This is a genomic window from Yoonia maritima (assembly GCF_043641945.1).
In the GTDB taxonomy this organism is placed as follows: Bacteria; Pseudomonadota; Alphaproteobacteria; order Rhodobacterales; family Rhodobacteraceae; genus Yoonia; species Yoonia maritima_B.
In genome coordinates, this window is record NZ_JBHZRX010000001.1 from 393,971 (window position 1) to 509,313 (window position 115,343).

101 protein-coding genes and 1 tRNA gene (2 of these 102 running past the window's edge) are annotated in these 115,343 nt (G+C 53.9%); 41 read left to right on the forward strand and 61 right to left on the reverse strand.

What is annotated here, in order from left to right; genetic code table 11:
* The 3 genes in view from ACHUEV_RS02095 to ACHUEV_RS02105 are tightly spaced (each overlapping or abutting the next) and all read left to right on the forward strand, a layout consistent with a single transcriptional unit that may run on beyond the window.
* Positions 1-1,129, forward strand: the 3' portion of a protein-coding gene (locus tag ACHUEV_RS02095) for a type I restriction-modification system subunit M (protein WP_394177408.1). Its footprint begins 1,175 nt before the window's first position; 1,129 of the gene's 2,304 nt are visible here — the last part of the coding sequence; the start codon falls outside the window, past its left edge; it ends in the stop codon at positions 1,127-1,129.
* Entirely contained in the window at positions 1,129-2,496 is a 1,368-nt protein-coding gene (locus tag ACHUEV_RS02100; protein WP_394177409.1) for a restriction endonuclease subunit S, read from the forward strand. Before ACHUEV_RS02095 ends, ACHUEV_RS02100 begins: the two co-directional genes overlap by 1 nt.
* A complete protein-coding gene (locus ACHUEV_RS02105) occupies positions 2,493-5,744 on the forward strand; it encodes a type I restriction endonuclease subunit R (RefSeq protein ID WP_394177410.1) in 3,252 nt (1,083 codons plus the stop codon). The genes ACHUEV_RS02100 and ACHUEV_RS02105 overlap by 4 nt, the downstream gene beginning before the upstream one ends.
* A gap of 91 nt (positions 5,745-5,835) precedes the next feature.
* On the opposite strand, the gene ACHUEV_RS02110 is transcribed toward ACHUEV_RS02105, so the two are convergent.
* The 6 genes from ACHUEV_RS02110 to ACHUEV_RS02135 all read right to left on the reverse strand — a co-directional run bounded on the left by ACHUEV_RS02110 (position 5,836) and on the right by ACHUEV_RS02135 (position 9,277).
* Positions 5,836-6,483 (reverse strand): recombinase family protein, encoded by a 648-nt coding sequence (locus tag ACHUEV_RS02110; protein WP_394177412.1) that lies wholly within the window; start codon positions 6,481-6,483, stop codon positions 5,836-5,838.
* A 440-nt stretch (positions 6,484-6,923) separates the two neighbouring features.
* Positions 6,924-7,118 (reverse strand): hypothetical protein, encoded by a 195-nt coding sequence (locus ACHUEV_RS02115; RefSeq protein ID WP_394177413.1) that lies wholly within the window; start codon positions 7,116-7,118, stop codon positions 6,924-6,926.
* Positions 7,115-7,276 (reverse strand): hypothetical protein, encoded by a 162-nt coding sequence (locus tag ACHUEV_RS02120; protein ID WP_394177414.1) that lies wholly within the window; start codon positions 7,274-7,276, stop codon positions 7,115-7,117. Before ACHUEV_RS02120 ends, ACHUEV_RS02115 begins: the two co-directional genes overlap by 4 nt.
* A gap of 103 nt (positions 7,277-7,379) precedes the next feature.
* Complete coding sequence (locus ACHUEV_RS02125; RefSeq protein WP_394177415.1) at positions 7,380-7,790, reverse strand: hypothetical protein; 411 nt, start codon at positions 7,788-7,790, stop codon at positions 7,380-7,382.
* Positions 7,771-8,082, reverse strand: a complete 312-nt coding sequence (locus ACHUEV_RS02130; protein ID WP_394177416.1) for a hypothetical protein — start codon at positions 8,080-8,082, stop codon at positions 7,771-7,773. Before ACHUEV_RS02130 ends, ACHUEV_RS02125 begins: the two co-directional genes overlap by 20 nt.
* 769 nt (positions 8,083-8,851) lie before the next feature.
* The gene (locus ACHUEV_RS02135) at positions 8,852-9,277 is read right to left on the reverse strand and encodes a hypothetical protein (protein WP_394177417.1); all 426 of its coding nucleotides are present in this window, start codon (positions 9,275-9,277) and stop codon (positions 8,852-8,854) included.
* 160 nt (positions 9,278-9,437) lie between these two features.
* On the opposite strand from ACHUEV_RS02135, the gene ACHUEV_RS02140 reads away from it, so the two are divergent.
* Positions 9,438-9,644 (forward strand): hypothetical protein, encoded by a 207-nt coding sequence (locus ACHUEV_RS02140; RefSeq protein ID WP_394177418.1) that lies wholly within the window; start codon positions 9,438-9,440, stop codon positions 9,642-9,644.
* Here ACHUEV_RS02140 and ACHUEV_RS02145 read toward each other — a convergent pair.
* Entirely contained in the window at positions 9,641-11,038 is a 1,398-nt protein-coding gene (locus ACHUEV_RS02145) for a tyrosine-type recombinase/integrase (protein ID WP_394177419.1), read from the reverse strand. The two genes, ACHUEV_RS02140 and ACHUEV_RS02145, sit on opposite strands and share 4 nt — an antisense overlap.
* Before the next feature lie 571 nt (positions 11,039-11,609).
* Between ACHUEV_RS02145 and ACHUEV_RS02150 the strand changes: the two genes are divergently transcribed.
* Positions 11,610-12,149, forward strand: coding sequence for a heme NO-binding domain-containing protein (locus tag ACHUEV_RS02150; protein ID WP_394177420.1), 540 nt, complete (start codon positions 11,610-11,612; stop codon positions 12,147-12,149).
* A gap of 16 nt (positions 12,150-12,165) precedes the next feature.
* A complete protein-coding gene (locus ACHUEV_RS02155) occupies positions 12,166-13,899 on the forward strand; it encodes an ATP-binding protein (RefSeq protein WP_394177421.1) in 1,734 nt (577 codons plus the stop codon).
* A 70-nt stretch (positions 13,900-13,969) separates the two neighbouring features.
* On the opposite strand, the gene ACHUEV_RS02160 is transcribed toward ACHUEV_RS02155, so the two are convergent.
* Positions 13,970-16,489 carry a hybrid sensor histidine kinase/response regulator gene (locus ACHUEV_RS02160; RefSeq protein WP_394177422.1) on the reverse strand — a complete coding sequence of 840 codons (2,520 nt, stop codon included), beginning with the start codon at positions 16,487-16,489 and terminating at the stop codon, positions 13,970-13,972.
* A gap of 29 nt (positions 16,490-16,518) precedes the next feature.
* A complete protein-coding gene (locus tag ACHUEV_RS02165; protein WP_394177423.1) occupies positions 16,519-17,034 on the reverse strand; it encodes a putative pterin-binding protein in 516 nt (171 codons plus the stop codon).
* Between the two features lie 252 nt (positions 17,035-17,286).
* Here ACHUEV_RS02165 and ACHUEV_RS02170 point away from each other — a divergent pair, with 252 nt between their 5' ends.
* Positions 17,287-17,901 carry a response regulator transcription factor gene (locus ACHUEV_RS02170; RefSeq protein ID WP_394177424.1) on the forward strand — a complete coding sequence of 205 codons (615 nt, stop codon included), beginning with the start codon at positions 17,287-17,289 and terminating at the stop codon, positions 17,899-17,901.
* A 350-nt stretch (positions 17,902-18,251) separates the two neighbouring features.
* On the opposite strand, the gene ACHUEV_RS02175 is transcribed toward ACHUEV_RS02170, so the two are convergent.
* Positions 18,252-20,744 carry a Hint domain-containing protein gene (locus ACHUEV_RS02175; protein ID WP_394177425.1) on the reverse strand — a complete coding sequence of 831 codons (2,493 nt, stop codon included), beginning with the start codon at positions 20,742-20,744 and terminating at the stop codon, positions 18,252-18,254.
* Between the two features lie 368 nt (positions 20,745-21,112).
* Between ACHUEV_RS02175 and ctaD the strand changes: the two genes are divergently transcribed.
* The 3 genes from ctaD to ACHUEV_RS02190 all read left to right on the forward strand — a co-directional run bounded on the left by ctaD (position 21,113) and on the right by ACHUEV_RS02190 (position 24,033).
* Positions 21,113-22,786 carry a cytochrome c oxidase subunit I gene (gene ctaD, locus ACHUEV_RS02180; RefSeq protein ID WP_394177426.1) on the forward strand — a complete coding sequence of 558 codons (1,674 nt, stop codon included), beginning with the start codon at positions 21,113-21,115 and terminating at the stop codon, positions 22,784-22,786.
* Positions 22,787-22,912: 126 nt separating this feature from the next.
* Positions 22,913-23,398, forward strand: a complete 486-nt coding sequence (locus ACHUEV_RS02185) for a GNAT family N-acetyltransferase (protein WP_394177427.1) — start codon at positions 22,913-22,915, stop codon at positions 23,396-23,398.
* A gap of 149 nt (positions 23,399-23,547) precedes the next feature.
* Positions 23,548-24,033, forward strand: a complete 486-nt coding sequence (locus ACHUEV_RS02190; protein WP_394177428.1) for a DUF2244 domain-containing protein — start codon at positions 23,548-23,550, stop codon at positions 24,031-24,033.
* Positions 24,034-24,046: 13 nt separating this feature from the next.
* On the opposite strand, the gene ACHUEV_RS02195 is transcribed toward ACHUEV_RS02190, so the two are convergent.
* Positions 24,047-24,508, reverse strand: coding sequence for a GatB/YqeY domain-containing protein (locus ACHUEV_RS02195; RefSeq protein WP_394177429.1), 462 nt, complete (start codon positions 24,506-24,508; stop codon positions 24,047-24,049).
* A gap of 174 nt (positions 24,509-24,682) precedes the next feature.
* Between ACHUEV_RS02195 and carA the strand changes: the two genes are divergently transcribed.
* Together carA and ACHUEV_RS02205 are read left to right on the forward strand one after the other, a co-directional pair.
* The gene (gene carA / locus ACHUEV_RS02200) at positions 24,683-25,819 is read left to right on the forward strand and encodes a glutamine-hydrolyzing carbamoyl-phosphate synthase small subunit (RefSeq protein WP_394177430.1); all 1,137 of its coding nucleotides are present in this window, start codon (positions 24,683-24,685) and stop codon (positions 25,817-25,819) included.
* A 74-nt stretch (positions 25,820-25,893) separates the two neighbouring features.
* Entirely contained in the window at positions 25,894-27,807 is a 1,914-nt protein-coding gene (locus ACHUEV_RS02205) for a glycosyltransferase family 2 protein (RefSeq protein WP_394177431.1), read from the forward strand.
* Here the strand turns inward: ACHUEV_RS02205 and ACHUEV_RS02210 are convergent.
* Entirely contained in the window at positions 27,761-28,414 is a 654-nt protein-coding gene (locus ACHUEV_RS02210; protein WP_394177433.1) for a GntR family transcriptional regulator, read from the reverse strand. The two genes, ACHUEV_RS02205 and ACHUEV_RS02210, sit on opposite strands and share 47 nt — an antisense overlap.
* Positions 28,415-28,515: 101 nt before the next feature.
* Here ACHUEV_RS02210 and ACHUEV_RS02215 point away from each other — a divergent pair, with 101 nt between their 5' ends.
* Positions 28,516-29,163 carry a pyrimidine 5'-nucleotidase gene (locus ACHUEV_RS02215; protein WP_394177434.1) on the forward strand — a complete coding sequence of 216 codons (648 nt, stop codon included), beginning with the start codon at positions 28,516-28,518 and terminating at the stop codon, positions 29,161-29,163.
* A 38-nt stretch (positions 29,164-29,201) separates the two neighbouring features.
* Positions 29,202-30,395, forward strand: coding sequence for a UbiH/UbiF family hydroxylase (locus tag ACHUEV_RS02220; RefSeq protein WP_394177435.1), 1,194 nt, complete (start codon positions 29,202-29,204; stop codon positions 30,393-30,395).
* On the opposite strand, the gene ACHUEV_RS02225 is transcribed toward ACHUEV_RS02220, so the two are convergent.
* On the reverse strand, positions 30,392-30,844 hold the full coding sequence (locus ACHUEV_RS02225; protein ID WP_394177436.1) for an Lrp/AsnC family transcriptional regulator: 453 nt from the start codon (positions 30,842-30,844) through the stop codon (positions 30,392-30,394). The genes ACHUEV_RS02220 and ACHUEV_RS02225 overlap by 4 nt on opposite strands.
* Entirely contained in the window at positions 30,841-31,296 is a 456-nt protein-coding gene (locus ACHUEV_RS02230; protein ID WP_394177437.1) for an Lrp/AsnC family transcriptional regulator, read from the reverse strand. The genes ACHUEV_RS02225 and ACHUEV_RS02230 overlap by 4 nt, the downstream gene beginning before the upstream one ends.
* 134 nt (positions 31,297-31,430) lie before the next feature.
* Between ACHUEV_RS02230 and ilvC the strand changes: the two genes are divergently transcribed.
* Positions 31,431-32,453 carry a ketol-acid reductoisomerase gene (gene ilvC, locus ACHUEV_RS02235; RefSeq protein WP_106356881.1) on the forward strand — a complete coding sequence of 341 codons (1,023 nt, stop codon included), beginning with the start codon at positions 31,431-31,433 and terminating at the stop codon, positions 32,451-32,453.
* A 51-nt stretch (positions 32,454-32,504) separates the two neighbouring features.
* Here ilvC and ACHUEV_RS02240 read toward each other — a convergent pair whose 3' ends face one another.
* Both ACHUEV_RS02240 and ACHUEV_RS02245 read right to left on the reverse strand, forming a co-directional pair.
* A complete protein-coding gene (locus ACHUEV_RS02240; RefSeq protein ID WP_394177438.1) occupies positions 32,505-33,911 on the reverse strand; it encodes an aldehyde dehydrogenase family protein in 1,407 nt (468 codons plus the stop codon).
* Positions 33,912-33,958: 47 nt separating this feature from the next.
* The gene (locus ACHUEV_RS02245; RefSeq protein ID WP_394177439.1) at positions 33,959-34,639 is read right to left on the reverse strand and encodes an ArsR/SmtB family transcription factor; all 681 of its coding nucleotides are present in this window, start codon (positions 34,637-34,639) and stop codon (positions 33,959-33,961) included.
* A gap of 70 nt (positions 34,640-34,709) precedes the next feature.
* Between ACHUEV_RS02245 and ACHUEV_RS02250 the strand changes: the two genes are divergently transcribed.
* The 4 genes from ACHUEV_RS02250 (at position 34,710) to ACHUEV_RS02265 (ending at position 37,209) form a co-directional block, all read left to right on the forward strand.
* Entirely contained in the window at positions 34,710-35,033 is a 324-nt protein-coding gene (locus ACHUEV_RS02250; RefSeq protein WP_394177440.1) for an NIPSNAP family protein, read from the forward strand.
* Positions 35,030-35,374 carry an antibiotic biosynthesis monooxygenase family protein gene (locus ACHUEV_RS02255; protein ID WP_394177441.1) on the forward strand — a complete coding sequence of 115 codons (345 nt, stop codon included), beginning with the start codon at positions 35,030-35,032 and terminating at the stop codon, positions 35,372-35,374. The genes ACHUEV_RS02250 and ACHUEV_RS02255 overlap by 4 nt, the downstream gene beginning before the upstream one ends.
* Before the next feature lie 12 nt (positions 35,375-35,386).
* The gene (locus ACHUEV_RS02260) at positions 35,387-36,286 is read left to right on the forward strand and encodes a DMT family transporter (RefSeq protein ID WP_394177442.1); all 900 of its coding nucleotides are present in this window, start codon (positions 35,387-35,389) and stop codon (positions 36,284-36,286) included.
* Between the two features lie 77 nt (positions 36,287-36,363).
* Positions 36,364-37,209 carry a tellurite resistance TerB family protein gene (locus ACHUEV_RS02265; RefSeq protein WP_394177443.1) on the forward strand — a complete coding sequence of 282 codons (846 nt, stop codon included), beginning with the start codon at positions 36,364-36,366 and terminating at the stop codon, positions 37,207-37,209.
* A 16-nt stretch (positions 37,210-37,225) separates the two neighbouring features.
* On the opposite strand, the gene glmM is transcribed toward ACHUEV_RS02265, so the two are convergent.
* From glmM to ACHUEV_RS02305, 8 genes are all read right to left on the reverse strand, one after another.
* Positions 37,226-38,569 carry a phosphoglucosamine mutase gene (glmM, locus tag ACHUEV_RS02270; protein ID WP_394177444.1) on the reverse strand — a complete coding sequence of 448 codons (1,344 nt, stop codon included), beginning with the start codon at positions 38,567-38,569 and terminating at the stop codon, positions 37,226-37,228.
* Positions 38,570-38,571: 2 nt separating this feature from the next.
* A complete protein-coding gene (gene folP, locus ACHUEV_RS02275) occupies positions 38,572-39,579 on the reverse strand; it encodes a dihydropteroate synthase (RefSeq protein WP_394177445.1) in 1,008 nt (335 codons plus the stop codon).
* Positions 39,576-40,493, reverse strand: coding sequence for a dihydroneopterin aldolase (locus ACHUEV_RS02280; protein ID WP_394177446.1), 918 nt, complete (start codon positions 40,491-40,493; stop codon positions 39,576-39,578). The genes folP and ACHUEV_RS02280 overlap by 4 nt, the downstream gene beginning before the upstream one ends.
* A 98-nt stretch (positions 40,494-40,591) precedes the next feature.
* Positions 40,592-41,260 (reverse strand): cell wall hydrolase, encoded by a 669-nt coding sequence (locus ACHUEV_RS02285; protein ID WP_394177447.1) that lies wholly within the window; start codon positions 41,258-41,260, stop codon positions 40,592-40,594.
* A 197-nt stretch (positions 41,261-41,457) separates the two neighbouring features.
* Entirely contained in the window at positions 41,458-44,010 is a 2,553-nt protein-coding gene (locus tag ACHUEV_RS02290) for a putative PEP-binding protein (protein ID WP_394177687.1), read from the reverse strand.
* An 88-nt stretch (positions 44,011-44,098) separates the two neighbouring features.
* Positions 44,099-46,348 carry a glycine--tRNA ligase subunit beta gene (glyS, locus tag ACHUEV_RS02295; RefSeq protein WP_394177448.1) on the reverse strand — a complete coding sequence of 750 codons (2,250 nt, stop codon included), beginning with the start codon at positions 46,346-46,348 and terminating at the stop codon, positions 44,099-44,101.
* Complete coding sequence (locus ACHUEV_RS02300) at positions 46,348-46,878, reverse strand: DUF6446 family protein (RefSeq protein WP_394177449.1); 531 nt, start codon at positions 46,876-46,878, stop codon at positions 46,348-46,350. The genes glyS and ACHUEV_RS02300 overlap by 1 nt, the downstream gene beginning before the upstream one ends.
* Positions 46,878-47,798: a glycine--tRNA ligase subunit alpha gene (locus ACHUEV_RS02305; protein ID WP_394177450.1), complete on the reverse strand. Its 921-nt coding sequence runs from the start codon at positions 47,796-47,798 to the stop codon at positions 46,878-46,880. The genes ACHUEV_RS02300 and ACHUEV_RS02305 overlap by 1 nt, the downstream gene beginning before the upstream one ends.
* A 178-nt stretch (positions 47,799-47,976) precedes the next feature.
* Here ACHUEV_RS02305 and ACHUEV_RS02310 point away from each other — a divergent pair, with 178 nt between their 5' ends.
* Positions 47,977-49,707 (forward strand): trypsin-like peptidase domain-containing protein, encoded by a 1,731-nt coding sequence (locus tag ACHUEV_RS02310; protein WP_394177451.1) that lies wholly within the window; start codon positions 47,977-47,979, stop codon positions 49,705-49,707.
* On the opposite strand, the gene ACHUEV_RS02315 is transcribed toward ACHUEV_RS02310, so the two are convergent.
* From ACHUEV_RS02315 to ACHUEV_RS02335, 5 genes are all read right to left on the reverse strand, one after another.
* Entirely contained in the window at positions 49,708-51,156 is a 1,449-nt protein-coding gene (locus ACHUEV_RS02315; protein WP_394177452.1) for a TrkH family potassium uptake protein, read from the reverse strand.
* Positions 51,157-51,205: 49 nt separating this feature from the next.
* Positions 51,206-51,892, reverse strand: a complete 687-nt coding sequence (locus ACHUEV_RS02320) for a D-lyxose/D-mannose family sugar isomerase (protein ID WP_394177453.1) — start codon at positions 51,890-51,892, stop codon at positions 51,206-51,208.
* 61 nt (positions 51,893-51,953) lie between these two features.
* Positions 51,954-52,718, reverse strand: coding sequence for a gamma-glutamyl-gamma-aminobutyrate hydrolase family protein (locus ACHUEV_RS02325; protein ID WP_106356846.1), 765 nt, complete (start codon positions 52,716-52,718; stop codon positions 51,954-51,956).
* A gap of 183 nt (positions 52,719-52,901) precedes the next feature.
* Complete coding sequence (locus tag ACHUEV_RS02330) at positions 52,902-53,330, reverse strand: GlcG/HbpS family heme-binding protein (RefSeq protein WP_394177454.1); 429 nt, start codon at positions 53,328-53,330, stop codon at positions 52,902-52,904.
* A 39-nt stretch (positions 53,331-53,369) separates the two neighbouring features.
* Entirely contained in the window at positions 53,370-55,496 is a 2,127-nt protein-coding gene (locus ACHUEV_RS02335) for a malate synthase G (RefSeq protein WP_394177455.1), read from the reverse strand.
* Between the two features lie 224 nt (positions 55,497-55,720).
* On the opposite strand from ACHUEV_RS02335, the gene pepN reads away from it, so the two are divergent.
* The 4 genes from pepN to ACHUEV_RS02355 all read left to right on the forward strand — a co-directional run bounded on the left by pepN (position 55,721) and on the right by ACHUEV_RS02355 (position 61,311).
* A complete protein-coding gene (gene pepN, locus ACHUEV_RS02340) occupies positions 55,721-58,273 on the forward strand; it encodes an aminopeptidase N (RefSeq protein WP_394177456.1) in 2,553 nt (850 codons plus the stop codon).
* Between the two features lie 91 nt (positions 58,274-58,364).
* Positions 58,365-59,234 carry a lysophospholipid acyltransferase family protein gene (locus ACHUEV_RS02345; protein WP_394177457.1) on the forward strand — a complete coding sequence of 290 codons (870 nt, stop codon included), beginning with the start codon at positions 58,365-58,367 and terminating at the stop codon, positions 59,232-59,234.
* 75 nt (positions 59,235-59,309) lie between these two features.
* Positions 59,310-60,821 carry an Asp-tRNA(Asn)/Glu-tRNA(Gln) amidotransferase subunit GatB gene (gene gatB / locus ACHUEV_RS02350; RefSeq protein WP_394177458.1) on the forward strand — a complete coding sequence of 504 codons (1,512 nt, stop codon included), beginning with the start codon at positions 59,310-59,312 and terminating at the stop codon, positions 60,819-60,821.
* 82 nt (positions 60,822-60,903) lie between these two features.
* Positions 60,904-61,311 (forward strand): DUF4177 domain-containing protein, encoded by a 408-nt coding sequence (locus tag ACHUEV_RS02355; protein WP_394177459.1) that lies wholly within the window; start codon positions 60,904-60,906, stop codon positions 61,309-61,311.
* Here the strand turns inward: ACHUEV_RS02355 and ACHUEV_RS02360 are convergent, their stop codons facing one another.
* Entirely contained in the window at positions 61,312-61,563 is a 252-nt protein-coding gene (locus tag ACHUEV_RS02360; protein ID WP_106356831.1) for a BolA family protein, read from the reverse strand.
* 78 nt (positions 61,564-61,641) lie between these two features.
* Between ACHUEV_RS02360 and ACHUEV_RS02365 the strand changes: the two genes are divergently transcribed.
* On the forward strand, positions 61,642-62,277 hold the full coding sequence (locus ACHUEV_RS02365; protein WP_394177460.1) for a DnaJ domain-containing protein: 636 nt from the start codon (positions 61,642-61,644) through the stop codon (positions 62,275-62,277).
* 59 nt (positions 62,278-62,336) lie between these two features.
* Here ACHUEV_RS02365 and ACHUEV_RS02370 read toward each other — a convergent pair whose 3' ends face one another.
* Both ACHUEV_RS02370 and msrB read right to left on the reverse strand, forming a co-directional pair.
* The gene (locus tag ACHUEV_RS02370) at positions 62,337-62,834 is read right to left on the reverse strand and encodes a hypothetical protein (RefSeq protein WP_394177461.1); all 498 of its coding nucleotides are present in this window, start codon (positions 62,832-62,834) and stop codon (positions 62,337-62,339) included.
* A gap of 371 nt (positions 62,835-63,205) precedes the next feature.
* Positions 63,206-63,667, reverse strand: coding sequence for a peptide-methionine (R)-S-oxide reductase MsrB (gene msrB / locus ACHUEV_RS02375; RefSeq protein WP_394177462.1), 462 nt, complete (start codon positions 63,665-63,667; stop codon positions 63,206-63,208).
* Positions 63,668-63,888: 221 nt separating this feature from the next.
* Here msrB and cobS (ACHUEV_RS02380) point away from each other — a divergent pair, with 221 nt between their 5' ends.
* The 6 genes from cobS (ACHUEV_RS02380) (at position 63,889) to ACHUEV_RS02405 (ending at position 70,117) form a co-directional block, all read left to right on the forward strand.
* On the forward strand, positions 63,889-64,875 hold the full coding sequence (gene cobS / locus ACHUEV_RS02380; RefSeq protein WP_394177463.1) for a cobaltochelatase subunit CobS: 987 nt from the start codon (positions 63,889-63,891) through the stop codon (positions 64,873-64,875).
* A 158-nt stretch (positions 64,876-65,033) separates the two neighbouring features.
* Positions 65,034-65,423, forward strand: a complete 390-nt coding sequence (locus tag ACHUEV_RS02385; protein WP_394177464.1) for a hypothetical protein — start codon at positions 65,034-65,036, stop codon at positions 65,421-65,423.
* Between the two features lie 92 nt (positions 65,424-65,515).
* A complete protein-coding gene (locus ACHUEV_RS02390) occupies positions 65,516-65,881 on the forward strand; it encodes a hypothetical protein (RefSeq protein WP_394177465.1) in 366 nt (121 codons plus the stop codon).
* 77 nt (positions 65,882-65,958) lie between these two features.
* Positions 65,959-67,839, forward strand: a complete 1,881-nt coding sequence (gene cobT / locus ACHUEV_RS02395) for a cobaltochelatase subunit CobT (RefSeq protein WP_394177466.1) — start codon at positions 65,959-65,961, stop codon at positions 67,837-67,839.
* Between the two features lie 73 nt (positions 67,840-67,912).
* A complete protein-coding gene (locus ACHUEV_RS02400) occupies positions 67,913-69,697 on the forward strand; it encodes an aminopeptidase P family protein (RefSeq protein ID WP_394177467.1) in 1,785 nt (594 codons plus the stop codon).
* Positions 69,698-69,775: 78 nt separating this feature from the next.
* Positions 69,776-70,117 (forward strand): DUF427 domain-containing protein, encoded by a 342-nt coding sequence (locus tag ACHUEV_RS02405; protein WP_394177468.1) that lies wholly within the window; start codon positions 69,776-69,778, stop codon positions 70,115-70,117.
* Here ACHUEV_RS02405 and ACHUEV_RS02410 read toward each other — a convergent pair.
* The 12 genes from ACHUEV_RS02410 to ftsW form a co-directional block, all read right to left on the reverse strand.
* Complete coding sequence (locus ACHUEV_RS02410; RefSeq protein WP_394177469.1) at positions 70,114-71,802, reverse strand: chloride channel protein; 1,689 nt, start codon at positions 71,800-71,802, stop codon at positions 70,114-70,116. The genes ACHUEV_RS02405 and ACHUEV_RS02410 overlap by 4 nt on opposite strands.
* Before the next feature lie 814 nt (positions 71,803-72,616).
* Positions 72,617-74,266 carry a DNA repair protein RecN gene (gene recN / locus ACHUEV_RS02415; protein ID WP_394177470.1) on the reverse strand — a complete coding sequence of 550 codons (1,650 nt, stop codon included), beginning with the start codon at positions 74,264-74,266 and terminating at the stop codon, positions 72,617-72,619.
* A gap of 24 nt (positions 74,267-74,290) precedes the next feature.
* Positions 74,291-75,139 carry an outer membrane protein assembly factor BamD gene (locus ACHUEV_RS02420; protein ID WP_394177471.1) on the reverse strand — a complete coding sequence of 283 codons (849 nt, stop codon included), beginning with the start codon at positions 75,137-75,139 and terminating at the stop codon, positions 74,291-74,293.
* Positions 75,140-75,264: 125 nt separating this feature from the next.
* Positions 75,265-76,182, reverse strand: a complete 918-nt coding sequence (lpxC, locus tag ACHUEV_RS02425; protein ID WP_394177472.1) for a UDP-3-O-acyl-N-acetylglucosamine deacetylase — start codon at positions 76,180-76,182, stop codon at positions 75,265-75,267.
* A gap of 219 nt (positions 76,183-76,401) precedes the next feature.
* Complete coding sequence (gene ftsZ / locus ACHUEV_RS02430; RefSeq protein ID WP_394177473.1) at positions 76,402-78,006, reverse strand: cell division protein FtsZ; 1,605 nt, start codon at positions 78,004-78,006, stop codon at positions 76,402-76,404.
* Between the two features lie 175 nt (positions 78,007-78,181).
* Positions 78,182-79,516 carry a cell division protein FtsA gene (ftsA, locus tag ACHUEV_RS02435; RefSeq protein WP_394177474.1) on the reverse strand — a complete coding sequence of 445 codons (1,335 nt, stop codon included), beginning with the start codon at positions 79,514-79,516 and terminating at the stop codon, positions 78,182-78,184.
* Positions 79,516-80,412, reverse strand: coding sequence for a cell division protein FtsQ/DivIB (locus ACHUEV_RS02440; protein ID WP_394177475.1), 897 nt, complete (start codon positions 80,410-80,412; stop codon positions 79,516-79,518). The genes ftsA and ACHUEV_RS02440 overlap by 1 nt, the downstream gene beginning before the upstream one ends.
* Before the next feature lie 277 nt (positions 80,413-80,689).
* Positions 80,690-81,628, reverse strand: a complete 939-nt coding sequence (murB, locus tag ACHUEV_RS02445) for a UDP-N-acetylmuramate dehydrogenase (protein WP_394177476.1) — start codon at positions 81,626-81,628, stop codon at positions 80,690-80,692.
* A 57-nt stretch (positions 81,629-81,685) separates the two neighbouring features.
* Positions 81,686-81,931: a DUF2484 family protein gene (locus ACHUEV_RS02450; protein WP_394177477.1), complete on the reverse strand. Its 246-nt coding sequence runs from the start codon at positions 81,929-81,931 to the stop codon at positions 81,686-81,688.
* On the reverse strand, positions 81,931-83,331 hold the full coding sequence (gene murC / locus ACHUEV_RS02455; protein ID WP_394177478.1) for a UDP-N-acetylmuramate--L-alanine ligase: 1,401 nt from the start codon (positions 83,329-83,331) through the stop codon (positions 81,931-81,933). Before murC ends, ACHUEV_RS02450 begins: the two co-directional genes overlap by 1 nt.
* Before the next feature lie 15 nt (positions 83,332-83,346).
* Positions 83,347-84,444, reverse strand: coding sequence for a UDP-N-acetylglucosamine--N-acetylmuramyl-(pentapeptide) pyrophosphoryl-undecaprenol N-acetylglucosamine transferase (locus tag ACHUEV_RS02460; RefSeq protein ID WP_394177479.1), 1,098 nt, complete (start codon positions 84,442-84,444; stop codon positions 83,347-83,349).
* Positions 84,441-85,610: a putative lipid II flippase FtsW gene (ftsW, locus tag ACHUEV_RS02465; protein WP_394177480.1), complete on the reverse strand. Its 1,170-nt coding sequence runs from the start codon at positions 85,608-85,610 to the stop codon at positions 84,441-84,443. The genes ACHUEV_RS02460 and ftsW overlap by 4 nt, the downstream gene beginning before the upstream one ends.
* A gap of 187 nt (positions 85,611-85,797) precedes the next feature.
* On the opposite strand from ftsW, the gene ACHUEV_RS02470 reads away from it, so the two are divergent.
* Complete coding sequence (locus ACHUEV_RS02470; RefSeq protein WP_394177481.1) at positions 85,798-86,976, forward strand: BaiN/RdsA family NAD(P)/FAD-dependent oxidoreductase; 1,179 nt, start codon at positions 85,798-85,800, stop codon at positions 86,974-86,976.
* Positions 86,977-86,994: 18 nt separating this feature from the next.
* On the opposite strand, the gene murD is transcribed toward ACHUEV_RS02470, so the two are convergent.
* From murD to ACHUEV_RS02485, 3 genes are all read right to left on the reverse strand, one after another.
* The gene (gene murD, locus ACHUEV_RS02475; protein WP_394177688.1) at positions 86,995-88,392 is read right to left on the reverse strand and encodes a UDP-N-acetylmuramoyl-L-alanine--D-glutamate ligase; all 1,398 of its coding nucleotides are present in this window, start codon (positions 88,390-88,392) and stop codon (positions 86,995-86,997) included.
* Positions 88,393-88,520: 128 nt separating this feature from the next.
* Positions 88,521-89,546 carry a glycosyltransferase family 2 protein gene (locus tag ACHUEV_RS02480; RefSeq protein WP_394177483.1) on the reverse strand — a complete coding sequence of 342 codons (1,026 nt, stop codon included), beginning with the start codon at positions 89,544-89,546 and terminating at the stop codon, positions 88,521-88,523.
* A 203-nt stretch (positions 89,547-89,749) separates the two neighbouring features.
* A tRNA-Leu gene (locus tag ACHUEV_RS02485) sits at positions 89,750-89,836 on the reverse strand.
* 123 nt (positions 89,837-89,959) lie between these two features.
* Here ACHUEV_RS02485 and lipB point away from each other — a divergent pair.
* Complete coding sequence (lipB, locus tag ACHUEV_RS02490; protein WP_394177689.1) at positions 89,960-90,631, forward strand: lipoyl(octanoyl) transferase LipB; 672 nt, start codon at positions 89,960-89,962, stop codon at positions 90,629-90,631.
* Positions 90,632-90,682: 51 nt separating this feature from the next.
* Here the strand turns inward: lipB and ACHUEV_RS02495 are convergent, their stop codons facing one another.
* The 7 genes from ACHUEV_RS02495 to ACHUEV_RS02525 form a co-directional block, all read right to left on the reverse strand.
* Entirely contained in the window at positions 90,683-91,702 is a 1,020-nt protein-coding gene (locus tag ACHUEV_RS02495; RefSeq protein ID WP_394177484.1) for an ABC transporter ATP-binding protein, read from the reverse strand.
* Complete coding sequence (locus ACHUEV_RS02500; RefSeq protein ID WP_394177485.1) at positions 91,690-93,102, reverse strand: mannitol dehydrogenase family protein; 1,413 nt, start codon at positions 93,100-93,102, stop codon at positions 91,690-91,692. Before ACHUEV_RS02500 ends, ACHUEV_RS02495 begins: the two co-directional genes overlap by 13 nt.
* Positions 93,102-93,992 (reverse strand): helix-turn-helix domain-containing protein, encoded by an 891-nt coding sequence (locus tag ACHUEV_RS02505; RefSeq protein WP_394177487.1) that lies wholly within the window; start codon positions 93,990-93,992, stop codon positions 93,102-93,104. Before ACHUEV_RS02505 ends, ACHUEV_RS02500 begins: the two co-directional genes overlap by 1 nt.
* Positions 93,993-93,996: 4 nt before the next feature.
* Positions 93,997-94,758, reverse strand: a complete 762-nt coding sequence (locus ACHUEV_RS02510) for an SDR family oxidoreductase (RefSeq protein ID WP_394177488.1) — start codon at positions 94,756-94,758, stop codon at positions 93,997-93,999.
* A complete protein-coding gene (locus ACHUEV_RS02515) occupies positions 94,758-95,588 on the reverse strand; it encodes a carbohydrate ABC transporter permease (protein ID WP_106356756.1) in 831 nt (276 codons plus the stop codon). Before ACHUEV_RS02515 ends, ACHUEV_RS02510 begins: the two co-directional genes overlap by 1 nt.
* A gap of 2 nt (positions 95,589-95,590) precedes the next feature.
* Positions 95,591-96,451: a carbohydrate ABC transporter permease gene (locus ACHUEV_RS02520; RefSeq protein WP_394177489.1), complete on the reverse strand. Its 861-nt coding sequence runs from the start codon at positions 96,449-96,451 to the stop codon at positions 95,591-95,593.
* A gap of 69 nt (positions 96,452-96,520) precedes the next feature.
* On the reverse strand, positions 96,521-97,828 hold the full coding sequence (locus ACHUEV_RS02525; protein WP_394177490.1) for an ABC transporter substrate-binding protein: 1,308 nt from the start codon (positions 97,826-97,828) through the stop codon (positions 96,521-96,523).
* 377 nt (positions 97,829-98,205) lie between these two features.
* On the opposite strand from ACHUEV_RS02525, the gene ACHUEV_RS02530 reads away from it, so the two are divergent.
* Entirely contained in the window at positions 98,206-99,207 is a 1,002-nt protein-coding gene (locus ACHUEV_RS02530) for a hypothetical protein (protein ID WP_394177491.1), read from the forward strand.
* 6 nt (positions 99,208-99,213) lie between these two features.
* Here the strand turns inward: ACHUEV_RS02530 and ACHUEV_RS02535 are convergent, their stop codons facing one another.
* Together ACHUEV_RS02535 and ACHUEV_RS02540 are read right to left on the reverse strand one after the other, a co-directional pair.
* On the reverse strand, positions 99,214-100,050 hold the full coding sequence (locus ACHUEV_RS02535; RefSeq protein ID WP_394177492.1) for a transferrin-binding protein-like solute binding protein: 837 nt from the start codon (positions 100,048-100,050) through the stop codon (positions 99,214-99,216).
* 261 nt (positions 100,051-100,311) lie between these two features.
* Complete coding sequence (locus ACHUEV_RS02540; protein ID WP_394177493.1) at positions 100,312-100,728, reverse strand: VOC family protein; 417 nt, start codon at positions 100,726-100,728, stop codon at positions 100,312-100,314.
* 88 nt (positions 100,729-100,816) lie between these two features.
* On the opposite strand from ACHUEV_RS02540, the gene ACHUEV_RS02545 reads away from it, so the two are divergent.
* The 3 genes from ACHUEV_RS02545 (at position 100,817) to ACHUEV_RS02555 (ending at position 106,766) form a co-directional block, all read left to right on the forward strand.
* Complete coding sequence (locus ACHUEV_RS02545; protein ID WP_394177494.1) at positions 100,817-102,109, forward strand: O-acetylhomoserine aminocarboxypropyltransferase/cysteine synthase family protein; 1,293 nt, start codon at positions 100,817-100,819, stop codon at positions 102,107-102,109.
* A gap of 110 nt (positions 102,110-102,219) precedes the next feature.
* The gene (locus ACHUEV_RS02550; RefSeq protein WP_394177495.1) at positions 102,220-104,796 is read left to right on the forward strand and encodes a hypothetical protein; all 2,577 of its coding nucleotides are present in this window, start codon (positions 102,220-102,222) and stop codon (positions 104,794-104,796) included.
* A gap of 95 nt (positions 104,797-104,891) precedes the next feature.
* Positions 104,892-106,766 carry a monovalent cation:proton antiporter-2 (CPA2) family protein gene (locus tag ACHUEV_RS02555; protein ID WP_394177496.1) on the forward strand — a complete coding sequence of 625 codons (1,875 nt, stop codon included), beginning with the start codon at positions 104,892-104,894 and terminating at the stop codon, positions 106,764-106,766.
* On the opposite strand, the gene cobT (ACHUEV_RS02560) is transcribed toward ACHUEV_RS02555, so the two are convergent.
* Positions 106,763-107,773 carry a nicotinate-nucleotide--dimethylbenzimidazole phosphoribosyltransferase gene (gene cobT, locus ACHUEV_RS02560; RefSeq protein ID WP_394177497.1) on the reverse strand — a complete coding sequence of 337 codons (1,011 nt, stop codon included), beginning with the start codon at positions 107,771-107,773 and terminating at the stop codon, positions 106,763-106,765. The genes ACHUEV_RS02555 and cobT (ACHUEV_RS02560) overlap by 4 nt on opposite strands.
* 76 nt (positions 107,774-107,849) lie before the next feature.
* On the opposite strand from cobT (ACHUEV_RS02560), the gene cobS (ACHUEV_RS02565) reads away from it, so the two are divergent.
* Positions 107,850-108,602, forward strand: coding sequence for an adenosylcobinamide-GDP ribazoletransferase (gene cobS / locus ACHUEV_RS02565; protein WP_394177498.1), 753 nt, complete (start codon positions 107,850-107,852; stop codon positions 108,600-108,602).
* On the opposite strand, the gene ACHUEV_RS02570 is transcribed toward cobS (ACHUEV_RS02565), so the two are convergent.
* Together ACHUEV_RS02570 and ACHUEV_RS02575 are read right to left on the reverse strand one after the other, a co-directional pair.
* Positions 108,595-109,290, reverse strand: coding sequence for an FG-GAP repeat domain-containing protein (locus ACHUEV_RS02570; RefSeq protein WP_394177499.1), 696 nt, complete (start codon positions 109,288-109,290; stop codon positions 108,595-108,597). The two genes, cobS (ACHUEV_RS02565) and ACHUEV_RS02570, sit on opposite strands and share 8 nt — an antisense overlap.
* Complete coding sequence (locus ACHUEV_RS02575) at positions 109,290-109,613, reverse strand: 2Fe-2S iron-sulfur cluster-binding protein (RefSeq protein ID WP_106356736.1); 324 nt, start codon at positions 109,611-109,613, stop codon at positions 109,290-109,292. The genes ACHUEV_RS02570 and ACHUEV_RS02575 overlap by 1 nt, the downstream gene beginning before the upstream one ends.
* A gap of 289 nt (positions 109,614-109,902) precedes the next feature.
* Between ACHUEV_RS02575 and ACHUEV_RS02580 the strand changes: the two genes are divergently transcribed.
* Genes ACHUEV_RS02580 through ACHUEV_RS02590 form a run of 3 tightly spaced genes read left to right on the forward strand, consistent with a single transcriptional unit; the run spans position 109,903 to position 113,432 of the window.
* Entirely contained in the window at positions 109,903-110,904 is a 1,002-nt protein-coding gene (locus ACHUEV_RS02580) for a TAXI family TRAP transporter solute-binding subunit (RefSeq protein WP_394177500.1), read from the forward strand.
* Positions 110,905-110,957: 53 nt separating this feature from the next.
* Positions 110,958-113,045, forward strand: coding sequence for a TRAP transporter permease (locus ACHUEV_RS02585; RefSeq protein WP_394177501.1), 2,088 nt, complete (start codon positions 110,958-110,960; stop codon positions 113,043-113,045).
* A 3-nt stretch (positions 113,046-113,048) separates the two neighbouring features.
* Positions 113,049-113,432 carry a GFA family protein gene (locus ACHUEV_RS02590; protein WP_106356729.1) on the forward strand — a complete coding sequence of 128 codons (384 nt, stop codon included), beginning with the start codon at positions 113,049-113,051 and terminating at the stop codon, positions 113,430-113,432.
* Between the two features lie 52 nt (positions 113,433-113,484).
* On the opposite strand, the gene ACHUEV_RS02595 is transcribed toward ACHUEV_RS02590, so the two are convergent.
* Together ACHUEV_RS02595 and hflC are read right to left on the reverse strand one after the other, a co-directional pair.
* Positions 113,485-114,978 carry a Do family serine endopeptidase gene (locus tag ACHUEV_RS02595; protein WP_394177502.1) on the reverse strand — a complete coding sequence of 498 codons (1,494 nt, stop codon included), beginning with the start codon at positions 114,976-114,978 and terminating at the stop codon, positions 113,485-113,487.
* 178 nt (positions 114,979-115,156) lie between these two features.
* Positions 115,157-115,343: the final stretch of a protease modulator HflC gene (gene hflC, locus ACHUEV_RS02600; RefSeq protein WP_394177503.1), read on the reverse strand. It continues 695 nt past the right edge of the window; 187 of the gene's 882 nt are visible here — the last part of the coding sequence; its start codon lies off the right edge, out of view — the gene reads right to left on this strand; it ends in the stop codon at positions 115,157-115,159.

A 115,343-nucleotide genomic window follows, 5' to 3' on the forward strand; every position in this document is an offset into this window, starting at 1 on the left:
CATTGCGACATATGTTTGGATACTGACGAACAAAAAGACCCCAGAGCGTAAAGGCAAGGTCCAGCTGATCAACGGTACAGATCTGTATAGCAAGATGCGCAAATCGCTGGGTTCCAAACGGAAATGGATGGACACCGACGATATCGCGACAATCACCCGCTGCTTTGGGGCCTTTGAACCTGTGCAGGCCGAAACCTTGGACAAACCCGCCGATGCCAAAAGCAACCGGGGCAGACAATCGGACACGCCCAAAGCTGAGACCCCAAAAACCTTTGCCGCTAAAATCTTTGACAGCCATGAATTCGGCTATCGTCGACTCACGATTGAGCGGCCCTTGCGCGAAAGTTATCAGTTCAGCGATGACCGTATCGCCAGCTTACGCTTTGCGCCCAAGCCCCTGAACGCCGTCACCCAATGGATTTATGAAACCTACGGCACCAACTGGGATGAGGACGGAACCGACTATGGCGTGTTGACTGCGCATGAAATTGAAATCCGCACCCATATCAAGGCAGAGTTCCCTGAACTGAAAGAGAAACAGATCAAGGATGCGCTGGACCCCAAGACATGGCGCGATCAATTGGCGATTTTGCAGGCCGCACGGGCGTTGCAGGCCAAGATCGGGACGGACCAGCACGACGATATGAACGGGTTTGATGCCACGCTGAAAGCCACGGGTGTCAAGCTGGACACCACCGCCAAGAAACAGATCACCGCCGCTGTCAGCTGGAAAAACCCCAAGGCCGTGAAGGTCATCAAGAAGGTCCACAAAGGTACCCCCGCCAATCCGCTTTACGGGCTGTTTGAGGTGGATGGGCAGACGATTGAATATAAACCTGACGGCGATCTGCGCGATAATGAGAACGTCCCGCTGGACCCATCGCAACCTGTGAATACGGTGAACGAGGCGTATTTTAAGGCCGAGGTCGCGCCCCATGTGCCGGACGCGTGGATCGATGCGGGCAAGGTGGATGCGATTGACGGCGGCATTGGCATCGTTGGCTATGAAATCCCATTCAACCGGCATTTCTATACCTACACCCCACCCCGCGATCTGGCCGAGATCGACGCAGAGCTGGACGCGGTCAGCGCCGAGATCATGGCCCTGCTGCAAGAGGTGCATGTGTGATGACAGGCGCAGGACAAGCGAAGTATCGACCTTATCCGGCCTATAAGCCGTCAGGCTTGGAGTGGTTAGGAGATATTCCTGAGGGTTGGGAAATGATCCAAAGCCGTCGTTTGTTCTCTCAAAGAAAAGAGAGAGCGCGACCTGACGATGAGCAGCTAACCGCTTCGCAAAAGTACGGAATTATCTATCAAAAAGAATTTATGAAAATCGAGAGTCAACGAGTGGTTCAAGTCATTACAGGTTCTGAAATTCTCAAGCACGTTGAAGCCGATGATTTCGTTATCAGTATGCGCAGCTTTCAGGGCGGCCTTGAATGGTGCAAATACGCAGGATGTGTTAGTTCAGCATATGTTGGGGTAATTCCACAAAAGCATGTAGTTCCTGCTTTTTTCTCTTATTTTTTCAAGTGCAAACAGTACATTCAGGCCCTTCAAAGCACTTCAAATCTTGTTCGAGATGGGCAGGCATTGAGGTTTGATAATTTTGCACAAGTGTCCTTGCCTATCGTCCCCGAACAAGAACAAACCAAAATCGCGGCTTTTTTGGATTATGAGACGGCCAAGATTGATGCGTTGATTGCCAAGCAGCAGCGGTTGATTGCGCTGCTTGAGGAAAAGCGCCAAGCGGTGATCAGCCATGCGGTGACCAAGGGCCTCGACCCGACCGCCCCCCTGCGCCCCTCCGGCATCGACTGGCTCGGCGATGTCCCTGCACATTGGGAGGTGAAACGGCTTAAGTATCTTGGCAATGCATGGAACGGGTTAACTTATTCGCCTGATGACGTAGTCGCTGAGGGCGACGGTACATTAGTTCTACGTTCCTCAAATATTCAAAACGCTAAACTCGCATTTAACGACAATGTTTATGTGAAGGGCGTAATACCCAAGAAAGCATGTGTCATAGAGGGAGACCTGCTGATATGTTCGCGAAACGGAAGTCGCGCATTAATTGGGAAAAACGCTCAAATCACCGCTGATCTGGAAGGTGCTGCATTCGGGGCGTTTATGTGCATTTTTCGAAGTGAGATGAATGCCTATTTGTCAGCCGTTCTCAATTCCTCGTTGTTTGAATTCCAATCAGGCACTTTTTTGACGTCGACGATTAACCAGCTTACAACCGGCAACTTATTAAGCTTTGAGATACCTCTCCCCCCGGAAAAAGAAAGAGGGGAAATCGTGAAATTCTTAGGCCAGCAAGTTGCGAAGTTTAATGAGCTATTAGACAAAGCCCAATCCGCCATCACCCTTCTCAAAGAACGCCGCACGGCGCTGATCTCTGCCGCTGTGACGGGAAAAATTGATCTGCGCGATTGGCAGGCTCCGGCAGCGGCAACAGACACCACTCAAGACAAAGAGGCTATGGCATGATCAAGGAAGTCACCGTCGAACAGGTGTTTCAAAACGACATGATTGCTCAAATGGTCGCCTCTGGTTGGCAGCTTGGCAGCCCTGCGGGCTATAACCGTGACTTGGCGATTTATACCGAAGACCTGATTGGCTTTGTCAAAGATACGCAAGACGCCGAATGGCAAAAGCACTGCAAGAATTACCCAAGCGACCCAGAGGCCAAACTGTTGGCCCGTGTCGCCAGCCAGCTGAACAAGGCTGACCCCAACGCCACTGGCAAACAGCTGCGCACCTTTGGCACCCTCGGCGTGTTGCGCCACGGCGTCAAAGACCGCAACGCCAAGTTCAAGCTGTGCCAGTTCAAGCCCGAACATGACCTGAACCCCGACACCCTGACCCGCTACAAACAAAACCGCCTGCGCATCGTGCCAGAGCTGGTCTACAGTCCCTACGCCACTGATGCGCATTTGGCAGCGGAAGGCACTCAGGCCAAGAAGTGGCGCATTGATCTGGTGCTGTTCGTGAACGGTCTGCCGATTGTCACGCTTGAGCTGAAATCAGAATTCAAACAATCCGTGCAAAACGCCGTCAATCAATACAAGAAAACCCGCCCGCCCGTGGACCCAACCACCAAGAAGCCAGAGCCGCTGCTGACGTTCAAGCGCGGTGCCTTAGTGCATTTCGCGGTCAGTCAGTACGAGGTCTATATGGCGACCAAGCTGGAGGGCGCGGACACCTATTTTCTGCCCTTCAACAAAGGCACCAAGGACGGCGGCGCAGGCAATGACGTGCCCGAGGACGAAAACGAATACGCCACCGCCTATCTGTGGCAAGAGGTGCTGCAACCCGACGCCCTGCTGAACATCCTTGCCCGGTTCATGCATTTGCAAATCGAAGACCGCGAGGACTTTGAAGGCCGCAAATTCAAGAAAGAAACGATGATCTTTCCCCGCTATCACCAGTGGGATGTGGTCGGGAAACTGGTCGAAGCTGGTAAGGTCGAGGGGCCGGGCAACAAGTATTTAATCCAACATAGCGCTGGCTCGGGCAAATCCAATTCCATCGCATGGACCGCGCATCAGCTTTCATCCCTTTATGATGGCCCAAAGAAAGTGTTCGATAGCGTCATCATCGTCACCGACCGCACGGTGCTGGATGATCAGTTGCAAGAAACCATCTATCAGTTCGAACATGTGGACGGCGTGGTTGGCCGCATCAACCGTGAAGAAGGTGATGGGTCGAAGTCGGAAAAGCTGGCCCATGCGTTGGAAGAGTCACAGCCCATTATCATCGTGACAATCCAGACATTCCCCCACGTGTTGAAGGCGATTGAAAACAGCACCAGCCTAAAAGAACGCAACTACGCCATTATCGCAGATGAGGCCCATTCATCGCAGACGGGTTCCACCGCGCGGAAACTGAAAGAGGTGTTGATGCTGGATGAGCGCGACGGTGATGAGGAGCTGAGTTCAGAGGATATTCTCGATGCAACTGTCGCCGCCCGCCGTACTGCAACAAACCTCAGCTACTTTGCGTTTACCGCCACCCCAAAGACCAAGACGCTTGAACTGTTCGGGCGCGTTCCGAACCCCGATGAGCAACCGTCAAAGACAAACCGCCCCGAGGCATATCACGTCTATTCCATGCGTCAGGCGATTGAGGAAGGTTTCATCCTTGACGTCTTGCGCAACTACACGAGCTACAAGGTGGCCTATAATCTGGCCCTGAAGGCCCAAGAGGCGGATGCTGAGGTTGATAGTAAGAAAGCCAAGGTCAAGCTGAACCAATGGGTCCGTCTGCATGATTACAACATCTCGCAGAAAGTGCGTGTGATCGTCGAACACTTTAAGGACAACATCAGTGGCCTGTTAGGTGGCCAAGCCAAAGCGATGGTCGTCACCAGTTCCCGCAAGGAAGCCGTTAGATACAAGATGGGGTTCGACAAATACATTGCCGAAATGGGCTATGATAAAGTGCATGCGATGGTGGCCTTTTCGGGGGAAGTCGAGTTCTCGGAAAGTGACCCAAATGTTGAAGGCTTGATTGGCGAAAAGTTCACCGAAACGGGTATGAACCCCCGCCTTAAGGGCCGTGACATGCGCAAGGCCTTCGATAGCGACGACTATCAGGTGATGATCGTGGCCAACAAGTTCCAGACTGGTTTTGATCAACCAAAGCTGTGCGCAATGTATGTCGATAAGAAGCTGGCAGGCGTGGAGTGCGTCCAAACACTATCGCGACTGAACCGCACTTACCCCGGTAAAGATGTAAGCGGGACCTATGTCCTCGACTTCTTCAATGAGCCTGACGATGTGCTTGCTGCTTTCCAAGAGTATTATCAGACTGCGGAATTGGTTGATGTATCCAACCCCAATCTTGTTTTCGATTTATCTGAAAAACTACGTGCCTTTGGCATTTTCACATGGTCCGAGGTGGAAAGGTTCTGTGAAGCATTCCTCAAGCAAACAATGAGTAATGCAGCGGTTGCGAATATCTGCAAGCCAGCAATTGATCGCTGGGCATCGCGTTACACGTCAGCAACCCAAGCTTACAGAACCGCATTAGAGATGCTTGAGCGGGCCAAGAAGAGTGGTGATGCTGTTCTTATCGCGAATACGGATAACACCTTCAAAGACTGTAAGAAGGAAAAGGACGCCCTTGAGCTTTTCAAAAAAGACCTTGGGACGTTCGTGCGTTTCTATGAATTCATATCTCAGATTGTGGATTACGACGACAAAGACCTTGAAAAACTCAGCCTTTATGCCCGCCAACTTGGACCGCTTCTACGCGAGGCGAACATTGAAGAAGATGAGTTGGACTTAGGTGACGTCGCGCTCAGCCACTATCGCCTCTCGAAGATCAAACAACAGAACCTCAAGCTGGCGCAGGATGCAGCCGAGGGGCTTGAACCCGGCAGCGGATTGGGCAGCGGCAAGGCTAAGGACAAGCAAGAAGAATTTCTTTCACAAATCATTGAACGCTTGAATGAGATATTCGCGGGCGACGGACTGACCGACGACGACATGCTCAGCTATGCTAGAACCATCAAAGACAAGGTAGCGGAGAACCAAAGGGTCGTAACCCAAATTGCGAACAATACCCGCGAACAAGCCCTTTTAGGTGACTTTCCAAAAGCTGTAGAGGAGGCAATTCTGAACAGTAGCGAAGCCCAACAAAAGCAGATGGTCAAGCTTCTTTCGATGTCTGAGAAGCTAAGTCAGTTTCAGAACGCAATTCTGGATATGTTTCAGAATGACCCTCGCGACTAGCGCAAGTGAGACTAAAAACTGATACACCGAAGCGCTTACGCCTAAGCGAAATATACGCACGGCTCGCACGATTTGGAGTTGACGCTAGGAACTATGCCTCACGCCCCTCCCATGCACCCAACACCACCTCAGCATGCACCGGGTCGGCCTTGATACGGAGAACCGCTTGCCGGGATAGTCCTACTGCCTTGGCAATGACGGACGTCCCTGCCCCTTGGGTCAACATATCGGTCACCTGATCAAGTGCCTTGCGGTCATATGAGGGTTTCCTGCCAAGGTATGCCTGTGGTGCTTGGTCTTTCTTAGCCGCTATGCCCGCCTTCTGGGCCTCTTTCGTAGCCTCTGCCTGTGCCTGTGCGGTTGCCGCCATGAAAGCAATGAGAGCGTCCCTGACAGCTTCCTGCATCGGGTCTGTGGTCGCGCCATCGAAGGTCATGTTATTGATCACTGTGCGGATGATGACACCACGCCGCATGAACTCTCGGATAGTGTCTGTCACGTCTTGATAGTTGCGGCCCAAACGGTCCACCCAGCGGACAACGAGAGTGTCACCCTCGCGCAGCTTGTCAAACAGCCTCTTACCTTCATCACGATCTCTCAAGGCGGTCGTAACGCCGCTCACACCGTGGTCAGCAATCACCTCATCTATAACAAAGCCTGCTGCCTCAGCTTGGGTGCGTTGGTGGTCTAGCGTTTGCTCTGAAGTTGATACGCGGGCATAAAGGATGGTCTGTGTCATGGTCATTCTCTAGTGTTCGTAAAGGTTATGTCCGTTAATATGCATGTCCGTTAATACAAGTCAACCCTTACGGACACCTTATCAGACACCTTTACCGGCGACCGTTGAGGTATACCCCAACGGACACACCGTGCTTTCTGCCTGTTGGACCGTTGAAAAGAACGAGGTATTCACGCTGGTGGATGGAAAAGGCATGTGATGGTGCGTGTGAGCTTGTCTACCCCACCCCGCCGGGGGTAATCGCGCCAGCTACTAAATATGACTGCTACACAGATTTTTGCGACCAAATATTTGAGGTTTTCGAGGTGAGGATACGACCTCACATAACCGTTTACGGTCAAAGTGAAGACACCCGATGTTTCCACCGGATGCCCGCTGCTTAAAGACAGGAGGCGGCGCTCTAATTCCGCCTTACCCGTCAACCATTCTTAATTTGTTTGTCAGCGCGGCACCTGCAAGCCCGTGTTGCTGCTTGTCTTGGGCTTGTTCAGGTCAATGCGCAGTTTACCTTTGCCACGCGTTGAAGCCTTGCGAGCGTTATCCTTAGCAAGGACTAAGCGGGCCGGGTCTGTTTTCATTGGAGGTGGTGCTGACGCTGGCTTGTCAGGCACTTCAGGCTTGAACATGTTACTCATGACCGCGACACCTTCACCAAACCTTGAGACACCGCATCGGTCCACTTCACAACACCGCGACCGGGGATGTTGATAGAGACCACACCACCATCAAACACAGGCTCAAGGCCAGCATCGATCAGAGCTTGTGGAAAGTCTGCTAAACGCCATGCAGTCATTGCTGCGTCTTTGTCCAACCTCGGTCTTCGTCCAGAAGCATCCGCCAGAACACATGTTCAGGGGATGGGAAGCGGGCCCGCTATGGGTGCACTTCGGTGTTTGTTAGGTATAATCGACAAGCCACAAGTTGTGCCTGTCACGGTTCGTTATGTCGCCGCCACTGTACTTGACCACATGACCCTCGGGGATTGGTCGCTCATGACAAAGCATCCACGCAACGTCTGCATGGCGCAAAAGGTGTGTCTGACCACGGAACCGAAAGGACAACATAGCCTCAACATCAGCCGTGTGTCGCTGGGACACTGGGTCACCGCTCTGCTTCCAGAACACAATAGAACCGTGCAGGGTCATGTATCGGGATGCGAAGGTGAACAACTCGGGCATGCTGAGGGATGTATCGGGGCCTGTTGGGGTGCTTGGCACCTTAGACAAGAAGTCAGTGATCTTGGGGCGGTGGTCTGTTGGGGTTGGGTGCAGTGTGTCTGCAAAGTCATCATTGGCCGATCTGGTCATTGGTCAGCTTCCTTTGGGAAGGTGGTGTTAAAGTGAAGCGGCGACGTTGGTCTGGTGGGGCTGCGCCGATGGTCATGGGTTTCCAGCCACGGGCTTTGCGCTGGGCATCAATCTCGCGATACTTCGCCATCCATTCGAGTTCTTGCTGATAGACAAGGTCTCCATCATGACGCTGTCGTGCAAGCTCTGTCGCGGCCTCCTCAGCCTCTCGCGTATCAATGATAGCCTGAACCACTGCATCAGCTTCACGCACCCGCAACACGCCTTCCAGCGTCTTTTTGGTGATGCTCAAAATGCCTCGGTCATAGTCGCGACCACGCTCACGCAACCTGTCAGCACGCTTCTGGCATTTACGACAACAAACTGTGCTGTTGATCTGTTTAGGTATGAATGAGGTTGCACATATCAGGCATGTTCTCGGTTCATGCATTAGGGAACCTCTTGGGAGATGTTGGTTGGGATGAAGATGGAGGAGGGACTGTTAAGGTGAACCTGAGCGGGCATGTGAGCATGAAGACCAGAGGCGCACTAACGCGCTTGGAAAGACCACTAAAGTTAGATCAATCTTATCATCATCTCTAAATTCAATCTCAGGGCGAAGCCCTAATTACGGTTCTCATGAACCATAGTGTGAAGTTTTCGCATTCAACTTATGTGATCGTTCACTTCACCATCGCAGTTCATCTCTAACATGAGTTTCTTGTTAGAAATGATGAGGAGGATTACACTGAGGTGTAACCGATCTCAGTCACCTAGGGGAACCCTACTGGTGAACCTTAAAGGGTATGTGGGGGTGTAGGTAATAAAGAAGGACTACCTTCTCCTACACCCTCATATACCCTCTATATATAACCTTCATTTACACCTATCCCATTGTGTGGGTTAATTGGCTGGGAGTGGTTGGGTTATATACCTAAGTCATTGTAATCTATGAATCCTTTACCGATGCCCCCGAAGGGGCACCAGAAGGGTTATACGAAGCGCTTTTTACGGCCCCTCTTGGAGCCAAAGATGTTCTTAGCAAAGTCCTTCAGCTCTTGTTTGAGTAGCTTGTCCTGATGCTACTCGACGTGCTTGTCATTGTCCGAAGACATTTGCTCGACCCAGTACGCAACAGCAATTGCCAGTGCGTCTAAGCGGTCGTCATGCTGAAGCGCGCGCCGGTCGCGGGTAACCCTCGTCATCTGATAGAAGAGGCTGTAGCGTGGGTCCTGAGCGCTCTCATAGTCCTTGTTGATTAGGTCCATGTCTACGGTCAGACGGTGCTGCATGAGTACAGGTTCTAGGGTGTCGATGATGCTAAGTTCTTTCTGCTTACTGTGTCGCACCTCTTCAATCGTACATGGATAGCCAATCTTAGAAAGGTGAGGTTGTAGAAGCTTGGCGAACATACCACCACCGGAGTTCTCTACGACCCACGGCTTGAACTCTCCGTGCCTCAGTTCTTGTTTCACCTTGATCAGCTCTTCACCGATCTCGGCAGCCACCTTCCCCCTTGCCCGGTGATGCCTCCCTTGCCCATGGTCTGTGCCAACCCCAACCATTCCACCACTGGAACATTCCCGACAGTGGAACTAAATTCAATCTTTACAAATACTTAGACATGAATTACCCCATGCAATCATCACATCAACGAAAGGAAAAGCTATGCAAATCTCTATCGCAATCGAACGTCCCTTTGCCTTTGTGCGTATCGGTCACCTTGAGGTTCATCTTGAACGGCATTGTGAACGCGCATGTGAGGGTTGGTTAGTGATGACCCGCCCTGTTGCAGGTGAAGTTGTATGCAATGTTGGGCGCTGGGCGCTGCATCTGGTCAATCATCAGCGGGTGCAGACTGGATACGCCGCCTAGTCCAGCCTCACAGCCTCAACACACGCGATCAATTGCCGATCACTGGCCCTTCTCGCATATACACCAAAGGTCACGTCTTGCTTGTCCGATTGATGCCCAATCACATCCCCGATGGTGTCCTTATCAATACCCGCATGCCTTGCCTTGGTCGTAAACCAACGCCTTGCACTGTGAAAGTTGACCAGTGATCGACGCACACCGGGCAGGTCATCTTTGACCCCCAAGCCTTCCCTATAGCGCTTGAAGCGTTTCCCGTAAGCATCTGATGGATTTTTGACTGATGATAGTTCATGGAACAGCATATCTTGGCCCGCTTTGCCCACCATACGGTCACTGATCATGGATGCGAGGGTGCTGTGAACGGGAACCACCCTTGCCGCTGACCCGTTTTTACCTTGTTGGAGGTCGAACCAAAGGTGACCATCTTTCTCAATAACCTCCTCCACCCATAGGGTGCTGATCTCAGCTTGCCGCATTCCAGACAACAAACCTATGCGCAAAATGTCCTGCATAGGGGCCTTATAGGCTTCCCTGAGAGGGAATGGGGAGTTTAGCAGGGTTGACACCTCGGCGTCTGTGAACGGGCGCTCTACAGCCTTTTTACCGCCTCTCTCGACACGCTTGCCCTTCTTCTCTACCAACTGATCATTCCACGGCCAACCAGTCTTAACGCCTTCCCCCACGGGCAATTGAACATGCCCCCTACGTGCTAGATAAATCCAATATTGCCGCAACGCTGTGATGTGCTTGCCCTGCGTGACCGGGTGCATCTGGTCCAACTCATCAGAAACATATCGACCCGCCTCGCGCCTGTCGATCTGGTCCAAGGTCCGGCCCTTTTCACTACACCATCGGGCCAACTTCATAACGTGTCCACGTCTCTCATTGGTTGTCTTTGGTGCTAGTTCGGCTTTGCTGAGATAGTCCTCAAGGTGGTGTTCAATCTCGACCTTGCCCGCCATTGCCCGTTCGAATGCCTTGCGCTGGGCTGGGCGCATTGCATCCGCCTCAGCCTCCGCCGCCTCAACGATTAAATGCAGTTCATCACCATCCTCAGCATCAGCCATAGCATTGCGTATCAGATCACCCCTGAGAGCCGCTGGGAGGGCCTGCGAGCGCGATACTGACGCGTTGGTAGCGCTAGCGCTTAGGCCGGGTAACTCAAAAGCTCCTCTACGGCCCGCTATGACGTCCCTGAATTGGACCCGTGTTGCTGCCTCTAAATCATCCCTGAGGTGTTTCGCTTCGGTGATGTTCGAAGTCTGTAAATTGATCATGATGAATGCAGGTCCACCGATCATCTGACGGACGGGTTTAGGGACACCCTGACGAAACCAAAACGTGTTCCCCTTGAGCACCAACAAACGCTCTGAACGGTTCGATTTGACGGTCATAACCCTCTCCATTGACCAACCCCATTGACCAATTTGATACTCACAAGATCATGATAATCAATAGAAAAAGGGAATTGTGTGCACTTGGCGTAGCTTCCCTGAGCCTCCGCCACCCACTCATTTTTTGCAATTGCACGAAATCAGGTAGGACAATTCAACAAGCAACTCACTTGGCACAATTAGCCTTCAAGGCTAGTTGTATATGGGCTGGCAAGATTGCTGCGCTGTTGCTTACGGTTTGGATCAGTCAGAACCGCTTCAGGTGCCTTAACCGATTTAGTCCTGTTCATCTCGCCTGCAAAATCCAAATAATCCGACGCTTGGCGACCTTTCGTTCTGCACAGCTAGGGAATTGCAACACACAGATTTTTCCGTGAGCGCGCGCGCGCTTCTTCGTTTTCCAACTGCACGCGATTTTTGCTTGCAATTTTTGCGTGTATTTTGCATTCGGGCAATATCTTGATCATAATTTTGACCTATGATTGACGATAACTGCTGATACGGTTCATCAGCCAGACGCATCAGCGTCTTTCACAGCGTACAAAGTAACTAGTTTCAGGGAGGTATGGGGATGAAAGGTACAGTATTTGTCGAGCTCATCAAAATGGCGGAGAGCGCCTTTGGTGAAGACGTTGTCGACGACGTACTTGATAAGGCGGACCTAGAAAGCGGTGGCGCTTTCACTACTGTTGGCAACTATCCCTGTTCGGAGCTCGTCAAAATCGTCGAAGCTTTTAGTGAACACTCCGGGCTAAGCGCTGAAGTACTGCAGCGCAAGTTTGGCGCGTGGATGCTTGATCATTTCGGCGAAAACTACCCGGATTTCTTCAAGGGCAAAACGGATTCCTTTGCGATGCTAGAGGCTGTTGACGGTGAAATTCACGTTGAGGTGCGCAAGCTCTATCCGGACGCTGAACTGCCAAAATTCGTGACCGAGCGTAAATCAGACAAGCATCTAGAAATGACGTATTCATCTCCGCGCCCGCTTGCTGCGTTCTGCCATGGCCTCATCGAAGCATGTGTTGAAAGATTTGACGAGACTGCTGAAATCGACCGCGGCCCAACGCGACCGTCCGATAACAGCACAACGTTCCAGATCAAAGTTACTTAATTACCAGGTTAAAAGTATGGCCAGTGAATCAGATGACCGCGTTTCGCGAAAGCGTTACGAGAGAGAGCAACGTGCGCGCGCAGAAGCCGAAAAACTTCTGGAAGAAAAAAGCCGAGAACTCTTTCTCGCTAATAAACAACTGAGCGAATACTCAACGACACTGGAAGACGCTGTTCTAGACCGGACCGCGAAATTGCGCGATGCGTTAGAGAAGGCAGAGGCAGCGTCCACTATGCGGTCACGGTTCGTGGCAACGATGAGCCATGAAATACGGACACCGCTAGGTGGCCTGCTAGGCATGATTGACCTACTGGCAACAGATGAAACGGATGCGTCCAAGCTCGAACTTCTGAAATACGCAAAGACATCGGGTGAAGCGCTAAATCGGATCGTGAATGATGTGCTCGATTTTTCAAAAATGGATGCGGGCCTCTTTGTGTTTGAGGAAGAAAGCGTCGACATTCGTGCGCTCGTCGAAAGCGTGATTGTATTGGCACGCACCAATCCCAAAGGTGCGGATCGATCAATTCTTGCTAAGATCGAAACGGCGGTACCTAAGCTGTTTTTCGGTGACGCAACACGTATCCGCCAGATCATTTCCAACTTTGTCAGCAACGCGCTAAGATATTCGCGCGACGGACCGATCATCGTGCGCGTCAAGGCGACGCCTGATCCAAAAGGTGTTCTACTGCGCGTCGAAGTCGAAGATTTTGGTATAGGCATTGAACCAGATCAGCTCGACAATCTGTTTAAGGATTTCTCACAAATTTCGACCTCACTGACAGCCGCGGCACAGGGAACTGGCCTTGGACTTGCCATCAGCAAGCGCATCGTCGAAGGCTGCGGCGGTGAGATCGGAGTTGATAGCACCCCCAACGCAGGTTCAACATTCTGGTTCGAACTTCCAGCCGAGGTATTGGCGACCGATCAGGCAACTGAAGAAGACGCGACCCCAATTCCATTTGATGAAAACAAGGCATCGCTTGACGGGCTAAGCGTTCTTCTTGCCGAAGATAATGTCATCAATCAAAAGCTATTACTTACCTACCTCAAGCGTATGAACGTGCAGGCGGACCTCGCGGAAAACGGTCGCATCGCAATGGAAAAGTTCGCGCCCGGAAAATACGATCTGATCCTCATGGACGTCGCAATGCCGGAGGTCGACGGCCTAGACGCTACCCGCCAGATCAGGGCCAAATGGGACGACAGCGATGTGCCTCCTATTTTAATCCTGACCGCACACGTCATGGATGCGATCCAAGACGAGGCAGCATCAGTCGGCGTCAAGACTGTGCTAAGTAAACCGATCCCATACGAAGAGCTGAAAACAGCTATGGAAGTTGCGGTTGGCACAGCTGACCTAACGAATACGGCCACCTCCTCTTCCGAAACTGCCAATAGCGCAAAGGACGATAAACCGACCGTATTCAAGCTCATGTCCGACGACACAGTCCAACAACTGCTCGGAACGTTTTCGTCCGAAGATCTGGTCGACTTGGTCAAGCGTTATGCCATCGACTCTCGATCAATCGTTGAGAAGATGCAGTCACTGCACGAAACAAACTCCCACACCGCGCTGAGTGCGCAGGCCCATTCCTTAAAAGGTTCATCGCTCTTGTTGGGGTTCGTCCGCACTGCAGAGCTCACTCGTGAGATCGAACTGAACGCCCATACCATTGACAATGCAACGATGGCGGGAATCGTAGAAGAGATTTCTAATTTCTTAGATGAGGTAGAGGCCAAAGCTTAGTTAGCATTCTAGTAGCCGACAAAAATCCGCCACTGGGAACGCGTAATGCGTTGTTGCCTGCAGCCACCTTCTACAGCCGCACCTTCGCCTGCTCCCAAACCGTGGGCAGAGCCGAAACTCCCAGTTTGATATCATCCTGGCTCTCCGCCTTTGCGGCGTTTTCGATAGTGATCAAAGCTTCCCTATACTGGGTGAGGCCAAAGACCGCTGCGCTGCCGGCGACCTTGTGGCAGCGTCCTGCGATTTCAGTCAGGTCATGGGCTTGGACGTCCCGCAGCCAAAGGTGCAGCTCTTCTACCTCACCAAGAAACTGCCTTTTAAGGCCGTCGTATGCCTCCTCCCCAAGGATTTCGCGCATCTCGTTCTGGTTCTGATTTTCATCGTCTAACACCTCAGCTTCCGCGGCGTTCTTTTCCGCCGCTATATGGCGTAACAAGTCCTGCAACGCAGGTCGTGAGAGCGGTTTGATCAAGATGTCATTCATGCCGTCTTGAATAAAGGCTTCTTGTTCAGCAGCCATTGCATTGGCTGTCAGCGCGACGATTGGCGTGTCTGCGCATTTCCCGCCTCCGTTTCGGATCGCCCGCGTCGCGGATCTTCCGTCCATCACGGGCATACTAATATCCATGAGTATCAGATCAAATGGCGTATTGGCTGTCATTTCGACGGCTGCGGCTCCGTCGAATGCTTCCATCGTGGTGTGACCATCAGCATGCAGCATGCCGCGCACAACCGCGCGGTTTATCTCATTGTCTTCCACAATCAAAATCCGCAGTCCGATACTGGGTACGCCCTGCATGGCCTTTGGTATTTTAGAGGTAACGACCGGTTCTGTGGGTGTTAACGGCAGTCGCACGCTAAAGGTACTACCTCTGCCCACAGCGCTTTCAACGGAAATATCACCCCCCATTGCTGTTGCAAACCGTCGCGCAATACTTAGGCCTAACCCTGTCCCCCCGACTTTGCGATCATATGCCGTCGTTCCGGTCACAAAGTCATCGAAAATGCGGCTTTTGAGATCGTCAGCAATCCCCTGCCCCGTGTCGGTCACTGAGAATTGAACTTCTACATCGTCGTCGCGTTCGGCCACGACCTCTGCCGTAATAGAAACGCGACCATTATGCGTGAACTTAACCGCGTTACCGACAAGATTCATAAGAATATGCTGCAAGCGATCTGGATCAGACAGCACCCAATTCTGGGGTTTCCCGATCCAAGACCAATCAATCTGAGTATGATTGGCTGCGGCCATGCCACTTTGGTTGTCGGCAATTGCCTGAATAAGCGCATCCAAGTCTAAGGGAACTTTGCGCAGCTCAAGCTGCCCCACATCATAGCGTGAAATATCAAGTACGTCGGTAACATGGCGCAGCAACAGCTGACCCGAGGTTTCCATGTTTTGAATATAGCGCAACTGTTGTGCGTTGAGGTTCGTATCTTGGATCAGTGAAAGATTACCCAACAAACCATTGAGCGGCGTACGAATTTCGTGACTCATGGTTGCAAGAAAATCAGTCTTTAACCTATCGGCAGCAAGCGCCTGATCGCGCGCACTAATCAGTTCTTTTTCGGCCTTAACACTGGCTGAAATGTCACGCAAGAATGCGATGAAGATTTCACCGGCGTCTGTATTTGCAGCTTGAACGGCAAGCTCAATTGGGAAAATTTCACCATTCGCCCGCTTGCCCTCTAATTCAACCCGCCCTTTCCCTACGACGTGCCTTTCGCCACCACGTCGCAAGCGTCGCATCCCTTTTGAATGCGCATCCATCAAGTGATCCGGCACGATGAGCGGGCCAAGCGCCTTGCCCAACACGTCTTCAGACTTGTAGCCAAAAATGTTTTCTGCCGCGGCGTTGAAGGCCAAAATATTACCAAGCGTGTCACCGACGATCACACCGTCTAGTGAAGTTTCAATGACAGTCGTCATGCGTTCAGCGCTTTGTTCAATTTCGCGCTGTCGGGTCATGTTTTGAAGGTTCAATCGGCGCAGATAGTAAATCGCCAGTGCCAACACGAGAATAAGGATGATCACGAGAATGGCGAGTTGCAGAAGTGTTTCTGCGAAGACCTGACGACGTCGGTCGGCCTCTGTCGCGAAATAGTCCAAGGCGACATTTGCGATCTTACGGACCGTCGGGCGCATTCGCTCTGCGCGCTCGACCAATGCGGGCAGACCTGCGCGTAATGTTTCATCATCACTGTCGATCAACGGAACCGTTTCATCAAGAAACTGTCGAACCGCATTTAGCGCAGTCGCATAGCCGGGCTGCTGCTGCAAAGCAGAATAAACGGATGCCGATTGCAGCGTATCAATTCGGCTGTAAAACACGTCAAACCGACGTCGCATCTGGCTTAGCCGCTCTTCGGGGTCGCTGGCCACTACTGTCAGTTGTTTGGTAAATTCAAGAAACTCGACTTCCGTTTGTGAAATCGTCCATTGAACATTGTCAGAGCTTGCCGACTCGAGCTCGCGTAGGTCGCGGGCAACCGTAGCCGTTAGAAAAATAATTGCAGCCAAAACGGCAAAACCCGCCAGCACGATATATGCGCGGCGGATCCAATTTTGATCAGTTAAGCCTGTTTTCAACGACTAGCCCCTATGATGTCGGCACCACCCTATTCGACAAACTCAATTCGGTCGAGTTGCCAGATGCTCCGCGAATATGTCACTTCGCTACGGTAGTCCGTATTGTCATCGTAAGGATAAACAACCCAAAGCGGGCCCTTGTCCCGGACAGACATGAATTCTTGATTAAGCTTGTAGGCGATCATCGGTCCGTCAACGACTGCATCTTCTACAGGGATTTCGATCGTGTAGTCGTTGATAGCAGTTGCAAGAATCGTTCCGCTCGTCACACCAAGGCGTTCCAAAAGTACGTGCAATTGCACCCCTTCAAATTCCTGAACACCGTCGGTCCAAATCGTCGAGGTTTCGATGACGGTCGAATCCATCGCCATCAGCATGTCCATATCAAACTGTGCGGTGTCGTTGACGTTCGTGACAGCGAGTTCACCACTAGCTGTTAATACAACATCGTTTTCAGGCACGCCTAGTTCCTCTGCCTGTGCTCCAGTGGCCATTGACACAGCGACGAGGCAAGCAGGAATAATCGAACGTAACATGTAGGACATAAATTGTCTCCAGAATTCATAACTCGCGCGTTTATCGCATAGTTTCGCAACATGCTCATTAAAGCATACGGATAGTGACCTACCCTTTCGGATAGTGCTGTAAATCCATCAAAGTTATGCTTAAAGAGTGATGGTGACTAGGGTGGCCCTCGGCGGGGCTCCTTACGAATAGCTAAAAAGGCAGGTGACCTTGCCTATTTTTTAAGTTCATAATAATTGCTAAAGGTTAGCTATCTGCCGAAAGGACATCTTTTGAGAGTATTAATTGCCGATGATCACGACCTGCTGCGTGACACCCTCGTGCTGTTTTTGGAAAACGGCAACGGAATGGAAGTCGCGGCTGTCGGCACGCTTGACGAAGCGCATGCTCGTATCGAACAAGATCCGAAATACGATCTAGTCTTACTTGATTACAACATGCCGGGCATGAATGGCCTTGATGGTTTGAACCAAACACTGACGCTTGATGGTGGCCAGCGCGTGGCCCTAATTTCAGGTGAAGCCACACGCGAGATTGCCGAAAGGGCGCTCGAAGCGGGGGCCGCAGGTTTTGTACCTAAAACGCTACCTGCGAAATCTATGATCAACGCTGTGCGTTTCATGGCAATGGGCGAACAATATGCGCCACTTGATTTCATGACAGCAGCCGAATCCGCGCCTGAAAATCCGCTGGCGGCTAAATTGACCCCACGTGAACTTGATGTTCTGAAAGGTCTGACAGAAGGGAAGTCCAATAAAGAGATCGCGCGCGACCTCGACATCACAGAGCCAACCGTGAAACTGCATATGAAGACGCTGTTCCGCAAGCTCGATGCAACGAATCGTACCCAAGCAGCAATGATTGCACGTGAGGCAGGTCTCTTCTGAACTATCCTTAAGGATGTTGTTTGATCACTTTTGCACCAAAGAACGCGACCTTTGCGCACAGGCATCCATCCAAACTCTTTGCTAATGTGATTTTGAAGAAGAGATCAACGATAGCGCGGCACCGCCCCCCACTCACGGTAACGGCCTGCCCCGACATTTGGCCTAGGCGCGTTCATCAGTTGAAGGCAAGCATTGCGAAACCAACGGCTGCCCCCGTTTTATCGCGTTTCCACTTCTTTGCGGGGCGCTGCGTTCTGAATGGCAGCCAACGGCCATTCAGAACCCGCCTCGCCCTCCTCGGAACACACAATTAATCCCAGTGATAGCCGCTGAGCCGTGAACTCAGGCGACTACTTACCGAGAGTCCAAGTTTCCAACAGTGGCTTGCTGTTTTTCACATGCCGCGCAATCAGTGTGCGCCGTTCTGGCCCTTCGATCAGCGGCAAAGCAGGTTCACACTCGTAATCCATATCCTCAAGCTCAGGAAAGAGCGTTAGGATTTCATCACGTGCTTCTTGTGAAACAGAGCGTAGCGCTTCTGGACCAGTGTATAGGCTCTCAGATGGTGCACCATTTGCGATGACCACTTCGTGCTGATCAAACAGCATGTGGAAATAGGTGATCTGCTCAATCGTTTCATCAACATAAATACCGGGAATCTCAGTCAGCTTGATGGCCGCGACCAACACATCCTTAGCGCCGAACATACGTTCCGTGATTTTTGATGACACCTGCATGCGGTGCTGACGCGAAACCAACAAATCCTGTGTTGGTAATCCATTCCCTAGCGCACCCTTGGTGATCCGGATTGGACGCAGTTTGGGTTTGGCGGCGAATTCTTCGGCAGTCACACTGCGACCACCGATCCATTTTATTTCAAGGGATTGACCAGCAGTGTTAAGAACGACATCGCCGACTGAAAGCCCGCTAATCTCACGGGCACCGGCCACGGTTTCGATCAACGTATTTGCAGCGAAACAAGCAACACCGGTTTGCTCAAGCAACTCTGACGCGGTGATCCCATCCAGCCCTGCAAGGCCTGAAATCGTACCTTCGATCACAGTGTTATCGCTGAAGTCTACATCTGGCCCTGTCGCGCTTTGGTTCAGCACGCCGTCATCGGCCAAATCGGCTTCAAGCTCTTTTTGGTTCGTATAGTACGGTGTCAGATCAATGTAATCGTTGTTGGTGCTATCGCCATCATCAGCATTGGTCGCACCAGCACCGAAATCAGTGATCGTGAGGTTTTCGCCGTTTGTGTAAACAAACGTGTCATCCCCTGTCCCACCGGTTGCTGTGTTCGTTCCCGCACCACCGTCAATGGTATCGTTGCCAGCGCCACCATCTAGCGTGTCGTCACCAGCCCCCCCAACAAGCGCATCGGTTCCTGCACCACCATCAAGGCTGTCGTTCCCATCACCGCCATCAAGCGAGTCGTTGCCTGTTCCGCCAATCAGCGTATCAACACCCACGCCGCCAAAAAGGTCATCATCACCAGCGCCACCGTCCAGAACGTCGTTTGAACCGCTCGAAACGGGGTCAAAGCTTAGCTCAGTTATTTCAACCCGCTGACCGTTCGTTTCACCGTTGCTGTAGTTAATGGTGATTTGCGAAACTGGACCGGCAATCTCGACCAACAGCGAGCCGTTCGCGTTATCAGGATTGAGGTTCGTATTATTGTTTATCGACCTCGCGGTATCTACTTCGCCATCACCGTTACTGTCGGACAACGTCATTGTCCCGCTACCAGTAAGCGTGACCGATACCGGCTGACCATTTACATCGATCGCTGTGATCTTAATAACATCGTTCCAAGTCGCATCATCAATATCGTTGATGCGGAACGATACGTTTTCGACCTCGTCTGGAACGTCCGGATTTTCCGGCGAAAAATTGATGGTCGTTGTTGAAGTTGGGGTTACGCCGGAACTGGCAGTCCCGCCACCCAGCGAGATTGTGTTCTGAGTGACTTCATCATCCAGACCGGCAATGTACTGGGCTTCATTCGAGTTGAAGGTAAAAGTCGCCGAGCCGTTCGCTGTATTGTCTTGGAAAGCGTAAGTAACATCTACGTTCCCTGCATTTACAGTGAAGCCGCCGGCAACGTTATCGCCATCGTCAATCGTCGTTCCGTTCCCTGACGGGTCGGGGATGTCGTCGTAGTCAATTGCCGTTGTTTCGCCCGGTGTCCCGCCGTCACCGATCAGCGTGTCGTTTCCGTCACCGCCGTTCAGCGTGTCATTGCCATCTCCGCCGGTTAGTGTGTCATTGCCCGAACCACCGGTGATCGTATCATCACCGCCGCCGCCATCCGCGACCAAATCCGATGTTGTCCCGGATGCATCGATGACTTCGCCTGCATTGGTCAAGGATAGATTATCGACCATTTCAAGAGATCGGGTATCGGTAATATCAATACCGTTCTCAAAGGTTGTCGTCACCTCGAGTGAATCCACACTGCCGATCAGATCTGTATCGGGCCAGTTGGACTGCCCAATAAGATTAAAATTCCGATCAACATCGGCAGGAACGGCCGCAGCCCCCAAGTTCTGGCTGCCTATGACAACGCCATTCTTAATGATGGTGTATTGGCCGGAATCGTCGATTGTGACGTTCCAAGTCGCTGTTTCACCTGCAACGATCGCGTTATTTACCGAAAGGCGATAGGCGGTTCCGCCGTCGTATACTTCTAACGCGATGGTATTACTGTTGCCGACCTGCCCGAACCAGATTTCGTCGTCAGCGCCCCCGCCGCCTGTGCCGAAGTCAAAGATACGCTGGTAGTTACCACCCGCAGGGTTATCAAAAGTAGCAACTGCGGTTGCCTCGAATACAATAGCCATTAACTTAGTACAATTCCGTGCGCGTGTCTTATTGGTCCATGGCCGCTACCAAACACGCACCGTGAAGGCTAGGAAAAGCCTATATAATATGATCTTTTTGCGCAGAATTTCGCCAAAATACACGCCCAGTCAGACACCCGAAAAACGCACCACAGCCATTACGTGAGCCGCTGCCCAAAAATTAGGCAAAAACAGCACCGCGCGCTAAGCAACATAGCCAGGGCAGATCTAGCTGCGCCAATATAACCCATCTTAATACGTGCTTCCTTTATTGCTCCTTTACGCCCAACGCATTAGAACCAGCCCAAACGTGCGTCATTCTTCGGAATCGGCGCCGTCGCAGAGTAGCCAACACGAGGAGAGCCAAAATGGCAGATGCAGCCATCCACGGCGATGAACATCACGACGACCGGGGGTTCTTTACCCGGTGGTTTATGTCGACAAACCATAAAGATATCGGGATTCTGTACCTGTTCACCGCTGGTGCGCTAGGTTTCGTTTCTGTGCTGTTCACCGTCTATATGCGTCTGGAATTGATGCATCCGGGCGTTCAGTACATGTGTCTAGAAGGCGCGCGCTTCATCGCGGATAGCGCAGCTGAATGTACACCAAACGGCCACCTTTGGAACGTGATGATCACTTATCACGGCGTTCTGATGATGTTCTTCGTGGTTATTCCAGCCCTATTTGGTGGTTTTGGTAACTACCTTATGCCGCTGCAAATCGGTGCTCCTGACATGGCGTTCCCACGCCTGAACAACCTGTCTTACTGGATGTTCGTTGCGGGTGCGTCACTGGGTGTGGCTTCGATGCTGACACCGGGTGGTAACGGCCAACTGGGTTCGGGCGTTGGTTGGGTTCTGTACCCTCCGCTGTCGACCTCTGAGGGCGGCATGTCGATGGACCTTGCGATCTTTGCGGTTCACCTTTCTGGTGCCTCTTCGATCCTTGGTGCGATCAACATGATCACCACATTCCTAAACATGCGCGCGCCAGGTATGACAATGCACAAAGTGCCGCTGTTTGCTTGGTCGATCTTTGTTACATCTTGGTTGATCCTTCTTGCCCTGCCTGTTCTGGCCGGCGCGATCACAATGCTGCTGACTGACCGCAACTTTGGCACCACGTTCTTCCAACCAGAAGGCGGCGGCGACCCAATCTTGTACCAGCACATCCTGTGGTTCTTTGGTCACCCCGAAGTGTACATCATCATTATCCCGGGCTTCGGTATCGTCAGCCACATCATCGCGACGTTCTCTCGCAAACCAATCTTTGGCTACCTGCCGATGGTTTACGCGATGGTAGCAATTGGTGTTCTGGGCTTTGTCGTTTGGGCGCACCACATGTACACCGTTGGTATGTCCCTGACACAGCAGTCCTACTTTATGCTGGCAACCATGGTCATCGCGGTTCCAACTGGGGTTAAGATCTTCTCTTGGATCGCGACAATGTGGGGCGGCTCGGTTGAAATGAGAACGCCAATGCTTTGGGCGTTCGGGTTCTTGTTCCTGTTCACCGTTGGTGGCGTTACAGGCATCGTTCTGTCACAAGCAGGCGTCGACCGCGTTTACCACGACACATACTATGTGGTTGCACACTTCCACTATGTTATGTCCCTTGGTGCGGTGTTCTCGATCTTTGCAGGCATCTACTTTTATCTGCCAAAATTCTCGGGCCGTATGGCACCTGAATGGGCTGGTAAGCTGCACTTCTGGATGATGTTCATCGGTGCAAACCTGACCTTCTTCCCACAGCACTTCTTGGGTCGCCAGGGTATGCCACGTCGTTACATCGACTACCCAGATGCATTTGCAACTTGGAACCTCGTTTCCAGCTGGGGCGCGTTCTTGTCATTCGCTTCATTTGTCTTCTTCTTGGGCGTCATTGCCTACACCCTGCTGAAAGGGAAAAAGGTCGAAGAGAACAACCCATGGAACGAATTCGCAGATACTCTTGAGTGGACACTGCCGTGCCCTCCTCCAGAGCACACATTCGAGACACTTCCAAAGCAGGAAGACTGGGACAAACAACCCGCTCACTAACTGCTCAACAAAAAAGAAAAAGGCCTCGCAATTTGCGGGGCCTTTTTTTGTTTATCAAGAATACCAATTCAGAGTCCGACACAGTCAAAACTTGCCGATAGAATCTTCCTCCCTTAGCTTGCCAATATGACCTTTCGCATTGCTACCCTAGACGAAATGCACCTGTTTCAAGCCGCCCAGCTTTGGAACAATGGCTGGCACGAGGCACACGCGAAAATAGTGCCAAGCAAACTGGTCGCACTCAGAACAATTGAGAGTTTCAAACGACGACTGAAAGACGATACCGTGTATCCACGCGTTTGCATTCAGGACGATGAGGTTCTTGGTCTCTGCATAACGCGGGAAAACGAGCTATATCAAATATACGTCTCGCCCAAAGCTCGTGGACGCGGTGTCGCGCCGGCTCTAATGATGGATGCAGAAAGTAGCCTTCTTGAAACTGGATATCTGTCTGCATGGCTTGCCTGTGCAATGGGCAACGACCAAGCGGCAAGATTCTATAAAAAATCTGGATGGCACAATACTGGCGAGCGAACAGTAGAATTGGAAACGTCGCAAGGAGCCTTCTCGCTCAAAGTCTGGAAATTTGTGAAGAGCTTGCGCCATCTTTAAGGCGCTGGTGGTGATGCTATTGGTAGAGGCGATCGAAACGACTTATTGGCACAGGTCATACCTTGCTTTGCTTACATGCAAATTCCACAAACTACTGCGCGACAAACGCGCACGTTTCACTCTGGATCGCCGAGGCATAAACTTAAAACATGCCTTATGAATGGAATCCACGACCGACAGATCATCATACCAATTGGCGGCTAAGCCTTTGGCCCTATCGGTCGTTACTGCGCAAAGACTTTGTGATTTTTATGGGCGGTACGGCAGCGCTGACATTGATCCCACTAATGGCCATCCTTGGCACTGGCGCGATGTGGTACGTGTTGCCGTTCTTTATCTTGATGTTTTCGGGGCTTTGGTGGGCCATCAACGTCAGCTATCGACGCGGTGAGGTTCTTGAGGAACTGACTGTAGATGACACCACCGTCGAACTCATTCGCCATAACCCAGGCGGCCAAACACAAACTTGGCAAGCAAACCGTTATTGGGTGAGCGTTCATCTGCATCCCAAGGACGGCCCAGTCGAGAACTACATCACACTACGCGGCGGTGACCGCGAGGTTGAGATAGGCGCGTTCTTAGATGTCGCTGAACGCGCCGAACTTTATCATGATTTGAAAAGGGCGTTCCGTTAGAAACGCCCTGCAGTTATCCCAAGCGGGATTTGACAAGTGGACCGGCTTTGCCGAAATCCATTTGTCCGGTATATTTGGCCTTAAGTACGGCCATCACCTTGCCCATGTCACGGATGCTTGCTGCGCCCGCTTCAGAAATCGCAGCGTCGACTGCGCTTTCGGCTTCTTCGTCGGTTAACTGACGCGGCAGGAAGTCTTCGATCACTTTGATCTCTGACAGCTCCTTCTCAGCCAGTTCAAGCCGCCCGCCTTCTTCATAAGCGCGTGCGCTTTCTTGGCGTTGCTTTACCATCCGTCCCAGAATGCCAAGCACATCTGCGTCGCTCACGCCGCCTTCTTCATCGGCGGTGCCGCGCAGGGCAATATCTTTATCTTTGATGGCTGCATTAATCAGCCGCAATGTCGAAAGGCGGTCCGCCTCTTTCGACTTCATCGCATCCTTGAGGGCCTGATTGACCCGGTCGCGCATGTTCATGAGTTTTCCCGATCACGAAGCTTAAAACGAAACGCCACCTTACTGTGGCCGGTTGCGCATGACAAGCCGGGCTTGCGTCGCGTCACCGCCTTGTTTCAAAGGGCGAGATACGGCCTTGACCCGGCCTGCTTGCCCTCGTAAACCCGGCCCAATTTGACTGATCGGAGACTTGGGATGACGCAGAAACCAACAGCCTGCTTGGCACTTGCCGATGGTACGATCTTTTATGGTGTCGGATTTGGGGCCACTGGCGAAACTGTCGCCGAACTTTGCTTTAATACCGCGATGACTGGTTATCAGGAAATCATGACTGACCCATCATATGCTGGGCAGGTTGTGACATTTACTTTCCCGCATATCGGCAACACCGGCGTCACACCCGAAGATGACGAAACGGCTGATCCCGTTGCGGAAGGCATGGTCGTTAAATGGGACCCGACAGAGCCATCCAACTGGCGGATGACCCAGAACCTAACATCTTGGCTGGAAAGCAGAAATCGGATCGGCATGGGCGGTATCGACACGCGTCGTCTGACACGTGCGATCCGGCAGCAGGGCGCACCACATGTTGCGCTAGCCCATGACCCCGAAGGCAATTTTGATATTGCCGCTTTGGTTCAGAAGGCTCGCGATTTTGCAGGCCTTGAAGGTCTGGATCTTGCGAAAGAAGTCACATGTGCGCAGTCATACAGCTGGAACGAAACACGTTGGGCATGGCCTGACGGCTTTGGCACGCAAACAGAGCCACGCCACAAGGTCGTTGCAATCGACTTTGGTGCAAAGCGCAACATTCTACGCTGCCTCGCAAGCGCAGGCTGCGATGTGACCGTATTGCCCGCCACTGCAACAGCTGAAGACGTGCTGGCCCTGAACCCCGATGGTGTCTTTTTGTCCAACGGACCGGGCGACCCTGCTGCGACAGGTGAATATGCCGTTCCAATGATTAAAGGCGTGCTTGGCGCGGATATCCCTGTATTTGGGATTTGCTTGGGTCACCAAATGCTTGCCTTGGCGCTGGGTGCGAAGACAATCAAAATGAACCACGGTCACCACGGTGCGAACCACCCGGTAAAAGACAAAGAAACCGGCAAAGTCGAAATCACGTCCATGAACCACGGGTTTACCGTTGATGCGCAGACATTGCCTGCTGGCGTGATTGAAACGCATGTTTCGCTGTTTGATGGCAGTAACTGCGGGATCAAAGTCGCTGACCGTCCGGTGTTCAGTGTGCAATATCACCCAGAGGCCAGCCCAGGCCCTCAGGACAGCTACTATCTATTTGAACGTTTTGCTGCGGCAATGGATGCCTGATTACTTCGGGTATCCTTAACCGCACATTAACTAATATGGGCGCATCGTCTGACTGACAAACTGTTGGGTTAATCATGTCAGGCGTCCAAATAGAAACTAAGAATGTCGGCGTCCTACCTACTGTGGGCGCCGTTCGCAGTTTATTAGCCCAAGAATTGGTCTTCATTGGCGCTATCCCCCACGATATCGCACTGCAAGCCGAAGAAATCGCGAACAACAGGGGATTGCGGCTTGCGGATGTTATGACTAGCCGCTTTGGTATTTCCCAATTTTCTGTCGCAACTGCGTTCGCCACAGCATATAAAACCCGGCTAATTGACCCGCTGTCGGAACCTGCTGATACCACGCTTATTCACGCCATCGGGCCCGCAAACTGTTTGCAAATGGGATTGATACCTTGGCGAAAGATCGGAGGGCAGACCGTTATCCTGACCGTGCGTCCGGACGAATTTCATCTCCACGCTGACGATCTATGTGCGCAGTTCGGCCCTGTCCGCATGGCGATCACAACTAACGATCAGCTTAGCGGTGCCATTGCCCAGCAATGCATGAACACCTTGGTAATGCAGGCGGAAACGAAAACGCCTCAAGCCGAAAGTTGCCGAGATTGGAATCCGGCACGTGCCCTTGCCGTCTGGGCATTATTAGCAACCGTAACGCTTTCAGGTATAGTTTTTGCCCCGCTTGCCTTGTGGGCTGCGCTTGTGGGCTGGGCTGTCGTCACGCTTGCCCTGACAACCGCATTGAAAGCGGTCGCCGCCGTGATCGGGATGCGCAAACCCGAAGACACGACACCCAATGTCGTCCCGGCGCGTTTACCGACGATCACTATGCTGGTGCCATTATACAATGAAACCGCGATTGCCGAACACCTGTTGGCTCGGCTCGATGCGCTCGATTATCCACCCGAATTGCTTGATCTATGCCTCGTGTTAGAGGCGGATGACCGCACTACCCGGGCCACATTAGGACGCACTACCCTACCCCGTGGTGTTCGGCCTATCGTGGTGCCCAAGGGCACAATTAAGACCAAGCCACGGGCACTAAACTACGCGCTAGATTTCGCCCGCGGCAGCATTATCGGCGTCTGGGACGCCGAAGACGCGCCTGCCCCTGATCAGCTGCACTGCGTGGCTAACGCCTTTGCAAACAGCCCACCTGATGTCGTCTGCCTGCAAGGGAAGCTAGATTACTATAACGCAAAGGCCAACTGGCTAACGCGTTGTTTTACTGTCGAATACGCAAGCTGGTTTCGCGTCGTTCTGCCCGGATTACAGCGGCTTGGCCTTGCTGTACCGCTTGGTGGCACAACCCTGTTTTTCAAACGCGACGCATTGCAGGAACTGGGGGGCTGGGATGCCCACAATGTCACAGAAGACGCTGACTTGGGTATTCGGCTGGCGCGTCACGGGTATCGCACCGCATTGATAGATACCGTCACCGAAGAAGAAGCAAACGGTCGCGCGTGGCCATGGGTCAAACAGCGATCCCGTTGGCTAAAGGGATACGCGATTACTTATTGTGTGCATATGCGAAATCCCGCCCGACTTTGGCGCGACCTAGGAGCATGGCAGTTTTTCGGCGTGCAATTGTTGTTCTTAGGAACGCTTTCGCAATTTGTCTTAGCACCTTTGCTTTGGACGTTTTGGTTGCCGATGCTAGGGCTAAGTCATCCGCTTTCCGCAATCATGCCAGCGTGGTCGTTTTGGACGCTCGCCGGGCTTTTCATTACGTCAGAAATGGTCGGTTGGATTGTCGCCTACGTCGCACTGCAAAAGGCCAACAAACCTTGGCTATTCAAATGGGCGCTGACTTTGACGTTCTACTTTCCGCTGGGTGCATTGGCCGCGTATAAGGGTATTTATGAACTGGTCGTAAAGCCATTCTATTGGGACAAAACCGCCCACGGCATTTTACTGCCGCAAAGCTGGCAAACAACGACTACTCAGCCGCCTCAACCGCCGCAGCATCAAGTTTCAAACGGGTGACAAAGGCCTCTGAAATATGGTCGCGCAGCGCCTTATAGGCCGCGTCACCATCGCCTGCCTCAATGGCTTCAACGATCTCTTCGTGTTCATCCAAGGTTTCTACCGTACGCCCTTCAGCAGCGAGCGAAGTCGTCGCAAGAAGCGCCATAGAACGATGCACCAGATCCAGCTGCCGGACCAAAAACCTGTTGTGTGAAGCCAGATGGATTTGTTTATGAAAACGGCGGTTTGCGCGGCTAAGCGCCATGGGATCGCCAACCAGCTTCTTATCTTCCTCAAGCATGTCCCGCAGTACTTTGGTTTCTTCGGGTGCCGCATGACGCGCTGCAAGGCGGGCCGCGAGCCCTTCCAGCTCACCACGGACCACATAAAGTTCGGACAGTTGCGTATGATCTAGCGATGCCACGATCAACGAACGACCATCACGCGTTAGCAAGGATTGCGTCTCAAGTCGTTGCAATGCCTCGCGAATCGGGGTGCGCGACACGCCAAATCGTTCAGCCAACTCGCTTTCCACCAACCGATCACCGGGCTTGTAGGTGTGGCTATCGATTGCCTCTAGGATAAGGGCGTAAGCGTCTTTTTGTGTTCCGCGCGGATCGTGCATGGCGTTAGGCCTTTCTTGATCCGCCGACCCTACCCTTGCCAGCCCCCTGCAATCAACCCAAACTGATTGTACAGCGCGAAACAGTCGCATAGGTTCCGCGCATGGTTGCTGAACACTTTGAACATGTCGACACTTGGGTCTTTGACCTCGACAATACGCTGTATCACCCATCGGCTGATTTATTTGGCCTGATGGATCCGAAATTTGCTGCCTATGTCATGCGCGTCACGGGCTTTGACAAAGACCGCGCTGCTGAGCAAGCGAATGCCTATTGGGAAACGCATGGTTCGACGCTGGCTGGCCTGATGAAAGAACATAACGTCGATCCGCATCATTTTCTGGCCGAGGTTCACGATATCGACATTTCGCACCTGACCAAAGCCCCGGAATTAGCCGAGGCTATCGGGGTCTTGCCCGGCCGCAAGATCGTTTACACGAACGGATCGAACTATCACGCAACGCGGGTACTAAAGGCGCGCGGTTTGTCACATGCGTTTGACGCCGTTTATGCGATTGAACATGCCGAACTTACGCCCAAACCCCATGCCCAAAGCTTTGCCACCGTCTTTGCACGCGCAAAAGTGACGCCTACGTCTGCCGCGATGTTCGAAGACGAGGCACGCAATCTTGCGGTTCCCCACGCGCTTGGGATGCGGACGGTGCACGTCCATGAAACGCCACTGGATGCGCCGCATGTCCACCATAGCACCGATAACCTGACAGATTTCTTGTCGCAGGTGACGCGGTAACCCTTTCCGCGCCACGATCAACGCCCTATGTCAGACCTATGGAACGCAAATCGACCGATATTCTGATCGCGGGCGGCGGTGTCGCTGGCCTCACGGCTGCAGCTGCATTTGGCACTGCAGGCTTTGACGTTACAATCGTTGATCCGACCCCTCCGGTGACAAGCAGCGAAGCGACTGGCGCGGATTTGCGCACCACGGCATTTTTGCAGCCAGCACAACAATTCCTAGAGGCAGCGGGTCTATGGCAGCGCCTTGCCCCATTCGCGGCGCCACTTCAGATCATGCGCATTGTTGATGCAGCTGCTGATCCACATGTGATCCGCGATTTTGACGCTGCAGACATCTCTGACCAACCATTTGGGTGGAACCTACCCAACTGGCTGTTACGCCGCGAAATGGTCGCGCGGTTAAATGACTTACCAAATGTCGATTTTCGTTCGGGCACAGGTTTCAAAAACATGTTGGCCCGCGACCGATCCGCGATTGTGACCCTATCTGATGGCACGCAGCTAGATGCAAAACTGGTAATTGGTGCTGACGGGCGCGGTTCAGCCGTACGCAATGCCGCTGAGATTGGCGTAAAAACAAAACGTTATGGGCAAAAGGCGATTACTTTTGCCTTGACCCATGATGCGCCGCATAACAATGTATCGACCGAGATACATCGTGACGGTGGCCCCTTCACGCTGGTTCCCCTACCCGACCACGATGGCAAGCCTTGCTCTGCTGTCGTCTGGATGGATCACGGCCCCGAGGCAGTTCACCTAAGCAAGCTCGACCAAGCTGCATTCGAAGCCGCAGCGAATGATCGTTCCGCCGGTGTTTACGGCCCGCTAACGCTTGTATCCAAGCGCAGCGTATGGCCGATCATTAGTCAGATCGCGGATAAGATTACCGGACCGCGCGTGGCGCTTGTCGCCGAAGCGGCTCATGTGATGCCCCCGATTGGTGCGCAGGGTTTGAATATGTCACTGCGCGATCTGGCCAGCCTTTTGGAATTGGCGCAGGCTAATCCAACGGAGTTGGGTGATCGTCAGATGCTTGATGCCTACGCCCGCGCGCGCCATCCAGATATTAAGCTACGTATCGCAGGTATTGATGCGCTGAACCGGGCATCCATTTCAGGCGGTGCACTGGCACAGGACCTACGCGCCAAAGGCATTCAGATGCTTTATGGGCTAACGCCAGTACGCCGCAAGCTGATGGAATTGGGACTAGGTGCCGGACGCTAAAGCGGCCCGGGTCTACGTTCTTCGGATAGCAAAACATTTGCTTCGACATTACCCACGCCCGGCAAAGTCATAACCCGCCGTCGCAATACGCGCTCAAAATCTGCCAAATCACGCGCTACAACCCGCAAACGATAATCATAAAGCCCCAAGACGTGTTCGACCGATTGAACTTCGGGGATCGCCGACACGGCGCGTTCAAAATCCTCTAGGCTGATCCGGCCTTTGGTGGCGAGCTTTACCCCCAAGAATACAGTCACACCAAAGCCGACCTTCTCGGCGTCCAATACCAAACGCCGCCCTGAAATCACGCCTGCATCTTGCAAACGCCGCAACCGACGCCAAGTTGCAGGCTGGCTCAACCCCAGCTTTTGTCCCAGCTGGGTCGTTGACTGATCCGCATTTAGCGCGACTGCCCGCAGCAATTCTCGGTCGATGTCATCCAAAGTCATAGCGGCAGGCTTTCGTCGTATTTCACACGGGCAACAGTCATCAGCGCCTCGATGTCTGCAATATGCGGAAGGGTCAGAATTTCTTCGCGGTAGATACGTTGATAATCAGGCAAATCACGCGCGATCAGCGACAGGCGCACATCTACTCGGCCCAAGAAGGTCTGAATTTCAATGACCGCCCGCACCTGACGGGCCGCGGACAGAAACTCATCAAAAGCACGCGGAACAGTTTTATCCAGCGTTACACGCAAACTGACCTCGACGGTGAAACCAAGCGCACGCCAATCAATCACAGCTTGGCTTGGCATCAAAACCCCGTCCGCGCGCAATCGGTCCAAACGGCGCGTTACGCGGGCTGCGGTCATGCCCGTCGCAGAGGCAAGCTCCGGCACGGGTTGTGCTGGGTCCGCCTGAAGCAGGCGTAGAATTCGGCGATCAACGTCATCAAGCATAATAATTTATATATTTTACATTTTTACGAATAACAATCACATCAAAACTGAAAATTACATAAAATCAACACTCACTTATCAGCGAAAACACCGCTATAAACCGCAGCAGAGATAACCCAATAAGGAATGCGAACATGCGCGTTTATTACGATCGCGATTGCGATGTTAACCTGATCAAAGACAAAAAAGTTGCTATTCTTGGCTATGGTTCACAAGGTCACGCGCATGCGCTGAACCTGCGTGATTCTGGCGCGAAGAACCTTGTTGTTGCGCTGCGTGAAGGTTCTCCTTCACAAGCCAAAGCCGAAGGCGAAGGCCTGAAAGTTATGGGCATCGCAGAAGCTGCTGCTTGGTGTGATGTGATCATGTTCACAATGCCCGACGAACTGCAGGCAGAAACATACAAAAAATACGTCCACGACAACATCAAGCCAGGTGCAGCAATCGCATTCGCACACGGCCTGAACGTGCACTTTGGCTTGATCGAGCCAAAAGAAGGCGTTGACGTGATCATGATGGCGCCCAAAGGCCCAGGTCACACTGTTCGCGGCGAATACACCAAAGGCGGCGGCGTGCCTTGCCTGATCGCTGTCGACACTGACGCGTCTGGCAAAGCCCACGAAATCGGCCTGTCATACTGTTCTGCAATCGGTGGCGGTCGTTCCGGCATCATCGAAACCAACTTCCGTCAGGAATGTGAAACTGACCTGTTCGGCGAACAAGCCGTTCTGTGTGGCGGTATCGTTGAACTGATCCGTTGTGGCTTTGAAACACTGGTCGAAGCTGGTTACGAGCCTGAAATGGCCTACTTTGAGTGCTTGCACGAAACCAAGCTGATCGTTGACCTGATCTATGAAGGCGGCATCGCGAACATGGATTACTCCATCTCGAACACTGCTGAATACGGTCAGTACGTTTCTGGCCCACGCATCCTGCCATATGAGCAGACAAAGAAAGCGATGAAAGAGACGCTTGCTGACATTCAGTCCGGCAAATTCGTGCGTGACTTCATGCTGGAAAACGCTGTTGGTCAGCCAACAATCAAAGCGTCCCGTCGTGCAAACGACGAGCACCAGATCGAACAGGTTGGTGCAAAGCTGCGCGCAATGATGCCTTGGATCTCCGAAGGCAAAATGGTCGACAAAGCAAAGAACTAAGCCTGCTTAGTTCACGTGATCGGGGCTGGCGGAAACGCTAGCCCTTTTTCGTTAGCGCCCGACAAAGCGAAGCAGAAACTTAGACAGCTTATCAACGCGCGACGTGTAGGGCGGAAAGATCATAGGCAATGCAATAAATCTGTTTTTCAGCACGGGCCGTAGGTGGCTAAACGCATCGAACCCAGCCTTGCCATGCGCAGCGCCCATCCCAGAATTCCCGACCCCACCAAAAGGAAGGTTCGGATGAATGACCGGTAGAATCGTAAGATTCACACCAACGCTACCCGATGCTGTACCATTGGTCACACGATCCGCCGTTTCGGCATCTCCAAAAACATAAAGCGCGAGCGGGTGCGGCGCGTCATTGATCTGCCCGATTACATCCGACAGATCGCTATATTTGATGAGCGGAAGCACCGGTCCGAAAATCTCTTCTCGTGAGATTTCCATATCAGGCTGAGTGTCTAGCAAGATCGTGGGCGAAATCTTTCGACTGGCTTCGTCGGAGTTCCCGATGGCACGCGTTGCACCTTTGCCTTCGGCGTCGGCGATCAGGCCAGTCAGCCGCGCCCAATGACGCGGGTTTATTACCTTGGCAAGCGCAGGGGATTGCGTCGGATCAGTGCCGTACATCTTTGTAATCCGCGCACGCAAAGCATCGGCAAGCGCGTCATGGACGCTTTCGTGAACGTAAACGTGGTCTGGCGCGACACAGGTTTGGCCCGCATTGATAAAACGTCCCCATGCGATCCACTTGGCAGCCTTGTGAACGTTGGCTTCTGGCCCGACGACGACAGGGGATTTCCCACCCAGCTCAAGTGTAACACTGGCCAGTGTCTTGGCCGCTGCTGCCATCACGATTTTGCCGACCGCCGGACTGCCGGTAAAGAAGATATGGTCGAACGGCTGTTCCAACAGCGCATTCGCAACGTCAGGACCGCCCTGAACCACCGCAACCAAATCAGGTTCAAAAGCATCTGCAATCACATCGGCAATCACAGCCGAGGTCGCAGGCGTCATTTCCGACGGTTTGATAACGGCGGAACAACCAGCGGCCAGCGCCGAAACAAGCGGCCCAAGTGCCAACATGAACGGAAAATTCCAAGGCGCGATAATCAAGGAAGTACCTTTGGGCGTCGGCTGTATCCGACCCGATGTTCCGAACATCGTAAGGCCTGGCATCACGCGCTTGGGGCGCATCCAGCGCCGAAGATGGCGCAGTGCATCCCCGATCTCTTGGTAGATCGGTACGATTTCGGTCAGGCGAACCTCAACCGGATGTTTCCCGAAGTCAGCACCAATCGCCTCAATGATCGCATCTTCACGCGCAATGATCGCCTGTTTCAAACGCAACAGCGCATCGCGGCGCGCGTTGAAATCAAAGCTAACGCGGCGGTCCGGCACAAGTGCAGCCTGCGCGTCAAAAATCTCTGCGGGGTCTGTGGGTTGTTCTGTCATGTTGATAGCTTCGCGATAGATCGCCCCTATTCAAGATAAACGCAGCGTCAGCCAGTTTCCGGGAACGCCACCTGAAATGCAGAAGCGCCTGCCTGACTAAACAATAGCGCACGGCTTTTATCGTCGCGTTTCACCCAACCGGATTGTTCCATTTTGGTTAACATCGCCCGGCCAAGCGACCCGGCAAGATGCGTACGACGTTCGCTCCAGTCCAAACAACTGCGGCACAATGGCGCGCGCTGTTGCGTTAACGATTCAAGGTCTACGCCAAATTGTACGATAAATTCTTGGCCACCAGCCGTCAAAACCGGCGCATCGGGATCGTCACGCATTAAGCCACGAAAAATCAAACTAGAAAACATTTGAACCCCCATTTGGCCTGCTAGGTGATTATAGCACACACGTGCCTGTCGCAGCGCGGCATCCTTTGGTCCCGTCCGCGTACGCAGCTCTCCACCGGCCAGTCCCATCAACCCTTCGAGGACAACAGCAACATCTCCATGAGCGAGCGCGAAATATTTGTGCCTGCCTTGCTTGCGCGATTGCACCAGCCCACCGTCGAATAGTTTCGCCAAATGCCCGCTGGCTGTTTGCGGGGTTACCCCTGCTTCAACGGCGAGTTCCGTCGCAGTCAGCGCCTTGCCAGTCATCAGCGCCGTCAGCATGTTCGCGCGGGCAGGATCACCTATCAATGCAGCAACACGGGATATGTCGGGACCTTCCTTCATACTTCGATCTTAGCCGAAGCATCCGCGCAAATCTACCTGCTATGCTAACCCGTACAACAAAGGAGCCCAAATGCTGACCTGCATCATTCGATACCAAATCGACCCAACCAAGAAATCGCAATTCGAAACATATGCCCAAAACTGGGGCCAAGCCATCCCACGCAACGGCGCTGATCTTATTGGTTATTACGCCCCGCACGAAGGATCGACCACATTGGCCTATGGCATCTACAACGTCCCATCGCTTGCCGCCTATGAAACATATCGCGAGCGCCTAAGTGCGGATCCGCTAGGACGCGAAAACTACGAATTCGCACAAAAGGAAAAGTTCATCCTTCGCGAAGATCGCACCTTTCTAAGGCTCGCATCTACACCGCATGGGGTCGTGCAATGATTGCCGTTATATTTGAGGCAACCCCCGCCACAGGCCAACACGATACATATCTTGATCATGCAGCGCAGCTTAGGCCGCTCCTAGCACAGGTTCCCGGCTCCATCTCCGTTGAGCGCTTTCAAAGCCTAACTGACCCGAACAAACTCCTGTCCCTGTCTTTCTTCACCGACGAAGACGCCGTTAAGCAGTGGCGCAACACGATAGAACACCGCGGATCGCAAGCAGTGGGGCGTGACGGTGTGTTTAACGATTATCGCATTCGTATTGCAGAAGTTTCTCGTGACTACGGGTTGCATGATCGTGCGCAGGCGCCCACTGATAGCAGAGAAATTCACGAATAGCGGACGCGGGCAATGACCACCCAACCTAGCCTTTCCAACTGGCTCTCTATCTTGACACTTGGGGTGATCTGGGGCGGGACGTTTATGGTCGTTGCCATCGCGCTCGAGGGATACGGCCCGCTAACCGTTGCCTGTGCGCGGACCAGCTTGGGCGCTGTGGCACTGCTGGTGCTGATGCGCGTGATGCGTCGGCCCCTGCCCGTCTTTACACGCACTATGGTGAAATACCTGCTGGTTATCGGGCTGTTGAATACTGCGGTGCCTTTTGCGCTGCTTAGCTGGGGGCAGCAATATGTGCCCTCGGCCTTTGCCGGAATTTCGATGGCGGTCCTGCCGTTGTTCGTTCTGCCGTTGGCCCATGTGTTCACGGATGAGAAAATGAACCTGCGCAACGGGCTGGGTGTGACGCTGGGATTCATCGGCGCGCTCGTCCTAATTGGCCCCGGCGTTTTACGGATCGGCACCGGGATCGAACCTTTGGGACAAATCGCCTGCATCCTTGCGGCTCTATCTTACGCGATATCCGCTATTATGACGCGACGCTGCCCACCCATAGATCCGATCACGATGGCGGCGTTGCTACTGGTCGTCGGGGCCAGCGCATTAATCCCGGCCATGCTACTAATCGAAGGCGTGCCACAAGCCACCGACCAAAGAACAGTAATCGCAATCATTTTACTAGGGTTTGTGCCCACAGCACTTGCTGCACTTATCCGCGTATTGGTTATCCGATCAGCAGGATCGATCTTCATGACGCTCGTGAACTATCAGGTTCCCGTCTGGTCAATGATCTTCGGAGCCATTGTTTTGAACGAAGACCTGCCAATACGGTTCTTCACGGCCCTCGCGCTTATTTTGTGCGGGCTACTGATAAGCCAATGGAATAGCCTGCGAAAACTTGCCTTCAAGTAAACAATCCTTCGCTGATAGGCCAAACTATCGACACATTTGAACGCAAACTTGCTCCCTATCATTTAACGGAGTTTTTCATGCGTGCATTCCTACTTGGCCTTCTGGCCGTGCTTTTCATGTCGTCGGCCGCGACCACAGCCGAAGCACGACGCGGCGGCGGCTCAACCAGCGAAGAGTTGTTATTCGTTTCCCCGACCGACCTTGGCAGTGCGGACAGCCCCATCGCGCTATGTCATCTTGTTTCGACGACTTCGGTTATCTTCGTCAACTTCTGGCGCACAGTTGAAAGTTACGCACTCGCTGAAAACGGGTGCGCGACTGACAGCTACTTTGAATTTGATGCAACACAGCTGAAGGCGGCGCAGACTGCGGGACTTGTTCCCGCCGATATTCCCGTCACACCTAAGTTGTCCATCGGTCAAATCGCAGGTGGGTTCTGGGGTTTCGGAATTCTTGCTGCGCTGCTCATCTTCGCGGTAGCCAAAATGGCAAAGGCTCGCACGCGGCGCAAAGAACGGCGCGGGCTGATGGGCGAAGGATCACCCGCATCGCACGCGATCCTTGATGCAATGTGCCACGCAGCGAAAGCTGACGGGCAGATCGACCCATCCGAGATCGCGACAATCAAAAGTGTTGCCGAAGAAATGACCGGACAGGCGTTTTCACCAGAAATCGTCAAACGCATGGCGGATCTTGCCGAAGCAACCCCAGCCGAAGCCGACTTTAAACGGCTTGTCAAAGGGCGCAGCAAGGATGAACAGCTGGATATGATGCGCGGCGTTCTTATGGTCGTTGCAGCTGATGGCCAGTTTGCAGGCAAAGAACAGGTATTTGTCGGCGGACTCGCCAAGGCGATGAGGATGAACGGAGATGTCGTTAAAACGCTGTTGTCCGAGGTCGTCAGTCAACAGGCGCCTGCTTAGAACACTGTGGGGCGGCTTAAACGGCCGCCTCCACCTCTGCGACGATGCCATCGACGACCTGCGCCAAAAGCGCGTCGTCTTCGCATTCGGCCATAACGCGGATAAGAGGCTCTGTCCCTGACTTGCGGATCAACAACCGCCCTTTGCCGACCAACGCCGCCTCGGAATCTTTGATCGCCTTTTGCACTGATGCGGCACCCAACGGGTCTTGGCCAACCGCGTAGCGCACGTTCTTAAGCATCTGTGGGACTGTCTCAAATGACTTGGTCAGCGCGCTCGCTTTTTGTCCGGTCTCAATCATCGCAGCCAAGAATTGCAGCCCAGCCAGCAGGCCATCACCAGTCGTCGCGAAATCTGTCATCACGATGTGACCCGATTGCTCACCGCCAAGGTTCCAACCATTCGCGCGCATTGCCTCAACCACATAACGGTCGCCGACGGCTGTGCGTTCGAGGCGCAGGCCACGCGCGTCAAGGTAACGCTCTAGGCCAAGGTTAGACATAACAGTCGCGACCAAGGTGCCGCCACTCAGGCGCCCCTGATCCGCCCAACGCGCCGCCATCAGCGCCATCAGTTGATCGCCATCCGCGACCTGCCCCGTCTCATCGATGATCATCACGCGGTCAGCGTCACCATCAAGGCAAATGCCAACGTCTGCACCGGTCTCAAGTATTTTTGCAGCAGCCGTTCCCGTACTGGTCGAACCACAGTTTTCGTTAATGTTCAGGCCGTTGGGGCTGACACCGACTGGAATAACTTCGGCACCAAGCTCCCAAAGGACTTCAGGCGCAACGCGGTGTGCTGCACCATTGGCGCAATCAATTACAACCTTCAGCCCATCGAGACGCATACCCTGCGGGAACGTTGATTTTATACGCTCAGCATAACGGAACCGCCCATCGTCCACACGCTTTGCGCGACCAATGTTCTGCGCCTGCGCAGGTTCGATTTCGCTCTCGATCAGGGCTTCGATTTCGGTTTCCGCGTCATCCGACAGCTTGAATCCATCTGGGCCAAAGAACTTGATACCGTTGTCGTGGTGTGGGTTGTGGCTGGCCGAGATCATGATCCCGACGTCCGCACGCATTGATGTCGTCAACAGACCGACAGCGGGTGTCGGAACAGGGCCAAGCAGCAAAACGTTCATGCCTGTACTTGTCAGACCAGCTGTCAAAGCATTCTCAAACATATAGCCAGATAGCCGTGTGTCTTTACCAATCACCACACGGTGGCCATTCGAACCGTCATTACGGAAATAGCGGCCTGCAGCGGCGCCAATCTTAAGTGCCATATCAGCGGTCATCGGATACGTATTCGCCCTACCGCGCACACCATCAGTACCAAAAAACTTTCGTGCCATGTCTATTCTGCCTTGTTAATCGCTAATTCCAAGTCGATCGCCTGTTTGGTTTCAAATGTATCGTGAACCCGCAGAAGTTGCACCCCCTGCCGGACACCATGCAACGCCACGGCAACGGATCCGGCCACCCGATCAGTTGCTGACGCACCCCCGCCAAGCGTTCCGATAAACTTTTTACGTGAAGCGCCCAGCAAGATTGGACAGCCCAATGAATGAAACAGGGAAAGTCCACGTAGCAAGATCAGGTTATGTTCCAATGTCTTGCCAAATCCGATGCCGGGATCGACGATGATGTTTTTACGCGCGATGCCCGCTGCCTCTGCTGTCGAAACGCGTTGTTCGAGGTAGTCATAAACATCGAGCAAGACATCGTCGTACTGCGGGTCGTTTTGCATCGTCTCGGGGTCGCCTTGCGCATGCATAAGACAAACCGGAAGCCCCGAACGCGCAGTGACGCCAGCCAGTTCCTGATCATAGCTAAGGGCCGCGACATCGTTAACAAGGTTTGCACCTGCCTCAATCGCAGCCAGTGCGACGGCAGCCTTGCGTGTATCGATAGAAATCGGAATAGCGCTGTGCTCCCGGATCGCATCGATAACTGGGGCAGTCCGCGCTATTTCATCATCGACGCTTACTGTTTCTGCACCCGGTCGCGTGCTTTCGCCGCCGATATCGATAATAGAAGCACCCGCCTTGACCATAGACAGCGCATGTTGAACTGCCACGTCCTGACCTGAATATTTTCCGCCGTCCGAAAAACTATCAGGCGTGACGTTTAATATCCCCATCACCTGCGGAGTATTCATCGGCATCCCAGCCACCGAAGGACGAGGCGCAGTGATCCGATCTAAAACATCTTTGGGTATGTCATCGACACTAACAACTCTGTCTGCCTGACCGCGCTGACGCAATACCACTTGGTCAAACCAACATATGCCTCCTGCAAGTTGTTGTGCCCCAGCACTGGGCGACCCGCCCAAACGGGCAATCGGTTGATAGTACTTCTTCATGATAGTGCCGGTTGCGTACCATCCAATACGCGTACAGGGACGGTTGATACCGGGGCTTCGGCACCGACAACCAATAGTTCTTTCGCAGTCATTTCTTGCGCGAACCATGCGACCAGCTCGACGGCATCTCGTGGACTGGCCGAAGGGCCATCCACCGCATCCAGCACGATCTTAGACGGTGCCCAAATGCATATCTGGTCGTTCTTCATTGCCCAGTCGAGCTCGGTCCGCGTGCCGACAACCATGCAGCGGCGATCACGACTAGCCAGCATCCATGCATTTTGTTCAATCGCCAACAGATCGATACGACGCTGGGCAAGCGCATTCCCAGACTGAGGGGCCGCTACATCCGAAGGACCCACACAAATGATCAAGGGCGCATCACGGCCAGCAAGATGATCAACCCAATCCGAAAAATACGGTGACGCCATTGCTTCATTTGAGAAATAGACGACACGGGGGTGCGGCGCTTCTACATGCGCTTGGCCTGCGGCTGGCGCACCATCGCGGGCGCGAACGATCTCAACCCCCAACGAAAACGGTCCACGATCCAGTTTTTCGATCCGTACAAAGACGCGTTCAGCTTGGGGTTCTAGCAGAATACGCTCGGCCACTCGGGCGGCCAGCGTTTCGAGCAAATTAATGCGTTCGGCCTCAAGCTCTATGCCGATAGCTTCGGTGACTTTGTCATATGATAGGATGCGATCCACATCGTCGTCGATAACGCCGAGTGGGGAAACTTCGACCACAACATTGAAACGAACGCGTTGAAGGAGCCCGCGCTCTTGTTGGAATGCACCGATCTCGACTTCGACAACGTAATCGCGCAAAGAAATCCGGTCACAAGGGGTCTGACTACTGGCCTCGGCCCGCTCGCTTGGATGTGCAAATGCAAGGCGAATATCATCGGTCATGGGCCGTCCAGTCAATCGAGGTCAATCCCGGCCCAGATACAGGGCCAAGACCATTCCGACAAGCATCACCCACGACGCCCGCAGTCACACATGCGACTTTATTTAGAGGCTGTACGGACCGGCTGGCGGTAGAAGTAATGTGATCCGATAGACGCGGTGCGCGGAAAGCGCTGTGCCCAAGACGGGTTCACAGCCTTCGTATGATAGTGCGTTGCACCACCGGTCAGAACACGAGGTGCACCATCAATCAAGATGCGCGCGACCTTACCAACACGCGCCCATGCACGTGGTTCAGCAATAACTTCGGCGCGTCCATCACAGGTATATGTGAACTGGCACGCAAAGCGACGACCAGTTCCCTGATTGATCACGGCACACAATGTGTTGGGGTAAGACCCGCTATCCACGCGGTTCAGGATGACTTCGCCAACGGCAAACATGCCTTCAACGCTTTCGCCACGCGCTTCGAAGTACAGCGCCTCGGCAAGGCATTCCCACTGTTCGCCACCAGAGGCAGCTGGGCGTTTAGCAAGGAATTCACGGCTATAGATTTCGCCAGTTTGGGTGTCGACACCACGTTCTTCAGCTGGGGGCAGACTTGTCAAAAGACTTAGGCGGGTATCTGGCACCACCGAGAGCGCTTCTCGCTCTTGCCCAAGAATCGCACCAAGGCGACTTGCCATCAATTCGTCCGCTACCGCAGTCGATGCGCCGAACGAAACCGATGCCGCGGTAACTGCGGCCACTACTGATCTAAAAAACGTCATCTTTTCCCACCCAGGAAACTACGTGGAACAGCCCCACGCAGGCGCTGGTGTCTTTAGGCCAAAGTTGTCGTTACGTCTACCCCGACGTCAACCAGCCATAAAAAGACGCTACGGCACAGCGGAAGTCTGCCAATCGAGAACAATATCCGATCACTCTGGAGTGGAACGGCACAATATTATGAGGTTTGGCCAGCTTATTATGGGGTTAAGCCAGCCTTGGTGCGGTCCAGAATTGCCAGTTGTGCCGCAGTGAGTCGCGCAACCGGAACCCGAAACGGCGAACAAGAAACATAGTCGAACTTGTGCTCGCGACAAAACGCGATCGCTGTCCGGCTACCAGCGTGTTCGCCACAGATCGAGAGAATCACATCTTTGCGCCCCAGACGGCCACGCTCTGCCCCCAGCGCAACAAGTTCACCCACCCCTTCAACGTCTAAGGTGTGAAATGGATCTTCGGCATAGACGCCCTGTTGCACGTAAGCCGACATAAAGCGCCCTGCGTCATCGCGAGAAAGCCCATAGGTCATCTGAGTAAGGTCGTTTGTGCCGAATGACAGAAACTCTGCATGTCCGGCGATGTCTTGTGCACGCAACGCAGCCCGTGGCGTTTCAACCATTACGCCCAAACGGTAATTCAATGCTGTTTTGCTTTTCGCACGCACAGCATTCGCGACACCATCGACCCGCGTCTTCACGAGTTCGACTTCGCGCATCGCGCTGACCAGCGGGATCATAATCTCGACCGAGATATCAACGCCAGCTTTGCCGACAGCGACCATCGCGTCAAAAATTGCGCGTGCCTGCATGTCATAGATTTCCGGGATCGCGATCCCCAGCCTAACACCGCGCATGCCAAGCATGGGGTTATACTCGGTCAACGCATTCACGCGTTCGGTCACCTCTGGCACCGGCAGGGCCAGTTGTTCGGCCAAATCGCGCAAGCCCGCCTTATCGGAAGGTAGGAATTCATGCAGCGGCGGGTCAAACAGACGGACGCAAACGTTCTTGCCCGCCATAATGGTAAAGAGCGCCTCAAAGTCTTCGCGCTGCATGGGGAGCAACCGATCCAAGACTGCACGGCGATCATCCGACCCTTCGGCAAAGATCATTTCGCGCATCACGCCCAGCCGGTCGCCCTCAAAGAACATATGTTCCGTCCGACAAAGGCCGATTCCTTCGGCGGCAAAGTTACGGGCGGCTTGGGCGTCGGCGGGGGTATCCGCGTTCGCACGCACACCGATATCACGGTAATCGTCGGCCCACTCAAGAAGGGTCTGGAACGCGCCATCCAACGCCGCCTCAACCATCGGGGCCTCTCCAGCAAGGATCTGCCCGGTAGTTCCATCCACAGTAATCACGTCACCCACAGCAAATTTGCGACCATCAGGCCCCTTGATCAGGCCTTTCTTGCGATCAATCGACAGATCAGAAGCACCAACCACACAAGGCAACCCTAAGCCACGGCCGATCACAGCGGCATGGCTTGTAACCCCACCACGCATGGTCAGCACCGCTTGGGCGGCATGCATCCCGCGGATATCCTCTGGGGTGGTTTCCCGGCGCACCAACACACATGCCTCGCCACGGGCAGCGCTTGCTTGGGCCTCTGCGGCAGTCAGCACGATGCGACCAGCGGCGGCCCCCGGGCTAGCCGCAATGCCACGCACGATCAGATCACGTTTTGCACGTGGATCGACCTGCCGGTGCAGCAATTCAGACAGCGCCGCAGGTTCGACCCGCATCACGGCCTCTTCGCGCGGAATAATCCCATCATTAGCAAGTGCCACAGCGATACGCACTGTCGCACGCGACGACCGCTGCACACGAACCGCATCCAAAATATGCAGCACACCATGTTCAATCGTGAACTTAATCTGCATTTCTTCGCGCAGCTTTTTGCGGGCCAATGCACCAAAGCTCAGCAATTGCAAAAAGACATCAGGGCAACGTTCTTCGAGCGACGGCCCACGATCATCACACGTCAAATACATCGCACCGTCGGCGTCACGAATGCTTTCGCGGCCTTGGCTTTGATTAAGATAGCGACCAACGATTTTCGGCAGACCAGAGCTCGCGTCGACGAATTCGATCACACCGGACCCGCATTCGCCCTGCCCCACGCCAAGCGCCATTGCCTGAACAACAAGGCCAAGCCCAGCGTCAACAGGCGCACCTTTGGCCTGTCGCAGCAAACGGGCGGTCGTGCCGTCCCATGCGCGGGCCATCGAACGCAAGACTTCGGCCAGTTGCACGCTGGCATCTTGAGGAAACGGTTCGTCTGTTTCGAATTCGTAAGTATCCAGCATTGCCTTCAGGCTGTCGGCATCTGCGACATCCGGCAAAAAGAACTCATCAGGATCAAGCCGGGCCACGTGAATCGCGTAGGACTGCACAAAGCGCAGATAGATCGCGGTTGCGGCTTCTGCGCCGATGTCATCGCTCAAACGTGCGTGGCGGGCGTCGTTCATGCCCACGTTCAGCACAGCACTCGGGCCGCCCCAATCTGGGTCAAGGCTGGACGGACGAACCGACAAGAGCGGCTGATCACCAAATGGGGCCAGCAGCGCATCCATATCGGGCATATGCCCCTGCGCAATACTGCGCACGGTTTCAAATGACAGGGCAACCGTCATCGGCACAGGCATATCCAAGCGAATCAAGCGTTGCAGGCATTTCGCGCGGCCACCATGCACCTCCGCCGACATTGCTGCGGTCGGCGTGATTAAGGTCAAAGGCTGGATATTCGTCATATGCTGCACTGCGGCGTCACCTTATTCTGTGAGTGCAGCATAGGGGGTTCCCCCCCTATTTAGCAAAGAAAACTTGAAGCTTTTGCAACTAGCCTTCGATTTTGGTCAAATCGGCAACAGACAGACAGATATTCCGGATGCGTGACAATAGGTTAAGCCGGTTGCGACGTAAAATCTCGCTATCGGCGTTAACTTGCACATCGGTGAAAAATGCATCAATCGGCCCACGAAGTGCTGCCATAGCGGTCATCGCGGTGCTGAAATCCTCGTTTTTCATCGCTGGAGCGATCTTTGCGTCTGCAGCATCAAGGGCAGAAAACAGCGCCTTTTCAGCGTCATCTTCGGCAAATTTAATGTCCGCACCGTATGAATATTCAACACCGTCTTTTTCTTCGGCTTGGGTCAGGATGTTGTTGGCGCGCTTGAACCCCTGAATCAGGTTTTCACCGTCATCCGTGGCCAATGTCGCAGCCAGTGCCTCTGCCCGTTTGACCAACAACGTCAGATCATCATTCCCCGGCATCGCAATGCAAGCATCGATGATATCGTGACGGATGCCCTTGTCCTTAAGGAAGACTTTCAGGCGGTCGTGGAAGAAGGAGAGTAGATGCCTTCCCATTGCCTTCCCCATGATTTCATAAACCTTCGTTTTGTCCGCTATTTGCTCCTCACCGAGAGCCTCCAGTGTCTGCTCAATCTCTTCGATTCTATTTTTTTCACTTTCCTCGATCAGAGATTTTAACCCAGCTGGAAAACCACCATACGAAGCCAGATCCTCCTTGACCTCGTTTTCGAAACGCTTGTCGAGGTGTGTATATATTGGTTCCGCAGTCAGGCCAGCGAGCGAAATAGAATGCTTGTTCTCCAAGACTAGCCGGATAACACCCAATGCCGCTCTGCGAAGCGCAAACGGGTCCTTGCTTCCGGTCGGCGTCTCCTCAATCGCCCAGAACCCGGTCAGCGTGTCGATCTTATCGGCCAGAGCCACGGCGACAGACACAGGCGCAGTTGGCACATCGTCTGATGGCCCCAGTGGTGAGTAGTGTTCTTGGCAGGCTGCTGGCACGCCGTCGTCGTGACCTGCTGCTTCGGCGTAATAGCGCCCCATAAGCCCCTGTAATTCAGGGAACTCATAGACCATTTCAGACGACAGGTCAGATTTACAAATCCGCGCGGCCTCGGCAGCCAGATCAGGCTTTGCACCAACGGCAGGTGCAATCTCGCGTGCTAATGCCTCGATCCGTTTGATCCGGTCAGCCTGCGATCCCAATTTGTTGTGGAATGTCACATCGGCAAGGCTTGCGCCCATGCCTTCTAGACCAACGGTCTTAACCGTGCGCAGATCGTTTTCCCAAAAGAACTTTGCATCGGCCAAACGCGCCGACAGCACCTTTTGGTTCCCCGCCAGAATGGTCGCGCCGTTGTCGGCGGTTTCCATGTTTGCGACGGTCACGAAACGCTCAATCCGGTTGGTTTTGGGGTTCCGGACGGAAAAGAACTTTTGGTGTTCTTTCATGGATGTTTGGAGCACCTCTGGCGGCAGGCCAAGGAAGTCATCGTCGATCTTGCCCAGCAACACGACGGGCCATTCGACCAACCCTGCGACCTCGGCCAATAGACCGCGATCTTCGACGACCTCTAGCCCCAATGCAAAGGCCTGATTGGTGGCTTCATGCCATATCATCTCGGCCCGTTCATCGGCGCGCAGGATGACGTGGGCGCGTTTCAGCTTTGCCTCGTAATCATCGAAACCTGTGACGGTAATTGTATCAGGCGCAAGGAAGCGGTGCCCGCGTGTGGTGTTACTAGATGTGATCCCATCAACGTCCAGCGGCACGACCTGCGCGCCAGCCTCGTCTGATGTGATGCACAGGATTGAATGCAGCGGGCGCACCCATTTCAACGGGCCGTCACCCCAGCGCATAGATTTCGGCCATGGGAAGTTGCGGATCGCACCTTCAAGCACTTCGGCAATGATGTCCGCAGCCAAGCGGCCCGGCTTTTCAATCACGGCAAAGTAAACTTGGCCCTTCTTGTCGTCGCGGACCTCTAGGTCTTCGCGGGTCACGCCAGCGCCACGCAAGAACCCTTCGATGGCTTTGTCAGGCGCGCCGACTTTGGGGCCTTTGCGTTCCTCTTTGGTGGCTTGGCTTTCCGCTGTCAGCCCTTCGACGGACAGCGCCAGTCGGCGCGGTGTCGAAAACGCAGCTGCGCCCGAATAGGTCAATCCAGCCTCAACGAGACCGTCAGTGACCAGTTTTTTCAGATCATCGCTGGCGCGTTTTTGCATCCGCGCAGGGATTTCTTCGGAAAAAAGTTCAATCAGAAGATCAGGCATCAGTTCTGGCTTTCGGGTACAGGTGGGCAGGTGTCAGGGGCCGGATTGCCGTCAAAGACGACCTCGCCACAGGCATTGATTTGGTGCCACGCATAGGCGCGGCCATCGGGGTAAACCGCAACAACGCGGTCGATCCCGTAGTGGATGTTTTCGGTGCCAAGAAACGCAATCGCATCGCCGTGTTCAAGGTCAGCACCGATCTGTTCTGCGTCGAAGCATTCAAACCAGCTTGGTGCGACGCGTGGTTCGGCATCGTCCTTGATCACGTAGGTTTCTGTTAGCATTGCTTGACTAAGAACAGTCGTGAAACACGCGCGATACCGGATTGGGCTGCTGTCGGAATCGATGCCATCAAAGCTGTCAAAGATGATCGGCTCGGCCTCGCCAGTCACGACCGAGGTCAGTTCAACACGCGCATTATCGCCTGCTACTGGTGTGTAGTAGGCGTACACCTGAAGGTAATAAAGCGCGGCTCCTGCGATCAAAGCTGACACGACGATCCCCACAATTGCGATACGGTTCCAAGGCATTATGCCGCTGCCCCGCCTGCTTCGGTTTGGACGAACGCATCAGCACATTGCTTCGCCAGCGCCCGCACTCGACCGATATAGGCTTGGCGTTCGGTGACCGAAATCACGCCGCGTGCGTCCAGCAAGTTAAACAGGTGCGATGCTTTGATGCATTGGTCATAGGCCGGGTGGGCCATGATGATGCGCTTGCCGGTTTTTGGGTCCTCGGCAGGTTGTTCCAAAATGCGTTGGCATTCGGCTTCGGCGTCTTTGAAATGCTGCAGCAGGATATCCGTGTCGGCAATGTCAAAGTTCCAGCGCGCGTATTCTTCTTCGGTTTGCTTAAACACATCACGGTAAGTCAGCGGGTTCGGCGAACTTGGGTCGTTGAACGGCATGTCCATCACGTGATCCACGCCCAAGACGTACATCGCCAGACGCTCCAGACCATAAGTCAGCTCGCCTGAGACTGGTTTACAGTCATGGCCACCGACCTGCTGGAAATATGTGAACTGAGATACTTCCATCCCGTCACACCAGACCTCCCAGCCAAGCCCCCAAGCGCCCAATGTTGGGCTTTCCCAATCGTCCTCGACAAAGCGGATGTCATGCAAGGATGCATCAATGCCGATGGCTTTCAATGAACCAAGATAGAGTTCCTGCAAATCCGGCGGGCTTGGTTTGATCAAGACCTGATATTGATAATAGTGCTGTAGACGGTTTGGGTTCTCACCATAGCGGCCATCTGTTGGGCGACGCGACGGCTGCACATAGGCAGCAGCCCATGATTTCGAACCCAGCGCACGCAGGGTTGTTGCCGGGTGGAATGTGCCTGCCCCGACCTCCATGTCATAGGGTTGCAAAATGGCACAGCCCTTGCTGGCCCAATAGTTCTGAAGCCGCAGGATTATTTCCTGAAAACTGCGTGGTTTGTCTGCCATGATGACCCTCGTCTACGATTAAGCGTTCAATAGGCTGCTGCGCCCAAAGGGTCAATTGGGCAACGGGTTGCGATATAATGTTTGAATTTTGCGTGAATTGTCTCTGGAACCCTTGCGTCTTGGAACTGAGGGGGCCAGTCATACCCTACGAGATGACAAGAAGATCTTCGGGGTGGAAATGATCAAGGTACTTGCGGCGCTTTTGTTTTTGGGCGCTTCGGCAGTTTCAGCAACAGCACAAGACAATTTTTGGGTTCAAATCGAAGCAAGAAGAACCCTGACTGGGGCGCAAGACCGGGCACGTGAATATGCTGGAACAGTTGACTCTGTGCATGGTTATTACTTGGGCGACGGTTTTTACGGCATCTTTATCGGCCCGTATTCCGAAGCTGACGCAGAAACCGCCCTTGGAACATTACTAAGCATTGGGGTCATTCCAAGCGATAGCTTTGTAAAAAACGGCCAGTACTTCAAACAACAGTTCTGGCCGATTGGTGGGCGTCCCGCCCCTTCTGCGCAGCTTCCTCGGGAACCAGAGGCAACAGCAGTCGTCCCAGCATCATCCGACATCATTGCCCCAAGCGATGAAACCGTAGCAGAGGCACGCGTTTCAGAAGCAGCGCTAGACCGCCCTGCCCGCGAAGAGCTCCAAAAGGCGCTAAAATGGGCTGGCTTTTACGATGCGGCAATCGACGGATCCTTTGGTCGTGGTACCCGTGGCGCTATGCAAGCATGGCAAACAGCGAACAATCAAGACCCCACAGGCATTCTGACGACCCGCCAGCGTGAGATGCTGTTTGATCAGTATAACAGCGTACTTGAGGGTACTAAGATGCGCCTTGTCCGTGACGATGCGTCTGGCATTCAGATGGAAATCCCTACGGGTCTTGTTGCGTTCACCGAATACAAGCCGCCGTTCGTACGCTTTGACCCAAATGCGGATGTTGATCAGGCGCAAGTCCTTTTCATTTCCCAACAAGGTGACGCTGGGCGTTTGGAAGGCCTGTATGAAATTATGCAGGTACTTAGTATTGTACCACCACAGGGCCCGCGTCAGCTTAGCAAGACTGGATTCGAAATTGAGGGTATCAGCGATGACCTGCATTCCTACACCAGCGTTTCCCTAGAAGGATCGGACATCAAGGGGTTTACTCTTGTTTGGCCTGCGGATGACGAGGCGCGCCGCGAACGCGTATTAGATATCATGAAGTCGAGCTTCACACGACTTGACGGTGTGCTTGACCCGGCCATTGCCCCGCCCGGCGAAGATCAGGCGATCGACATGGTTGCGGGCCTAGCAGTGCGCCAGCCACAAATGTCGCGTTCGGGCTTTTATGTATCGGACAGCGGTATCGTTGCGACGACACCAGAGGTGCTTGGTCAATGTGACCGCATCACCTTGGACCGAGAGTACGAAGCCGAAGTCATCGCCGCCGATATGGATTTGGGTATTGCACTGCTGCGTCCAACTGAAACGATATCACCGTTGAATGTCGTAGCGTTTGAAACCCGCACTCCGCGCCTGCAAGACCAAATCGTCGTGGGTGGATACCCCTACAACGGTGTGCTTAGCGCCCCAACGCTGACCTTTGGACAAGTCGTCGATATCCGCAGCCTAACCGGCGACGACCGCCTTGGGCGCCTGTCGATCCTGCCACAGCCCAGCGATGCTGGCGGCCCTGTATTCGACAAGCATGGTGCAGTGATCGGAATGCTGCTTCCGCGGATCGACGGCAACACACGGGTCCTGCCACCCGAGGTCAACTTTTCGCTCGACGCGAGCCAGATCGTTACCATGATGGAAACCAACGGGATTGAGGCCAAGCGCAGCGACGCCGCACAAGAAATCTCTCCTGTTGCTATGACGCGTCAGGCGGCGGATGTCACCGTTCTGGTTAGCTGCTGGTAATCAGGTCTTCCAGAATTTGACGGTCAGGATGGTCAGCACGACCATAATCTCAAGACGACCGATAAACATCGCGATGGACAAAATCCATTTCGCGCTGTCGTTGATATGAGCAAAGTTCCCGGCGGGGCCAATTTCTGGACCAAGGCCGGGGCCGATATTCGCGATGGCGGTCGCGGCGCCTGAAATAGACGTGATGAAATCAAGGCCAGTCATCCCAAGCAACACAGCAGTCACGCCCAGCAGCAATACAAAGGCCACAAAGAACGCCATAACAGAGCTCATGACGTCTTCGCTGATGGTGCGCCCCTCAAAACGAGGCGTAAAAATTCCGTGTGGCGAATGGATTTGACGCACCTGCGCTTTGATAGATGCGAATAGGATCTGGTAGCGGAAGATCTTGACCGAACATGCTGTTGATCCCGCGCAACCGCCAACCAGTCCTACGAAAAAGAAGATCACGACGGGGAATGTGCCCCATGTCATATAGTCGGCGCTGGAATAACCTGTACCGGACATAACCGAGACGACGTTAAAAAGCGCTTCTCGGAACGCGAGTTCCGTGAACTTACCTTCGCGACCCCATACCCAAGATGTGATCAACAGAACACAAATGCCGATGACCGCTAAAAACACGCGTATCTGGCTATCGTGCAAAAGCGGCTTTGCTGTGCCTGACATGAGCTGCACAAACCGCACAAACGGCAGCGCCGCAAGGATCATAAAGACTGTACCGATATAGTGGGCGGCGGCACCAAAACCACCGAACGAACTATCGTAATTCGCCATCCCACCTGTGGATACGGTCGTCATCGAATGCACAAGCGCATCAAACGGCCCCATGCCGGATGCGCCATAAGCCAAAGCACAGGCAACAGTGAGGCCGATGTAGATAACCGAAATGCTGCTTGCAATCTCACCTGCCCTTGGAAGAATTTTACCCATTGTATCAAATGCTTCAGAGCGGAAAATCTGCATCCCCCCGACCCGCAGCTCAGGCAAGAAAACCATCGCAACCACAATAATACCAACGCCGCCCAGCCACTGAAGCGTGGCCCGCCATAGCTTGATCCCTTCGGGTAAGGCATCCAACCCTTCGAAGGTCGTTGAACCCGTTGTCGTCAATCCTGACATTGCCTCGAAGAATGCATTGGTGAAACTTGCGTTAGGTGCGCCCAACATAAGCGGCAGCGCACCAAACACCGGCAACGTCAACCAAACCAAAGAGGTCAGCAAGAATGTCTGACGCAAATTCAGGCCCTGCGACACCCCGTTTGAGCAGGCCATCGCCATCAAACCGCCCGTCAAAATCGTGATGACAGCGCTTTCGAAAAAGACAGGCCAATGCCCGTTCTGCGCCAAGACATCAGCAAGCAATGACGCCAACATTGTCGCGCCAAGCGCGGCAACAAGCAGACCAACAACATATCCAACAGGGCGTAAATCAAGCATGTGGCAGCGTTGAACCGACTGCGCGCTGGTGTCAAGAATGCACGATCATTTACGACAGCCAGGTCTTATAGTCGCTGACCAATAGATGGGTTGGCGCAACATCTTCTTCGATGTCTGCAAAGCGACCTATTGGTTCACGGAAGATATTGTCAGTCTCGTCGTCGTTGACAGTCGAAACCTCGCCGATCAACACATCGCCACCCTCGCCCCAAAACGCATGCCAATCGCCGGGCATCAATGTGACGCTTTCACCGGGGTCAAAACGTAGCTTCTCGCCGGGTGCAAAGTCGCGACGAATACCGTCGCAGAAGACCGTTCCGCCCTTAGTTTCGTCAAAATTGCCTTCGGCATCAGACCCAAACAGTTCGATCACCAGCGTTGCACCGCCACGGTTAATGATGTCTTCGGCTTTGATGACGTGTGTGTGCATTGGTGACAGCTGATCCTGCTTAGAAATCAATAGCTTCTCCGCATAACACATGCCGCCGCCACGCTGCAGATCAGCCAAACGTCCGTTGCGCAAGGTGAATAGGAACAATCCCATTTCGTCATAGCGGCCAGCGCCGTAGTCCGTGATGTCCCAGCCATTGCGCGCCTCGATTACAGCTTTGGCGTCACCTGCGCGTGCTTTAAATTCTTCGGGTGTCCAATAGGCCCAAGGCGGCAAAGTGAACCCATACGAACGGATCATATCATCCGCTTCCGCCATAATATCGTTGATACGAGACCGTTTCATGCTCACCCCCTAAAACGTTTACGGAATTGATGCCGAAAATCGTCTTGCGGCACAAGACCGCTTAAGCGCTTTTGCGCATTCCACGCGTAGCCCAATCGCGACAAGCGTTGCCGAACGCTTCGAACAAGGGGCGCGATACGGGATCGTCGCTCGCGTTCCATTCCGGATGCCACTGCACCGACATCGTAAAGCCGGGGGCGTCAGCGATATAGATCGCTTCTGGCGTGCCATCGGGTGCGTGACCGTCAATGACGACGCGCTGACCAGCCGTTTTGATACCCTGACCGTGTAGCGTGTTGGTCATGACCTCCTGCGCGCCCATCAACGCATGAAACGGCCCGTCCTTCGTGAACGTCACTTTGTGGCGCAGTGCGAATTTCTCTTCGAGTGTGCCATCAGGGGGCATGCGGTGGTTATCGCGCCCCGGCAGATCGCGGATTTCAGGGTATAGCGTTCCGCCCATGGCGACGTTCACCTCTTGAAAGCCACGGCAAATTCCTAAAATCGGCTGACCGCGCATCACACAAGCCCGGATCAATGGCAAAGCAATCCCATCACGCTCGCGATCAAACGCGCCATGCGCATCGGTTGCTGGTTCGCCGTATTCTTCGGGATGCACGTTTGGACGGCCGCCTGTAAACAAGAAGCCATCACAACGATCCATGAGCGACTGCACACAAATCGTCCCTGCCCCCGTGGGCACAATCAACGGCAACCCATTTGAAACTTCGGCAACCGCATGGACGTTCATTGCCCCAGCGGCAAAAGCCGGATATTCGTCGTTAATAAGGTGACTATTACCAATGATACCGATGACTGGCTTCATACCATTTTGTCCTTTTGCATGCCCCATTAGTACCGCCTAACGAAACCAAACAAAAGATGTCGTAACCGCACAGGCAGCCGGTCCCAAACGCACAGCACATCCAAAAGGCAGCAGGCCCCAAAAAAGATGAAAGCCGCGCCTTTATACAAAAGCGCGGCCTCAATAGTTAGTAATGTCGCTTAGTTAAGCTTCGCCGGTTAGCCCCGCACCCTCAAGGCCTGCCATCGCAGCAATCACATCGTTGTCGGATGTGTCACCTGTCACGCCAACAGCGCCGATAACTGCGCCACGCTTGTCATGCACCAGAATGCCGCCGGGCACAGGAACAACTTGACCACCATAAACGCCGTTTACGGCAGCCATGAAATAGGCCTGCTGCTCGGCACGTGCCATCTGCGCCGTGCCTGCCATGCCTAGCATGATTGCACCATAGGCTTTGCCATGGGCTATACCGAAACGACCCGGTGCTGCGCCATCAGCGCGTTCAAACGCTTTCACATGCCCGCCTGCATCCAAGACAACAACAGAAAGTGGTTTGAAACCCATCTCGTCGCCTTTGGCCATTGCCTTACGAATAATCGTACGTGCTTTGCTCGCTGAAATCTCTGCCATCTGTGGTCTCCTCGTAGGGTGGATTTTAATCCACCCGCGTTAATGGTTGCGCTGCGCTTTTAGTTCCAGACGACGCTGGTGCAGCACGGGTTCGGTATAGCCTGATGGCTGGATACGGCCTTTGAATACCAGATCGCAGGCCGCCTGAAAGGCGATACCATCGAAATTTGGTGCCATTGGGCGATAAGCCGGGTCATTCGCGTTCTGGCTGTCCACAACAGCGGCCATCTTGCGCATAGCATCCATGACTTGCCCTTCAGACACGACATCATGGTGCAGCCAGTTGGCAAGCGCTTGGCTGGAAATCCGGCAAGTCGCGCGGTCTTCCATCAGACCAACATCGTGGATGTCAGGCACTTTGGAACAACCGACGCCCTGATCAATCCAGCGCACAACATATCCAAGAATACCCTGCGCGTTGTTTTCGACCTCAAGCGTGATTACGTCGTCTGACCAATTCGGATTTGTTGCGACGGGAATGCTCAGCAGGTCATCAAGCGTGCCACGCGCACCACCAGCCTTAATCTCATCCTGACGCGCAATCACATCGATCGCGTGATAATGGGTTGCGTGCAGTGTCGCAGCTGTTGGTGATGGCACCCATGCGCAGTTCGCACCAGACATCGGGTGCCCAACCTTAGCGACCAGCATATCGGCCATCTTGTCGGGCATCGCCCACATCCCCTTGCCGATCTGCGCCTTGCCCTGCAAACCGCAAGCCAAACCGATATCCACGTTCCGATCCTCGTAGGATTTGATCCAGGCGCTGTCTTTCATTTCGCCCTTTGGGATCATCGGACCAGCTTCCATGCTGGTGTGAATTTCGTCACCCGTGCGATCAAGGAACCCTGTATTGATAAAGGCCACACGCGATTTCGCCGCGCGGATACATTCCTTAAGGTTCACCGACGTGCGGCGTTCTTCGTCCATGATACCCAGCTTGACGGTGTTCGCAGGCAGGCCCAGCGCAGCTTCGACGCGATCAAAAATTTCGCACGCAAAGCGGACTTCTTCGGGGCCGTGCATCTTGGGCTTCACAACATAGACAGAGCCATGCAGTGAGTTGCCACCATCACGCTGCAAATCATGCATCGCAATCAGTGTGGTGCACATCGCGTCCATCAGTCCTTCGCCGACTTCTTCGCCATCCGCATCCAAAATCGCAGGGTTGGTCATCAGGTGCCCCACGTTACGGACCAACATCAGTGACCGGCCCTTGTGTACCTGTGCTGAACCATCTGGCGCAGTATAGGTCACATCTGGGTTCAATTTGCGGGTAAGTGTCTTACCGCCCTTACTGACCTCTTCTTCTAGATCGCCGCGCATCAGGCCAAGCCAGTTGGTATAGGCAACGACCTTATCTTCTGCATCCACTGCGGCGACCGAGTCTTCGCAATCCATGATCGTCGACAATGCTGATTCCAAGACAATGTCAGAAATGCCAGCGGCATCTGTCGCGCCAATCGTGCTAGATGCGTCAACTACGATCTTGATTAGCAAACCGTTCGCGCGCAGGAAAACCTCTGCATCGGCGTTATGACCTGCGAACTGGCTTGGGTCTTTCAAGGCTGGCGTTAGGACACCACCGGAAACACTCACGCCTGCAATATCGGCCCATGAACCGTTCGCCAGCGGCGCTACCTTATCCAGATGCGCCCGCCCCCACGCAATAACGCGTGCGCCGCGTTCAGCATCATAGCCCTTACCTGCTGGCAAATCGCCCAGCGCATCTGTGCCATAAAGCGCATCATAAAGGCTGCCCCAACGCGCATTGGCAGCGTTCAACGCAAAACGTGCATTTGTGATCGGCACAACCAGCTGCGGGCCTGGCACTGTTGCGATTTCAGGATCAACACTGACCGTTTCAATGGCGAATTCTGGGCCTTCGGGAACCAGATACCCTAGTTCTTGCAAGAATGCTTCATAGGCGACCGCGTCATGCGGCTTGCCCCGGTTCGCAACGTGCCAGTCATCGACGGCGGCTTGGATGTCTTCGCGCTTTTGCAGCAGGTCACGGCCACGTGGGCCCATCTCGGTGACAAGATCAGCAAAGCCTTTCCAAAACGCATCAGCACTTACGCCTGTTCCGACAAGCGCCTTTTCATCAATGAATTGCGCAAGTTCAGTTGCGACCTGCAATCCGTGCTTCTCGACCCGTTCTGTCATGACATCTCCCCTTTTGCTCAGCCAGCCAGTGGCGACAACGTTGCATATTCCGATAGGGTTAGAACAGAAGTTTCCGATAGGCAACAAACGCGGTAATGTTTTTTTACCAATTCTTCGCACATCCCAGCAGCACCTATTTCAAACACAAGGCAATCGCGATCCAACGCCGGTTGCAGCGGGTCGGACACAGGCATAACGTTTGCACAAAGAACAAGGAAATCCCCATGCAAACCGCTGCACCGCAAAAGATATACCTCAAAGACTACACCCCACCCGCCTATCTGGTGGACAGCGTCGAATTGACCTTCAAGCTGGCGCCAACGACGACACGCGTCTTGTCCCGCATCGCGTTTCGCCCAAACCCAGATGCGCAGTCGCGCGACTTCTTTTTACATGGTGAACAGCTCAAGCTAATCTCAGCGTCCATCGACGGCGTGTCGATCACCCCAGAGATCACCGCGACCGGGCTGACGCACACAGTGCCCAATGCACCATTTGTGTTCGAGGCAGAGGTCGAAATTAGCCCCGAGACTAACACCGCGCTTGAAGGCCTTTATATGTCAAACGGCATGTACTGCACCCAATGCGAAGCCGAAGGGTTCCGTAAGATCACGTATTACCCAGATCGCCCTGACGTCATGTCGGTCTTTACCGTCCGCATCGAAAGCGACCTGCCCGTGCTGCTGTCCAACGGCAACCCGGCGGCCAAGGGCGACGGTTGGGCCGAATGGCATGATCCATGGCCCAAACCCGCCTATCTGTTTGCACTTGTCGGCGGCGATCTTGTGAACCACCCCGACCGTTTCACAACCATGTCCGGTAAAGACGTTGAACTGAACATCTGGGTCCGCCCCGGTGACGACGAACAAAAATGCGCCTTCGGGATGGCGGCACTGAAAAAGTCGATGAAATGGGATGAAGACGTTTACGGTCGTGAATACGACTTGGATATCTTCAACATCGTAGCCGTTGATGACTTCAACATGGGGGCAATGGAAAACAAGGGCTTGAATATTTTCAACTCTTCCGCGGTTTTGGCCAGCCCGGAAACATCAACCGATGCGAACTTTGAACGGATCGAAGCGATCATCGCGCATGAGTATTTCCACAACTGGACCGGCAACCGGATTACCTGCCGTGATTGGTTCCAGCTCTGCCTAAAAGAAGGGCTAACAGTCTTCCGCGATCAGCAGTTCACCGGTGATATGCGTAGCCACGCAGTGAAACGCATCGACGATGCCGTTGTTCTGCGTGCGCATCAGTTCCGCGAAGATAACGGCCCGCTTGCCCACCCAGTGCGGCCAGAAAGCTTTGTCGAGATCAACAATTTCTACACTGTGACCGTCTATGAAAAAGGTGCCGAGATTATCGGGATGCTCAAACGGCTAGTTGGTGATGACGGATACAAAAAGGCACTTGATCTTTACTTTGACCGTCACGACGGCGATGCCGCCACGATCGAGGATTGGCTGCAAGTATTCGAAGACGCAACTGGCCGCGACCTAAGTCAGTTCGCGAAATGGTATTCGCAAGCCGGGACACCGCGTGTTTCTATCACTGACAGCTATGCAGATGGCACGTATTCGTTGACGCTTTCACAACATACGCCAGCCACACCGGACCAAGATGAAAAGACACCGATGGTCATCCCTGTCGCCGTGGGCCTTTTGAACGATAACGGTGACGAAATCGTTCCGACACGCATCCTAGAACTAACCGAAGCAACGCAAACGTTCACTTTCGATGGATTGGCCAGCAAACCAGTTCCATCCATCCTGCGCGGGTTCTCCGCCCCTGTCATCCTAGAACACGACCAAACCAACGCCGAACGCGCGTTCCTGCTGGCGCATGATACCGACCCATTTAACCGATGGGACGCAGGCCGGACACTGGCCCAAGACGTACTGATTCAAATGGTTCGCGAAGACGCGACACCCGATACGGCCTACTTGGACGGGTTACTGGCACTTCTACGTGACGACAGCCTTGATCCGGCTTTCCGTGCATTGGCACTATCACTGCCAAGCCAAGACGACACAGCACAGGCGCTTGTCGATGCAGGCGAAACACCGGACCCAACGGCAATCTATCGCGCGCATGAGGCGCTGACGTTGCACATCGCGCAACACCTGCAAGACACCCTGCCCCGCATCTATGCGGATATGATGGTCACTGGTCCATACACGCCCGACGCTGTTTCTGCCGGCAAACGGTCACTTGGCAACCGTATGCTTACGCTCATGTCGAAACTGGACGGTGGCAAACAAGCCTCGCAACAATATGCAACTGCCGACAACATGACTCAGCAACTCGCGGCGCTGGCGTCACTGTTGAAAATCGGCAAAGGCGCGGATGAACTCGCGGCATTTGAACAACGCTGGCATCATGATCGCCTGGTTATGGACAAGTGGTTTGGGTTGCAGGTCAGCTGCGCCGCACCCGAAGATGCCGCGAAAGTCGCAGCCAAACTGACCGAGCACCCAGCATTCACCATGAAGAACCCCAACCGGTTCCGCGCTGTATTTGGTGCGCTCAAAGGCAACACGGCGGGTTTCCATGATCCATCAGGCGCCTCTTACGATCTGCTGGCCGACTGGCTTATCAAGCTTGATGCGCTAAATCCGCAAACCACCGCACGAATGAGCACATCATTTGATACTTGGAAACGCTATGACGCGGATCGCCAGACCAAGATGAAGGCGGCCCTACAGCGGATCGCGGAAACACCGAACCTGTCGCGTGACACCACCGAAATGGTGACGCGTATCTTGGGCTAGTAAATCAAGCTGTTAACTGGCGTGGCAGTATTTTGCCACGCCTAAAAAAATTTGTCGTGGAACCGTTACGCGGCGATTATAGTTTTCCCAAATGGAACATCGTATTGAACCGTTGATAGCAGAGCGCGCACCTTGGCTGTATCGCAGCCGACCGGGCACCCGGATTATCCGGAGCGGGCTTCATAAGATGCTGGGTTATAAAACCACCGTCGAAATCGCGAAAACATTCGAACATGCACCCCCATCAGAAATCATGGGCACGATGGGGGCGCGACTGGCGAAGTCCGTCACGGTGTCCGGGCTTGGAAACATCCCGGCCCATGGTGCTGCCCTTGTCGTCGCGAACCACCCAACCGGCATTGCCGATGGAATCATACTAAACCACCTGCTGTCGCAAGCCCGCCCTGATGCCTACTTCTTTGCCAATAGCGACATCCTGCGGATCCTGCCGCAGATGTCATCCATGATCGCCCCTGTTGAATGGCGCATCGAAAAACGGTGCCATGCAAAGACACGCGAAACCATGGCCTATGTCAGACAAGCCACGAACGAGGGCCGGATGGGCGTTATCTTTCCGTCAGGTCGGCTCGCGAAACGGCGGGGCTTGCGCTTGTATGAACGGCCATGGATGGCATCCGCCGCAATGCTTGCTCGGAAATTCGACCTGCCTGTAATTCCGGTTAACATACAGGCGCGCAACTCCGCCCTTTTCTACTTGTTTGATGCGCTTCACCCGACATTGCGGGACATCACTCTGTTCCACGAAACCCTGAATAAATCCAAACAGCCGTTCAGGGTAACCGTCGGCGAACCCATCTCTGCTGCAGCGCTGCCTAAAAATGCGGAAGACGGAATTGCGATGTTGCGCAAGGCAACGCTTGCCCTTGGCGGTAAGGATGCACCCGCTGTAAATCTAGTCGAAGCATCGCGACCATGGTTAAAGTGGCCTCAGGCGGACTGATCGCGCAGCTTGTTGTCTTGAAGCTGGCAGCGGGTTCTTTTAGACACCAGTCAAACTTGACCAAAGGATGCGCAGATGCTCGACCTGACTTATGATGCCCCGACCCCAAAGGTAATCGCGGGCGCCAGGCACGACTGGGAACTTGTAATCGGCCTAGAGGTGCACGCACAGGTCGCCACCAAGGCGAAACTGTTCTCGGGTGCATCCACCCAATTCGGTGCAGAGCCTAACAGCAATGTGGCCTTCGTTGATGCAGGCATGCCCGGCATGTTGCCAGTCATCAACGAAGCATGTGTTGCACAAGCCGTACGTACCGGCCTGGGCCTAAAGGCCGAAATCAACCTGATGTCTGCTTTTGACCGCAAAAACTATTTCTACCCTGACTTGCCACAGGGCTATCAGATTTCGCAGCTTTACCACCCGATTGTGGGCGAAGGCGAAGTGCTGGTCGAAATGGGCGACGGCACAGCACGCACCGTGCGTATCGAACGCATCCACCTTGAACAAGACGCCGGTAAATCCATCCACGACATGGATCCAAACATGTCCTTCGTGGACCTGAACCGTACAGGCGTTGCGCTGATGGAAATCGTCAGCCGCCCCGACATCCGCGGCCCAGAAGAAGCGGCTGCTTACGTACTTAAGCTTCGCCAAATCCTGCGCTATTTGGGCACCTGCGACGGCAACATGCAAAACGGCAACATGCGTGCCGACGTAAACGTGTCGATCTGCCGCCCCGGCGATTACGAAAAATATCAAGCAACTCAAGATTTCAGCCATCTTGGTACACGTTGCGAAATCAAAAACATGAACTCGACTCGGTTTATCCAAGCCGCGATTGATGTTGAGGCACGTCGCCAGATTGCGCTGCTGGAAGACGGCAAAGAGGTCGTGCAAGAAACGCGCCTTTATGATCCGGACAAGAACGAAACCCGTTCAATGCGTTCCAAGGAAGAAGCACACGACTACCGCTACTTCCCTGATCCAGATTTGCTTCCGCTTGAGATCGAACAGTCATGGGTCGATGATATTGCGGCATCCCTACCTGAATTGCCCGACGCCAAGAAAGCACGCTTTATCAGTGCGTTCGGCCTATCCGATTACGACGCATCTGTTCTGACTGCCGAAGTTGCGAATGCTCAGTACTTTGAAAAAGTAGCCGAAGGTCGCGACGGTAAGTTGGCTGCGAACTGGGTCATCAACGAATTGTTTGGCCGCCTAAAGAAAGAAGACCATGGCATCGAAGACAGCCCTGTCTCTGCGACGCAGCTGGGCGAATTGATTGGCCTCATCAAATCCAGCGATATCTCTGGCAAAATCGCCAAAGAGGTCTTTGAGATTTGCTATACAACGGGTCGCGACCCAGCCGAGATTGTCGAAACTGAAGGCATGAGGCAGGTCACTGACACCGGCGCGATTGAGGCTGCAGTGGATGAAATCATCGCCGCAAACCCAGCGCAGGTCGAAAAGGCGCAAGCCAACCCCAAATTGGCAGGCTGGTTCGTTGGTCAGGTGATGAAAGCGACTGGTGGCAAGGCAAACCCTGCTGTCGTCAACCAGTTGGTATCGGCTAAGCTCGGGCTATAAAGCAACTTATGGGTAACGGTGCGTCCTTGGAATCGCGCACCGTTATTGCTATATACGGTTGATGGAAATTAGGGGTGACGGAATGTCATACGAATATATGGTCGTGCCGGCACCTACGCGCGGTGTAAAAGCCAAAGGCGCAAAAACAGCCGAAGATCGCTTTGCGATCGCGCTGGAAACAGTGATGAACAAAATGGCTGGTGATGGTTGGGACTATCTGCGTGCAGATACCCTGCCTTCTGAGCAGCGCGAAGGTTTGATGGGCAAAACAACAGTTTACCAAAACATGTTGGTGTTCCGCCGCGAAAAACAGGCTCAGCGTCCTGCTGCACCTGCGCCAGCACCGGTTGTTGCGGCCCCGGCGCCCAAACCAGCACCAAAGGTTGAAGCGCCGAAAGTTGACGAGCCCGCAGCCGAAAGCGAGCCAAAGGTAGAACCCAAAAAGGTCACACCTCCGGCAAAGCCTTCCCCGGATGTTGCTGCCGAGTAATCACTGGATATCAATCGCCAACGCATGAATGCGTCCGATAATATCTTTCCCCAAGGCGCTGTGAATGGCCCGATGCCGCGCGATGCGTGACATGTCATCCAATTGCGACGCCTTAATCACAATCCGCCAATGGCTTTCGCCTGACCCATCGTCACCAGCATGACCACTGTGCATGGCACTTTCGTTAATCACTTCGAGCATTGTTGGTGAAAGTGTAGCCAATGCTGTGCGAATTTCTGCCTCTATGGCCATTATTTTTCCTCTACCCTCTTCAATCTCACGCTGTGGGGTTTAAAGTCTGTTGTCCGAGTCGGAAAGGTGAGACGCACCATGAAAAAAGATGATCCCTTTGGTTTCGACATGTCAGTGTCGAGCTCTAAGAAAAAGAACCCCCGCGGACGACGCGGTTTGTCTGGCGCGTCCGAGACATCGCAGCGGGTTTGCGAACACGAAGGTTGCGAAGAAGCCGCAAAATTCCGTGCACCCAAATCGCCCGATATCTTGGACGACTACCTGTGGTTCTGCCAGCAGCACGTTCGCGAGTATAACCTAAAGTGGAACTTCTTTGAGACGACCACAGAGGCCGAGCTTGCAGCGCAGATGACAAAGGATCGTGTTTGGGAACGCCCAACAAAGCCAATGAAGCGCAGTGTCGAAGAACGTGCCTGGGCTCGTCTAGGGATCGAGGATCCTCATCAGGTGCTTGGTGCAAACGCGACGCGCAATCCTGGCAAAGGTGCGAAGAAGGGCCGCAAACTGCCGCCAACCGAACGCCGCGCTGTCGAAATTTTGGAAGCTGATGACAACTGGTCAAAACCACAGATCCGCAAAGTATACAAATCGCTGATCAAGGTACTTCACCCCGATATGAACGGCGGGGACCGCAGCCAAGAAGAACAACTGTCCGAAGTTGTCTGGGCTTGGGAACAGATCAAAGTCAGTAAGCACTTTCGCGACAAGGACTGATGAGATGCAAAAAAGGGGCCAAACGGCCCCTTTTTCTTTACGTATTCTGTATGTTCAGCTCAGTGCATTTGCTTGTGGCGCGGGTACAAGTTAGCACGCGACATCGGGCTTAGCTGTCCGATGGCTGAATTGTCAGCCGCAAGCGCAGCCATGCGCAGGTCAGAAGCGCGACGCTGCAGAAGCACGTGCGCCATCAAAACCACCGCAAACCAAGCAACCCCTAGCCAAGGCTTAAGGCCAACTGCGGCGACCACCAAGATTGGCGCAAAGAATGTACCGTATACAGGAACGATCAAAGTACCGGCGATCAACGCCGCGATCAGTGCCATCGCGCATCCGCCAAACAGCGCGCGCGCAACACCTAACTTACCGAACATCCCCATCCAGCTGCGTGTCAGATAAAGGGCCAACGCCCCACTGAATGCGCCGACCAACATGATCCATGCTTCATATCCCGCAGGATAGACCGATTGGAACTGTCCGCCATGGACGCCAGACATAATGAACATTGTAATCCCGGCTGATGCTGCGCTAATCGCGGCATATGCCGTGGCCAACGCTTTTTCGCCTCGTGACAAATGAATTATTTGCGAAACCCGTTTCAACAATTTGCTACCCCCACACTCATCTCAATAATAGCAACATACAAACTTGATTGTTTTCAATCTGTGTCTTGGGACACATCAACCAAGCCCCCAACGCCTTTTTTGTGCCATATTTAACCGGGCCAAACAAGAAAAATCGGCAACAAGCCGCCGATGCGCGAAATCGCAAAACTTTTATTTAATATCAGTATTGTAATGTGCATTGACCACAAATAACGGCGCGAACAACAGAACAACAATGCGATGAAATATTCAAAAATGTTGCCAGTGCATGCGCAATAGGCGCCCAATTTGGACGAAAGCCGCTATTTCGCCACGATTGGTTAAGTTTCCCGGAAAACCAAGCTCACCCCGTTCAGGCAGTGGCGCTTTCCGGTTGGTTGGGGGCCATCGTCAAAAATATGCCCCAAGTGGCTACCACAGCGGCGACAGTGACATTCTGTTCGAACAGAGAATAATTTACGGTCTTCTTTGGTTCCTATCGCGTTCGGTAGGCTTTCGTAGAAACTGGGCCAACCCGTTCCGCTGTCGTACTTTGTTTCCGAAGGATACAGGGGCAAATCACACCCGCGGCAGAAATAGGTACCCGCGGAATAGTTCTTGTCTAAAGGCGACGACCCTGCCCGCTCGGTCGCTTCATGGCGCATCACCTGATACTGTAAATCAGTGAGCATCGCCCGCCATTCGGCATCAGTTCGGGTGATTTCAAATGCTTCTTGTGCATAAACACCGCTTGCCGCCAACCCGCTGGCGAATGCTCCAAAAACGAAATCTCTGCGCTGCATCATCATACCCTTTCAAAAACTGCACCAAACCTAGCCCATTTGCACATTTCACGCGATGCACCTTGCTGTGAGCAAAAACTACAGTCTTGAACCGCCCGCCCCCTTTTGTATTGCGACAAATAGATCGTGCAAACTTGGCCGTGCCCACTGGTACTTGCTACTCCAGACGATATGCTGCATCCGATAACACAACACTCGACGACAAACGCAAAGGCGCGCAAATGGCTGACGGCACCCTCGATATGAACGCAAAACCAACCGAAGATATTTCGGTTCGCGAAGTCTTTGGCATCGACAGTGAGATGAAGATTAAGGGTTTTGCGGATCGCACCGACCGCGTGCCAGAAATCGACAGCACCTATAAGTTCGACCCAGACACGACGTTGGCGATCCTTGCAGGCTTTGGCTACAATCGTCGCGTGATGATCCAAGGGTACCACGGCACTGGGAAATCTTCGCACATTGAACAAGTAGCAGCGCGCCTAAATTGGCCCTGTGTACGTGTGAACCTTGATAGCCATATCTCAAGAATCGATCTCATCGGTAAAGACGCCATTAAATTGCGTGACGGCGTACAGGTCACTGAATTCCACGAAGGCATCCTGCCGTGGGCGCTGCGTAATCCCGTTGCAATCGTATTCGACGAATATGACGCGGGCCGCGCAGACGTTATGTTTGTCATCCAACGCGTCCTCGAGGCCGACGGCAAACTGACACTGATGGACCAAAACGAGATCATCACCCCCAACAAATACTTCCGCCTGTTTGCAACGGCGAACACTGTCGGCTTGGGTGACACAACTGGCCTGTACCACGGCACACAACAGATTAACCAAGCCCAGATGGACCGCTGGTCACTGGTTGCGACGTTGAACTATCTTTCACATGACGCCGAAGCGGCAATTGTGCTGGCCAAGTCACCACACTTCAATACCGAAAAAGGCCGCAAGACGATCAGCCAGATGGTGACCGTCGCGGACCTGACGCGGACCGCGTTTATGAATGGCGACCTCTCGACAGTGATGTCGCCACGGACAGTGCTGGCTTGGGCCGAAAATACGCGAATCTTCCAAGATGTCGGTTATGCCTTCCGCCTGTCATTCCTGAACAAATGTGACGAACTCGAACGCCAGACCGTTGCAGAGTTCTACCAACGTTGCTTTGACGAAGAACTACCAGAAAGCGCGGCAAGCCTCAGCCTCGGCTAAGGTTTCGTTCAATAATTCGAAAGGGATGGAGCTTTCTCCGTCCCTTTTTTGTGGGTCTCCAGCCGCCCGGTAAGCCGAGGCGCGGCTACATTTAGCGCCATATAAAATGCCCATCTTTCGCCTTATTGAAGCGCGGCATTTCAATTTATGCTCAATTTATGAGCAGAATAAAAACTCTCATCACAGTCTCCATTGTCAGCCTGCAACTGGCAGCGCCCACCGCGCGCGCGCAGTCCCCCAACGATCAGCTTAGACTATTCGCAACATGCGCTGGCCGTTTGTCAGCGCTAATGGAGTTTCAATGGATGTTCGATGGCGAAGGATCTGAGCGCACAAAGTCGCAGCGCGAAACCGTGCTTCAACTGCTTGATGCTGTGATGCCCCCCGATGATGGGCGCGAAGTTTTACATTGGCGATTGTCTGCGAAACTAGCGCATTCAGCTTTACTAACCCGTGCGACATTTAACGATAATCAGGCTGACGCAAGCTGGGCACATCAGCAGGCAACACGACTGACGCATGAGTGTACCGGAATATTATTAAGCTAAACTTAAAAGTGCACACGAATCGCCCCAAGTTCGTCACAATCCCGTCCGTTTTGTTCGTAATATCGCGCTCAGTTTACAAGTAGGAGCCGACAATGAAGATGAAGATTGGGACCGAATTGCCGGAAGGTTATGTCATTGGTCACGAAGACTTAGTAGAGGCCGCAACCGCGTTGGTTGCCCATACTCTGCTGCCATTGTTTGCAGATAATATGAGTGAAGAGATGGCAAAGGCAAACGTCGAAGGTATCGTCACTGAGATCGCATATCTGTTCGACGAAGGTTCAATCGAAGTCGGCGGCAAGACCTACCGTCCCCGCCTTGCATTTGTAGATGAGGAAGGCACTTCAATCCGCGGTGCTGCACAACTCAACACAATGCACCAAATGGTTGATTCCGTTTTTGACATCGCGCCCGAAGGAATGATCACCTTCGAAGAAGTCGAGGTCGAAGAGGAATAGAGTAGGTTTCCGCGTCTTGCCCTCTGGTCATTGCGCGCATCGGGTTCTAGTTTGCATAGCAACAAAGGACGCAGCCGATGAACAAACCCACCGACAACCCCGCTGACCCGTTCAAAAAGGCACTTGCCGAGGCGACCAAGGTTTTGGCCGACGATTCAGAGTTGTCGGTCACATATTCGGTGGACCCAGCGGGGCAGACGGCTGACAGTATCCGTCTACCCCAAGTTACACGGCGCATGACCCGTGATGAAGTATTGCTAGCGCGCGGAACAGCTGACGCCTTTGCATTACGCCACAAATTCCACGACCCAAAAGTATCCGCAAAATACATGCCGCAGGGCCAGATGGCCCGTGACTTGTATGATGCCATGGAAACCGCCCGGATCGAAGCCGTCGGCGCACAGCACATGCCCGGCACCGCAGGCAATATCGACGCGAAAATCGAAAACGAAGCCATGCGTAAAGGCTATGACCAGATTACGCAGGCTTCTGACGCACCGCTTGCTGTTGCTGCAGGCTATCTGATCCGCCATTTGGCGACCGGCCGTGATCTCCCCAAAGGGGCGGACAACGTCATGGAGCTATGGCGTGGTTTTATCGAGGACCATTGCGATGGCACGCTCGATAACCTTGCAGATACATTGAACGACCAACAGGCCTTTGCAAAACTGGCGCGTCAGCTGATCAGTGACATGGGTTATGGCGACCAGCTCGGCGACGATCCAGACAGCCTTGATGACGATCAGGAAGACCAAGCCGAAGAAGGCAGCGACGACGATCAGCAGGAACCCGACAGCACCGGCGACGATGATGACGAAGGTGAAGAAGCCGACGCAGCGCCTGAGCAATCGCAAGACGAACAACAAGACGCCAGCCAGGCGCAAGTCAGCATGGACGATCAAGCTGATCAAGAGATGGGCGAAGAAGCCGAAATGCCCGAGGGCGAGGCCCCGCTTGACCCGCCTGCCCCGCAACCTGTTTCGGATGCTGATCCAGACTACACGGTATTCACGACCGAGTTTGACGAAGAAATCGGCGCGGAAGATTTAGCAGAAGCGGCAGAACTTGAACGACTTCGCGCATACTTGGACCAGCAGCTTGAACCGCTGAAGGGCGCAGTAAGCCGGTTGGCGAATAAACTGCAACGTCGTCTTCAGGCCCAACAAAACCGGTCATGGGAATTTGACCGAGAAGAGGGCATTTTGGACGCAGGCCGTTTGGCGCGGATTGTTGCATCACCGACGACCCCGCTTTCGTTCAAAGTCGAAAAAGACACCGAATTCCGCGATACCGTTGTGACGCTATTGCTCGACAACTCTGGTTCAATGCGCGGACGCCCCATCTCGATCGCTGCAATCTGCGCGGATGTGATGGCACGGACACTTGAACGCTGCGACGTAAAGGTCGAGATTCTAGGCTTTACCACGAAAGCATGGAAAGGCGGCCAGTCCCGCGAGAAATGGTTAGGCGAAGGCCGTAGCGCAAAACCCGGTCGCCTGAACGATCTGCGCCACATCGTCTATAAATCCGCTGACGCACCATGGCGCCGGACCCGTCCGAACCTTGGGCTGATGATGAAAGAGGGCTTGCTGAAGGAAAACATCGACGGGGAGGCGCTCGAATGGGCGCACCGCCGTGTCGTGAACCGCCCCGAACAACGCAAAGTGTTGATGGTAATCTCTGACGGTGCGCCAGTTGACGATTCCACATTGTCAGTGAACCCCGCGAACTATCTGGAAAAACACCTGCGCGATGTGATCGCTATGGTCGAAAAGCGCAAAGCCGTGGAGCTGGTTGCGATTGGCATTGGCCACGACGTGACGCGCTATTACGAACGCGCAGTGACGATCACTGATGTTGAACAATTGGCCGGTGCGATGACAGAACAGCTTGCTAGCCTGTTTGACACAGATCCGCGCAAACGTGCACGTGTGTTAGGTATGCGTAAAGCCGGCTAGGCACGATCAAATTTTGCTAAATTTGATCTACCCGGCGTCGTAATTTCAGAAATCTAATTTGTAGGGCCTCGATATGTTTCAATCTTTTGCGGCGCAAACCCACCCTGAACAAGGCCCGCCCCGGCTTGCTGACCTGCGCGTGCAAATGCGAGCGCATGATGTCGACGCATTTCTTGTCCCCCGCGCCGATGCGCATCAGGGTGAATATGTGGCACCTCGTGATGCGCGTCTGGCTTGGCTGACAGGCTTTTCTGGCTCCGCTGGGTTTTGCGCGGTTCTTCCTGACATTGCAGGCGTTTTCGTTGATGGTCGCTATCGCGTGCAGGTCCGGGCCGAGGTTGCAGATGTCTTTACCCCAGTTGATTGGCCGGAAACCCGGCTTTCAGACTGGTTAACGGAACACCTGCCAACGGGCGCGACGATTGGGTTTGATCCATGGCTGCATACAGCACAAGAAATCAAAACACTGACCGAAGACCTACAAGAATATGTGCTACGCCCGGTCGACAATTTGGTCGATGCCATTTGGGCTGATCAACCAAGCGCACCCACGCAACCGTTCACGGTCCATGCACTTGAGCACGCTGGCGAGACGCATGACGATAAACGTGAGCGTATTGCCAAAAAGCTTGCTGCGCAGGCCGCAATTATCACGCTGCCCGATAGCATTGCTTGGCTGTTGAATATTCGCGGTACTGATATTGAGCGAAATCCGGTGCCGCAGGCTTTTGCCATTCTACACGCCAGCGGAAAGGTCGATCTATTCGCTGGGCCTGGCAAGGCTGACGATATTGTCGAGCACCTTGGCCAAGATGTGTTCGTACATGATATCGCGCATTTCTTAGAGGCGGTCGCGCAGCTCCCCGGCCCCGTTCAGATTGATGCCAAATCCTGCCCCGAAATCGTCGCTAGCACATTAGAGGCTGCCAAAATCGCGACGGTGAAACGGGCTGACCCTTGCCTGCTGCCAAAAGCGATCAAGAACCTGACAGAGATTGCGGGTGCCAAGGCCGCGCACGCGCGCGACGGCGTTGCAATGGTCAAATTTTTGGCGTGGTTAGATGAGGAGGCCCCCAAAGGGCAGCTGACCGAAATTGATGTTGTCAAAGCGCTCGAGGGATTTCGCATTCAGACTAACGCGCTGCGTGACATCAGCTTTGAAACGATTAGCGGCGCGGGACCGAACGGTGCTATTGTCCATTATCGCGTCAACGAAAAGACGAACCGAGAAGTGAACAAAGGTGAGCTACTTTTGGTCGACAGCGGCGGTCAATATGTAGACGGCACGACCGATATCACCCGTACAATCATCGTTGGAGAACCAAGCGCAGAATATCGTGCGTGTTATACCCGCGTGCTGCAGGGCATGATCGCGATCAGCCGTATTCGATTTCCCAAAGGGGTCGGCGGTCAGCACCTAGATGTTTTGGCGCGCGCGCCGCTTTGGCTGGCAGGTCAGGACTATGATCATGGAACCGGCCACGGCGTTGGTAGCTACCTCAGCGTCCACGAAGGACCGCAAGGCATTTCGCGCAGGTCCGAGATCGCGCTAGAACCCGGCATGATCCTTTCGAACGAACCCGGTTATTACCGCGAGGGTGCGTTTGGCATTCGGATTGAGAACCTGATCACCGTGATCCTTGCCCCAGACCTGCCCGGCGCAGACGCCCGCGACATGTTGTCCTTTGACACTTTGACCTTTGTCCCGCTAGACCGTCGCCTCATTGATACCGGATTGTTGACTAAGGCAGAACGGGACTGGATTGATCGCTATCATGCGGATACAGTCACGCTTCTTGCGCCGCGTCTTGACGACGCGACGCGCGCTTGGCTGACCAATGCCTGCGCACCGCTTTGACATGAAACTGTCATACTGCGCCCATAACACGCTACGGCGGTAACATTTGTTGCGGCCTTGACCAAAAGGAATTCGCTCATGGCTGACCACATCAAAATTCGTCCGGCAACTGGAACTTGGGTTGTACGCGCAGGTGGTGCTGTACTTGGCGAAAGCCAGAACGCGCTTGAGCTGACAGAGGGCGATTACCCTGCCGTGATCTATTTCCCGCGCAGTGATATCGCGATGGCATTTCTTGAGCCATCCAAAACAACATCATCCTGCCCCTACAAAGGCGAAGCGAGCTATTTCTCGATCGTTGCTAAAAGCGGCCCGATTGCAGATGCTGTGTGGTCCTATACGAACCCCAATGCAGAGGTTGCTGAGATCAAAGATTACCTTGCGTTTTATACAAACAAAGTTGCTGTCGAGCAGATCTAAGAATGTTCTTCGGCGGCTGTCTCTGACAAGGCGCGGTTCATCGCTTTCAATGCATCAACTTGGAACAGCGCGCCCCATAATTGCGGCGGGCTGTCTTCGCCACCCAATGTCACAACGGGAATATACGTATGGCTGGCCTGCTCAAAAAGCGGCATCGCCTGTTCAAGCGTCGCATTGCCGTCGATGTACACCCCTTCACGGATCAACTCCCAGCAGACTTCCTCTGGTGCTGCGCGTGGCGTGTCCGCAGGGCGCATTACGCTCGACACTTTGAATGTCGCTAATAGATATGCCTGCGGGCCTGCCGCCAAATGCACGTTGCGCCGCTCAAGTTGGGTAAGAAAGAATGACCGGTCCACCAACCGCGATGACAACGCAGTGGACAGAGACACGGCAACCATCACGGCCAATCCGGTCTGCCAGTCACCTGTCAATTCGAACACAATCAATGTGGTAGAAATCGGTGCTCCCAAAACGGCGGCCGCAACCGCACCCATTCCAGCAAGGGCATAAAGTGTACCCTCCCCCGACACGGTTGGAAAAATAGACGTCGCGATTGCACCAAATGCCAGCCCCGTCAGCGCGCCAACCATCAACGACGGAGAGAAGACACCGCCCCCCATGCGCCCGCCCATCGTGATAGCGACAGCGATCACCTTTAGGATACCGAACGTGATTGCCTCACGTAGAATAAGATTACCCTGAAGCGCGGCAGAAGTCGTCTCGTAGCCGACCCCAATGATATGCGGCCACCAGATCGCGATGACCCCAAGCAAGCCGCCCGCAATCGCAGGACGCAAAAACCGCGGCAACCCGGTTTCGTTTTGAACATAGGTGCCAAAATCATCCGCCCAAAAGATGGCCTTCATCAAGATGACGGCCACGAGGCCGCATACTAAGCCAAGGATGAGGAATGCAGGGAGTTCAACATAAAACGCCAGCGCGTTTTGCACCGGTAAGACAAATTCAGTGACATCACCAAATGCCAGACGGTTAATGACGGTACCTGCAGCAGACGCAATGACGATCGGCGCAAAGGCGTGGACCGCGAAGTGTCGCAACACGACCTCGAGCGCGAATAGCGCACCCGCAATCGGCGCGTTAAAGCTGGCGGACACTGCCGCAGCAACAGCACACCCCAACAAGTCACGTCCTGTGATCCCGTTAGCGTTAAGCCACCTGCAGATAACTGTCGATAATACAGCGGCAAGGTGCACAACTGGGCCTTCGCGGCCCGTTGATCCGCCAGATGAAAGCGTCAACAAAGACGCAACAGCCGATGCCAGCCCGCGCCGGACCTCTACCCGCCCTTCTGACAGTGCTGCCCCTTCGATAACATCGCCGACAGAACGAACCCGCCCGTCGTCGGTAAACCTGTCCAGAATAACACCAACGGCAAGCCCACCGGCAACAGGGATCGCCACGATCTGATACCACTCAAGCCCGGCAATAAAGCTGTGAAGGCGGGTGATATCCTCGGTCCCGTAAAGCGTGGACTGGATATACTCGATCCCAAGCCGAAAAAAGAGCGCCGCGAGCCCGGCACCAATACCAATAGCCAGCGCAATAAACCAAAATTGTATTTGCGTAGGGCCGCGTGTTTTGATGACGCGAGCAGCCTCATAGCAAGCAGTCCGTGCGTCATCGACACCTTGCCGCATAAGTTTTTTAATCGGCTCACCCATGCCGCTGAAAATTCCTACAAATACTCGTGTCGCGAACTGTGATTAGTGGTGCCTACATCTATACACCTTCACTAATCGTGTATGCGATCCCACCCGGTGGTCCAAGTGGCTTTCACCGAGAACGTGAACAACTGTGTTTTGTGCGTCCCAACCCAACGATTCGTATGAGTTGAATGCAGGCGAATCGACTACCGCAAAGGGATTCATCCAAAATAAACAGCGACAAAGCGCGATATAAATTAAATTACGTTACGTATTTGAAACACTGAATATGCGCGCTGATTTACCAGCAGAGACGGGACCACACGCGGCAGTTGCGAAAGTTAACTCGCGCGCAAATTAATCCGATCACTTTCAGACCCCCTAAAGGCGATTAATATTAGTAATTATAGTGAACTAACTCAAACAGACGCAAAGAGAAATATAGCAATTAAACAGTTATGAAATTTCACGCAAATACTTCACACACCATATGATTGAATTAATTACGCCACGGCAAATAGGTCACAAATCTTGACATACTTTGGGACAGGTTGATCAACGACTTCGCGCTCTGGTAGTTATTATCTCATGGGGTATTTGACCTCGCGTATTAACGAGTTTCCGGGGACGATGGAGTGTTTAGCAAAGTCTTCTCGGCGTTACGGAAAGGGTCGTTTGCGGACCTTTCTCAGGACAAATTGTAAATGCTTGTCACGGAGGTGAGTGGCTGTGGCATGCGCGTGAAGAGTGGGTCGGGTAACCAAGTGTTCTGGGGGTGGGGTGTATGTGTTGTCGCGCTGCGGCGGTACTCTCCGCCCCTAATTTGTTTGAACTAGCTTGCGATCAAAGCTTTAGCTGCTTCTCTGGCTGCGTCTGTGACCCGGTCACCTGAAATCATCCGTGCAATTTCATCAACACGTGCGTCACTATCCAGTGGCACGACAGTTGACGTGGTTGCCTCGTCATCTTGCCGCTTTTCAACACGCCAGTGATGCCCACCAAGTGCCGCAACTTGCGGTGAATGGGTGACCACTAAAACCTGCCCACCAGATGCCAGCTCTGCCAAGCGGCGCCCAACGGCATCAGCGGTTGCCCCACCTACCCCACGATCGATTTCATCAAAAATCATCGTCAGGCCAGCATCTGCCTGCGTCAGACATACCTTGAGCGCTAACAAGAAACGGCTAAGCTCACCACCCGACGCGATCTTGTTCAATGGGCCCGCAGGTGCACCTGGGTTCGTCGCGACGGTAAATGCGACTGCGTCAGCGCCTTCAGGACCTGCTTCAGATGTCGTGATATGGGTCGCGAAAACCGCGCGCTCCATCTTGAGCGGCGCAAGCTCTGCAGCCATTGCAGCGTCCAATGCCTTTGCCGCCTTGGTCCGTTTTTCGGTCAGCTGGACGGCGGCAGCATCATAAATCGCCTGGGCCGTTTGCAGGTTCCCGGTCAACGTCTTTAGATCACGCGCACCATCGTCGAGAACCGCCAACCTTTCACGTAGACCATCCGCAAAACCACGCAAGTCATCGGCAATCACACCATGTTTGCGCGCAAGCCCACGGATAGCGAACAGCCGCTCTTCGACATCTTCTAGTTCCGACGTATTAAACGACAGTGAATCAAGACAAGTCGCAATGCCGCTTTGCGCTTCATCCAAGGCCAGCATGGCCCGCTCAATGGCACTGAGCGGCTCGTCAAGCTGCCCTTCAGCTTTATCTGCAACGCCTGCCAGCCAACGCGAAGCGTCGCTAACTAGTCCCTCGGCACCATTTAGGCCCAAAGCCTCGCATGCTTTGCCAATATCAGCACGTATCTTTTCAGCAGCCTGCATGAGGCGGCGCTGCGTATCTAATGTGGCCTCTTCGCCGGCTTCCGGCGACAATGCGTCCAGCTCTGCCACGGAATGGCGCAAATATTCTTCTTCGGCCTGCGCCTCAGCGATCCGCGCCTCTGCAGCGGTCAAGGCCTTTCGGGCATCTGCAAGCTGACGCCATGCTGCGCGCGTTTTATCAAGATCACCTTGAATATCAGCATAGGTATCAAGCATCTGTCGGTGACCGCGTGGATTTAGCAATCCACGGTCATCATGCTGTCCATGCAGTTCGACCAAAGTCTCGGACAAATTACGCAGGACTTCTCCGCTCACGCGGCGATCATTGATCCAAGCGGTCTTGCGACCGTCGCGCGTATTCACGCGCCGCAAGATCAGCTCATCCTCTGCCGTGATCCCAGCATCTTCTAGAACCGCAAACGCAGGATGTCCCGCAGGCAGATCAAACCAAGCAGTTACCTCGCCCTGCTCAGCACCTTGCCGGACCAGTTCGGCGCGACCGCGCCATCCCAGAACAAACCCAAGTGAATCGAGCAAGATGGATTTACCAGCACCGGTTTCACCCGTCAGAACATTCAGCCCCGGCTGAAACGCCAATTCAAGCCGATCAATGATCAGCATGTCCCGGATATCTAGACCGCGTAGCATTCTAGCCCCCGATCCAATTTCTGATTAAAGCCATTCACCGCGCAGCACCTGCCGATAGATTGATGCAAGCCAGTTGTCACCGGATACTTCTGGCGACAGGCCCTGCCCCGTCAACTGCGCATAGCTAGATTCGTACCACTCAGTTGAACGATAGTTGTGGCCCAAAATCGCGCCCGCGCTTTGCGCTTCGTCGACCAACCCAAGCGAAAGATAGGTTTCCACCAAACGGTGTAGCGCTTCGGGTGTGTGAATTGTCGTTTGGAAATCTTCGACAACAGTCCGGAAACGGTTCGCAGCAGCGGCGTAATGCCCCCGCTTTAGATAGTACCGGCCGATTTCCATTTCTTTGGCAGCAAGGTGATCAAACGCGAGGTCAAACTTAAGAATGGAGCTGCGCGCATATTCACTGTCTGGATAGTTTTCGATTACCGCGCGCAATGCTTGCAGCGCTTGAAATGTCAGACCTTGATCACGACCAATGTCGTCAATCTGATCATAATACGACAAAGCCAGTAGATAAGCGGCATAAGGGGCATCTTGTTCGGCTGGATAGAAGTCCAAGAAACGCTGCGCTGAGGCGCGGCTGTTTTCGTAATCTGCGTCGCGGTGATAGGCATAGGCCTGCATAATCAAACCGCGTTGGGCAAATTCGGAATAAGGATAAAGACGTTCGATCTCGCCAAAGGTATAGGCCGCGTCGTCTGGGTTGCCCTGTTCAATCTGACGCTCGCCACGCTGATAAATCTGTTCAGCAGACAAGTCGTCAAGCGGCGCGCCCGCATAGTCACCACCGCAGGCAGCCAATAGCGCCAATGCCATCGCTGCGCCGTAACCCGTTGTGCGGCGACGAATATTGTCCAAGCTGACCGGCATGACTGCGACCTCATTACTGACTGCGCACGCGTTCCGCGCACCATTTGTTGCGGATCGGTCTAGCATAGAAAAATGGGGGGCAAAATGCCTTTTGAACACGCTGTGATCAACTGTTCGCAGCAGGCTTATGCAACAGCATGCAGATCAGCGACGCTCACACCTACGCCGGGCAAGCGTGCAGCGATTTTTGCATCACAATTCACCCAGCGACAAGCCGAGGAATCACTGAACAACGCATGCAACAGACGGTTTGTCAGCGCGTGACCAGATCGCGTGCCAGTGTAACGCCCCAAGATCGGAGCACCAGCAGTGTACAAATCACCCAGCGCATCAAGCATCTTATGGCGCACTGCCTCATCCGCGTGGCGAAGACCACCAGGCGTTAGAACGGTTGCACCATCCACGACGACTGCGTTTTCCATCGTGCCACCCAGTGCCAAACCATTGGCGCGCATCGCGTCAACGTCAGCCGAACGACAGAAGGTCCGACTGTCACACAGTTCGCGGACAAATGTACCGTTGGCCATGTTCAGGGTCTTGTGCTGCTTACCGATCGCCGCATCCGCGAAATCAATTGCAAAGTCGATTTGCAGTGATGTCGATGGTGAAAGCTGTGCAAAAGCAGGCCCGTCGGACACTGACACATCCTTTAGAATCTCAATCGCACGCAGTTGCGCAGACAGCCGGGTCAACCCAACGTTCACGATGCCACGTACAAAGGTCGCAGCACTACCATCCAAGATCGGAACTTCAGGCCCGTCAATATCGACGATGACATTGTGCACGCCACAGCCAGAAAGCGCAGCCATCAGGTGTTCGATTGTAGAAACCGTTACGCCATCTTCATTGGTCAGGCGGGTATTCAGCGGAGAAACGATTACGCGATCCCATTTCGCAAGAAGCTCTGGCTTGTCCGCCAAATCGACGCGACGAAATACAATCCCAGTATTTGCTGACGCAGGATGCAACACAACAGTGACCGGCGCACCTGTGTGCAGACCAGTGCCGTCAAAAGCGACTTTAGATTTCAGTGTTGTTTGCACGGGGTACGCGCCTTTCAGCTTCAAAGTTAATACTAGAACTAAAACGCAGCCGCCTCCGGCTCAACTCACTCTTTACAACGGTATGAAACATCGGGGGGCGATTTAATGACATGAATGTGGCAACGCCCATAAATTACTGGGATAAAACGAAAAAAGGCCGCCAAGCGGCGACCCTTTCTGTCATATTTACATCACGTCACTCTTTAGTGACACGCCGTATTAGTTCGCCTGACGACGTAGGAATGCCGGAATTTCGATCCGATCCTGATCTTCGTTCGCTTCTGGCTCTTGATGCAGCGGCGTAACCTGAGGCTGCGCACGCGCTGGCTGCTGAGCTGCGGCTTCTGCCTGTGCACCAGTCATCCGGTTGATCAAAGAGTTGATACCAAAACGTGGCTTTTCAGCTTCTTCAGCTGTTGGCGCTGCGGCCTGTGGCTGCTGCTCGGCTTGCTTTGGCGCACGGTTCACAGCTGCCTGCAAACGGGCCATAGCTTCCGGCGAAGGTGTGCCTGGTGCGCGTGGTGCAACAAAGCTATCCGCGTCGCTCAGTGTTGGTTCTGGGCGTGGCGTATAAGCGGGCGGTGGCAGATCATGCGTTGCGGCAGGCTGCTGTGGTGCAGGCTGCGCTTGCTGAGGCTGAACCGCTGCTGGTTGTGGCGCGGGCTGTGGTGCCGGTGCTGGCGCAGATGGCATTTCCAGATCTTGGAACAATGTGCGCTCTTCCTGCGGTGCCGCTTGTGCAACGACAGGTGCTGGCGTTTCTTGAACCGGTGCTGGCGCAGGTGCTTCGATAGCTACTGCTGGCGCCAAAGGCGCGGCCATGCTGCGACGTGGTAGCGGCGTATCTGCATTGCTGACAGCAGCGTCGATACCTGTGGCAACCACAGAAACGCGCATCTTGCCTTCCATGCTGGTGTCCAGAGTAGAACCAACGATGATGTTTGCTTCTGGGTCGACTTTTTCGCGGATCTTGTTCGCAGCTTCGTCCAGTTCGAACAATGTCAGATCGTGCGAACCAGTGATGTTGATAAGAACACCCTTCGCGCCCTCGAGGCTGATTTCGTCCAGCAGCGGGTTCGCGATTGCTTTTTCCGCAGCTTGTACCGCGCGGTTTTCGCCTTCGGCTTCGCCAGTACCCATCATCGCCTTGCCCATTTCGTCCATTACGGCGCGAACGTCGGCAAAGTCGAGGTTGATAAGGCCCGGACGAACCATAAGGTCAGTCACACCTTTCACACCTTGATACAGAACGTCATCTGCAAGTGCGAAAGCTTCGGTAAATGTTGTGTTTTCATTGGCCAACCGGAACAGGTTCTGGTTTGGAATGATGATCAACGTATCAACAACCTTTTGCAGGGCTTCGATGCCTGCATCCGCTTGCTTCATGCGTTTGCCGCCTTCGAACTGGAAAGGTTTGGTGACAACACCAACAGTCAGGACGCCCAGTTCACGGGCTGCTTGTGCGATGATTGGGGCTGCACCAGTACCGGTGCCGCCGCCCATACCCGCCGTGATAAAGCACATGTGCGCCCCAGCAAGGTGATCAACGATTTGTTCAATGCTTTCTTCAGCAGCTGCTGCGCCAACAGTTGCGCGCGCACCAGCACCCAGACCTTCGGTCACTTTTAGACCCATCTGGATTTTCTGCTCTGAACGCGATTGCTGCAGTGCTTGCGCATCTGTGTTCGCTACGACGAACTCAACGCCTTCAAGCGCCTGTTCAATCATGTTGTTCACAGCGTTACCGCCAGCTCCACCTACACCAAATACGGTGATACGTGGCTTCAGTTCTTCATGCCCCGGGAGGGATAGGTTCAATGTCATAACTCGATCCGCCTGTTTTTATGAGCCCGTCCCACCGGGCGCCTGACTGCTTATTAGGCTCATCTTAACCGGGTGATGCCGAAAGGTCACGGGAAAAACACAAAATAGCCACCAAATCTGGACATATTTTATCAAAGGCCCGCTTGATTTCGACCAATCGGCAAAATGTTGCGCATCACCAGTTGTCTTTAAACCATTTTACAGCACGTTTAAGCGATCTCGCCGGGTAGCGATCCGCCGGAATTTCAAAGTCCCACCATTCATCTTGGGGGTTCGCCGCGAACAACGACAGACCGACCGAGCTAGAAAACGCCGGGCCAATCGCCGCCTGAGGAAGCCCCTGCACACGCAACGGGCGACCAAGACGTACTTGCTGGCCAAGAATTTTACTGGCCAAACCATCAAGACCCGGAATTTGGCTGCCGCCACCGGTCAACACGATCTGCTGGCTCGGCAGGTGTTCAAACCCGGCCGCATCCAAACGCGCACGTACCTCTTCCAAGATTTCTTCGACGCGTGGACGCATGATGCCGATCAATTCGGCACGGCTCACGGTGCGGCGATCATGTTCCCAATCGCCAGTGTCACCGCCAGTTTCGATCATTTCACGATCATCCATGCCGGTCGCAACAACGCCACCGTAGAATGTCTTGATCCGTTCAGCCGTCGCAGTCGGAATTTGCAGCCCCATTGAGATGTCAGACGTCACATGGTCCCCGCCCATACGAACAGAGTCCGCATAGATCATGTGTTTTTTCATAAACACGGAAATACCAGTCGATCCGCCGCCTAGATCAATACAAGCCGCGCCAAGCTCCTGTTCGTCCTCAACAAGCGACGACATACCGGATACATAGGCAGACGATGCCAGCCCTGCCAGTTCAAGATCACAGCGTTTGATACAGTAGAACAGGTTTTGCAGCGCCGTTGAATCAACCGTCAGCATATGCATGTCAGTCGTCAACTTATGACCTATTTGACCACGTGGATCGGCAAGACCGGATCGGTGATCCAAAGCAAAGTTAACAGGCTGGGCATGTAGCACTTCGCGATCCGCGCCGTAGTCAGGCACATCACAGTTGGCCATGACTTGGCTGATATCTTGCTCAGTCACCATGCCGCCCGACACATCCAATGCGCCATCCAACCCGTAAGAGCGCGGGCGCCCACCGGAAAGCGATGCAATCACGTGATCGACACGGACCTTCGCCATCTTTTGCGCAGCTTGAACAACCGTACGGATCGCACGTTCGGTTTCTTGCATCGCTTCGATTTCACCAAAACGAACACCGCGTGAGCGCGTCGTTGCAGCACCAATGACACGGAATTGCGACTGGCCAGCCATCGAACCGACACCATCAACATTGCGGAACTGCTCTGGTCCGTCAAAACGCAAAACAAGGCAGGCGATCTTGGATGTACCTACATCCAGAATAGCCACAACACCGCGCTGCATCGCTGCTTTGCGCATTTGGCGCATTGCCCGCTGGTTGTCGTATACATCGCCCATTAGTTGCCTGCCCCGTTAGTAGATACTGTTTCATTCACGCGGCGCAACGCGGCGACCGCTTCTTCGTTCATTCGCAAAGTCGGACGGTTTGCATTGCGCATATCGACAACAACCACGTCACGTTCCAACATGTCCTGCGCCGCATTCAACGCGATCACGCGGTCAAGCGCTGCAACTGCACCTTCGCCCGGCAGTAAAATGCGTTGATCGCGGTCCAGCACGATATCCCAGCGGCGTTCCCCCATACGAACAAGGCCACGCACACGGGTGCGCAACGGCCCCGCCCCGGCATAAAGTGCAAGCGCTTCTTCGATGTGCTGTTCTGCGCCATCACCAGCAATAAGTGGAAGATCAAGCCGGGCAGAACGAGAGGTCACAGTGCCTGACACGACCCCCGTCCCGTCAATGAGTTGTAGGGTTGTACCATCGCGCCAAAGCGCTGCAGGAACACGTGGTGTTAACCGCACCTCAAGCGTTCCAGCCGCACCAACACGCACGCTGGCAGATTTCACAGGATCCAACGCCTCAATTGCGCGGCGGGTCTGTTCAAGATCAAGATCAAAGGAAGACACCGGATATTCGCTTGGCAACAAATCAATGACAGCAGTCATAGTCGCTTGGTCCGCCCCAGTAATGGTCATGGCTTTCACCATGAACTGCGGACGCTCTTGAAAACGTTGCTTTGTCGTTTCGATTTGCGCGACCAGCGCGGCACGGCTTTCAGGCTTTGAAAAATGCGAGCCAGTGATCGCAGCAATCAACAAGATTGGCACGCCAATCCGCATCGTTGCGCGAAAACCGGGGGTCAGCAGCAAACGCTGATACCGATAGCCAAGCCGTGACGGCGCCGGATCGTGTGGTGCAGCCGCGACCGGGCGACGGATCAGGCTTCGCATGACCCTGCCTCCAACACCCAAACGCCCGACGACGCATCCGTCGCCGCATTCGAATGACCGCCATCGGTCATTATCACTTCACATGTTTTGCCCCGCAAAGCTGCTTTAGAATCCACTACAAACGATGACACGCCTACCCGCGCAGCCATCGACCGTTTCAATATTCTCGCAACTTTCGGGTTTGCCCTGCTCGACATACCCATCCGCCTCTTTTTGCGGGTCTTTTGCGACCCGTCATTTATGTGATCCTTTGTGGATCAAGCCATTTTTTGGCCATTTATTTTGCAGTGCCGCCATCCAAACGTTTACCGACCCGCATAATTTCCCACTCTAGCGTAATACCTTGCGAATCGTAAACCTTTTTCCGCACCAGTTCGCCCAAATCTTCTAGATCAGCCGCAGTGGCCCCACCCGCGTTGGTTAAAAAGTTCGAGTGTTTCTCATTCATCACAGCCCCACCAAGGGTCGCGCCACGCATTCCTGCGTTATCAATAACTTTCCAGGCCTTCAGATCATGCACGTCATCAGCACGCCCAGTCGACGAGAAACCCGCAGGATTGCGGAAGGTTGAACCAGCAGTGCGGTCTTTGGTCGGTTGCGTTTCATCACGCTTCGCCAATTGCTCCGTCATGCGCTGCACCAGTTCAGCCGGATCGCCCTTTGGCGCATCAAAACGTGCGCTGACGACAATCGCACCGTCTGGCAGCTTGCTTTGCCGATAGGCGAATTGCAGCTCATCTGCCGCAAGTTCAACAAGGTCCCCACCCCGCGTGACGACAGTGACCGAAACCAAAACGTCAGCGACATAATCACCGTAGCAGCCAGCATTCATGCAAACAGCGCCACCAATCGTGCCGGGAATAGTCCGCAGAAACGTCAGATCACGCCCCGCGTCCGCCGCCTTACGTGCGACATGAGCATCAAGCGCCGCAGCACCCGCAACAACGTGGTCACCAGACGCGTCAATGCTGTTAAATCCGCGCCCAAGCCGGATCACCACTCCGCCGATACCACCATCGCGAACGATAAGGTTGCTTCCAACACCCATCGGAAAAACGGGTACGTCAGCGGGCAAAGCCGCAAGGAATTCGCGCAGGTCGTCAACATCGGCGGGCTGGAATAGCACATCAGCTGGCCCACCAACGCGCATCCATGTCAGTTCCGCCATCGCGCGTTGTTCAGTTAGCGTGCCGCGCACCTGAGGGAGATTGACCATCCCATTCCTTCCTTGACCAGTTACACTGGCAATCTTCAAATTTCGAAACAAGGGACACTAGTCTGAGCGACCGCGCATCCACTTGTAGAGATAATACAATGGCCACCGCAAAACCGAGGCCTGCGCAACAGCAACAACCACACCGAACATGGCTCCGTTTTGAACGAAGACCCAAATCAGTATGGGAATGCCAAGCGCGATCAGCACATATGCTCTGCGCCAGTGATTGTCACTGGATGGGATCGACTGAAGAATAAACGCCAGAACGACCCACAAACACGCAGCCCAGAGCGAAGCCGTCATTACTTGGCCAATCTTTCAGGCAAGCGGTTCGCCCACGCACTAATAGTCCCTGCACCAAGGCAAACAACCATGTCGCCGGCATTCGCCTGCTCGCGGACGAGACGTTCCAAGTCTTCTTCGGATTCAACGCTGCGTGCATGTCGGTGGCCGTGGCGAACAAGCCCGGCAACCAGATCGTCGCGCCCTGCACCCGGAATCGGATCTTCACCAGCTGAGAAAATGTCAGAAATACCGACAACATCCGCATCGTTGAAACAGGCGCAGAAATCGTCAAAGTGATGCGAAAGACGGCTATAGCGGTGCGGTTGATGCACTGCGATAACACGGCCTTCGGTCGCCTGACGCGCAGCCTTTAGCACGGCAGCAATCTCAACCGGGTGGTGGCCATAGTCATCAATGATGGTAACGCCGTTCACTTCACCGACTTTAGTAAAGCGGCGGTTCACGCCCTTGAAACCCTTCAGCGCGGCACGAATTTCGTCGCGCTTCATGCCAAGGTGACGGGCGACGGCAACAGCTGAAAGCGCGTTGGATACGTTGTGATCACCCGGCATGGGCAGTTCACAACCGTCAATTGTCGTGCCTTCGTCCTGCAAAGCAATGTCGAAATGCGCAACGCCAGCCTTGTAGGTAAGGTTAATCGCACGCACATCAGCTTGGGCGTTAAATCCAAATGTTGTGACCCGGCGATCGGATATCTTACCAACCAAAGCCTGCACATCAGGGTCGTCCGTGCAGCAAACAGCCAGCCCGTAAAACGGGATATTCGACACAAAATCATAGAAGCCTTTGTGCAGGGCCTCTTCGGTGCCCCAGTGTTCCATGTGTTCTGGGTCGATGTTCGTTACAATCGCGATTGTTGCGGGCAAACGGTTGAATGTGCCGTCGCTTTCATCAGCTTCGACCACCATCCATTCGCCCTGCCCCATACGGGCGTTCGAACCATAGGCGTGGATGATCCCACCGTTGATAACGGTTGGGTCAATGCCGCCTTCGTCCAACAAGGCTGCAACCATAGTGGTCGTAGTCGTTTTACCGTGTGTCCCAGCCACAGCGATATTCGATTTCAACCGCATCAGTTCGGCCAACATCTCGGCACGGCGCACAACTGGCAAACCTTTGGCGCGGGCGGCGTCCAGTTCAGGGTTACCCGGCTTGATGGCGGAGGAGATCACGATGACCTCAGCGCCTTCTAGGTTCTCGGCACGCTGACCTTCAAAAACCGTAGCGCCAAGCGATTTGAGCCGGTCGGTGATTTTCGATGCCTTCAGGTCTGACCCTTGCACGGTGTACCCGTGGTTAATCAACACCTCGGCAATGCCTGACATCCCAATGCCGCCAATCCCGACAAAGTGAATCGGGCCAACGTCCAAAGGCAGTTTAGTTGCAGCAGCGTTCATCGCTTGATTTCCATCTTATTTTTGGGCCGGTGCGGCCAGTTCTTCGACAAGTCCGACAAGACGCTCGGTCGCGTCTGGGACGCTGCAACGCACGGCAGCTTGGGACATTTTCATCATGCCTGTTTCATCTGACAGCAGCTTTTCAAGCATCGCAGTCAGCGGGGCGACCTCGAATTCGGTTTCGGTCATGATCACCGCAGCATCATTTTCCACCAATTGGCGTGCATTCGCAGTCTGCTCATCTCGGATCGCGCTTGCCAGCGGAACCCAGATCGCAGGGCGGCCAATGATGCTTACGTCAGCAACTGTGGACGCACCAGAGCGCGAAATTACCAATTGCGCTTCGGCCATACGATCAGGAACATCCGCAAAGAATGTTTGCACCTCTGCATTGATCATCTCGGCTTCGTAGTAATTGCTGACGCGCTCCAGATCTTCCTCGCGGGCCTGATGGCTAACACGCACATTGCGGCGAATATGTTCAGGCAGTGCAGCAATCGCGGGTGGCGCAATATCAGACATGATGCGAGCGCCCTGACTGCCGCCCAATACAACAACCGACATTGGATAATCACCCGGCGGAATATATGGCGCGGCCGCACGTTCAAGCACGGCAGAGCGTACCGGGTTGCCGGTGTGAACGCCTTCAACCCCTTTTGGCAAAGCAGTTGGCCACGTGCCACAAGCGACCTTATTCACGCGCTTGGCAAACAATTGGTTTACGCGTCCCAAGACACCATTTTGCTCATGGACCATACGTGGAACGCGCAACGCCCATGCAGCGGCCATTGCAGGAATGGCCGGATAGCCACCGAAACCAACAACTACAGCAGGACGGTCGAACAGCATCTTCCATTTGGCGGCAGCGATACCACCGATAATCCGAAATGGAACCGCTAGTTTTTGCAGGATACCACCACGCGCAAAAGTCGCGCTACCGACAACGCTTATTTCGACCGCATCAGGGAAACCACTGGTGTAGCGCGCGCCACGCGCATCTGTCGAAAGACGGACGCGCCAGCCCTTGGCCAACATTGCCTCGGCCAAAGCTTGCGCAGGGAACATGTGTCCCCCTGTTCCACCGGCTGCAATAATCAAAAGAGGTGCGGTCATCTATTGGCCCTACGTAGCAAAATATCTTCCATCTTGCCCTGCGGGCGCGAGCGCGTAAATGCAAGTAGCATTCCAACTGTAATACCCCCCGCAATCAGCGACGATCCGCCGTATGATACGAACGGCAAGGTCATCCCCTTCGCTGGCAGTAAACGGACAGCGACGCCCATGTTGATCATCGCTTGCACACCAAACACGCAAGCAAGCCCCGTTCCAGCAAGGCGAATGAACGGATCACGTTCTTTCATCAAACGCAGCAATGACCGCACAACGATCACGCTATAAAGTGCGATGATTACTAAGACGCAGATCAACCCATATTCTTCAGCTGCAACGGCGATAATAAAGTCGGTATGTGCATCAGGCAGCGACCATTTCACTTGGCCCTCCCCCACACCAACACCAAAAAACCCGCCCTCGCGGATCGCGTTGGTCGCATAGCCAAGCTGTGTTGTCGGGTCCAAATCAGGCGACAAGAACCCATCAATACGCCGCGCAAAGTGTTCAGAGTTGCTATAGGCAACGGTCCCACCCAACACGACGAGGCCAGCAAGCACCATGAGAAGCACCATCGGCGCACCCGCAACAAAATACATCACACCCCATGAAAACAGGATCAAACAGGCCTGACCAAAATCAGGCTGCATCGCAAGGATCAGTACGATCGTCACGGTCATAATGAATGAATACGCCTTGCCCGGCGGGCCACCCAACTGCTGCGACGCTGACAGCATCCATGCGGCCATCACGATAAACCCCGGCTTTAGGAACTCTGACGGCTGAACAGATGCAAAGCCCAGCGAATACCAGCGGGTCGCACCTTTGCCGAAATCCGTACCGAATACAGGAAGCATAACGAGCGCAGCAAATGCACCTAGAAATCCAAGAACCGCCAATCGGCGCACAAGAGTTGGAGACATCATCGATACGGTAAACATAACCAAAATGGCCATGCCGCCAAAAATGGCCTGCCGGGTCACATAGTGAAACGGTTCAAGCCCGTTTTTCGCCGCCAATGGCGGAGAAGACGCTAAGCCCAACAACAGACCAATCCCAAACAGGATCAGAATGCTGGACAACGTCCACTTGTCAATTGTCCGCCACCACCGGGGAAGAACTGGGTCGCCGGATTGCACCGGGACCGCCCCATAGACCATTTCCGTCATGGATCACCGCCTTACTGCCTCAACTGCCCGTTTTCCGGGTCTGATCCCAGCATAGCCAGCATTTGCGACTGATTCTACTGAAATTTAGGGGTTTACGATTTTGATTCGGGCTAAGTGCACAACGGTCCATGTTTCGACCGAATTGATCACCCTTGCATGACTACGCATTCCACGGCACATCCATCGCATGAATATTGATACTTTGATCATTGGCGCCGGCGCTGCTGGCATGATGTGTGCGGCGCATGCCGGGCCAAATACGCTTGTCGTGGATCACGCCAAAGCAGCAGGCGAGAAGATCCGAATCTCGGGCGGCGGACGCTGCAATTTTACCAACATGCACGCAAGCCCTGCCAATTTCATTAGCCAGAACAAACACTTCTGCAAATCTGCGCTCAAACGCTATACGCAATGGGACTTCATCGCGCTGGTCGATCAGTACCGGATCGCATGGCATGAAAAAACACTCGGGCAGCTGTTCTGCGATGAGACTGCCAAAGACATTGTCGCAATGCTGCGTGCAGAGATGGACAAGTCAGGCGCACAGCTTTGGCTGCAAACATCTGTCGACAACATACGTCACGATGGCACCCATTTTCATGCACAGCTAACGCGTGACGGGCGCATCACGCAGATTATCGCGAAAAACCTTGTTGTGGCCTCTGGCGGGAAATCCATTCCCAAAATGGGTGCGACGGGCCTTGCTTATCAAATCGCCGGGCAGTTTGATGTGCCCGTTATCGAAACGCGGCCCGGGCTGGTTCCCTTCACCTTTGGCGAAGATCGTTTCAAACCGCTCGCCGGGGTCGCCCTGCCCGCTCGTGTCAGCGCCAATAACACCAGCTTTGACGAAGCAATCCTGTTCACGCACCGCGGCCTGTCGGGCCCCGCCGTACTACAAGCCTCGTCCTATTGGCACGAGGGCGAGCAAATCACCGTCAACGTCGATCCGTCAGCGGGCCTATTCAACACATTGAAATCCGCGCGCCAAACCCAAGGCCGCAAAGCCCTGACCACCGTCATGTCCCAATACCTGCCAGCGCGTTTGGTCGAATTCCTTTCGGGCGACCTACAGCTAGCCGGCAACATCGCCGACCAAAGCGACGCACGACTACAGGAAATCGCCGATCAACTATCACACTGGGAACTGACGCCATCCGGCACCGAAGGCTACCGCACCGCCGAAGTCACACTCGGCGGGATCGACACCGATGCGCTGTCGTCAAAAACAATGGGCGCAAAATCCGTCCCCGGCCTCTACTTCATCGGCGAAGCAGTCGACGTCACAGGCTGGCTTGGCGGGTATAACTTCCAATGGGCATGGTCGTCAGGCTGGGCGGCGGGGCAAGCAATTTCCGCCAGGTAAGGTGGATCAAGATCCACCTTACGTCGTTGCTTCTTTCACGCATGCGATGAAATCCTCGCCCCGTTTTTCAAAACTATCATACTGATCAAACGATGCAGCGGCAGGCGCGAGCAGCACGACTTCGCCAGCCTGCGCTTCGTCTGCGGCACGGGATACAGCGACTGCCATAGTACCACATACCTCGGCCTCAGCTCCGCTTAACTGGCGCGCAAATTCTTCGGATTCCCGACCAATCACATAGGCTTTTGCCACGTTTTGCAAATGCGGCAGCAGCGTATCCAAACCACCTTCTTTTTGCAGCCCGCCACAAATCCAACGGATCTTTGTGAACGCTTGCAATGCCTTAGCGGCGCTATCGACGTTGGTCGCCTTACTGTCATTCACATAGCGCACGCCGTTATGTTCGGTAACCAGTTGCGACCGATGCGGCAGGCCGGGGTAGCTGTGCATCGCAGCCTCGATCCCCTTGGGACCAAGTCCAAGGCTACGGCAAACCGCATAGGCGGCACAGGCGTTTTGGTGGTTATGTGCACCGGGCAATCCCGGAACATTGCGCAGATCTATCGATGCAACCTGCCGTCCCTTGCGCATCTCAGACAAGAACCCCTTGCGGGCAGACACAGCCCAACCGTCCGTCAACTTGCGACCAGTTGATATCTGGATCACGCGATCATCCCCTGCCCCTTCGATCAACTGATTGGCAAGATAGCGACCTTCGACCTCATCAACGCCAATAATCGCCCGATCAGGACCACCCTCCGCAAACAACCGACGCTTAGCTGCGAAATATCCGCCAAGCCCTGCGTGGCGGTCCAAGTGGTCCGGAGAAAGATTAGTAAAGACAGCAATATCCGGCGTCAGTGCACGCGCCAGATCAGTTTGATAGGAGGACAGCTCAAGGACGATAACCTCACCATCATGTGCCGGTTCAATATCCAAGACCCCACGCCCAATATTCCCAGCCAATTGCGACGGGCGGCCATTCTCGATCAGAATATGATGGATAAGAGCCGAGGTCGTGGATTTCCCATTTGATCCAGTGACGGCAACGACGCGTGGTGCCACATCAAAACTGTTCCAAGCATCAGTCGCGAAAGACTGGAAAAACAACCCGATATCATTGTCCACAGGCACCACAGCATCCCAAGCCGAGGCAATCACAGGATTCGGGTGCGGGTAAAGATGCGGGATTCCAGGGCTGACGATCAGTTTGGAAACACCATCAAATGCACCTTGCTTGGTCAGGTCACGGATCGTTAGACCATCCGCTTCTGCCGCCTCGCGCGCGGGCACACTATCGTCCCAAACAACTACATCAGCACCACCTTCAATAAGTGCGGCAGCCGTGGCACGTCCCGAACGGCCAAGCCCCAAAACGGCGACTGTCTGACCTACATAGCCCTGAACTGGAATCATCTTTGCCTCACTGCGTATTTGCGCAGACATTGCCCCGATCAGCACCACAGGTGCAAGAGAAGTCGCCATGACCCCAAGCCGTAAAATACGCGACCGCGCCTTTGGTCAAACGCGCTGGAATCTCCATATCAATCAAATCCCACGGCATTTCCCGTGCGTTTAAAATCATCGAACCCAGTGAATTGTACTGATTTTGAATCACAAAAATTCTCATCCCTTTCGGACATAGCGGACAACAAACGCTGGAGCCTTCCATACTCGCCTCCCCCGTCAGGGTACCCTGCAGTCGTCAATGCGCGAGTAATCCGCGCATGTATTGGTCCATTGAATTTGTAATGGCGCAAAGGCAACAGATAGGTAATCGATCCTCGGGCATTTACGGAATGCGAACTATTGAAACGGCAGCCTGAGAACCACCGCAAAAGAACAGGCTTTCGAATGCAATTCTGCGACGGAGGGTGCATGCCAAGTATTCGCTTTAGCGCATATTTCAACGGTTTGCGCTTGCGCGTCAGACCAAATTTCGCAAGCAGCCGAGCACGACAACCCGGGTACTGTGTTAGTGGCTCGCCATTCTTGCGAAGCCTTAGATGCTTACGCCCATCGAAATACCACGACTTACTAAGGTCGACGACTTCGTCCTGTTCCATGGCTTTCAAAGCTGTGAGTGTTTTAGGGTACATGTCAATCATTACAGACCAGATAACATTGCCGTCTTCATCGCCTAGGCTTGCAGTAAAATCGTCGATGCTGACTCCCTCTGGTAGCTCTAAAAACTCATCAACATCTAAATGCAGCGACCACTTTCCAAGCGTATATTTTTCTAGCAACAACATACGCCAAACTAAGTCGACACGCTGGTGCGGCAACTCAAGAGCCGAGGCATCCTCCGACGATACCTTGTCACCGAATTTTCGTTTACTTTGAACAACCATCACGTCAGGCTGGTTGCACAAAAACTCGAGACTTCCATCGGTAGAGCGATCGTTCAACAAAACAAAACGCCTTACCCCAAGTTTGCGGTAGTGCTCAAGAAACGGGCCCAAAAAGTGCAGTTCGTTATGCACCAAGGCTGTCAGTGTAAAGCTTGCGTCATTGGTAAGATCGTTGCTCACTACGACGAAGTCGTCGTATTTATTCAAAATTGGGTGCATAGATATCGCTATTTAATTCACAAAGACATTGGTCTACGGAATTCAGTGATCATAGCCCCTGAAGACACAGACACTTTGATGTTACCTTCAACTAGTGCCTCCTGAAAAGTGTATTAGCCAATGAAGGGCATTCAAAATAGAAAAGTTTGGTTTTCTATTTTGAATGCCCTAGAAAACTTGCATACCAACAAGACAAAAAAATTTGGTGCGGTCGGGGGGACTCGAACCCCCACGAGTGTTACCTCACAGCGACCTCAACGCTGCGCGTCTACCAATTCCGCCACGACCGCAAGTCATTAGCTGCCGCGCTTCTAGTGCAGCGGTCCCGGCTTGCCAAGAGGCAAAACGCACTCAAAGCGCAACCAGTGCATGTTGGTGCGAACAGGGGTGACATTTCAAGCGCGCGCCGCCATATCAAAACCAACAGGAGACACCACACCATGGTTGAATGGATCATATCAGACGGGTTAACCGACTATGCCGAAGCGCTAAGCTTCATGGAAGCCCGCGTTGATGCAATCTCGCGTGGTGAGGCCGAAGAATGCATTTGGCTGCTTGAACATCCCCCGCTGTATACGGCGGGTACGTCCGCCAAGTCAGCAGACCTTATCGACCCTGATCGTTTTCCTGTGTTCGAGGCACGGCGCGGCGGCGAATACACCTACCATGGTCCGGGTCAGCGTGTTGCATATGTCATGCTTGATGTTTCAAAGCGTGGACGCGATGTCCGCCAATTTGTCAAAGACCTCGAGACATGGGTGATTGCGACGCTTGATACGTTCAACGTCAAAGGCGAAATTCGCGAAGGCCGGGTGGGTGTCTGGGTGCAGCGCCCAGAAAAGCCCCTGCAAGCAGATGGAAATCCCGCCGAAGACAAAATTGCGGCCCTTGGTATTCGCTTGCGCAAATGGGTGTCGTTTCACGGGATGTCGATCAATGTCGATCCAGACCTAGGCCACTTTGAAGGGATCGTGCCCTGCGGGATCACGGATCATGGCGTGACCAGCCTTGTCGACCTTGGACTGCCGGTCACAATGAATGATCTGGATGTCGCACTTCGCCAGACATTTGACCGGACAATGTAGGGTGGGTTTCAACCCACCGCCCCGCAAAACGCAGGGCGGTGCTGTTAATATTTAGACGCGTGCGCCTGATGCCTCGTCAAAACGATGTGTCATCGCTGGGTCCGCTTTGAATGACAGTGTTGTGCCGCTCTTGATCGCAGTGCGTTCCATCTTCGCGACAAAGGAATTTCCTTCGCGCGTCGTCAAGTGAACCAGAACGTATTCGCCAAGGTTTTCAACCAGATCTACTGTACCTGACAGCCATCCCTCGCCTTCTGTAGCGGGCAGCAGGTGCTCTGGCCGGATGCCCAGAACTTGGCCTGCGCCAACTTGTACGCCTACGCCAGCGTCCAGCTCAGAGGGCACGAAGAAGTTCATCTTTGGGCTGCCGATAAACTGCGCAACGAACATGTTATCAGGATGATCGTACAGATCAGTTGGCGATCCAACTTGTTCAACACGGCCATCGCGCAGAACCACGATCTTATCAGCCAGCGTCATCGCTTCGACCTGATCGTGTGTCACATAGATCATGGTTGACCCAAGACGTTCATGCAGTTTTGAGATTTCAAACCGGGTCTGAACACGAAGGGCGGCATCAAGGTTCGACAGTGGTTCGTCGAACAAGAATACCTTTGGATCGCGTACAATCGCACGGCCGATGGCCACACGCTGACGCTGACCACCCGAAAGGTTACGGGGGCTGCGGTCCAGATAATCTGTGATCTGCAAAACCTCAGCGGCAGCTTTCACGCGGCGATCAATTTCGTCTTCGGGTGTTTTGATCTGCTGAAGACCGAATGCCATGTTTTTATAAACGGTCATATGCGGATAAAGCGCATATGTCTGGAACACCATCGCGACTTCGCGCTTAGATGGGGCAACCTCGTTCACGACGTTATCGTCGATAGCGACGGTACCGCTGGTAATATCTTCAAGCCCAGCAATCATCCGCAGCAGCGTAGATTTACCGCAACCTGACGGGCCAACGAACACGACGAATTCGCCGTCTTCGATATCAAGGTCGATCCCGTGCATTACCTGCACTGGACCGTATGATTTGCGTACGTCGCGAATTGTCAAACTGGCCATGATTGCTCCATGTCTTTGATGGCCGCACGCAATGTGTCGGCGAATGCGGGGAAGGCTGTGGGAAGATCACCCCAAAGCTGCTGAGAAGTGATAAAGTCATCGGTGCCAAGCATGGACTTCAAAGCGTCCCAGCTTGGCTCGAGGTAATCAAAAGGAATGCGGCCCGCTGCAACGTGCTGCGCGAAGACGTACCAGCTCGCGATGCTGCGAATGCCATGATGTGGCATGATACCTTGCTTTAGGCACCCTTCCAGCGTCGGACGAATGAAGATCGGGAACTTTGCCACACCGTCGGCGCAGATACGTGCGACTGTGTCGGCAATGGCTTCGTTCTTAAACCGTGCCGCGATGTCATCAAGATACGCCTCTTTTGAGAACGGTAGCTCGATCGTTAGCGCCGGCAGCACCTCTTGGGTTTCGTAATTCCAGAAATGGTCGAACAGTTCTGGTACACGCATCGCCTGATCAAAGGTTTCGATCCCATGCAACGCCCCAAGATAGGTCAGACAAGTATGCCCACCATTCAGGACACGGATTTTTGTCTCTTCATAAGGATCGACATTCGCCGTGATCGTAACGTCGACCTTATCCAACGCAGGCATTGGACCAGCAAAATTGTCCTGCAATACCCACTGAACGAATGCTTCAGCCGCAATGGGTTGCACAACGATTTCGCCGGTTGTTTCAGATAGTTCGGTCGTCAACGCCGGTGTCGAACGCGGAGTGATCCGGTCAACCATTGAGCAAGGGAAAGTAACATTTTCCGCGACCCAAGCGGCCAAATCACCCTGCCCTGTCAGCGCCAGATAAGCAGCAAAGTTTGCTTTCAGCATTTTGCCGTTTTGGCGGATGTTATCGCAGCAACAAATTGTAATCGGCTGACCACTCGCGGCCATCCGACGCAAAAGTGCGGCCTGCAGATAGGCATAGACTGTTGTCTGCGCGCCGCCTGAAACCTCGGCCTTGATGGTTGCATCGTTTGCGTCCAACGCGCCTTTCGGGTCAGTATAATAGCCGCTTTCGGTGACCGTGATGGTCACCATGTGCACGCTTGGCTGCTCAAGCAGCGCTTCAGCGCCAGACGCATCTTTTGACCAATCGGCAAAGCCCACGTGGCTACGCACCCGGCGCAGCGAAACCACACCTTCTGGGGTCGTTGATTTCAGCAGATAACCGTTGTCCCATGTCGCGCATTGCGCAAATGTGTCGGCCTCTGGTGCGCGCAGATTTACTGCGGCAATGCCCCAAGCAAGATCGCCCGTTTCTTGCATATAGTCATCAATGTACTGGGCTTGGTGTGCGCGGTGAAATGCGCCAAACCCAAGATGCACAACACCTACCGCGCAGTTCGCACGGTCGTAAGTCGTCTCAAAGATGTTGGCCTTAGCGGATTGAGTCATCACGCGGTTTCCTTTGTAGGGATCAAATCTTTTCGGGCTTTGTCCCGATAGGCAGACGGCGTCATGCCCTTCATTTTTAGAAAGTGCCGGTTAAAGTTCGCAAGGTTTTGGAACCCAACTTGGTAACAGATCGCGGCCACTTGTTCGTCGGTCGCATAAAGCATCCCGCAGGCTTGCCCGATGCGCACACCATTCACGAATTCAACAAACCGGTGGCCTGTGGTGGCTTGAAAATTCCGGCGGAACGTAGCCTCGGTCATGCCGGCCATTTTTGCGGCGCTTTCGACCGATATCTCATCCGAGAAGTTCTGAACGATGTGGTCAACAACATCGCAAATCTTGATCTGTTGTTTGCTGCGTTTGGCATGATCGATTTTCTGGATCGACATGGTTTCTGTGTCTGGGTGTTCTGCCAGAACCGTTAGGAAATCAAAGAATTCTAGAATGCGGTGCGGCCCTGTGCCGTCGCGCAGTGACGCCATACGGGCCATTGCATCATCAAGTGGATAGCCACTGAACTTAATACCGCATTGGGATCGCTTGATCAGGTTTTGCGATGGTTCGAACTCTGGGAACGATTTCACCAGACCTTCGATCTTTTCATGATCAAATTGGATGACCATATCACGTTGGGCGACGGGATCGGTCCAGACTTCGTCTGTGATCCAGTTGTGCGGCAGATGTGGCCCGATCAGAAACAAATCGCCCGGTGCAAAGTCACCAATATAGTCACCAACATAGCTACGGCCATTGGTTGCCACGATCAGGTGCAATTCGCATTCTTTATGCGAATGCCAGCGGCATAACGGATCCGGCCAGCCGTGTTCCAGATAGCGCAGACTGTCTGGGCTACTTTCTAGAACCTCAAGCTCTGGTTGGATAATCGACATCGCGCTACCTCAGCACGTTGCCGCCATCGACGCCGATGGTCTGTGCGGTCATATAAGATGATTGGTCACACGCTAGGAAAACAGCAACCCGCGCAACATCGTCGGGTGACCCCATATAGCCTAGCGGAACGGCCTCTCCGACTTCGCGCTTTTTCTGTCCGGGCTCTTTGCCTTCGAACTTTGCGAATAGGCTATCAACGTGTTTCCACATCGGTGTGTCGATCACACCCGGGGATATCGCATTTACGCGGATCTTATGTGGCGCCAAAGCCAGCGCCGCAGATTGTGTATAGCTGATAACGGCTGCTTTAGTCGCACAATAATGCGCAACCAAGGCTTCGCCACGGTGCCCCGCTTGGCTGGATAGATTGATGATCGAACCGGGTTTACCGGCAGCCACCATCGCCTGTGCTGTTGCCTGCATAACGGCATAAAACGCACGCACGTTGACCCCGAACAGACGGTCGTATTGCGCAAGATCAGCGGTCAACACGTCGCCCATGTCAAAGATTGCCGCGTTGTTGAACAACACGTCTGGGGCAATGGATTTGATCCATTCCTGCGCAGCGGCCAACCCGTCATCAGACAGAAGATCAAACGGTTTGTATGTCGCGGGGCCGTCAAAACTGTCGGCTACATCGGTTGCGTAAACTGTCGCGCCAAGCGCTGCAAAGTGGGCGACTGCGGCGGCACCAATGCCTCCGCAAGCGCCAGTCACAAAACAGACCTTGCCAGTCAGATCGACAGGGGCAGCATTCAGTGCCATTACTTCACCGCCCCGAATGTCAGACCTTGCACCAGTTGCTTTTGCGCAAGCCAGCCAAAGACCACGATAGGTGCACAAGCGAGCGTCGAAACAGCTGATACTTTGGCCCAGAACAGACCTTCAGGTGCTTGGAATGATGCAACAAATGATGTCAGCGTCGTTGCGTCTGTTGTTGTCAAAACGATAGACCAGAATGCCTCGTTCCAGCAAAGGATGATCGACAGTAACGCAGTTGACGCAATCCCGCCCCATGCCAATGGCATCACAATCTGGCGGATTTCGTTATAGGTTGATGTACCGTCCATGCGCGATGCCTCAAGGATTTCCTTGGGGATTTCGCGGAAGTAGTTGAACAGGATCAACATCACGATTGGCAGGTTCATCAGCGCATAGATAATGACCAGCAGACCTTTGGTGTCATACAGCCCGGTCTTTTGCGCCAAAAAGTAGATCGGCATCAACACACCAACAGCAGGAAGCATCTTAGTCGACAGCATCCACATCAGAATGTCTTTGGTCCAACGGCCAGTGTTGAACGCCATCGCATAAGCCGACGGAATTGCGATCAGCAGGGCCAATAGCGTGCCGCCGAATGCGGTGATAACCGAGTTGATCGCAAACTTACTGTAGTTCGTGCGCTCTTGGATTTCTGTATAGTTTTCCAATGTTGGCTCAAAGAACAGCTGTGGCGGGATCGCAATTGCCTGCGCCTCGGTCTTAAAGCTGGTCAGAACCATCCAAAAGATCGGGAAGAAAAAGATACAGGCGACGATCCATGCGAAGACGACAGCAATACGGTTCTTAAGGTGCTCGCGTTGTTTATCAGTCATGTTTACACCGTCAGCGTTTTGCCAACCGCACGGATCAAGAAGATCGCGACGATATTGGCGAGGATAATTGCAAAGACACCACCGGCAGAGGCCACGCCCACATCAAACGCCTGTTGGGATTGGATGTAGATCAGGTAGGTCAGGTTCGTAGATTGCACACCGGGTCCGCCACTTGTTGTGACAAAAATCTCGGCGAAAATCGCAAGGTGAAAGATCAGTTGGATCAGGATCACGATCGAGATCGGACGCGCCAGATGTGGCAGAGTGAGGTGACGGAACTGCGACCAGAAACCAGCGCCATCCAATGTGGCGGCTTCTTTTTGTTCTTGGTCTTGCGACTGCAGCGAGGTCATGAAGATCAAGATCGCAAACGGGGTCCACTGCCAGCTGACCATCACAATGATCGACGCCAGCGGCATATCTTGCAGCCATTCAACGGGGGTCGCACCGATGACATTGGCAAAGAATGCAAACAGCCCGTTGTTAGGGTCCATCAACATGTTCTTCCAGATCAGCGCAGAAACGGTGGGCATGATAAAGAATGGGGAAATCAGCATGACCCGCACGATGCCACGGCCCTTAAAGGGGCGGTCGATCAGGATAGAGATTGCTAGCCCCAAAATAACAGTAATCGCTAGAACGGACCCAACAAGGATCAACGTATTCAGCAGTGCCGGAAAGAAAGACGGGTCGGTCCAAAAGAACTCATAGTTCTGTAAGCCAATGAAACCCGTGCGCTCTGGGTAGAGCAGGTTGTAGCGAATTGTCGAAAAATAGATTGTCATCGAAAGCGGTACGATCATCCATAGAAACAGGACAATGATACTTGGCGCTTGGAGCCATCTAACAAGTGTGGGGTTCATGACCGGATTTCCTGCTGATCGAAAAAAATTTGGGGCGGCAAAACAGCGCCGCCCCAAATCGGGAGGAATTTAGTAGTAGCCAGCCTTGCGCATTTCGCGGTCAGCAGCTTCTTGAGCAGCTTCAAGAGCTTCCTCTACGGTGATGTCACCAGCCAGTGCAGCAGTCATTTGTTGACCAACAGCCGTACCAATTGCTTGGAACTCTGGGATCGCAGCGAACTGTACGCCTGTGTAAGGTGATGGGTTCTGTGTAGAGTTCTCAGGGTCAGCCGACAGGATCGCCTTCAGCTCAGCTTCTGCGAATACAGCAGCGTCTGTGAAGTTCGAGTTGTCGTATGTTGACTGACGTGTACCTGTTGGAACAGCACCCCAACCGTTGGTTTCAGCAACCAGCTCAATGTACTCTTTTGAAGTCGCCCATTCGATGAACTTCTGTGCGTCTTCAGCTTGGTTTGTACCTGCTGGTACAGCCAATGCCCATGCCCACAGCCAGTTCGCACCACGTGTTGTCACCGCTTGTGGCGACTGTGCGAATGCGATCACGTCAGCAACCTGAGACTGCTCAGGGTTGGACACGAAGGACGCTGCGATAGTCGCATCGATCCACATGCCGCATTTACCTTCGTTGATCAGGGCAAGGATTTCGTTGAACGAGTTACCAGAAGAACCTGGAGGGCCGTAGTTGTTGAGCAGGTCAACGTAGAAGTTTACAGCGTGGTTCCATGCTGGGCTATCCAGTGCAGGTGTCCAATCTTCGTTGAACCACTGTGCGCCGAAAGAGTTCGCCATTGTAGACAGGAACGCCATGTTGTCGCCCCAGCCCGGCTTGCCGCGCAGACAGATGCCGTAAACGCCATTGTCTTTGTCAGTCATTGCCGCAGCAGCGTCTTGGATGTGACCCCAGCTTGGGTTGTCAGGCATTTCCATGCCAGCAGCGTCCAGCAGGTCTTTGCGATACATGATCATCGAAGATTCGCCGTAGAACGGAGCAGCGTATAGCGTGCCGTCGTGGCTCAGACCGTTGCGCATTGCGGGCAGGATATCTTCAACGTCATATGCGTCAGAGAATTCCAGCGCTTGCAGCCAGCCACGCTCGCCCCAGATTGGAGCCTCGTACATGCCGATTGTCATGATGTCGAACTGGCCACCTTTGGTGGTGATGTCCGTTGTAACGCGGCTACGCAGTGTGCCCTCGTCCAAAGTAACCCAGTTCACGGTGATGCCAGGGTTTGCAGCTTCGAATGCAGGTGTCAGCTTCTGCATTTCAATCATGTGACCGTTGTTCACAGTCGCGATGGTTAGTTCACCGGCGAAAGCCATAGAGGCACCGGCTACGCCCAGGGTCAGCCCCAGCGCAGTGTTACGAAGAGTATTCATATTTTCCTCCCAAAAAGTCGACGGGTTGCTTTGGCAACGCGTTCCACAAGACTGCCGGATGATTACGATCTCATCCTATACGTTTTTAACAAGTTGATATACGAAACGTAGCTAAATACCGCGAAATCTCGAATTTAGTGAACGGAAAGTATGACCTTCGCAGTCGCAGCATAATATTCGTACATTTCGCCGCAGCTGCAGAATAGCACATCCAAGCAGCCTGAGCGAATCCTTGATGATAGTTTTCTAACATTAATAGTTGAGCTTGCATTAACTTTTTCAATCAAAGGCAGCAACGCGACAAGCCTGCATTGTTGCCTCATTGTCAAAGAACGGTATAGGACCGTCGCAAGGTCGCAAATTCGAATGGATCACCAATGACGCGCAAGCCGGATACGAAGAAAGACTTCAACATCGTCATCATCGGCCAGTCCGGCCGACTGGCCTACGAAGCAGTTCTATTTGCAGCGTCGCTGAAACAGTATTCACCCGACTTTGCGGGCAAGCTCATCGTCGCTGAACCACAGCCGGGACCGCGTTGGGATAATGACCCACGCATGCCAGGTGATGTAAAAGGCGCGCTTGTTACGATGGGTGCAGAGGTTCGGCCATTCACATCAGAGCACTTCGGATCGTCCTACCCTTACGGTAACAAAATCGAAGCACTAAAGGCGATGCCAGAAGGCGAGCCTTTCATCTTCTTCGATACCGACACAATTATCATTGGCGACATTAGCGCCCTGCCCTTTGACTTTGATCGACCCGCAGCATCAATGCAACGCGAAGGCACATGGCCAGTGGAGGAACTATATTGGCCCGGGTACACCGCTATATGGAAATCGCTTTATGATCGCTTTGATCTGGATTTCGAAAGCAGCCTCGATACGTCCCAACCAGATGAATATTGGGAGCGGTATTTATACTTTAACGCAGGATGGTTCTACGGGGCCGACCCGGTCGCCTTCGGCGAACGCTTTACCGAATATGCAGTATCTGTCCGCGACAACCCGCCCGAAGAACTGGTGATCCAACCACTAGACCCGTGGTTGGACCAAATCGTACTGCCGCTTGTCATCCACTCTTTCGGCGGAGGACGCCCCGGCCCTGAACTCGATAGTCTGGACGGCAACATTAGCTGCCACTACCGGGTGCTGCCACTATTCTATGCGCGCGAAAGCGACGCAGCAGTCGCCGCTTTAGAAGCAATCGCAGCCCCCAACAAAGTTAAGAAAATCCTAAAGCAATATGACCCATTCAAGCGCATGATCTATCAGGGCCGCGGCCAAAAAGTGCGAGCGATGTTCGACCAAAACAACCTGCCGCGCCAAGAAAAATCACTACGCAACAAGATCAAGTCAGCTGGATTCTGGATGCGCTAAGGAGCCTCATTCCAACTCAAACGACACTGCAATGTTACGATCTGAACCATCACTATCAAGGGTCGCGGCACCAGCCGCTGCGCCAGAGATTTCGGCTCCATCATAACCCATAAATTTTGCACCAAAAGAGATAGTGCCACTGTAGTCACCACCAGTCAGTGTAACACCCCCGGAAAGCCCGTTGCCGTTTAGAGTGCCGTCAATCTCGCCGACGAGATCGCCAGTCTCAATCGACGTCAGCGGCTCTATACCAAGAGCACCACTCACGTCATTACTGTCAAAATCGACATCCATGTAGATTGTTCCGGCTAAGCTTTCGCTTGCTCCGATCTGATCTGGGCCAAGGGCGTGACCCGCATATAATCCGCTATATCGCGCGGTTCCGGATGTCGGCAGATTGGCAATGGGGGTTTCTAAGCCGACCGCACCCATCGTATTCAATGTGCCCTTGCCGTAATTAATATTTCCAACCGTCGATCCATCAACATTGATAATCAGATACTCAACCCCAGCGTTATAGCTATACAAGGTGCCACTCGAGGAAGTCAGGCTCAACTGCTTTTCGCTTCCACCAGCAACCGACACATATGCTGTTGATCGGTCCTCACTTAACCTGACTTTGACTGAGCCAAGGCGAGTCGTTCCCCCTATGACATCGCTAAACGCAACGATCCCGCTCACGCCGGTCGTCGAAGCATTAGTGGCGATCGTATCTGTGGCAGACGTGGCAAATGCAGGTTCGTATGAGGTCACAGAGTCACCCGCACCTGCCCCACCAGAACCACCACCACAAGCTGAAACAGCGGCTAATAAGCCGGATACGCAAAAGACCTGCTTGATCATAATCTACTCCAATAAAACGCTTTAAGTCTGCAATCTGTAAAATTGCTAAAATAAACGAAAATATGTTCCAACTTGGGCAGCAACTTGATGCGATGCGCGTTCTTGTATCTTTCACCACAGTAAGCACGCCGGTTTGGGCACATATCAGCCAGCGTCATATTGCAACAAAACACGGCATCAAGGCTAATACGTCACTCGCCCAACACGCGATCTGTGACAGGTGCTGCTGATAGCGAAATTAGGGGAGCGCACGCTTAGAGCTTACTGTTTCGCGAATACCCCACTCACCTCTGCAAACCCCTTTACCTCAATTGGGTTGCCGGATGGGTCCCGGAAGAACATTGTCCATTGTTCGCCCGGTTCGCCTTTGAACCGCACGGACGGGGCGATGATGAAATCAGTTTGCCGCTCTTCCAGCCGTCCGGCCAATGTGTTCCATGCATCTAATGGCAAAACGACACCGAAATGCGGCATTGGCACCATGTGGTCGCCGACCTTGCCTGTCGCGGCGTTAGGGAACGGTTCGCCCAAATGCAGGCTAAGCTGATGACCGAAGAAATCAAAATCGACCCAGGTGTCGGTTGAGCGTCCTTCGGTCGCGCCTAGCGCGTCACCATAGAATTCGCGAGCGACATCCAGATCTGTCACGTGAAAGGCAAAGTGAAACGGAACAAGCATTGGTACGGTCCTTCATCTGATATCTATTGAGCAAACCCAGCAGTCCACCTACAGTTTTTCAATATGAATTTTCATAGGGAGAGAGACAATGACTGATGGTCCCAATTTAGGGTTCGACACGCTTCAGGTTCACGCGGGCGCCCGCCCCGACCCTGCGACCGGAGCACGACAAGTTCCGATTTATCAGACCACTGCATATGTGTTCCGCGACGCAGAGCATGCAGCGGCTTTGTTTAACCTGCAGGAAGTGGGATATATTTATTCCCGCCTGACCAACCCGACAGTGGCCGCACTTCAGGAACGCATTGCCACATTAGAAGGCGGTGCAGGTGCCGTTTGTTGTTCATCAGGTCATGCAGCTCAAATTATGGCGTTGTTTCCGCTCATGCAGCCGGGGCGTAACATCGTGGCATCCAGCCGCCTTTATGGCGGCACGGTTACGCAGTTCAGCCAGACAATCAAACGTTTCGGATGGTCCGCGAAATTCGTTGACTTTGATGACCATGCTGCTGTGAAAGCCGCTATTGACGACGATACGCGTGCGGTGTTCTGCGAAACGATCGCGAACCCCGGCGGGCATATTTCTGATCTTGATGCGATTTCTGCGATTACCGATGACGCGGGCGTACCGCTGATCGTCGACAATACATCAGCGACCCCATACCTGTGCCGCCCCATCGAACATGGCGCGACATTGGTCGTGCATTCGACAACCAAATACCTAACTGGCAACGGGACCGTCACGGGTGGTTGTGTCGTGGACAGCGGGAAATTTGACTGGTCTGCCAATGACAAGTTCCCGTCCCTATCCGCGCCCGAGCCGGCCTATCATGGCACAACATTCGCCGAGACGTTTGGCCCGCTCGCGTTTACCTTTCATGGGATCGCAGTTGGATTGCGCGACCTTGGCATGACGATGAACCCCCAAGCGGCCCATTATACGCTGATGGGGATTGAAACGCTTTCGCTTCGGATGGACCGCCATGTGCAAAACGCCCAAACCATCGCAAAATGGCTCGAGGCCGATCCGCGTGTCGATTACGTGACTTATGCAGGGCTTGCGTCATCACGCTATGCTGGATTGGTCCCAAAGATTTGCCCCAAAGGTGCAGGCGCACTGTTCACTGTGGCCGTTAAAGGTGGGTATGACGCCTGCGTCAAACTCGTTGATAGTCTGGAAATCTTTAGTCATGTGGCAAACCTTGGCGACACGCGCAGCCTGATTATTCACTCTGCCAGTACCACTCACCGACAGCTGTCCCCTGAACAACAAGAAGCCGCCGGCGCAGGGCCAAACATCGTGCGCCTGTCCATTGGGATCGAGGACGCGAACGACCTGATCGCGGACCTAGATCAGGCGCTTTCGGCGGCGACAAGCTGACAGATCACAAACCCGTCCGTGCCCTTGGCGTGGGCGGGTTTCTGCTATAGGCTTTGGTTGCGGGGGCAAAACGCGTTTTGCCGGTAACACCAATATGCTAGATGCGGCACATGACGACAAATTTCGCGCTATCCCTTTCCTTCGAAGGTATTGAACTTTTGCATCGTGTCACGCGTGGTTGGAAACGTGTCGGCACGGCTGATGTTGAAGATGAGAACCTTGATACCGTCCTAGCAGAGTTACGCGCCAAGGCGCTGAAGCTGGAACCAAGCGGCCTGTATTGCAAGCTTGTGATACCTATGGACCAGATTAAATATCTGGCCATCGACAGCACTCAGACCAATCTTGATGATATTCATGCCGCCCTTGACGGTGCGACGCCTTATGATCTGGACGATCTCGTTGTCGATTACGAACGTTCCGGCGGTCGGACCCATGTCGCAGCGGTTGCCCGTGAAACGCTGCAAGAGGCCGAAAGCTTTGCCAGCGCGCATCAATTCAATCCGGTTGCCTTTGTCGCTGTCCCGGAACCGTTCACTTTTCAGAAAGAGGTTTTCTTTGGCGCGACGTCAGTTGCGTCAGACATCTTGGGTGCAGACGTCACAGTAGATCGTGACATCCTTCCGGTAATGAAAGTCGGAACGCGGGTAAAATCCAGATTGCTGATCATGGATCCGCTACCAGATGAGATGGTCCAAGAAAGTGAAGGATTTGATCTTGCCGCAGCTTTGGCATCAATCATAGACGAACAGGCGACCGAAGCGCCGGAACCTGCTGCTGAAATTGAAGAAGTTACCGAACCTGAGATAGCGCTCGAACAACAAGCCGCCCCTGTCGCAGAAAACATCGTCTGGATCGACCGCATCTTGCCCGAATTCCACGCACCTATGCCTGAATTGCCGGACGTAATCGTGCCGGAAACAGTTGAGGCACCGCGCGCATCAGTGATCCCCGAGAACCCTGTGCTTGCCGATATCAGCGGGTTGAACCCGATAATCGCTGAGTACCATGCCCCTGTTGCCAAAGCGAGAAAGCCAGTGCTGCGCGCTTTCTCGGCTACTGCATCTGCGCCTAATCTTGGTGCAGCCATCAGCGCAACCAAATCGCAGACAACACAACCCGCCGCGAATAGCACGAAAAAGCCTTTCTTCATTGCAGGCGGGATCGCGGCGAGCGTTGCAGCGGTTGCACTATTCGCTTGGGCCCAAGTAGATGACGCCCCTATTGCCACACCTGTGTCAGAAACTGTCGTTCTAGAAGCGACTGATGTTTCGCCAAGCACCACAATTGCTGAGGCCCCAGAGACCGTAGCTGAAGAAGCTCCCGAAGTTGTCGTAGCTGAAGCGCCACTGTCGGATGTTGCCCCTACGGCGCCAGATCTGACCATTGCTGGCATCGCACAGGCGAGCGTGAACACCAGTGAAACCAACATCCCGGCACAGCTAAACGCGTTTATTACACCCACAGTGCCGGTCGCGGTGATCCGCAGCACAGTCGGAACGCCGCCAACAGTCTTTACCACCACACCACCACCGCCACGCGAAAAACCTGCTCAGGTCGCGTCATCTGCAACACCGGGTCGCGTCCTTAGCCCGGCTGAGGCACAGGCGGCATATGATGCAACAGGCGTTTGGCAACGTGCACCGCGGTTCTTTGATACTCCGCGTATCGTTCACGCAGCAGAAGTTGACATTCCTGCCTCTGTCGCAGCGCCTGATCGTTTGGCGCAGCCGGGGGCACCGTCGGTGGGGGGCGTCGAAACCGACCTTAGCTTTATCGCGCCAGTGAACCCGCCAGCACCTGACGTGGTGTTCGAAGTTGACGAAAACGGCCACATCATCCCTACGGCCGAGGGTACGCTTACGCCGCAAGGCGCTGTCGTCTACGCTGGGCTGCCCGATTTGAATGTGCGCGTTCGTCCTGAGCTTTCAGAAGAAGAGCTTGCGCAAATGGCACTGACGGCCGACGCCCCAGATGGTGTCGTGGTGATTGCGGGGCGGCCAGATGTCGTGCCGCCCGTCCGTCCAGAAGACGCCGCACTTCCTGAACCCGACGAAACATCCGACGCGCCGTCAGCTGGCGCAGTTGGCTTAGATGCACTTACGGGCGATACCGAAAGCCTGATCGCGAGTGCAGCCCCTGACAATACGGTACGCCCGCGGGCGCGGCCCGAAGGGCTGGTTCCGCTATCGCCAACACCTGACCTCAGTACACCGGATATCACTTCGATCCTTGAAGAAGTAATTGCAGAAAGCGCAGCACAGCCGTTCGTCGATGCTACACCACAGGCTGTCGCGACTTCTTTGCGACCTACAACACGCCCCCGCAACTTTGATCGTGTGGTCACTGCAGCGCGGCAACGGCAGGCCACGCAACCCGCACCGGCGCCCGCCGCTGCACCACCAGCAGCCGCATCCGTTGCACCGCAAAATTACGCACCCGTTCCAGGTGGCGTTGCGCGTGCAGCGACTCAGGACGGGGCCATTCGTCTGCGCGACCTCAACTTGATTGGGATTTACGGGCGTCCGAATTCCCCCCGTGCTCTCGTACGATTGGGCAACGGACGTTACCAACATGTTGAAGTCGGCAGCAGTCTTGATGGTGGACAGGTTACGGCAATTGGCAACGGTGTATTGAACTACGTCAAACGCGGTCGCACACTGGTGCTGGAACTGCCGGGTGATTAAGCCCACACTGTTCTTTCAATTGATCAATCTATTAATCGCGTATGTGACTTTGTCACGCGTTGCGCATCAGACATCGGATATCCATATCTGAAACCATGGAAAATTTTCTCCTTCAGGCCACGATCTATCTTGGTGCGGCAGTGATCGCTGTGCCCTTCGCCGCACGTTTGGGGCTTGGCTCTGTACTAGGCTATCTACTTGCCGGGATCGTCATTGGCCCGATCACAGGATTAGTCGGGACCGAGGCCCAAGACATTCAGCACTTCGCTGAATTTGGCGTCGTCATGATGCTATTCCTCATCGGGCTAGAGCTTGAGCCTCGCGCCCTGTGGGATATGCGCAAGCGGCTTGTTGGGCTGGGCGGCATGCAGGTCATGTTGACGATGCTAGCGGTCATGACTGTCAGCATGATCATGGGATACGATTGGACCGTTTCGCTTGCGATCGGTATGATATTTGCCCTGTCTTCCACAGCTATCGTTCTGCAAACGCTGACCGAAAAAAAGCTAATGCAGACGGGCGGTGGGCGATCAGCATTTTCTGTTCTTTTGACCCAAGATATCGCGGTTATCCCGATGCTTGCACTATTGCCGCTGCTTGCGACGCCGGCCCTTCTGCGGCTTGCACCTGATGGGTCGATGCAACGCATTAGCGATGACGCGCATGACGGCCACGGCACGATGAGCCTTGTCGACGGTCTTCCAGGATGGGGCGTCACGCTGGTAACCCTTGGTGCGGTGATTACGATCATTCTGGCGGGGATATTCCTGATCCGCCCGTTGTTTCGCTATATCCATCACGCACGCCTTCGCGAAATGTACACTGCATTCGCGCTGCTGTTGGTGGTATCCATTGCGGTGCTTATGGGCATGGTGGGTCTGTCGCCCGCGTTGGGCACGTTTTTAGCAGGTGTTGTCCTTGCCAACTCTGAGTTCCGGCACGAGCTAGAAAGCGATCTTGAGCCTTTCAAAGGCCTGTTGCTTGGGTTGTTTTTTATCACGGTCGGCGCGGGCATCAACTTTGACCTTTTCTTTGCTGACCCGCTCTACATTCTTGCTCTGACAGCTGGCGTCATGCTGATCAAAGGTGTGATCCTATACGGATTGGGCCGCGTGTTCCGGCTCAAAGGTAAGGACCAGTGGCTTTTCACGCTTGGGCTGGCGCAGGCAGGTGAATTCGGTTTTGTCTTGGTTTCGTTTTCCTCGCAACAGGGTGTCTTGTCAGACGGGCTAGCCGGGCGGCTTTTGCTGGTGATCGCGCTGTCAATGCTCATCACGCCGCTGCTGTTCATCATCTACGACCTGCTAAGCCGCCGTATGGGCGAGACTGACGATCCTGAACATGATGAAGTCGACGAAAAAGGCACTGTGATTATTGCAGGCATCGGTCGTTTTGGGCAAATCGTGAACCGCCTTGTTCAAAGCGCCGGGTTTTCAACTGTCGTGATCGACAGCAATCTTCAGACCGTCCAGATGATGCGCAAGTTCGGCTTTCGCGGTTTCTTTGGCGACCCTACCCGGCCTGATCTACTTAGCGCTGCTGGACTAGAAGAAGCCAAGGTGCTGGTTGTCGCCATCGACGACAAAGCCTCTGCGACCAAGCTGGTTGCCTATGCCCGCAAGGCCCGCCCTGACCTGCATATCGTTGCCCGTGCGCGTGACCGTGTGCATGTCTACGAACTATACGCTGCAGGTGCCAATGACATCGTGCGTGAGATGTTTGATAGCTCGCTGCGTGCAGGTCGTTATGCCTTGGAAAACCTTGGCCTGACCGAATTTGAGGCCGCTGAGGCCGAGCAGACGTTCTATCAGCACGACCGGAAAGCCATGCGCGAACTTGCGGATCTGTGGCAACCGGGCGTGCCGGTTGCCGATTTGCCCGATTACGTGGCGCGTTCGCGTGCGCTTAACAACGATCTAGAGACCGCGTTGGCCACACGCCAACAGGCCAACGAAAACAAAAAGACCTAGCCTTCGCTCACGCCGGCTTCGGCAAAGGTTGCCATGCCTGAATGGCAGGCAATCGCGCCCTTCAGAACACCAATTGCGAGCGCGGCGCCGGACCCTTCGCCGAGACGCAGGCCCAATTGCAGCAATGGCTTCTTATCCAGCGCGGCGAGCAAACGCGCATGCGCGCCCTCAGCGCTTTGGTGACCCGCAATTGCGTGATCCAACGCGCCATCCGCCGCCTTTGCCAACGTCGCAGCAGCAGCACAACAAATGAAACCATCAAGGATGACTGGAATGCGATGGTGTCGTGCGGCCGCAATTGCCCCTGCCATCGCGGCAAGTTCACGACCGCCAAGGCAGCGCAATGCCTCTAGCGGATCATCCGTCGCATGAAGCACAAGCCCTTTCGCGACGACCTCGGTCTTGCGCGCAAGGCCCGCGTCATCAACGCCCGTTCCGCGCCCGGTCCAATCGGCAGCATCGCCACCCAGCACAGCCGCTGCAACCGCAGAAGCCGAAGTGGTATTACCAATCCCCATTTCGCCCGTGACCAAAAGGTCGCTGGCAGGATCAACAGCCTCCCAACCGATTCTCAGTGCGGTCACGACTTCAGCCTCGGTCATTGCTGGGGCTTGGGTAAAGTCAGCGGTCGGCGTTTCAAGCGATAATGCGTGGACGTCCATCTTTGCGCCAAACGCCTTGGACAGCTGGTTGATCGCCGCCCCGCCATTTTCGAAATTCGCGACCATCTGCACGGTCACCTCTGGCGGGAAGGCCGACACGCCTTGCGCACAAACGCCATGATTGCCAGCAAAAATCACGACTTGCGGCGCGTTAATCTGTGGCTGCGGGTTACCGCGCCATCCGGCGTACCAAATCGCGATATCCTCTAGCTGTCCTAACGCGCCGGGCGGTTTGGTCAGCTGACCGTTCCGTTCTTGAGCCGCTTGAACAGCAGTGTCGTCAGTGACTGGCGCTTTCGCCAAGGTTTCGCGAAATTCGGAAAGTGTGGTGAAGGGCGCTTGCATCGTGACCTCGTTGCGTGAATCGTTGGTTATGTCTAACGATCAGACAGGTAATGAAAAGGCTACAAGGGGCATCCTTTTGGACAATCGCGACGTCAAACTGATTGAAGCTATCGATCTGCCCGCAGCGATCGGGTTGTTGACCAGACTACCAATTCCCGTTCCACAAGAACGCGCAATGGAACGCGGTGAGGCGGCAGCTTGGGCTTATCCACTGGCTGGGCTTGTAATTGGGGTAATCTTGGCCGCGTCAGCCAGTGTCTTGTCATGGGTTGGCCTACCTGTTGGCATTGTTGCTGCGCTTGTGCTGGCCATCGGTGCAATTGTCACAGGCGCTATGCACGAAGATGGGCTTGCCGATAGCGCAGACGGGCTTTGGGGCGGCTGGGACCGCGCGCGGCGGCTTGAGATCATGAAAGACAGCAGTATCGGGGTCTATGGTGTACTGGCATTAGCGCTCTCGCTGTTGATCCGCTGGATGGGCATCAGCGCACTGATCGTGTTGGAAATCCACTGGACAGGCCTGATTGCTATCGCGGTACTCAGCCGTGGTGGAATGGTTGTTTTGATGACGACCATGACAAACGCGCGTGAAAGCGGGCTAAGCCAAAGCGTGGGCCGACCATCTGCACCAACCGCATGGGTTGCCGTTGGGATATCGGCCCTCATTACGGTGCTATGTGGACAGATCAGCCTGATATTCGCCGCAGCAATCGCTGTTCTGATTTGCGGTATGATTGCCCAGCGAAAAATTGGGGGGCAGACCGGTGACATCCTAGGGGCCACCCAGCAAATCACCGAGATTTTGTTGCTACTGGTTATACTCAGCTAGGATCGCAGGCCATAGCAGCAGCAAAGGACGTGCGACCTTCGTGTGTACCGATGTCGCGTGTCTGCGCACGGCCATCAACAAATGTCGTTGCAATCAGTCGGGTCCAATCGGCGTTGGCCGTAATCATCTCGGGCCCCTGCCCACAGTCACGTATGCCGCCTGCAATGTTGTCCTCACCGATCCGGTGATTTGTCAGTCCCGGCACATCAAGAACATGGGACAACACGCCATCAGAGAAACGCCAAATACGTAGCGTTTTCGCTAAATGAGGACGGTCAATATAAGCGATCTCAATCGCACCATCGCCATCCAAGTCTGCTGCTCCGATCGGAGCAAGCCACCGATGCGTACGACCGATATAAGGCGTTTGGGCGATTTTGCCTTCCGGCCCATAGACAGCCAGCGCGGCACCGCGCGCCATGTCAGTTTCGATCACCACCATCTCTGGGGCGCCATCACTGTTCAAATCCCAAAGCCGTGGCTCAAAGTCTTCGAATACATGCGTTTCTGGCAACGTGATTTGGTAAGTCGTACCATCCGCGGTAAACCTCAACCCGCCCCATTCAACAGCATCGCCTAAGATACCGTGATCATAGCGTGTGGTGGGTTCGACAAATTCCGCCGAAGCAATCGTCTGCGCACCTGCAACCGCAGGCCACATAGCCAAAGCAAGTGCGCAAAGCCGCATCAGATTTGCTTTTCTGGCATCTGAACGCGCAAACCTTCGAGCGCGTCAGTGACTTTGATCTGGCAGGTCAGGCGGGATTTCACTGGATCTGGTTCGTAAGCGAAATCAAGCATGTCTTCTTCCATACCGTCTTTGGCAGGAAGCTTATCAACCCACGCATCGTCGATATAAACATGGCAGGTCGAACAGGCACATGCGCCGCCGCAGTCAGCCTCGATCCCTGGGATACCGTTGTCGCGGGCACCTTCCATGACGGTCAGCCCATTGGCAACATCCACGACGTGTTCTTTGCCACTGTGTTCGACATAGGTAATCTTGGCCATCTTGCTATGATCCTTCGTGCTTTCTCGTGTGTTTCAAGCATTAGTAAATCACCTGCAAACGCGGGGCCAGCGCTAATCACAAAGGTATTATCCAAAACGTTGCGCCACAGATTGTGCGATTTTCCACACATCACGCCCATCGAAGCATCGGTACCGCAAAATTATTCTTAAAAAAACATTTAGTTATCCAAATTCAGAACAAACGCCTTGCCCCTTGGTCGGCGAAATAGTTTCTTTATTGGGTACGCTGACCCTGTCGGCGGTAACGATATCTTTGGGAGGAGACACCATGACATTTTTTAAGGCCGCTGTTGCGGCAGGTTTTGTGCTGGCAGCCCCAGCTGCCCAAGCTGAAGAAGCCAGCTATATTCTGGCGACAGCCTCGACTGGCGGTACCTACTACCCTGTAGGCGTAGCGCTTTCGACACTTGTGAAGGTTAAGCTAGAGCCAAAAGAAAAGATCGGTATGTCCGCGATCAGCTCTGCGGGTTCGGGCGAAAACGTGCGTTTGATCCGCGAAGGCGAAGCGCAGTTTGCGATCCTTCAGGGCCTATACGGTTATTACGCAGCATCCGGCACGGGCCCACTAGAGGAATCCGGCCCTCAAGAACACCTGCGTTCGGTCACAATGCTTTGGCAAAACGTCGAACAATTCGTGATCTCATCTGACGCGGCTACGACCGGCACGATGGCCGATTTGGTTGCGCTCAAGGGCGAAGCAATGGCCTTTGGCAACCAAAACTCGGGCACTATCGGTTCAAACGCGGCGCTGCTTTCTGGTCTTGGTGTTGATATCAACACTGACTACGAACTGGTTTACGGCGGCTACGGCCCATCAGCCGAGGCCCTGCAAAACGGACAGGTTAAGGGCATCGGCACACCTGCGGGCGTACCAACAGGTGCGATCAGCCAATTGATGGCCGCAGCAGGTGACAACGTCACAATGCTATCCTTCACGGCTGAAGAACTGGCAGCTGCTGACGGTGGTCGTGAACTGTGGACACCATATGTGATCCCAGCGGGTACTTACCCGGGCCAAGAGGCAGACGTGAACACAATCGCGCAGCCAAACTTCCTTGCGACGCACGCTGATCTGCCAGAGGAAAACGTCTATCAGATCACCAAAGCGATCTACGAGAACCTGCCATTCCTGCAGGCGATCCACCCGGCAACCAAAGTGATGGCAATCGAATCTGCGATTGCAGGTCTGCCTGTGCCGCTGCACCCCGGTGCTGTGCGCTACTACCAAGAAGTTGGGGTTGATATCCCTGACCGCCTGATCGCGAACTAAGCCAATTTTGGCCCGCAGATTACTGCGGGCCTTTTTGCATCTAAGGAATTCTCATGTCCGATGAACGCCCCGCCGAAGGCTTGGCGCAGCGTGCCTTTGATGGCCTGCCCAACATTGCCTTATCTGTCTTATGTTTCTTGATCGCTGCCGGGCACATCTATGTCGCCTTCGATCCGATCATTTCCGAGACACAGCGCAATGCCTATCACTTTGCCGGCTTTGCCTTTTTGGCCGCAGTTTTGCATCCGGCGATATCTGGGGCAACGCGCAGTCGGGGCATGTTGGCGTTTGACCTGTGCTTTGGTGTTTTGATCGCGGCTTCAGCAATCTATCTGCCTTATGCAGAAGACGGCATCTACGACAGAGGCGTAAAGTTTATCGCACTTGATTGGGTTGCGGCTGGCCTATGTATTGTCGGCGCAATTGAACTGACCCGGCGGCTGACAGGTTGGGTCATCCCGATTTTGATCGTCCTTTCGCTCAGCTACATTGGGTTTTGGGGCAAATACATCGGCGGCGTCTTTTCATTCCCGGGCCTTTCATGGGAATCCATCGCATTTCGGTCGATCTATGGCGATGATGCGATGTTCGGAACCATTGCCCGGATTTCATCGACCTATGTGTTCCTATTTATCATTTTTGGCGCATTCTTACTGCGGTCTGGCGCTGGCGATTTCGTGATCAACCTCGCCCGTGCGGTCGCTGGCCGTATGGTCGGCGGTCCCGGCATTGTTGCGGTGATCGCGTCCGGATTGACCGGAACAATTTCTGGATCGGCGGTCGCTAACACCGCGTCCACCGGCGTGATCACGATCCCATTGATGAAGAAAGCAGGCTTTCCACCCAAATTCGCGGGTGGTGTAGAAGCAGCTGCATCCACCGGTGGCCAGCTTATGCCGCCGATCATGGGTGCTGGCGCATTTGTCATGGCGAGCTTCACCCAAATTCCATACGAAACAATCGTCGCAGTCGCTGCCCTGCCCGCCTTGCTCTACTTCCTGTCGGTCACCTTTTTTGTCCGGATCGAAGCGCGCCGTCTCGGCCTCAAGCCAATGGAAAGCGATGGAGAGACGCTTGGTTCTGCATTTGCCAAAGGTGGTGCGAGCTTCGTTATCCCCATCGGTGGATTGATCGGAATGCTGGTTGCCGGGTTTACCCCAGCCTATGCCGCGGTCTTTGGTATCCTCGCAGTGATCGGATCTAGCTGGCTGACCCAGAACCCAATGACCCCACGCGCCGTCATCGAGGCGATGATCATGGGCACCAAGGGCATGATCATGACGGCTGTACTGCTTTGTGCTGTGGGCCTTGTTGTGAACGTCATTGCCACAGCGGGCATCGGCAACACCTTTAGCTTGATGATCGCGAAATGGGCTGGCGGCAATCTATTGATCGCAATCGTCCTGATCGCAATCGCGAGCCTTGTTTTGGGCATGGGGCTGCCCGTGACAGCAGCCTACATCGTTCTCGCGACCCTATCGGCCCCTGCCCTAGCCGGCATGATTAGCGACCGCTTTGTGATCGAGGCTTTGGCCGCAGGTACCTTGGGCGACGCGGGCAACGCGATCTTGATGTTCGGCATCCCCGATCCGTCCGTTTTGGCCGGACACTTGACCAGCGCAGAGGCCGCAGAGATTATCAAAACCCTTCCACTTGAGGTGGCAGCCCCGTTGCGTGATCTCGTTGTGCCGCAAGAGGTTGCAATGGCAGCCCTGTTGTCCGCACATATGATCATCTTTTGGCTGTCACAGGACAGCAACGTGACACCGCCTGTTGCGCTTGCGGCGTTTACGGCTGCGGCTATCGCCAAGGCACCAGCCATGGCCACTGGTTTCGCCAGTTGGAAGCTTGCAAAGGGGCTGTACATCGTACCACTGATGATCGCCTACACACCATTCCTGTCTGGCGACTGGGCCGCGATGATCGTGATCTTTGCGTTTGGCGTTGTCGGCATCTATGCGATCGCTGCCGCGCTGCAAGGATGCATGGAACAGCCCATTAACACGCCCCTTCGCGCAGTGCTGTTGATTGCTGGTGCGGCTTGCATTTGGCCTGCACCTGTCTGGGTCCACCTCATGGCGGCGGTGTTTGTCATTGGGATGCTCGTCTGGAACCGTCAGGGGATTACGCAAGAGGTCTAAGATATGGCACATCAAGGAAGCTGCATGTGCGGCGCGATTTCCTTCACGATCAACGCGGATGTATCAACGGGCAATGCCTGCCACTGCACAAGTTGTCGCAAACAATCTGGGCACTACTGGGCGTCTATCGACGTACCCCGCGATGCCCTGACAATTGAAGGCAATGACCATATCGTTTGGTACCAGTCATCTGAAAAGGTACGTCGTGGGTTTTGTGATACTTGCGGATCAACTCTTTTCTGGGACCCGGTGTTTCGCGATTGGACGTCAGTGGCGATGGGTGCCCTAGATCAGCCCACACAAATGAAGCTGTCGATGCATATCTATGTCAGTGAAAAAGGCGACTATTACGATATCGGTGATGGGTTGCCGCAGAACCAGACATAAAAAAGGGCGGGCCGCACGAAGCAGCCCGCCCTTTTTGTAACTTTTGATCGAATTAGTCTTCGAGTGGAAGCGCCACAAAGCGCGGGTCACCGCCACGACGCACGAGCATCAATAGCGACTTGCGACCGCCATCTTTGGCTTCTTGGATGCGGCCCTCAAGGTCAGCAACCGTAGTTACCGCCTGCTGGCCAGCTTCGGTGATCACGTCACCTTCTAGCAGACCTTTTGAAGCAGCTTCCGAAGTTGGGTCGATCGCTGTGATGACAAGCCCAGTCTCTACGTTCAGGCCGTATTGCTCTGTCAGCTCTGGGGTGATTTCTGACAATGCAAGACCCAAGACATCCGAAGATTCAGGTGCTTCTTCAGCTTCACCCGAAGCGGGGAAAGCCACCGCCTCTGATGTTTCACGACGTCCTAGAACAACAGTCAGTTGCTCCATGTCGCCATTGCGCAGAACTTCGACAGGGACTTCTTTGCCAACAGGCGAGTTGCCAACAATGCGCACGAGTTCACGAGTGTCCTCGATTGCAATACCATCAAAGTTAACGATCACGTCGCCAGACAGCATCCCGGCATCTTCGGCAGGTCCAGCTGGCACATCTGTAACCAAAGCACCACGAGCAAGATCAAGACCATCGATCGCGTCAATCATATCAGGTGTCACATCTTGAATGCGGACACCCAACCATCCACGGCGAGTTTCACCGAATTCTTGAAGCTGCTCAACAACGTTCTCGACAACTGCAGAGGACATAGCAAAACCGATACCGATCGAACCACCATTAGGTGATAGGATCGCTGTGTTCACACCAACGACCTGACCATCCATGTTGAACAGCGGCCCACCAGAGTTACCACGGTTAATCGCGGCATCAGTCTGGATGTAGTCGTCGTAGGTACCCTGAAGCGAACGGTTGCGCGCCGACACGATACCCGCCGAAACAGAGAACCCCTGCCCCAGCGGGTTACCCACGGCCATAACCCAATCGCCCACGCGTGCGCCTTCGGCGTTGCTATCGCCGAATTCAACGTATGGCAGGTTTTCAAGATCAACCTTTAGAACCGCGATGTCAGTGTTTGGGTCTGTGCCGATCAGTTCGGCAGGAACGCCCGGTTCGCCACCAGGATAGAATTCGATCAAGATTTCATCAGCACCTTCAATCACGTGATTGTTAGTGACGATGTAACCGTCAGCCGAGATAACAAAACCAGATCCCAAAGCCGAAGAACGGCGGGCACCCGGCCCTTGGCCCGGGCCACGGTCAAGATCATCAAAGAAATCTTCGAACGGTGACCCTTCTGGCAGCAGACCTTGTGGACCTGTCCGGCCGGCGATCACAGTCGAAGTCGTAATGTTTACAACTGATGGGCTTACTTGTTCAGCCAATTCAGCGAACGTCTGAGGACGCTCTTGTGCGTAAGTCGCTGTAACCTGTGCAAGGACAAAGGCCACGGCCAATGTCAGTGCCGCAAAACCCGCGATAAGCAAGCGGCGCGCTTGCCCCTGATCTTGCTGAATTGCGATTACCTTTGATTCCACGGGCATTACTCCTTGTTATGGTAGAAGACGCACATCGCTGGCGCCCAGTCTTTGCATTGTTCTATGTAGGAACAAAAACATTCAACACAAACTATTTCACCAGCCTGTGAACTTTTAACATAAATCTGAAAGAAAAGGGCCAGCGCAATGGCTGGCCCTTTGAATTTGCGCTCATAGCGTCACATTATTCAGACGCGGCGTTGCCCGTATCGGACTTGAGATATTCAAAGAACTCATTGTCCGGCGACAGAACCATCGTTGCATTACCCGTTTGCAACGACCGTTCATACGCGGTCATCGAGCGATAAAACTCGAAAAATTCTGGGTTCGCGCCAAAGGCATTCGCAAAAATTTCGTTGCGCCGTGCATCT

Coding starts and splice junctions, on each gene's coding strand:
- ACHUEV_RS02100 (WP_394177409.1), top strand. CDS start 1,129: ATGACAGGCGCAGGACAAGCGAAGTATCGACCTTATCCGGCCTATAAG.
- ACHUEV_RS02105 (WP_394177410.1), top strand. CDS start 2,493: ATGATCAAGGAAGTCACCGTCGAACAGGTGTTTCAAAACGACATGATT.
- ACHUEV_RS02110 (WP_394177412.1), bottom strand. CDS start 6,483: ATGACACAGACCATCCTTTATGCCCGCGTATCAACTTCAGAGCAAACG.
- ACHUEV_RS02115 (WP_394177413.1), bottom strand. CDS start 7,118: ATGAGTAACATGTTCAAGCCTGAAGTGCCTGACAAGCCAGCGTCAGCA.
- ACHUEV_RS02120 (WP_394177414.1), bottom strand. CDS start 7,276: ATGACTGCATGGCGTTTAGCAGACTTTCCACAAGCTCTGATCGATGCT.
- ACHUEV_RS02125 (WP_394177415.1), bottom strand. CDS start 7,790: ATGACCAGATCGGCCAATGATGACTTTGCAGACACACTGCACCCAACC.
- ACHUEV_RS02140 (WP_394177418.1), top strand. CDS start 9,438: ATGCAAATCTCTATCGCAATCGAACGTCCCTTTGCCTTTGTGCGTATC.
- ACHUEV_RS02145 (WP_394177419.1), bottom strand. CDS start 11,038: ATGACCGTCAAATCGAACCGTTCAGAGCGTTTGTTGGTGCTCAAGGGG.
- ACHUEV_RS02150 (WP_394177420.1), top strand. CDS start 11,610: ATGAAAGGTACAGTATTTGTCGAGCTCATCAAAATGGCGGAGAGCGCC.
- ACHUEV_RS02155 (WP_394177421.1), top strand. CDS start 12,166: ATGGCCAGTGAATCAGATGACCGCGTTTCGCGAAAGCGTTACGAGAGA.
- ACHUEV_RS02165 (WP_394177423.1), bottom strand. CDS start 17,034: ATGTCCTACATGTTACGTTCGATTATTCCTGCTTGCCTCGTCGCTGTG.
- ACHUEV_RS02175 (WP_394177425.1), bottom strand. CDS start 20,744: ATGGCTATTGTATTCGAGGCAACCGCAGTTGCTACTTTTGATAACCCT.
- ctaD (WP_394177426.1), top strand. CDS start 21,113: ATGGCAGATGCAGCCATCCACGGCGATGAACATCACGACGACCGGGGG.
- ACHUEV_RS02185 (WP_394177427.1), top strand. CDS start 22,913: ATGACCTTTCGCATTGCTACCCTAGACGAAATGCACCTGTTTCAAGCC.
- ACHUEV_RS02190 (WP_394177428.1), top strand. CDS start 23,548: ATGCCTTATGAATGGAATCCACGACCGACAGATCATCATACCAATTGG.
- ACHUEV_RS02195 (WP_394177429.1), bottom strand. CDS start 24,508: ATGAACATGCGCGACCGGGTCAATCAGGCCCTCAAGGATGCGATGAAG.
- carA (WP_394177430.1), top strand. CDS start 24,683: ATGACGCAGAAACCAACAGCCTGCTTGGCACTTGCCGATGGTACGATC.
- ACHUEV_RS02205 (WP_394177431.1), top strand. CDS start 25,894: ATGTCAGGCGTCCAAATAGAAACTAAGAATGTCGGCGTCCTACCTACT.
- ACHUEV_RS02210 (WP_394177433.1), bottom strand. CDS start 28,414: ATGCACGATCCGCGCGGAACACAAAAAGACGCTTACGCCCTTATCCTA.
- ACHUEV_RS02215 (WP_394177434.1), top strand. CDS start 28,516: ATGGTTGCTGAACACTTTGAACATGTCGACACTTGGGTCTTTGACCTC.
- ACHUEV_RS02220 (WP_394177435.1), top strand. CDS start 29,202: ATGGAACGCAAATCGACCGATATTCTGATCGCGGGCGGCGGTGTCGCT.
- ACHUEV_RS02225 (WP_394177436.1), bottom strand. CDS start 30,844: ATGACTTTGGATGACATCGACCGAGAATTGCTGCGGGCAGTCGCGCTA.
- ACHUEV_RS02230 (WP_394177437.1), bottom strand. CDS start 31,296: ATGCTTGATGACGTTGATCGCCGAATTCTACGCCTGCTTCAGGCGGAC.
- ilvC (WP_106356881.1), top strand. CDS start 31,431: ATGCGCGTTTATTACGATCGCGATTGCGATGTTAACCTGATCAAAGAC.
- ACHUEV_RS02240 (WP_394177438.1), bottom strand. CDS start 33,911: ATGACAGAACAACCCACAGACCCCGCAGAGATTTTTGACGCGCAGGCT.
- ACHUEV_RS02245 (WP_394177439.1), bottom strand. CDS start 34,639: ATGAAGGAAGGTCCCGACATATCCCGTGTTGCTGCATTGATAGGTGAT.
- ACHUEV_RS02250 (WP_394177440.1), top strand. CDS start 34,710: ATGCTGACCTGCATCATTCGATACCAAATCGACCCAACCAAGAAATCG.
- ACHUEV_RS02255 (WP_394177441.1), top strand. CDS start 35,030: ATGATTGCCGTTATATTTGAGGCAACCCCCGCCACAGGCCAACACGAT.
- ACHUEV_RS02260 (WP_394177442.1), top strand. CDS start 35,387: ATGACCACCCAACCTAGCCTTTCCAACTGGCTCTCTATCTTGACACTT.
- ACHUEV_RS02265 (WP_394177443.1), top strand. CDS start 36,364: ATGCGTGCATTCCTACTTGGCCTTCTGGCCGTGCTTTTCATGTCGTCG.
- glmM (WP_394177444.1), bottom strand. CDS start 38,569: ATGGCACGAAAGTTTTTTGGTACTGATGGTGTGCGCGGTAGGGCGAAT.
- folP (WP_394177445.1), bottom strand. CDS start 39,579: ATGAAGAAGTACTATCAACCGATTGCCCGTTTGGGCGGGTCGCCCAGT.
- ACHUEV_RS02280 (WP_394177446.1), bottom strand. CDS start 40,493: ATGACCGATGATATTCGCCTTGCATTTGCACATCCAAGCGAGCGGGCC.
- ACHUEV_RS02285 (WP_394177447.1), bottom strand. CDS start 41,260: ATGACGTTTTTTAGATCAGTAGTGGCCGCAGTTACCGCGGCATCGGTT.
- ACHUEV_RS02290 (WP_394177687.1), bottom strand. CDS start 44,010: ATGACGAATATCCAGCCTTTGACCTTAATCACGCCGACCGCAGCAATG.
- glyS (WP_394177448.1), bottom strand. CDS start 46,348: ATGCCTGATCTTCTGATTGAACTTTTTTCCGAAGAAATCCCTGCGCGG.
- ACHUEV_RS02300 (WP_394177449.1), bottom strand. CDS start 46,878: ATGCCTTGGAACCGTATCGCAATTGTGGGGATCGTCGTGTCAGCTTTG.
- ACHUEV_RS02305 (WP_394177450.1), bottom strand. CDS start 47,798: ATGGCAGACAAACCACGCAGTTTTCAGGAAATAATCCTGCGGCTTCAG.
- ACHUEV_RS02310 (WP_394177451.1), top strand. CDS start 47,977: ATGATCAAGGTACTTGCGGCGCTTTTGTTTTTGGGCGCTTCGGCAGTT.
- ACHUEV_RS02315 (WP_394177452.1), bottom strand. CDS start 51,156: ATGCTTGATTTACGCCCTGTTGGATATGTTGTTGGTCTGCTTGTTGCC.
- ACHUEV_RS02320 (WP_394177453.1), bottom strand. CDS start 51,892: ATGAAACGGTCTCGTATCAACGATATTATGGCGGAAGCGGATGATATG.
- ACHUEV_RS02325 (WP_106356846.1), bottom strand. CDS start 52,718: ATGAAGCCAGTCATCGGTATCATTGGTAATAGTCACCTTATTAACGAC.
- ACHUEV_RS02330 (WP_394177454.1), bottom strand. CDS start 53,330: ATGGCAGAGATTTCAGCGAGCAAAGCACGTACGATTATTCGTAAGGCA.
- ACHUEV_RS02335 (WP_394177455.1), bottom strand. CDS start 55,496: ATGACAGAACGGGTCGAGAAGCACGGATTGCAGGTCGCAACTGAACTT.
- pepN (WP_394177456.1), top strand. CDS start 55,721: ATGCAAACCGCTGCACCGCAAAAGATATACCTCAAAGACTACACCCCA.
- ACHUEV_RS02345 (WP_394177457.1), top strand. CDS start 58,365: ATGGAACATCGTATTGAACCGTTGATAGCAGAGCGCGCACCTTGGCTG.
- gatB (WP_394177458.1), top strand. CDS start 59,310: ATGCTCGACCTGACTTATGATGCCCCGACCCCAAAGGTAATCGCGGGC.
- ACHUEV_RS02355 (WP_394177459.1), top strand. CDS start 60,904: ATGTCATACGAATATATGGTCGTGCCGGCACCTACGCGCGGTGTAAAA.
- ACHUEV_RS02360 (WP_106356831.1), bottom strand. CDS start 61,563: ATGGCCATAGAGGCAGAAATTCGCACAGCATTGGCTACACTTTCACCA.
- ACHUEV_RS02365 (WP_394177460.1), top strand. CDS start 61,642: ATGAAAAAAGATGATCCCTTTGGTTTCGACATGTCAGTGTCGAGCTCT.
- msrB (WP_394177462.1), bottom strand. CDS start 63,667: ATGCAGCGCAGAGATTTCGTTTTTGGAGCATTCGCCAGCGGGTTGGCG.
- cobS (WP_394177463.1), top strand. CDS start 63,889: ATGGCTGACGGCACCCTCGATATGAACGCAAAACCAACCGAAGATATT.
- ACHUEV_RS02385 (WP_394177464.1), top strand. CDS start 65,034: ATGAGCAGAATAAAAACTCTCATCACAGTCTCCATTGTCAGCCTGCAA.
- ACHUEV_RS02390 (WP_394177465.1), top strand. CDS start 65,516: ATGAAGATGAAGATTGGGACCGAATTGCCGGAAGGTTATGTCATTGGT.
- cobT (WP_394177466.1), top strand. CDS start 65,959: ATGAACAAACCCACCGACAACCCCGCTGACCCGTTCAAAAAGGCACTT.
- ACHUEV_RS02400 (WP_394177467.1), top strand. CDS start 67,913: ATGTTTCAATCTTTTGCGGCGCAAACCCACCCTGAACAAGGCCCGCCC.
- ACHUEV_RS02405 (WP_394177468.1), top strand. CDS start 69,776: ATGGCTGACCACATCAAAATTCGTCCGGCAACTGGAACTTGGGTTGTA.
- ACHUEV_RS02410 (WP_394177469.1), bottom strand. CDS start 71,802: ATGGGTGAGCCGATTAAAAAACTTATGCGGCAAGGTGTCGATGACGCA.
- recN (WP_394177470.1), bottom strand. CDS start 74,266: ATGCTACGCGGTCTAGATATCCGGGACATGCTGATCATTGATCGGCTT.
- ACHUEV_RS02420 (WP_394177471.1), bottom strand. CDS start 75,139: ATGCCGGTCAGCTTGGACAATATTCGTCGCCGCACAACGGGTTACGGC.
- ftsZ (WP_394177473.1), bottom strand. CDS start 78,006: ATGACATTGAACCTATCCCTCCCGGGGCATGAAGAACTGAAGCCACGT.
- ftsA (WP_394177474.1), bottom strand. CDS start 79,516: ATGGGCGATGTATACGACAACCAGCGGGCAATGCGCCAAATGCGCAAA.
- ACHUEV_RS02440 (WP_394177475.1), bottom strand. CDS start 80,412: ATGCGAAGCCTGATCCGTCGCCCGGTCGCGGCTGCACCACACGATCCG.
- murB (WP_394177476.1), bottom strand. CDS start 81,628: ATGGTCAATCTCCCTCAGGTGCGCGGCACGCTAACTGAACAACGCGCG.
- ACHUEV_RS02450 (WP_394177477.1), bottom strand. CDS start 81,931: ATGACGGCTTCGCTCTGGGCTGCGTGTTTGTGGGTCGTTCTGGCGTTT.
- murC (WP_394177478.1), bottom strand. CDS start 83,331: ATGAACGCTGCTGCAACTAAACTGCCTTTGGACGTTGGCCCGATTCAC.
- ACHUEV_RS02460 (WP_394177479.1), bottom strand. CDS start 84,444: ATGACCGCACCTCTTTTGATTATTGCAGCCGGTGGAACAGGGGGACAC.
- ftsW (WP_394177480.1), bottom strand. CDS start 85,610: ATGACGGAAATGGTCTATGGGGCGGTCCCGGTGCAATCCGGCGACCCA.
- ACHUEV_RS02470 (WP_394177481.1), top strand. CDS start 85,798: ATGAATATTGATACTTTGATCATTGGCGCCGGCGCTGCTGGCATGATG.
- murD (WP_394177688.1), bottom strand. CDS start 88,392: ATGATTCCAGTTCAGGGCTATGTAGGTCAGACAGTCGCCGTTTTGGGG.
- ACHUEV_RS02480 (WP_394177483.1), bottom strand. CDS start 89,546: ATGCACCCAATTTTGAATAAATACGACGACTTCGTCGTAGTGAGCAAC.
- ACHUEV_RS02495 (WP_394177484.1), bottom strand. CDS start 91,702: ATGGCCAGTTTGACAATTCGCGACGTACGCAAATCATACGGTCCAGTG.
- ACHUEV_RS02500 (WP_394177485.1), bottom strand. CDS start 93,102: ATGACTCAATCCGCTAAGGCCAACATCTTTGAGACGACTTACGACCGT.
- ACHUEV_RS02505 (WP_394177487.1), bottom strand. CDS start 93,992: ATGTCGATTATCCAACCAGAGCTTGAGGTTCTAGAAAGTAGCCCAGAC.
- ACHUEV_RS02510 (WP_394177488.1), bottom strand. CDS start 94,758: ATGGCACTGAATGCTGCCCCTGTCGATCTGACTGGCAAGGTCTGTTTT.
- ACHUEV_RS02515 (WP_106356756.1), bottom strand. CDS start 95,588: ATGACTGATAAACAACGCGAGCACCTTAAGAACCGTATTGCTGTCGTC.
- ACHUEV_RS02520 (WP_394177489.1), bottom strand. CDS start 96,451: ATGAACCCCACACTTGTTAGATGGCTCCAAGCGCCAAGTATCATTGTC.
- ACHUEV_RS02525 (WP_394177490.1), bottom strand. CDS start 97,828: ATGAATACTCTTCGTAACACTGCGCTGGGGCTGACCCTGGGCGTAGCC.
- ACHUEV_RS02530 (WP_394177491.1), top strand. CDS start 98,206: ATGACGCGCAAGCCGGATACGAAGAAAGACTTCAACATCGTCATCATC.
- ACHUEV_RS02535 (WP_394177492.1), bottom strand. CDS start 100,050: ATGATCAAGCAGGTCTTTTGCGTATCCGGCTTATTAGCCGCTGTTTCA.
- ACHUEV_RS02540 (WP_394177493.1), bottom strand. CDS start 100,728: ATGCTTGTTCCGTTTCACTTTGCCTTTCACGTGACAGATCTGGATGTC.
- ACHUEV_RS02545 (WP_394177494.1), top strand. CDS start 100,817: ATGACTGATGGTCCCAATTTAGGGTTCGACACGCTTCAGGTTCACGCG.
- ACHUEV_RS02550 (WP_394177495.1), top strand. CDS start 102,220: ATGACGACAAATTTCGCGCTATCCCTTTCCTTCGAAGGTATTGAACTT.
- ACHUEV_RS02555 (WP_394177496.1), top strand. CDS start 104,892: ATGGAAAATTTTCTCCTTCAGGCCACGATCTATCTTGGTGCGGCAGTG.
- cobT (WP_394177497.1), bottom strand. CDS start 107,773: ATGCAAGCGCCCTTCACCACACTTTCCGAATTTCGCGAAACCTTGGCG.
- ACHUEV_RS02570 (WP_394177499.1), bottom strand. CDS start 109,290: ATGCGGCTTTGCGCACTTGCTTTGGCTATGTGGCCTGCGGTTGCAGGT.
- ACHUEV_RS02575 (WP_106356736.1), bottom strand. CDS start 109,613: ATGGCCAAGATTACCTATGTCGAACACAGTGGCAAAGAACACGTCGTG.
- ACHUEV_RS02580 (WP_394177500.1), top strand. CDS start 109,903: ATGACATTTTTTAAGGCCGCTGTTGCGGCAGGTTTTGTGCTGGCAGCC.
- ACHUEV_RS02585 (WP_394177501.1), top strand. CDS start 110,958: ATGTCCGATGAACGCCCCGCCGAAGGCTTGGCGCAGCGTGCCTTTGAT.
- ACHUEV_RS02590 (WP_106356729.1), top strand. CDS start 113,049: ATGGCACATCAAGGAAGCTGCATGTGCGGCGCGATTTCCTTCACGATC.
- ACHUEV_RS02595 (WP_394177502.1), bottom strand. CDS start 114,978: ATGCCCGTGGAATCAAAGGTAATCGCAATTCAGCAAGATCAGGGGCAA.